Below are 103,605 nucleotides of genomic sequence, written 5' to 3' on the forward strand. Positions count from 1 at the left end.
TGGTCTGGTTACGCATATAAGAGACACGCCCTAGCCCATGACAATTAATTGCAGGGTCTAACCACCCTGCTACCCCTATCCGAACACTTCCTTGCTACACATTTGCGGAACACTTTTCATAGATAGGGATATGCCGGTAGCCTGTTTTCCATGAAATTTGGAGCACAAGCTACCGGCATTGCCACTTTTAACAACGATACTGTTCTCGACGTCTGGTTCCCCGCCCCCAAGCTCATCGAGGAGGGCACAGCAACCTCCACCACGACCGGAACCATCGACGCCGACGCACTGCCCGAAGATTTCACCTACCTCGCAGATCTGGCCGTAGCCGATGCGGACCGCGGCACCACCCGCCGTCTGGTCACAGCTACCATCGCTTCACTCGATGACGCACCAGTCGACACCATTGATGCCTACCTGCGCCTCCATCTGCTGTCCCACCGCCTGGCCACCCCCAACAGCATCAACCTGGACGGCATCTTCGGCAAGCTCAACAATGTGGTGTGGACGAATTTTGGCCCCTGTGCTGTCGAAGGCTTCGAGGTAACCCGAGCCAAGCTGTCACGCCGCGGGCCTGTCACCGTCTACTCCATCGATAAATTCCCCCGCATGGTCGACTACGTCACTCCCACCGGAGTCCGCATCGGTGACGCTGACCGCGTGCGCCTAGGCGCCCATCTCGCAGAGGGCACCACAGTCATGCACGAGGGCTTCGTCAACTTCAACGCAGGCACGCTTGGACACTCCATGGTGGAAGGCCGTATCTCTCAGGGGGTCGTCGTCGACGACGGCTCCGATATCGGCGGTGGTGCGTCCATCATGGGCACACTATCCGGTGGGGGGAAGGAAGTTGTGTCCGTCGGTAAGCGATGCCTACTCGGTGCGAACGCTGGACTCGGAATCTCGCTCGGCGATGACTGCGTACTCGAAGCCGGGCTCTACATCACTGCCGGCACCAAGTGCCTCGTTGCCCTGGACGGCGTGAAGAAGACGCTCAAGGCCCGCGAGCTCTCGGGCGGATCGAATATGCTCTTCCGCCGCAACTCGCTCTCTGGTGCAGTCGAGGTTGTGCCGTGGGCTGCCGAAAAGGTGAAGCTCAGCGCGGAGCTGCACGCTAACTAAGGGGTGGTCGGCACGTCTGCCGGGGCCGCGATATTCCGCGCGCTCCGGTAGGCACGTCGCTCACCAGTGACGGGGTCGACAAAGGCCAGCGCGGTCGCCGTCAATCGCAACTGCGGCGTGTACTTTGGCACGCCACTCGCGCTTGCCGACGGTCCCTGCGCCCCCGCTTCCCGGCCATAGGTATCCTCACCGAGAATTGGATAGCCTAGCCAGTCCAACGTCGCCCGCAGCTGATGCGTGCGGCCCGTATGGGGCTGTAGCCGCCAGCGCCCCACCTGCATGCGGCTGCCGCAATGCCCACAACCACAGCCGACTGCGTGCAGCGGAATGCTGGCGCTGGTCACACCACCGCCATGGCTGTTCGCCAGCACATCGCCGATGTCCGCTGCTACCGGGCCGAGGAAGGTCACGGTTGTGCGTGCGAGCTTGAACTTGGGATTCTTCGCGGCAGCGCGAGCAGTATCGTCGGTCTCCACAACTTTTACTCCGCGTCCCGCAGGGTTGGGATCGAGCAGAAGCGTGACCTCCCGGGTTTCCCCCACATGCCAATCATCGGGCATCACGGTGAGGCATTCGTATTCTTTGGTGATTTCCTGGTTTTGGAAAAGCTGCTGGTAACGCGCACGGGTAGCCGGATTCCGGGAAAGCAACAGTAGCCCACTGGTCAGCAGATCCAGACGGTGGACGGCCACTATCTCCGGTTCCCCGAGACTACGTCGCAGTCGCTCCTGCACGGTATTGGCCACGATGCGGCCATTGGGAGTCGCCGGCAGAAAAGGCGGCTTGTCTACGACCAGAAACTCATCGGTGTCGGCCACAATTGCCGGCTCAAAGGGGATGTACTCCTCGCGCTCGTGAGCGGCAGCATCGACTTGCGCTGTCTGACGGTTCTTCTCAAGGCCCCACCAAGCATCTCGGTTACCTGCGGCACGTCCCACGGCACACTCCCTTTTTCATGATTTGGTCTATGCCGATGTCGGCACCGTTTGCAGCATTCGGCCTACTCGGGCCAGCACATCTGGCCGGGCTAGCCGCGAATACGCGCTGCGGCCGCTTCGATGTCGTTGAGCGTTGCTGTGAGCCCCACCCGCACGTGCTGCGCACCCTTGGGGCCGTAGAAGCTACCCGGTGCGACCAGGATGCCACGTTCGGCCAGCCAATCAACCGTCTGCCAGCAGTCTTCCCCGCGCGTAGCCCACAGATAGAGCCCGCCCTCGGAGTCGTCGATACGAAAACCTGCGGCTACCAGTGCATCGCGCAGAATCTCACGGCGGTCACAGTAGCGCTGCTTTTGTTCAGCCTCGTGGGAGTCGTCGTTAAGCGCGGCGATCGTGGCGTGCTGGATGGGCCCCGGCATCATCAGCCCCATGTGACGGCGCACGGAAACCAGCTCGGCAATAAGGTCCGCATCGCCGGCGAACCAGCCGGTGCGGTACGACGCCATGTTCGACGTCTTGGACAGCGAGTGGATAGCCAGCAGGTTGGTGAAATCACCGTCGCACACTCGCGGGTCGAGAATACTGACTGGCTGTTCAGTCCAGCCGAGCCCCAGGTAGCACTCGTCAGAGGCAACAATGACGTCCCGAGCACGCGCCCACTCAACCACCTTGCGCAGGTGTTCAACACCGAGGACCTTGCCGTTGGGGTTGCCCGGGGAATTGATGAACATCAGCGTCGGCGAGGCGGGGCCGATTTGCGTCAGCGAGTCCGCACGCAGCAGCTCAGCGCCTGCGATGCGAACGCCGACCTCGTAGGTGGGATATGCCAGCTCGGGGATGACGACGGTGTGCCCCGCGCCTACGCCGAGGAGGAAGGGAAGCCAGCCAATCGCTTCCTTGGTGCCGATGACCGGAAGCACATTGCCGCCATTAACCGCTGACTCCAGTCCCGTCACGCCGTAGCGCCGCGCCATCGCTGCAACAATCGCAGCACGTAGCTCAGGCGTGCCGACGGTCTGTGGGTAACCCGGTGCGGCAGCACCTTCGGTAAGGCCCTTCCGGATTATCGGAGCGACTTCATCGACTGGTGTGCCGACCGAGAGATTCACCATGCCCTCTTCATGCGCAGCCGCAGTGGCTTTCGCCTGCGTGAGAGAATCCCACGGAAACTGAGGCAAAAGAGAACCGGGAGTTACGCGCTTGCGGGCAGCTGACATGGGCGGTGATGAAGTCCTTCCCGGGAAAGAAATAGCTTTAGTCCTCTGTGGTTTTAGTCTTCTGCCTGCGGCGGCAGAGCTGCCACGAATGGCACATCGAAGTCCTGGGGGCCGAGCTTGGCGGCACCGCCCGGGGAACCCAGCTCATCGAACCAGTCGACATTGGCATCGATGAATTCAACCCACTCATCCGGAACATCGTCCTCGTAGAAGATGGCCTCGACGGGGCAGACCGGTTCACAAGCGCCGCAGTCCACGCACTCATCAGGATGAATGTAGAGCATGCGCTTGCCCTCGTAAATACAGTCAACCGGGCACTCTTCAACACAGGCACGGTCGAGGACGTCAACACATGGCTGGGCAATGATGTAAGTCATGGTTTTAGGTTTAAGAACCTTTCTCACAAGATATGGGATGAGGCTTTCGCTATCTGTCGATTATGCCGTTCCGACGAGAAACAGAGCAAAATAGACAGAGCGGTATATTCAGATTGGAGTCTACACCCAACGTGGGTGTTGTTATCAACTGGCTCCAGAAAGGGTCACATTGATGCGGGCCTGCCCTGCATCAATTCCTCACCGTCTCCTGCAGTATCCGCTGCAGTTTTCCGCTAGAGTGCCCGCAGATGGCGCAGTGGCCAGGCACCGCCCAGCACACCGCAAACAAGCAGCAGCACTGTTCGCAACCACTGCCCCATTGCCAAATCACCACCGAAGGGCAGCACTGCCCACAGCAGAATGCCTGCAAAACCCAGCACCCAGATGACAGTCGGAATTGCAGCTTTGGAGCGATCACGAGTCCACAGCAACGCTGTGTTGGTAATGATCAGATTGGCAATATAGGCCAGCGGAATGGTCCACGGCAACGGAATAGCAACCGAGCCGATGGTAATCCACGCTCCGAGGAAAACGACTTCAATCACCAACGCTGCCAACGCAGCCAGCGACAGCCAGACTAGCGCTACTGTGACCTCCCCCTGATGGAAGTTCTCGCGTGGCTGCGAACGTTCCGGGTCACCCCAATAGCGCTCATCCCCGAATGTGCGCTTTTCAATACTCAAGCGCTCGTTCTTCAACTTTCCGCCAGCAGCGTTAATCAAGTCTTCGCTTTCGTGAGGCTGAGGGTTACTCATCGTCCGCACTCCCCTCCGCTTCCAGATCCACACTCGGTACAGAATCGACGCTCGCTACCGGCTCTGGCAGTAATTGGATATTCACCAGCTCCCCCAGCTCTTCCAGGGACGCAGCGGTCGCCGTACCAAAACGGTATGCCTCAATCGGTGTCACCGGCTGACACAGCAAATTGGAAAACGCCCAGACGGCTCGCGCACGACCAGAGCCGTCGGTCTGCCCATAGACAGCATCAGGATTGACCTCGCTGACGGAACCATCGGCGAACCACACTTGTGTCGCATGCGCGCGCATGGCCTCAACCTTGGCCGCCACAGCGGCATCATCCAGCTGAACCTCGAAATGGCCGGTCACGGTAGCGAAGTCGTCGACATCGCATGCCTGCCAGATTTCCGGCACCACGGTAATGGCATCCAGTCCCGCCGCCATTGCCTCACGATCGGTGACCGCCCACAGCGTCGGAAAGCGATTTCCGCACGCCGCGACAGTGATATCGTGTGCGCGAATGTGGTCCGGGTGCCCATAGCCACCATCGGCATCGTAGGTAATGACCAGATCTGGCTGCAGCTCATCGAGGATGGTGCGTAGCTGGGCGACCGCCTCATCACCCGAGTTCACGAACGCACGGGGATGCTCATTGCCCTTGTCCCCTGCCATACCGGAATCACGCCAACGCCCGGCACCACCGAGGAAACGTGGCGCATTGTCTGGGCCATTGGCCCCCAGCGCACGCAGCGCCGAGCGCAACTCGGCGACGCGGAAACCGCCCAACTGGTCAGCTTCATCAGCAACTAGCCCCTGGTACGGCGCGCCGATGACCTCTCCCAGCTCGCCCATCGTGCAGGTCACTACGCTTACCGACGCTCCGGAGCGCGCGGCAGCCGCAATCAAACCACCTGTCCAAATGGACTCGTCATCTGGATGTGCGTGAACAAAAAGTAACTTCACGGGCTTTCTTACTTCCCCTTGTTCTCCTGGTCGGCGTTATCGCGGACTTCTTGGTTCTGACCCGAACCGTCCTGCTCAGTATCTTCGCGCGGATTATCTCCCGGTTGAGAATTCTCCGACGATTCTCGAGTCCCGCTTTGCGTCGCGACTCGGCGAATCTCACCCAGAACACCGAGGCGGCCCAACACTGGGTCATCGGTCCACTGCGAAGAGTCCTTCCGCCCGGTAATTGTAATTTCCGGGCTGACCACCGTCAGCAAGCCGTCTTTCACCAAGGTCAGCTCGATACTGTGACCAGCAATGATATCGGCAAGTTCAGCGGGCAACGCAGAACTGTCGGGAGCGAGCAGCTCATCAACCTGCGGGTCACAAAGGCCGGAAAGATTCTCGCTCCGAGCAGACGATTTCGGAGCAACAGGTACTTCGCTGAGATCAGCCGGTTCCGCTGAGGTAGAAGATGCGGACTGCTCAGACGATGTTGTCCCGTCCAGCGAGCTCTGTTCTTCAGCACTCTTTTCCCAATCTCCGCTTGGCGCAGGCTTTGTCGAACTGTCAACGCCCTCAGACTCAGACTCGGATTCTGACTCAGACTCAGACTCAGCAGCCGACTCTGCGCCTGCTTCATCCAAGTCCTTCGGCGGTAGCGAACTGATCGAGCCTTCCGTACACGCATAGCGTTCCCGGGCCGCCTGGACGGAATTGGGCTGCTCTGCCCATGCCACCACGGCATCGACGGTTCCGTAGGGCAACGAAGACCGCAGCATGTCCGCCGGAGAATACGAAACAACGGTGGCGGGGATACCAGCTGCAGTCAACTGGTCAGCGACCGCAAAAGCCGCAGCGCGTGCCGCTATACCGTCGCTAATGATGCCGATTCGTAGCGGATTGTCCTCGGTAAATCCGGCCTGAGGTGCCTCGGATTTCTCCTGTTCACCACCGTCACCAGAACCACCCGCGATTCGGCGTCCGGTGGCCACCTCTGAGACCTGTGCAACGTTGATGGTGCGCAGAATGGCCCGGCGGACGGACTCGTCGGCAAGCCTGCTCGACGCGAGGTTGGTACTGAAAACCAGTTCCCGGTTGGGCTCATGGAAGAACTCAGCAACACCGGGGACCAGACCGTACGTCAGCTCAGAGGTCTCCGTCGGACGGACCTGCACGGCCTGGATCTGCTTCGAACGCAGTTGCTCCGCACCATCGATGGCACTACGCATGGCACGCAGCGTAATAACCTCCGAGGCTGCTGGCTGCTCACCCCAGTAGCGGTCATTTCGAACCAGTCGAATGATGTTGCGGCCGACATCCATCGACTCGACGGTGTACTGCCCACCGGAGGCCGGGAAACGGCTAGCCAGCCCTTCGGAAAAACCATCAGTGTTCGACCGCATCAAATGCGCTGGCAAGAGATGTGCAAACAGGCGCTGCCAATGCGTAATCGGCTGAGTGAACGTCACATCAATCTGACGACCTCCGTCGGAGACATCAATGGATTTAATCAGCTCATAAGTCGCCGTATCCAGCGATCCTGGCGTGGACGTGACTTGGGAAAATAGGTAGCGGAAGTCCTCGCCACTGATTGGCGTGCCATCGCTCCACTGCGCCCCTTTTCGAATGCGGTAGCGGACATGCTCTGCCGCTACCGTCGGATCCGTGATGTCAACATCGGCCGCTTTTCCGTTTCCAGCTCCGTTTCTGGCGTCACCGTCTTTGCTGTCATCACTCTCGATGACCTGCACGGAATCCAGCAAGTCGGAGTTGAGCAGCCATTGGGGAGCTCCTGCCGAGCGAGCATTGGCAGCGTTATCCACCACTCCGGGAGCTTGCGCGGAGGCACTGGCGTCACCAGCCTCGCCCTCAACCGGCGCAGGGGTAAAAACACTAGGCAGTGTCAGTCGCGCTACCAGGCTGGTCACCGGGGAGACGTCGGCAAGCAAATGCGGATTGAAACCTTCGACAAACTCGTCGACACCGACCGTGACTTCACGCATCTTTTTGGCTTGGTCAGCGGTGTCTTCCTGTTGCACCGGCGCTTCCTGCTGCCCGGGCACAGTCGGAGCGTCCGACGGGCGAGCCATGCACGAAGACGCCAAAGCCGCCGTCACGCAGAGTGTCGATGCTACGAAAAATCGACGAGAAGCTGCGTGACGACGGCTGCGAATAAACATATTCACGAGATTACTCGACACCTGGCCGAGTCAGTTACCCCGAGACTGGTTTTCAGGTGGCTCAGTCCCCTAGCAACCCGAATTACTTCTTATTCATGGCCTTCGCGCGGGAACGAGCGCGAGCGCGATCGGTGGCGCTGAGGATCTGCTTGCGTACGCGAATGCCCTCCGGGGTGACCTCAACACACTCGTCAGCGCCACAGAACTCCATAGCCTCATCGAGGGAAAGCTTGTGCGCCTTCTCCAGAGTCACGGTCGCATCAGCCGAGGCTGCGCGCATATTGGTCAGCTTCTTTTCCTTGGTGATGTTGATGTCCATGTCCTCATCACGCGGATTCTGACCAACGACCATGCCCTCGTAAGCCTGGTCACCCGGCTCGACGAAGAAGGTACCGCGGTCAGAAAGCTGAATCAGCGCGTAAGCGGTGATCTGGCCGGTACGGTCAGCCACCAGAGATCCCGTCGGACGGTCCTTAATCTCGCCTGCCCACTCGCCGTAGCCGGCCGAGTAGTGATTGGCGATACCGGTGCCCTTGGTCTCCGTCATGAAAGTAGTGCGGAAGCCAATCAGACCGCGGGACGGAATGAGGAACTCCATGCGCACCCAACCGGTGCCCTGGTTACCCATCTGCTCCATGCGCCCCTTACGAGCCGCCATCAGCTGAGTGACAGCACCCAGGTGCTCTTCTGGAACATCGATGGTCAGGTGCTCGTACGGCTCCTGAACCTTGCCGTCGACGGTCTTAGTAACAACCTGCGGCTTACCGACGGTCAGCTCAAAGCCCTCACGACGCATAGTTTCAACCAGAACGGACAGCGCCATTTCACCACGACCCTGCACCTCCCAGGCATCCGGGCGCTCGGTCGGCAGCACGCGCAGCGAGACGTTACCAATCAGCTCCTGGTCCAGGCGGGCCTTGACCATACGAGCGGTCAGCTTATCGCCGCCACCCTGGCCTGCCAGTGGCGAGGTGTTCACGCCGATCGTCATGGAAATAGCCGGCTCATCGACCAGGATGCGCGGCAACGGGTCCGGGTGCTCGACATCACAGAGAGAGTCACCGATCATGACCTCGTCGATACCGGAGATAGCGGCGATGTCACCTGCAATGGCCTCTTCAGCAGGAACGCGGGTCACGCCGACGGTACGCAGCAGCTCCGCGACCTTCGCGTTCTTGACATGCTCATTGCCCTCGGAGTCGTAGTGAATCCACGAGATCTGCTGTCCCTTGCGGATACGGCCCTTGTGAATACGAATCAGACCAATTCGACCGAGGAAGGAGCTGGAGTCCAGGTTGGTAACCTGCGCCTGCAGCGGGGCATCAATCTCAGCGGACGGCTCCGGGAGCACCTCGGTGATGACGTCGAACAGCGGCTGCAGGTTCTCGGACTCCGGCAGGTTGCCGTTACCCGGGTTCTCGGTCGAAGCCTTACCGGCACGACCAGAGGCATAGAGTACCGGCAGCTCAAGGTTACGCTCAGCGACCTCAGCAGCTTCCGGGTCTTCCAGGGTGGAGGCTAGCTCGAGCAGCAGATCCTGTGCTTCCTCGACAACCTCGTCGATACGTGCATCTGGGCGGTCAGTCTTGTTGACGACAATGATCACCGGCATGCAGGCAGCAAGCGCCTTGCCCAGGACGAAGCGGGTCTGTGGCAGCGGACCTTCAGAGGAGTCAATCAGCAGCACGACACCGTCAACCATGGACAGTGCGCGCTCCACCTCGCCACCAAAATCGGCGTGACCAGGGGTGTCAATGACGTTGATGATGAGATCTTCGCCGTTCTTGCCCTCACCTTTTCGGCGAATAGCGGTGTTCTTCGCCAAGATGGTGATGCCCTTTTCCTTTTCAAGGTCACCAGAGTCCATCACTCGGTCTGCAACTTCTTCGTGGTCGCTGAAAACGCCGGACTGCTCCAGCATGGCGTTCACGAGAGTGGTCTTGCCATGGTCGACGTGTGCGACAATGGCGACATTACGGAACTCGGTATCGCTCACAGGCGGATAGCTCCTAACAAGCTAAGAGGACTAAAAGAAAAAAGATACGGCCTTGCCCTAAAGGACTGTCTTTACGACTGCCTTTAACGCCCCGCATCAACGCGTAATAAAGCGTTCTACAGTGTACTCCTTCTTAATGCCCCTGCACATCTGGCAGAGATTCTCGCAACCCCGAGCACCTATCCGTCATGCAAAGTGGCACTGCCGCGCCACCCTTAGGGATAAATTACCCCCTTACTGCACCCCCGCTTTACCGACAGCCATAACGGCATATCCGCCAGCGCCACAACGCTTCACGACGGCAATCTCTCAGCCCACCATGTGATAGATGTGACCAAATGCCATAGTTGTAACCCCACGGGATGAGACTTGACTTCACCCGCTTACACACTGCGAAACACCATTAACCCCATACATACGCATTTCGCCTCAATTTTCACAATCATCTCGTTCTACATCAAAAATCACTCTAATTAACTTGCGACACGCGGGAATCCGTGCGTTAATCTCCTGAGAAGATTCTGAACATTTCTTTTTCAAATCTTTCCATTTCACGTTGGAGTCGTTCTAAGATGAGCAACGATTCCGAAATTTTGATTCCGACTCCAATAGCCCACGAATGAGAGGTTCTTCACCGTGGTTTCGACTGGACGCTCCTTCCTGCGCCGTGCCGCAGCGACCTTGGGTGCAGCTGCAATTCTCACTGCGGGCATGACTCCCGCCGCTTCTGCTTCCCCGTCGCTGGACTCCCTGAACATCGCTTCGCCGAATCTCTACGGCAACGCGCGCGACATCATTAACTCCCCAGGCGTTCCTGAGGAAATTTCCAGCGCACTGAACAAGGGAATTGACTTCCTGACTGGTGAGGGCGAGGGCGAGCCGGGCTTCAAGGTTCCGGAAGGTGCCCCGAAGACCAACCAGTTCCTGCTGCCTACTGTTGCCGACAAGTGCATCGGCGGCGAAGGTCGTTCCTTCGGCCTGGCCACTACCGTTCCGGGCCCGGCAGACCTGCCTCTGCCAGGTGTTCCAGAAAACCAGCTTGGCTTCATTTTCACTGGCCTGGGCACCAAGCAGCTGGCTAAGCAGCAGGACACTGAGATGAATGTCTACTGGGTCAACGTTGCTAACGGCAAGTACGGCAAGACCACCCTGGAGAACAACGGCATCAACGCCGAGGAGGGCCCGGGCGCTGTCAACGGCACCGCTGACACGGGCAAGGGCGTGGTCATCGCTGTCATGCAGGGCGGTATCACCACTCAGGAAGAGTCTGGCGCGACCAACTGCAACTACACCCCGACCGCCGGTGTCTTCCCGGTCGGCCTGAACTAAGTTTTTCTAGTTCTCCCCTAGCCCTTTTTGCATCGCGTATGCAGAAAGGGCTTTTCTATGCCCAAAAAAGCAGCCCCCACACGTTAAGGTATTCGCATGTCCACTTCACCGGCTACTTCGGCTTCGACCGCGGCAGCTCCTGCGCTCTCCCCAATTCGCTCGAGTCAGGACACACATCCTCCGAAAGTCGAGACCTTTGACCTACGTGAAATGGTCAACACCGACCCCAAGGGCTTTCGGCGCAATGTCGACGAGTTCCGACCTCTCACACCCAGCCGCCTCTATATGCGCCGTGGGATGGATCATTCAAAGTTTGGATATCTTGAGTCATTCCTGCTTGCCGACGAAGGGTTGCGCATCAGCATTTATCACTTCCGTCCGGGCGTGAAGGTGGAACACCAACGCTACGTCGATATTGTCAGCATCGACCGAACTGATCCGCAGTGCTGGCGTATGACCGATTTGTACCTCGACATCCTGCAGGCACCGACCGATCCTGAGGCCATAGCTCCCCTACCTGTCGATGCGGCCACGCAGATTCGAGTTGAAGATGTCGACGAGCTCGTCGCGGCCCACACTCAAGGGCTGATTAGCGATGAACTCACCGAATTCGCTATCGAGACCACGCTGACTGCACGCGCCGCAATCGCTGCACACGGTGACAACATTGATGCGTGGATGCAGACTTTGAACCTCGATGCGACGTGGGCTGATGCTGTTGAGCTTTCGCCCGCAGCTTAAAATGACCACCTCAACAAGGAGTACCGCCCGTGTTCGATAACTTAACCGGCCCCATTCCTCCCGCCGGCCCTGATAGCAATGCGATCATCAAAGCCGTCCGAGCAGCATTTACCTCCTACTTTGAAGAGTCCAACCCCGGCGAAGCCCAGCTGACCTTCCTTGGCTCTGCGCCACTGAAGATGCTGCGCTTCGGACCTGACACAGACCGGATTGTCACCTATGCAACACTGGGTTGCAGTGCCGAGGCGATGCAAGATCCGTCCGCAATGGTGGTGGACACCAACTCTGGCCCGCGTGCCGAACTCATCTTGCCTATTCGTGGTGGACTGGACGAAGTCATCCGCCCGCTGGGTATTCTTGCCGCTTCCCCAAGCATCGAAGGCCTCGTCCTGACCGAGGGGGCACTTATTGACTTCGGCCAGCCACTGTGGGATCAGTCGCGCTTCACCGGTTTTGTGCTGCTCAAGGCAGAAATCCCGCCGGTCGCGGTGGAGGAAACCGAAGTCACAATCTTCCAGCCGGTCCCGGCCACGACCAACGAATTTGCCCTTGCTCGGGCTAAGGGCGTTGACGAACTGCGTCGCGTGTGGGAAACCCAAGGTGTCGACTTCACCGACCCGCACCGCACCAGCGCTGTATAAAAGTTAGCTTTTGTGATGGTTGCCGGTTATCTGCTCGTCGGCAAGCGATAAGTGCAACCTAGCAGTGACGTTTCGCGCCGCGACAGCGTGGTTTAGAGTATGGAATTATGGTAGTCAATTCGGCTAAAGACGTTCCTTTCCATGCGGCGCAGTCCTTTCGGTGGTGGCGGCTGGCGGTATATGTTTACGTCCCAGCACTAATCCTGACCGTGGTCAGTTCCCTATTGAAATGGGATGCGACTGTTACGGAAGCGGCAAAGGCCAACAACATCGAGGTTTCTGCTGCTCAGACCAGCTTGGCCGTGAGCTTCGCGTTTGCGATTCTCGCGCAGACGGCAACGGCGATTGCGTGCTGGTGGCTTGCTGGCAAACTCCTTGAAGGATCGACTGCAGCGCGCACGGTGCTGTCCGTGGCGGCGGCAGTTTTTGTCATTAATGCATCAATGACGCTGGTCGGAACGATTTCCCAGGTACGCTCCGGAGCCTCGTCGGTGCTCGGTTTGATTACAGCTGGCCTGCTGATTGTTGCCTCTATCATCGCCGCAACTGCAACCGCCCAGTCCTACCGCGGCGAGCGAAACCAGAAGTTCTTTGTGACGACGTAGGCAGCTCTTAGAGGTTTGGGACGGGGCGGGGATGCCTTCCAGGGCCTCCACCGTCCGCTTTAGGTCGGCGTACATTTTAGGTATGCCCACTGATACTGAGAGCGCCAGAAACATTTTGAATGGTCTCGCGTCCACCCAGTCCCAGCGCGAGGAACTATACAAGTATTTCCACCAGCACCCTGAGCTTTCCATGCAGGAGCACAGCACTGCAGACCGGATTATTCAGGAGCTCGAAGCTTCAGGTATTTCCACACATCGCATCGGAGACACCGGCATCGTTGCCATTATTGAGAACGGTGCCGGGCCGATTGTAGCTATGCGCGCAGACATTGATGCGCTACCGGTGAAGGAGACTTCCGGCAAAGACTACGCCTCCACAGCAACGCAGATTGATGAAAAGACCGGCACAGAGGTCCCCGTCGCCCACGCTTGTGGGCACGACTTCCACCTGATGTCTTTGCTCACAGCGCTGCAGGCTTTCAACGAAAACCTTGATCAGTGGTCTGGCACATTCATCGGTATTTTCCAACCCGCTGAAGAAACCGCCGAAGGTGCACGCGCAATGCTGGCGGCAGATCTGGAGAGGGCTATTCCGCGTCCCGATGTTTATCTCGGTCAACACGTACTAGCTAGCTTGCCCGGCGGTTATGTGGGAACTCGCCGCGGGCCTGTTCTCTCCTCTGCATTCTCGGTCAAGGTCACTGTGCACGGTAATGGCTCCCATGGATCCATGCCGGAGCTCAGTGTCGATCCCGTTGTCTTGGCATCCACCATTGTGATGCGTCTTCAGACCATTGTCTCGCGTGAGGTAGCGGCCACCGAGACCGCAGTGGTGACCGTTGGTGCGATTCAGGCGGGAACTAAGTCCAACGTCATCCCTGACTCCGCAGAGCTGCTCATCAACACTCGTGCCTACAACAGCGCCGTGACCGAACACCTCAAAGAGGCAATCGAGCGCATTGTACGAGCAGAATGTGTTGCTGCCCGCAGCCCTCAAGACCCGGAGTTCACTTACTACGACCGCTATCCCCTCACGAATAATGACGGGGATGCCACGAATACTGTGCGTGAGGCATTCGACGCGTACTTCGGTGAAGAAGTCTCCGACTTGGACGCCGTGCCCGCCTCTGAAGATTTCTCAATCATCCCCGATGCGCTTGGCGTGCCATATACGTACTGGGGGCTCGGCGGTTTCGCGGATGAGAGCAGCGCTGTTGGCAACCACAACCCGGCTTTTGCCCCTGATCTCCAACCCACTCTTGACCGGGGAGCAGAGGCAATCGTTGTAGCGGCCTGCGCTTGGTTGGCGAAATGAGGGTGTAATTAGCGAGGCTGATGCGTGCGGCTGCTGGCGAGCTGGTGGATGGTGTAGTGCCGGACTCGTGCGGGGCTCGTGCGGGACTCGTGCGGGACGGCCGAAAAAACCGGGGGTTAAGCGAACAAGTAGGCCCCGGCGCACGCCGACCGGACATGCTTCTTGCTACTTAACCCAAAAACTTACGGGCTGCAAATGTGAAACTGTATGAGTTTATGACACTTTGAAGCCGTTTTTCGGGCCATTTCTGTCATAAACGCAGTCAGTAACTCGCATCGCCCCACCGCCGCCGACCATAAACGCAGTCACTAGCGCGCGTTGGGGTTAAGAGACGAATTCTGAGTGACGCGGCGGCATGAAAAAGCCCCCGCCTTGGTAGCGAGGGCTTAGCGTTTGCGCTGCTGATTAGCGCTTCTGTGCGTCTGCGAGGATCTGTCGACCTGCGACCATGCGACAAATCTGGTTAGTGCCCTCGTAGATCTGGGTGATCTTGGCGTCACGCATCATGCGCTCAACCGGGAAGTCACGGGTGAAGCCGTAACCACCGAGCAGCTGCACGGCATCAGTGGTGACCTGCATAGCAACGTCAGAGGCGAAGGTCTTGGCGTTTGCGGCCATCAGACCCAGGCGAGCGCCGCCCTCAGCAGTGCCGCGCTCAGCGTTAGCGGCTGCGGTGTAGACCATGAGGCGAGCAGCGTCAATCTTCATACGCATGTCAGCCAGCATGAACTGGGTGTTCTGGAAAGCAGCGATCGGCTTGCCGAACTGCTGACGCTCCTGCACGTAACCAACGGCGTAGTCGTAAGCACCCTGCGCGATGCCCAGTGCCTGTGCACCAATAGTCGGGCGGGTGTGGTCCAGGGTCTCCAGGGCAGTCTTGAAACCGGTGCCCTCTTCGCCGATGATGCGGTCAGCCGGGATGCGGCAGTTTTCGAAGTACAGCTCCGCGGTCGGGGAACCCTTGATACCCAGCTTGTGCTCCAGGCCACCGACGCGGAAACCCTCGTCGTCCTTGTGGACCATGAATGCAGAGATGCCGTTGGCACCCTTCTCCGGGTCGGTGACAGCCATGACGGTGTACCAGGTGGAGCGGCCACCGTTAGTGATGAAGCACTTGGAGCCGTTGAGGACCCACTCATCGCCCTCACGGACCGCGCGGGTCTTCATGGAACCGGCATCCGAACCGGCCTCACGCTCAGTCAGTGCGTAGGAAGCCATTTCACCGTTGGCGATGTCCGGCAGGACCTTGCTCTTCAGCTCGTCGGAGCCCTTGAGGATCAAGCCCATGGTGCCCAGCTTGTTCACAGCCGGGATGAGAGAAGCCGAGCCACAGACACGAGCAACTTCCTCAATGACAATGCAGGCCGCAACCGAGTCCGCACCCTGGCCACCGAACTGCTCCGGCACGTGGACGGCGTTGAAGCCAGCCTCGTTGAGAGCCTTCAGGGCCTCCTCCGGGAAACGCTCATTCTCATCGACGTCCGCTGCGTACGGAGCAATCTGCTTCTCCGCCAGATCACGGATAACGGCGCGGAGCTCCTGGTGCTCCTCTGGCAGCTGGAACAGGTCGAATCCTGGGGTCAAAGCCATGTGGGTGTTCCTCCCGATTTAATGATTCCGATGTCGTGTTCGATATCGCGCTCTACGCATTTCTACGTAGCACTATCACCGCACGACGTATTTATCTTCGTTCGATACTAGTGGCTAACGCTTCGCTCTACCCGCGAAATTCGTAAAATTCTCGCGTTGCCGCTCGGCGCCCACAGAATAAACTGCGCGAGGAATTCCCGCAGCAGCGATGTCGCCCAGTACCTCAACGGCGTATAGGCCCCGACGACACACCAGGATTCCAGCCCCCGTTCGCGCATGAGCTTCGCTACCCGTGGCGCATGAAAATCACTGGTCACAACTACCGTTCCAGCGCTCAACGCACCGTCCATGCCGCGCATCAACTCGCACGCATAGTCAATGTTTTCCGACGTATTCGTCGATTGGTCCTCGGGGATCAACTCGATGTCGCCGCGCTTTACGACGTCCCCAGCGTTCGCCTCCAACCACTCCGCCATGGCATCCGCTTCGGAACTGATGGCATCTGTCACCGCTTCACTGCCGCGCCCACCGGAGCAGATGATTCGCTCGGTGCGCTCATCACACGCTGCTACTGCCCGCTGCAATCTTTTGGCCAGCAGGGCCGAGGGCCGATTGTTCTTCAATGCGCATCCCAGCACAATCACGGTGTGTGGCGGTACAGTTGGCTTTTTGGCAGCACATCGAAGGCGAACGGCCTCGAAAACTATCGCTGCGGCTCCTGGTACTGCGAGGCCGGCGAGCAGGGGCGTCGTCAAGCGATGCGATGCGCGGGCGTAATAGGCGCGGTAGCTGGCCAGCGTCCACGCGGCACCGACTGCGGGAAGAACCCACCGTGGAGGTCTGCGATTGGGCAGGCGTGGTGGGCGTAGCTCCGAACTAGCGGCGACACGTAGTCCGCCGACGAGGAGCATGGAACCGAAGCCTGCACCGAGGCACGCGAGCGTTTTTCTCATCAGAACTTCCACGTTAACTGTTCTGGGACGTTGATAGTCCAGTCGACGAGCTGTTGCGGATTGTGCTTGGCCATGTGCTGAGATTCCTGCTCGGCCCACATGTCCCAGTGTTCCTCGAAGTGGTCGTCGCGAGCCATGGCGCGGGCAAAGCGAGTCTGCGTGTCCAGCTCTACCCAGACTCCCCACGCGTTGCCGTCGCCGATGGCACGGGCAGCGGCAAGATTAGCTTCAGTGACAGCGCCGCAGCCTTCGACGATGAGAGAGCAGTCCGGTGGCGTCGGCACCCACTCAGCGAATTCGCCGGCGTACCAGTCCCAACGGCGATAACCACGCTCATCGGCCGGTAGCGCGGGGTTCAAAATGGTCTCCGCGACTGCGGCCGATGCTTTGTGCAGGCCGGACCAGCCCGGATAGACATCCTCCAAGTGGATAACTGGCCAGCCGAGGATACTGTGCAACTTTGCCGAAAAGGTGGTTTTGCCACTGCCGGAACGGCCGTCGATAAGCAGAATCATCGTGATCGAAACGCCTTTACTACGCCACGCCCAGGAAGCGGAACTCCCCGGCCCACACGGAAATACCGATTGCTGCGACGGCGATGGCGAGGCAGGCAGCCATGGTGACATAGTCACGCGCGGCCAATGTCGAGGTGTGCCACCACGTACGCTTAATCGGCGCGCCAAAACCGCGGGCTTCCATGGCGGTGGCCAGCTTGGTGCCGCGGCGCAGCGCAAACACCAGCAGAGCGAACACCTGGGAAATAGTGCGGCGGATTGCGCCGTGGTCACCCAAACCGCGTGCGCGACGGGCTCGGGTCAGCGCCTGCCAATCACTGATGAACAGACCGACGAGCCGCAGACTCGCCACCGTTGCCAGCACAAACCGGCTGGGCAGCTTGAGAACCTGCGCCAGCCCATTGCCTAGATCGGTGGGATCGATATTAGCTGTCAGCACGATAACTGGAGTACCGATAGCCAGCACACGCAACATGATCGCGAGGGCCAGGGAAATGGAATTATCCGTCACATGCGCAAGCAGAAAGGAGAAATACTCTTTGCCCTCCGGGTTGCCGTAGAGCGCCATCGAGATGCCCGAGATGGGCGCGGCGATGAGAAGCGGCAGGCTGCGTCCTAGAAAACGACGAAAACCCAAACCCGACAGTGGCACCAAGAAAAGCGTGCAGACAAGTGCCACCACTGCGGAGACCCAGTCGATGGAAATCAGCAGCGGTGTGGTGAGCAAGAATAGGCCCAGAACTCTCGCCACCGGGTTGACCGTCGCGAGGAAAGGCTGCTTGCTCTGCTCGGCGCTCTGCGTACCTTCAGCCGTACCGGCGGAACCGACTTCAGTCACGATTTCCCTCCTCCTTCGCCCTGGCCGCGCGAACCGCTATTGCTGCTCGGACCGGCCTGCTCCCCCGAACCACGCTGTCCCGGCGCCGCACGGCCTGACCGCTCCGGATGAAACGCATCCATGTCGACGACGTAGTCCCCCATTGCTTGGACCACCAACGGATCGTGGGTAATCGAAATAACAGTTCGACCGTCGTCTGCAAGTTGGCGAAGCAAAGTGAGCAGCTCGGTGAATGTCCGGCGGTCTTGGCCGAAGGTCGGTTCGTCGAGAAGCACAATATCCGGCGCTGTCGCCAGCATGGTCGCCACCGACAGACGTCGCTTCTCACCGCCGGAAAGCGAGAATGGATTCGCCTTGGTCAGGGCGGTTAGTCGCAGCCGCTCAAGTAATTCCTCGATGCGCTGATCAGTGTTGACACCGACAAGCTTGGGGCCAAGCTGCAACTCTTCCAGCACTGTGCCGGTGACGAATTGATGCTCGGGGTCCTGGAATACCGTGCCAATCCGAGTAGCCAACCTCTTCGATGGCCATTTCCACGGCGCGCTACCGCTGCCTGCCACTTGGACCGTGCCCGCCATCGGCTCAAGCAGACCGCCGAGCGTCAGCGCTAACGTGGACTTGCCGCTGCCATTGTGACCAACAATGCAGGTGGAAGCTTGAGATGGGATTGAAATTGATACACCGCGAGCAATCGGTTCAACAGTTTCGCCACCGCTGAACCAGGACTTCTTCGCGCCATAGCCGATGGCCAACTCGCGGGTTTCAATCGCGATGTCACCGCTAGGGTGCCCGTCCTGGTCGCAGGCAACGGAACGCGCGCCCGGCAGCGCGGGCGGAGCACCCGGAATCCACACCCCAGCATCCGTCAGAGCCTGCCCGTAGTCTTCCAAGACCCGATGCGGTGCACCATCGGCAATCACACCTCCGCGGCCCAGCACGATGATGCGGTCGACCACATCGACCCACGCATCCACTCGATGCTCGACCACAATCAGTGCCGCACCGGTCCTCTCCGCCGCAGTAATCGCAGCATCGCGTAGTACCGGCACACCGGCCGGGTCGATGTTGGCCGTCGGCTCGTCCAAACAAATGACCCGTGCGCCCATTGCCAGCACACCTGCCAATGCGAGGCGCTGCTTCTGCCCACCCGAAAGTCTGTGCGTGGGATGATCCAGCGGCAAATCCAGCCCCACCAAATCCAGGCTGGCGCGCACTCGGTTGCCAATCTCAGCTGGGGCAACGCCCAGGTTTTCCGCACCAAAGGCAACATCGTCGCCAACGCGAGCACTAATCGTCTGCGAGTCAGGGTCTTGCAGCACCAAGCCCACCGCGCCCCGTGCGGAAGCAGGAGTACGACCTTCAATCAGGAGCTTTCCGGTGGCTTCGCCATCGGAGTCGTCGCCAAGCACGCCAGCAATAGCGGCGAGCAGCGTCGACTTCCCCATCCCCGACGCGCCGAGCAACAGCACCTTTTCACCGCGCTCGATGTCCAGCGTGATGTCGTTCAGTACCGCAGCTTTGCGCCCCGCGTGCCGATATCCGAACCCCCGCGCGCTCACCGCAGGGACATTTCCGCTTGACGACGGCCCCCGCGTCAACGCCTCATCTGTCATCGATTTTCCTAGACGTCGTCGTGCCGCTCTCGCCCGATGGCAAAACGATCCAGCGCTCCAGTTGCCGCCAGTGCCTTAGCCAGGAAGTAAGCCAGCAGACCGGCGAGGACGGCACCCGACAGCGCCGTGGAGATCAGGTAGATGACGTTGAATTCGAAAGTCTTGGCCAGGTTGCCGGTGAAAAGCTCAAAAGTCCACGCGCCGACACCTGCCATGAGACCCGAGATAACCACGGTGACCAGGTTGTAGCTCTTATACGCCAAAATGAGGAACACCAGCTCCGCGCCGAGCCCCTGCGCCAAACCTGAGTACAGGGTGGAGATACCCCACTGGTTACCGATCAGTGCTGAAACCGTCGCTGCGATTACCTCGACGAAGATAGCGGCACCCGGCTTGCGAATGATGTACGCGCCGAGCGGACCGCCGAGGAACCACATACCAGCGACCAAACCGCCAAGACCAGGAGTAAGCGCGTTGACTGCTTCATAGCCCGCACCGCCGATGATGTTCCAGATAACAAAAATCAGGCCAACGGCCACGCCGATAACAGCTGCAATGATGATGTCAATATTTCGCCACGAGAAGTTAGTGCGCGCTGCACTCGCCGATTGCGTCATCCCACTTGCTCCTATTTTTCTTTAACTCGAGCGGCATTGCTCAAACATTATTGATGTATTCATTAGCGGCGTATGAAGCCTGTGTCGACACGCCCTAAGCACTAACTTTTGCCTACCCTACCGCGCCCAGCAGATGGCCTAGATAACATAAGGAACCATGACTAAAGCCGAGCGGTCATCTACAGGAGATACCCCAACTGCCCAAACCCCTCATACGCCGACAGTGGGCGATCAGGGGACAGTCGCGGATTCCGCAGTGAAAACTGCCGAGGCCCCTGGTGCTGACAACACCGCTGAGCAGGAAAGTTCTCGCCCATACTACATGCCCACATTGACGTGGGGCGAGAGACTTGACCTGTCTGCGAAGCAATGGTGGCCACTCATCGGAGTTGTTATTGCGATACAGCTTGTCGCTCGCATTCTGGTGCTGACTAGCCATGGTTTTTACTGGGATGACTTCATCATTGTTGGCCACCTTTACGACACCCCACTGCTGAGCAAGGACTACCTGCTTCAGGATCACGACGGGCACCTTGCACCACTGGCCTTCTTGGTGCAAGGCCTCTATCACCTCATCGCGCCGTGGAACTGGTGGCTACCGGCTATCACCATGGCCGTGATGTCGGTAGTGCTGACATACGCCACAGCTAAACTCTTTGAGCTTCTCACCGGCCGCACGCTGGTGTCTCTCTTCCTCATCACGGTCGTCGCCTGGACACCGCTGATGCTTCCGGGCGACACCTGGTGGTCGGCCGCGGCCAATTCCCAGCCGTTCCACCTAGCATTCGTGGTTTTCATGATTGTCGCCATTCGCACCACTATGCGTCGTTCCTTCGGCCCTCGCCCGTGGGAGGCCGTAGGCCTGTTCGTGCTGCTGGCCGTGGCGCTGGGATTCTTTGAGAAGTCCCTGGCTATCGCACCGATCTCCATGCTGGTTGTCGTCACTTTGGCTTACATGGAGCGCAGAAATATCCTGCAGGTTCTCCGCCGTGGCCTCGTCATCTGGATCCCATCGATGCTGCTGACCGGCGCCTGGGCACTGTGGTACTACTTCGGCCCCGCCGAAACCACCGGCTTCATTTCCGACAAGCTGCAGCCCGAACTGTTCTTCAACGGCCTCGGCCAGATTTTTGCCGGCATCATCGGCGGACCAACAAGCTGGGAACGCTGGGCTCCGGGACAGCCGTTTGCCTCCGCTTCGTCTCAGCTGATTACTCTCGGCGGCATTATCCTGTTGATTCTGTCTGCCACCCTCATCGGCCGCGATTACCGTGGCTGGGCTCCGTGGACGCTATCGGTGGCGTACATGTTCACCACCTTGTTCGCCATCACCCTGTTCCGCTCGGGAGAGAACACCTCTGGCGTGCTGGCGCACACTTTGCACTACTACTCTGATGTCGCGCTCGTGATCGTAATCTGCGTCGCGATCTCCCTGGCTGGACTCCCACCGAAGGACGAGGCGCCAGCGCTGCTACCGGCTCGTACGCACATTCTGATTTGGTCGCTGGGCATCGCGCTGGCTGTCACCTCCACGATTTCCGTGGTCACTTACCGCAATGCCTGGTCTGATGACATCGCAATGGAGTGGATCGGCAACACCAAGGTGTCGCTGTCTGCGCTGCGCGAGGAAGCCGATGCCGCTGGCCCCGACAAGGCGATCGACTACAATCTCATCGACCAGCCCGTCCCCTTCGAAGTTCTCGTGCCCGTCGCCGCTCCGATGAACATGTACTCGCGGGTGTTTGATGCGGTCTCCGATCGCCCGCCGTTTGAGCGCGTCACCGGTCACCCGCGCATGTTCAATACAGACGGTTCGCTTATCGACGCCAAGGTCTCCGAGGTCACCCGTGTCACTGATGGCCCTGTCGAGCAGTGCGGCCATCGCATCACAGTTGGCGAGGACGGCACTGCGTCGGAGGACATCAAGTTGGAGAACATCATCAAGCTCGGTGACTGGGTGCTTGAGTTCCCGGCCACCGCCTCCGAGGACATGGATGTGCGCCTATCACTCCCCAATCCTTTCGAGACCGAAGAGCAAACCCGCGGTGGTTCCACGGTCGTGAAGATGAACAATGACCTGCGGCCGCGCTATGTGTACCTCAACGGTGGCGGAAATACTCTCCATGTCGATGTGGAAAAGGCCACTCCGGGGGCAACGCTATGCATCGGCGCGGGGGCGATTGGCCCCTTGGTTCCCGCAAGCCGTTAAGAATCCTCTAAGATATTGCTTTAAGATAATGTGAGAAAAGTTTATTAGCCCCTTGTAGCTATTGTTTTTCCGACAGAGGAGCCACATCCATGCGTAACCGCATCGCCGGCGCTATCGCCGCATCCGCCATTGCCGCAGCAGCCCTGGTCGCTTGCTCTCCCCCGAATCAGGTTGACTCGGACGTGAAGGTCGGTGACCAGGCCAACCCGTCGGAGACCTTCGAGCAGAAGGCCACCACTCCGGCATCCTCCGACGAGATGACTCCTGTTGAGACCGCAGAGATGTAGTCACTGCATCTGCGAAAACCGGGTTAGCTAGCAAACATAAACGCAGCCGCTACCCCTTGTGCCCACTCATCGATGGGGCGCGAAAGAATTACCGCCCGGACATTGTGTCCGGGCGGTTTTGTTCTCCAGGGCAGCCTAGAGCCGCCAAGAGAGCTTAGGAAAACTCAAATTCCACGTGGTCACCATCACGGATCACCGCGCTGGTTGCGCCGTTTTCCAGGTTCAGCTCGACAACGAGCGAGGGCATCTCGCCGGAAGCTCCAGCCTCACCCGAGCCTCCGGCAGCATCGTCCACAAGCGCCGCGTCGGTCGCGGTCACGCGGTAGCGAAGAAAACCATTGCGCAATTCATCAGTCTCCACGCGAGCGGAGTGCAACCATGGGAACCGGCGTCGCACCGCAACGAGCTGCTGGTAAGCGCGGTAGAGGTCCTCACCAAGCGTAGAGAGTTCCTCCGGGCTATCCGGGAACACTGGACGGATCTGGTCGTCACCGCCGATGCGTTCCTCTTTGAGGCCGGTGTAGCCCTGTTCGTCGCCGTAGTAGACCAGCGGCACACCGGCCACGGTAAACAGCACCGTCGCCGCCAGCACGGCCTTGTCGGCCCCTACCTGCGTCGCAATGCGTGAAACATCGTGGTTGCCCACAAACGTCACCGGCACAAAAGACTCCGCGAAGGTGTTATGGCGCTTCAGAGTCCAGTCCAGCTCGAAGAAGTTTTCCTCCTTCAGCGCAGACCAGGTCGCTTTCCACAGCTCGTACTCCGTCACCGAGTCCATGCCGGACACCGACACAATCTCCGCATAGTCACCGTGGATGACCTCGCCGTAGATAAAGGCGTGCGGGTGCTCAGCACGCACTCGCGGCAAAACCTTGTGCCAGAACTGTGGGTCCACTGCGTAGGCCGCATCCAGTCGCCAGCCATCGATCCCCCGCGCCAGCCAGTAATTCATCACGTTGACGACAAAATCAACAGTCGCGTCACTGGTGTGATCGAATTCGACCAAGCTCTCATGGCCCTCAAACACCGGCGCGGTCATGTTGCCATCTGAGTGCGTAAACGCAAAGAGCTGCGCTTCTTCAGAGTCAGGGTTTTCCTTCGCGGTCTTCAGCGCGGGCGCCTCTGACCCGATGTGGTTGAAGACGCCGTCGAAAAGCACTTTGATGCCGCGCTCATGGGCAGCTTCGATGACAGCCTTCATGTCCTCTTCGGTACCCAGGCGCGAGTCAATGCGGTAGTAGTCCTCGGTATCGTAGCCATGGCTAGTCGACTCGAATACTGGAGCCAGCTGCAGGACGTTGAGCCCAAGCTCCTGGACGTACGGAAGCCAGTCAATCAGTTTGCGAATTCGATTGCCCGGCGCGGCGCCTCGATCCTTCTCACGGATGGGCGCTCCCACAAACCCCAGTGGATAGACGTGCCATCCAATCGCCCACTTCGACCACTCAGGTGCGGCAGCGAGCGTCTTATTAGGGGCGTTGGGGGTCGTGGACATTGTCCTATGCATCCTCTCTAGGTGCCTGAGGCTGATTGGAATTATCTGATGCCGCCGCCTCAGGACTCGGTGAGGTCTCCCCCGCCGATTCGCTTGACGACGCCCGCGCCTGGCCCGCATGCGACTGTGGCGTGCCAAGGCCTGCCTTCCGCGGCCGTGGAGGCACGGAACCTGCTGCGGGCATGGTCGGAGATGTGGCAGGGCGCTCCGGCGGATGATTCTTCGACGGGTTCAGTGCGTCGAGCGCGATTTGGATTTCCGTGCGCATGCCATTGACCATGGCTCTCTCCACAATTTTAAACTTGGAATTGTGGAGAAAGAAGGGATTACCCGCTTCCGGGCCACCGGTGCCGAGGAACATGTAACAGCCCGGCGCTTCACGAGAAAAATAGGAGAAGTCATCCGAAGGAGCCCACGGATCGGCGGCGAACATCTTGGAGTTGCCAACTGCCTTCGTCGCCGCATGCCAGGCACGATTGACTGCAATGTCGGCGTTGACCACCATCGGGTACGGAATCTGCCAGTCGAAAGTCGCCTGTGCGCCGTGAGCTTGGCAGACGCCGTTGACGACGGCCTCGATACGCTGGCAGACAATCTCCCAGTCGGCCTCATCCACCGAGCGGATGGACACTTCCAGGTTGGCCGTATCCGGGATCACATTGCCGGCCTCACCTGAATGCAGTGAGCCGACGTTGACGATATTCATGTGCTTCGGATCCACATCGCGGGAGACAATCGTGTTCAGCATGAGAGTCACCTCGCTGGCGATGAGCACCGGGTCAATCGACAGCTGCGGGTTCGAGGAGTGTCCGCCACGGCCACGAATTGCGATGGAGACGATGCCCGACATGGTTGTCACTCGCCCAGCGCAGATCCCCACATGCCCCACCGGATGCGGCGCGACGTGGAAGGCGTAGACCTCATCCAAGTCATCGGCGGCACCCTTGTCGACCAGCTCACGAGCACCGCCCGGCAGCATTTCTTCGGCGTGCTGGAAGATGCACAGCACCTTGCCGTGCAGTTGATCGCGCATTCCAGAGAGCACCTTCGCCGTGCCCAGCAGCATCGCCGTGTGAACATCATGCCCACAGGCGTGCATCACACCTGGCGTGCGCGAGGCGTACGGCAGTCCCGTTTCCTCCTGAATCGGCAGGGCGTCAATATCCGCGCGGTAGCCAATCACACGGCCAGTGCTGGGGTCGCCCGCTGTTCCCTCGATGACGCCAATTACGGACGTCGGGGTCAACCGGTACGTCGGGATGTCCCACTGATTGAGCAAATCCTCAATCATGTCCGAGGTCCTGTACTCCCGGAAGCTCAGCTCCGGATTCTGGTGCAGTTGGCGACGCCATGCCACCGCCTCTTCGATAGGTACTTCAAGGCGGTGCGACGGCAGGGTGTCGTTAGCATCAGTCATGGTTCATAGCATGACAGAAAATAGGCTCCACGACGAGCAGCTACGGAAATTCCCTCACCCATTTTCGCTTCACGACGGCCACAGCGCCCCAACATCTCCACTGCTAGAGACGACTTCAGCGCTGCCAGCGAGCTGCTAGTGTCCGGCACCCCAGAAATCCACGGTGAGTTCGGCCAACCACCATGGATCAATCGTGCCGCACATCTCACGCGCCGAGTGCATGGAGACCATCGCAGCTCCGATATCGATGGTGTCGATACCCAGTCGCGTTGCAGTGATCGGGCCGATAGTGGAGCCGCATGGCTTGTGGTTCGCAGATACAAAATACTGCACCGGCACTTCCTGGCCAATGCGCTTGGAGGTTTCCGCTGCGATTCGGACAACCTCGGCCTGACCAACCGCCGTGGTGGCGTAGCGCTGGTTGGCATTGATCTTTACCACTGGGCCAGCATTGAGTTCCGGCTGGTGCCCCGGCTCGTGTTCGCCTGCATAGTTCGGGTGCACACCGTGTGCGCCGTCGGCCGAGAGACAGATGGAACCGCGGTAGAGCTGCTGGGTGCGTTCCAGGTCAGCGCCTGTAGCCGCTGCGATGCGGGACAGAACGTCGGCAAGCAGTGGCCCTGCAGCGCCCGTAGTGGAGGCGGACCCAACTTCCTCGTGATCGAAAGCGACCATGACGGGGATGGTGGTTGACGTGCTCCAGTTTTGACGGAGCAAGGCCTCGAAGGCGACCAGGGAGGAGTGGACGCTGAGCAGGTTGTCGAGTCGACCTGAAGCCAGGAACTCATCGTGAGCACCGAAGGTGCGCGGCTGCTGGGTGTCGAAAGAAATGAGGTCCCAGGCGACGATGTCGTCGATAGACAGTCCCGCAGCATCGGCGATGACCTGGTGCACATCGGTGCCGAAGGTATCCAGTCCGATGATTGGTGCAGTGTGATTCTGCTTGTGGAGCTTCAACCCCTCTTCGTTAACCGCACGATTGAGGTGGATAGCCAACTGCGGGATGCGCGCGACCGGGCCAGTGCGAGCAAGGTGCTCATTGCCGCTTTTATCAATTACCCGACCGGCGAACTCAATTTCGCGATCGGTCCAGCTTCCCAACAACGCACCGCCATAGACCTCTACAGCGACCTGCGCATAGCCTGCGGCGGAGGTGCGCGCGTTGGGCTTCACACGAAAACCGGGCGAATCCGTGTGGGAACCCACAATACGGAAACCGGTGAAATCGGCAGCCGGCGTCTCCGGGACGATCCAAGCAACGGCAGCGCCATCGCGACGCAGGACGTAGGCACCGGGCTCGCTTGGCCACTGCTCGTGCTCGTCGACGACCGTGGCACCGGCTGCACTCAGACGGTCAACGACCTGTTGTGCCGCATGAAATGAGCTTGGCGACGCAGCCACAAAATCAATTAAATCCTCAACGTGACTGAGCGCTGCCGCCGGAACGCTGCGCGATGCCACGTCCGAGGTATCCGCCGAATCCGGGGACTCAGGGGTGGGTGCCGAAGAAATAGCCATAACCAAACTCCTACTTCACATTTGATTCCGGATTTCATTGTATTGGAGTCCACAACTGACCGTGACCGAGCATTAAGCCGGGCCATAGTGTGATGCAGCTTTCATGTTGGGAACGGTATCCACTTAGTCACTTTTGCCCGTTTTAACTCGATATCGGGCATATTCAGACATATAGTGGCAACCGCATCAAAGAAAACCATTTGAATACAGAACCTCTCAAACCGGAGTCCCGACCGGATTCCGACCACAGAAAGGGTTTATACCGTGAGCCTTGAAAACCTGTTCCCCCGTTCTTTCACTACCAAGCGCGCCTTTTTCTCTCAGCCGCTGCGCGAAGCTCTTACCCGCGACACCAGCAGCGACGCTAACGCCGTCCACTTCGGCCACCAGGTTAAGCGCGCCCGGAACGAGATTTACAGCGACATGTCTGCCCGTGACATCGTCTCTATGCTGAGCCGCTAAATCTAGCGCTTCCTCAAGTCGAATAAGACCATTGGCTCTGGCTGGGGAAATTTCAATGTCTCCGCGGCAGCTAATTCACTGCCCAAACCAGCTCCACCCTCGCCTGCATCACCATCGCCGTACCGATGTACCGCAAACGCGTGGCAGCCACCAATAACTAGCATCAAGGCCAGCGTCAAGAGCATCGCAGTAATCCCCGAGTACACAAATCCGCCAGTATACGGCGTAGCAGCAATCGGGTTTGTCACAGGGAACGTCAGCAGGACCACTAGCAACGCAATACCGATATACGGCCACTGTCTGGTCAATCGGGTTCGCGCCATGGCGGCAAAACCGAACATAAACGTGACCAGCATCAACATGTAGTGGGTCCAAAGAATCGATGAGAATGTGGCTGCAATAAGCCACGCGCCCGTGATCAGAAATTCAAACCGGTAGACCGGGTTCAACCACGCAACTGCCGTGACCATCAACACCACGCCAAGCGCAATACACAGTGGAATCGTTTTCACGTGACTCGGATAATCACGAACCACTGTTACTAATAACTCAGGATTGCCCAGGTCTGTGGCTAAAGTCGACGCCAACGACTGATTCGCACCACCGACCAAGACCGACGCACCAATGTCGTCGATTCGGTCAATCCAGTCCGAAATAACCGGCATGTCAATGCGGATAAACATCCAGATTGCCAGTACCGCCGTGGTGGCCAGCGACCAAAAGGCTGCGCGCCGTCGATAAGCGAAAAAGAGCATCACGGCGATGAGCGCATACGGAGTCAATTTAATGGATGCGACGATGCCGAGGACGATGCCCGCGAGCCAAGGACGAGTGCGCGAGGCGGCAAGCCCATAGGCGACGCCCGCGACAATCAGCGGTGTCGTCTGACCAATCCAGAACGAATTAAGAGTGGTCGGCAGGGCGAATACGCATGCGGTAACCAGCGCTGCGATACCCCAGGGCATGGTCGACCGAAACCACAGGTGGTAGGAAGCTGCGACCAGGACCACGACGGCCATTCCGGAAAGAAACAGCAACCAAGCAACCGAGGTTTCAAAGCTCATGACGTGGGATATCGCTCCCAGAGCCTTTGCAAACAAAGGGTTTTGCACAAAGGGATGCGTAAATGGCGCAGACACTTCCTGCGCCAGACGTGGCCAGACCTCTCCACTCATGGCGGTGAAATCGATTGGATCGGCATCATAGAGATGGGACTCAAGTCCCCTGTCCATAAGTAGCCCGCCCACCCAGAGCGACGCCCAATCGTCCGGCTGGGTGCGGCCATTCCAGGCCAGCAGCGAGGCAAGACCACCGAGCAGCGAGACCAGCATAAGAGGCCAGCTCATCACAGGCGATTGCGTCAGCGCAGGGGCCTGATTGGGTTTGCGAACCCATATTTTTCGCGAGGCCCGCGACGGAGACTCCGCAACAGCACGTTGCGACTCCGCAACCTGTGACGATGCCCCATCCTGTGACACCGGTCCTTCTGCCCGACTATGCCGTCCCACGTTCCTCCTCATCGCTGGTAAGCGCCTCTATCTAATGTAGTGATTCCAATACGGCAGTGGTTACAACCCCACAAGAACCCGCAAGGTATGACGGCTTACTTTGAACGAAGTGCCAGGTGGACAACAATTGGCGGCCATGATGACCGGAGGGACTACCGGAACTGCGAGATAGTGCCGATGGTCGTGATCAGCTGATCGCCATCACTGTTGACAACAGCGGCTATGGGCATACGCTCCATCTCATCCGGACCGACATCGTAGCCCTGCGAGACCTCTGCCGTAATAATCTTTCCAGTCGGGCCGTCCTCAATGCGCGGATTACGAACGACCACATGAACCAGACTGAACTTCGCGGTGAAGTGAACTTCTCCGCGGTAGCTCTCCCCTTCGGCATCGCTGTTGTCATTGTCGCGGGTGAATGAGACAACACCGTCCTCAGGCTCTAGAGCACCGTTCTTAGCAGTGACTCCGCCACCCAGTGCGCCGAATACCTTCTCCAGCGCAGATACAGAAATTACTAAATCCTCGCTGGAGGGAGCCGGGGCATTCTTGCCCGGAGCATCCGAATAATTCAACGGAATATAGATTTCCTCGGCCTCATTAATAGAGCCGGCTGCCGGATAGACGTAAATACCCCAGTTATCACCAGCTGGGGTCTCTGGCGGGTCAACAACAATGCGGGCTTCAAAACTGCCGTCATCTGTCATCGGGGTAGCCTGACGAGCGATAGAACGCCGCATATCGACGCCCTGGTTCGGTATCGCCTCGAGAGTTCCAGCCGGCGTGACCCAGGCAATGTTGTCGTGCGGATGTTTCCGCGACGAGGACGGAGCACCTTCACTCGGCTTCCACGAGTCCGGGAACGCACTGTAGAGAACGTAAACACCATTGGGCACACCCGGAGGAATTGGCAGCGGGTAACCACCACGGTTGGCCGACGGATTGAAACCACTGCCGCGAACAATAAGAACATCGCCGCGATGAACCGTGGCACCTTCAGCTGGTGTGCCGTCCTCAAAAGTAACGGTAACTTCCGGAGATTCGGCATACTGCGAATCCTGCGGCTGGAAGTTCTCCGCTGGATTAATCACATTGGGAAAATTGTCCGGCACGATTGGCTTCGCAGTGTCAGCCATTGCCGGAGACACAAACGCCGAAAGGACCATGGCGCCGGACAGCGAAACCGCAGTAGCAGCTCTGCGCGCACTCCGCCCCACCGGTCGACGCACGTCTTCTCCAACCGTGGATGATTCAGAGCTGAATGAACGGCGAGTGTTGCGAGTGTTGCGAGCACCTGCGAGATGGCGGTGGGAATTATCGAAAGTCAGGAATCTCAGGCTGTGCATATAAGCAATGTACATCCCACTAGTTAGGGTTCCCTAATCCCTTAATTAAGGCGTGCCTTACCCACCCCCATTTGAGGCTCAACACTGAGGCCGGCAGAAATAGGTGAGATCAAAAGAAAACCGCGGCCAAGCCCAATAGAGCTAGACCGCGGCTTACTTCAGCATCTTCTAAGACAACCAACTACTCCGCGGTAATCGGCAGGTAGACGCGGCTGCCCTGATCAGCGAACTCCTGGGACTTCTCAGCCATGCCGGCCTCGATCGCTTCAACGGAGTCCAGGCCGTGTTCCTTCGCGTAGTCCTGTACGTCCTTGGAAATACGCATGGAGCAGAACTTCGGACCACACATGGAACAGAAATGCGCGGTCTTTGCCGGCTCTGCAGGCAGGGTCTCATCGTGGTAATCCAGCGCAGTGTCCGGATCCAGAGCCAGTGCAAACTGGTCATGCCAACGGAATTCGAAGCGGGCCTTCGACAACGCGTCGTCACGCTCCTGAGCGCGTGGCAGGCCCTTTGCCAGGTCAGCGGCGTGCGCAGAAATCTTGTAAGTAATCACGCCGACCTTGACGTCGTCGCGGTTCGGCAGACCCAGGTGCTCCTTCGGCGTGACGTAGCAAAGCATGGCGGTGCCAGCCTGCGCAATGATGGCCGCACCGATAGCCGAGGTGATGTGGTCATAGCCCGGCGCGATATCGGTTGCCAGCGGGCCGAGGGTGTAGAACGGAGCTTCCTCACACCACTCCTCTTCCCACTTCACGTTGTCGGCGATCTTGTGCATCGGAACGTGGCCTGGACCTTCGATCATGACCTGGCAGCCGCGGGACTTGGCAATCTTGGTCAGCTCACCGAGGGTGCGCAGCTCAGCCAGCTGAGCCTCATCGTTAGCGTCGGCAATGGAGCCCGGACGCAGGCCGTCACCGAGGGAGAACGTGACATCGTACTGCGCCAGAATGTCGCACAGCTCAGCGAAGCGCGTGTAGAGGAAGCTCTCCTGGTGATGCGCGAGGCACCATGCGGCCATGATTGAGCCACCGCGGGAAACAATGCCCGTCACGCGATTGGCGGCCAGCGGCACGTAGCGCAGCAGCACACCCGCGTGAACGGTCATGTAATCCACGCCCTGTTCACACTGCTCAATGATGGTTTCGCGGTAGATTTCCCAGGTCAGCTTGGCCGGGTCACCCTTGACCTTCTCCAGCGCCTGGTAAATCGGCACCGTACCAACCGGCACCGGGGAGTTACGCAGAATCCACTCACGGGTTTCGTGAATGTCCTTACCAGTGGACAGGTCCATGATCGTGTCCGCGCCCCAACGGGTTGCCCACACCATCTTCTCCACCTCTTCAGAGATGGACGAAGTCACGGCCGAGTTGCCGATATTTGCGTTGATCTTGGTGGCAAAACGCTTGCCGATAATCATCGGCTCAGTCTCCGGGTGCTTGTGGTTCGCCGGAATCACGGCACGACCCGCAGCGACCTCTTCGCGCACAACTTCCGGATCCACATCTTCACGAGCAGCAATGAAAGCCATCTCCGGAGTGACAATTCCCGCGCGCGCCCAAGCCAGCTGGGTCTTGACCTTCGGAGCCTCCTCAGAACCCGCAACCGCTGGCACCGCCGGAGCCTTCGGCCACGAGTCACGAGTCTTAGCCAAACCCTCCTTCAGGTTCAGCTCCGGGTTTTCCTCGGTGTAGATACCCGAGGTGTCGTACGCATCGAAGTGAGTACCGTCCGTCAGATTGATCCGACGAACTGGAATCCGCAGGTTCGCCTCACCGAAATCGTTGCTGAACGCAACCTCGTCGTAATGCTTGTTGCTGCGGTAAATCGGGCCAGTTGTAACCTCGCCCTCTTTCGGCGGAGCGGATACAGATACACGTGCGGCCATGAAGCAACACATCCCTTTCCTACGCTGGTATTACCCAGATTCAGGTTCGTCCGGTCGACGCTCGATCCCTAGCGTCCTCTCAGTGCCGGAATTTCGGTTGGCACTCCCGTGGTTTTGTAATGCGCCTCATAGTCTAACCAATCGTTCGGATTACTTCGGTCATTACACCCACGTTTGCCGCCAACGCTTAACGACGGCACGGAGAACACACTCTAAAGGTGCAGGTTGCGGCTGTGCAGAGGCGTGGTTCTGCGCATCGACCGCGTTGTCCACACCCCTAGAAAGTTATCCACAGTCGCTCTATTTTTCGGCTTCTCAGCAAGCGCGAGTGTGATCGCAGTGTTATATCTTTCTCACACAAATTCTTTGGGGAGGGAAAATTGAAAAAGGCGACTACTGCCGCCCTAGTGTCAGCACTTCTATGGGGAGTAACGGGGACTAGTTGCGCATCGACCGAGGCATCCGGCGAGGACGTTCAACCTGTCGGCGACAATGCGACAACCATCACTACTGACTCGGGCGTGACGTTACCTGCGGGTGTGCTTCCACCCAACAATCCGCCGAAGCCCGGTGATGCTCCACTTGGTCCCGATGGGCACTACAACTACGACGCACCCGAATTCGTCCTGACCAATCCGTGTGACGACCCTGAGATTATGGGGCGCTTAGACAGGCTGGGGTTCCGGGAGCAGACGTACATGGAGGGCCGAATCGAAGGTAATAAACAGATCGGCTGCGTTATCGAATCCGACGCTTCCGGCCTGCTGAGCATCTGGCATGCTGCGGTCGCTCATTCACAACTCGAACGCTACAGTGCCGAGCCTTTGGCTCATCACAAAGGGATTTTCAATTGGGTGACATTCACTCAAACAGAACCGCTAGGAAGTTCCGCCTGTATTGCTTCTGTCGAAACAGAGCAAGGGGCCCTCGGATTCGTTATCGACACAACCGGACAAGATAGCCCTGACCCACAGCACCAACTGTGTGCTCCCGTAAATGAGCTGTTAATTGATTACTTGGGGGAAGAATCATGATGCATGCCGTAATTCCAACAATCGACTCTGCAATCCAGAAGTTCAGTATTACGAATGTTCTAGCAAGCGGTTCCAGATTTATGCAGCCCAACTTGGCCGGCTACTCACAGGTTCCGTCACTCCAGCTGGTGGCGACAGAACACAGTCTCGCAATTTCCGGCAGTACGGGAAGCTCTGCCGCCGTCGGATTGTCTCTGGGCAAACAGCTCACGTGGGCGCAAACAAATCTCGCTGACTTCCGTCGCGTGATTACTGAGCACGAATCCACCATGAATCGGATCCTTCGAAGCATTAACCCGTTCAATGGTGACGGTGCTTCCATTGCCGAAGTAGCGCGAACAAGCGGTGTATTTCAGCGTCGGCCAATGTTTGAAGCTGGAAGTCTCACTTTCGCGCCAGTCACACTTTCTGCGGAACTCGGTCTTGATGCGAAGTCCCTACTATCCATGTTTTCCTCGACAAACGACGGTGCCGTAGCCGAGGCAATCGCCTACTGGAACAACTTCGCCGAAACTATGACCACGTTGGCCAGCAATCTAACCTCCATCTCATCCGGCTTGGTGTCGAGCAACAGCGGTGCTGTCTTCTCTGCTGCTGACTCAACAATGAAAGGTCTGGCCGCACGCGCAACCAGCATCGCCACCGCATCTGAGGTCATGGCCGGACACCTTGCCGTTTTGCCGTCCGTTAAGGCAATGGCCGTCAATGCACTATCTGCGATTGAGGCCGAGTCCAAGGCACTCCCAAACCCTGGCGCGCAAAAGGCTTTTGAACAGGCCGAGGTAGCAGCCTTTCTCTCTGGCCCGTATACCGCACAGCTACAGACCGCTATTCCTCGAATTCCTAACCTGGTTTCTGCCGATGCCGGAAGTGGTGTGACTGCCGAGGTTTCCGTTGGGGCCACAGTCGCCGGGCGTTCTGGAACTAGTCAGTTCGGTCTTTCGCCTGCGGGGATGACTGGAAGCATGCAGGCCGCCAGCGCACCAGTTGGCGCCACCTCAACTGTTCCGGATTCTCCAACACCACAATCCACAGCCGCGAGTGCTCCCGCTCCTTCGCAGGCTCAACCGAGCACTTCGACTTTGTCGAACCCTACTAATCCGTCTGCTACCCCTGTGCACCCCGCATCACCTAGCAGCCCAACGAGCTCCACAATCTCGCCAACTTCCCCGACCGGTACATCAGGCATGGCTCAATCGAACGCGGCGAATCCAGCCATGGTCGCTCCTTCGGGCGCGAGCGCCCCACTTCAACGCACATCACCGCAAGCATCTTCACCTTACGGAGTTCACGGCAACCGACCGGCTGGCTCCCTCGGTGCAGGACGCACTCCGGGGCTCACACCAGCGGGCAATATCCCGCCCCTGCCGTCTTCTGGAAACGCAAGCTCCCGCCCACCAGCCTCGGGAGTTCTGACTTCGAGCCCCAGTCGTATGCCAGCACCAACAGCGGGTCGCGGGATGGGAACCGGCTTGGGTGTCGGGGTAACTGGTTCTGCCTTGCCAAACACCTCGAATAGCACTGCACAGCGCGGAAGTGGATTGATGAATTCCCTAATCAGTGCGCGCAACAGTGCTACTACCGGAGCTACGGGTGCTGCTGGCGGAATCGCGGGTACCGCTGCTGGAAACCGTGGTGCAGGGACTTTCGCGGCCACCACTGCGGGCAACCGTGGCGGACTGCTCCAAAAGGACTCCGCACCGTCGGCACGCAAACTGACAAATGTGGCCACCATCAGGGATAACGATGCCGGCGCTTTCGAGCAGAACGAATACCAGAAGGAGCTTTTCGGGGATGCGCCAATCACTATCCCGGCGGTGATAGGCCACAACGTCCGAGCGTAAAGCTCCGAGCGTAAAGTCAGCGCGTCCAAGCTGATCTTTACCCGCTCGGGCGCCACGGGGGATCGAACGGCGTCCGTGAATTCGTACCTCAACAACGCCTTCAACTTAGACACTTTTTCACCGGCCCTTTGGTCGGGATTGGCGTACTTTTGTTGAAGTTCTAGGCCTAAATCGTCGCTCTCCAAAAGTTGTAACTAAACCGAACGTTCGTTACAGTTACTGGAATGACAAGTACCGACCACACCGCTTACACGGGGGCTAATCCGCCCACTCCAGTCACCCACAGGTGGGCCTTCCTCGCTATCATCAGCGCCGGCCTACTACTCATCGGCATAGATAACTCGGTGCTCTACACTGCCCTGCCAGTTCTGCGCGAGCAGCTCCACACAACCGAGCTGGAGGGCCTGTGGATCATCAACGCCTACCCACTGGTGATCTCCGCACTCCTCCTCGGCACTGGCACTCTGGGCGACCGCATCGGTCACCGCAAGATGTTTCTTGTGGGCCTGACGATTTTTGGCTTATCTTCCCTGGCCGCGGCCTTTGCGCCGCACGCCTGGGCCCTGGTCATCGCTCGAGGCTGCCTGGGACTGGGCGCCGCGACCATGATGCCGGCCACTCTCGCACTGCTACGTGAGACCTTCCACCACCCTCGTGAACTTGCCACGGCTATTGGCATTTGGTCAGCCACGGCAACACTGGGTGCCGCTGCTGGCCCCGTCGTCGGCGGTTTCCTGTTGGAGCACTTTTGGTGGGGCTCAATCTTCCTTATCAACATCCCTGTCGTAGTTTTCGCAATCATTGGCACGCTGATTTTCGCTCCACCAAATCAGCCCAACCCAGCCAAGCGCTGGGACTTTCTCACCAGCCTCTACGCGATGCTGGCCATGCTGGGCCTGGTTTCGCTTATCAAGGAACTCGCCGGCCATCGCTCCTCCACCGTCATCGTCGCAGCTATCGCCTGTGGGCTAGTGGGCGCGGCACTGTTTCAGCGTCGTCAGGCACGTCTTACCGAACCCCTCATCGACTTTTCGGTCTTCCGTTCGCCGATGTTTTCCGGTGGCGTGCTGGCAGCAGCGCTTGCCATGTTTGTCCTGGCAGGCGCCGAATTGATGACGACGCAGCGCTTCCAGATTTCCGTCGGATACACACCACTCGACGCGGGCTTGCTAGTTGCCACCGCGGCACTGGCGTCCTTGCCAGTTGGTGTCATCGGCGGCATGGTGCTCCATCGAGTGGGTTTCCGCACACTCATCACCGGCGGCTTCCTCCTCAACGCCGTCGGACTGGCAGGCATGTACTACGGCGTTTCCTCGGGCAATTTCTCGCTCATGATCGCGGGATTGATACTGCTCGGCGCGGGCGCAGGTTCTGTGATGTCGGTGTCGTCGACTGCGATAATCGGCTCAGCGCCGAGGTCAAAGGCAGGTATGGCGGCGGCGATGGAATCCGTGTCCTACGAATTCGGCACACTGATTACCGTCGCAATCACAGGCAGTCTCCTGCCTATGTTCTACACCCTGTTTACGCCTGTCGACGCCAGCATCTCACTCACCGATGCACTTCACACGCCAGCGCTTAACGACGGCGCCCGCGCCGGCCTCGACAGTTCCTACCTGGCCATTTTGATTATCCTGGCTGTCGTTGCTGTCATTGCAGCGATTGCGACTGCGGTGGCATTCCGCGGCAACCCGAAGGAGACTGAATATGCGCACGAGTAAGCGCACTGCCATCCTCGACACAATCGTTGAGATTATCGAGACAAGCGGTTTTTCCGAGGTCACCTACGAAAATGTTGCAACTCAATGCGGAATGAGTAAATCAGGATTGATTTACCACTTCCCCTCCCGCGAAGACATGATCCGCAGCGTCCATGAGCACATGGCGCAGTTATGGGAGGAGGAGCTTATCGAAGCCGCAGGTGGGCCCGCAGAGGAGGTATCCCCCGCCAACCGCCTACGCGCAAACCTCCAGGTCTCGCTGGATACGGCAACGAGGGCCGAGCTACTCATGTCCATCGACTCTGCCGCCGACCCGGAGCTACGCGAGATTTGGACGCGCCTTTTGCGCCGGTGGAATCCGCCGGTAGAACGGATTGCCACCGACCAGGATGCCTGCATGGCCTACGTTGTCCAAATGATTTCCGATGGACTCTGGGCTAACGACTACCTCAATGGCAATCAGCTCACGAAAGCGCAGCGCAAGGCAATCGCCGAGGCTGCGGCAAAGCTGATTCCAGAGTCGATGGAGTAGCCAGCTCTAGACGCCCTTGCGCTGAACGTCCTTGAGCTCGGAGTCAGTGGCCAGGCCATAGTTGGCACCCTCATAGACAGCCTTTGCTCGACTCGTTCCGTCGAGCACATACTCGCTAAAGGACAGCACCATCGAGCCGAGCACATTCTTGGACGGATCATCCAGGTAGGTGCCGTGGTAGGAACCGGTGACTACCGCTTCCCAGGCGGGCCCTGCAGCATCGCGGTAACCACGTCGATCGGCATCAAAAGGAACGATGTCCTCGTGCTCAGCAATGGCCACCAGGCTCGGAATCTCCGGAGGGGTGGAGATCAGTCCAGCGTCGGAAGGCCCTGGGTTGATAGCAACCAGACCACGGGTGACCATATCGATGCCCGCAGCCTGGAAGGCCTTATCCATCCTATTGTTCAGGAAGATTGCGGAGCCGCCACCTGCAGAGTGCCCGACCAGCATCGTCCGGGAGAAATCGATCTTGCCTGCAAGTGGCGTGGACTCGTCCTCATTGGCCGCTGCGGCAACTGAAGCTGCCAGCACCATCTGCGGCGCGAACCAGTTGGTGAAGTTGTAGCCAAGAGCCACGACATAACCGTGGCTTGCATAGAGTCGCGCTTGCGCGTCGTACATACCTGGCTCAGTACCAATGCCAGGGCTCAGAACCATCAGCGGCGCGGACTCCAAGGAGTCGATATCCGCCGGGTAAATGAGCTGCGCGCCAACTGGGGAGGCGTTGGCCGATTCCGGCAACACGTCATAGCAGCCGGTGGTGCCGTGGAGACCGTGGAGGTCCCGCAGTACGCGGTTGTAGATGGTGTAGACGACACCGTCACATGGCATTGCTTCACGGGTTGCGGCAACTGGGTGGGAGCCCATCGCTCCGAACTCCTTGCGCAGGTGCCCCGCCTCTGGGGCGAACGGCTCGGTGATACGGCCACTTTCACCACCGGAGATGACACGGTTCACGCCACCCATGACATCCACCAGACCACCGCCAATTTTGTCCACGGTTTCCGAGTTCTGGTAGTCAACAGTGCTTTCACGTGCAGTGATGTCCGGCAGCTGACCAATGCGCGGTGCCGCCTGCGCTGGCACCTGCCCGCCGAGAACTACACCAGCTGCGAGCGAAAGAGCAACCACCTTCGAGAACTTACGCCCCCGCCCTTGACGGGATGCCGACACGGTCTTTCCGGCCGCCCTTAGTGAACCAATCATCGTTTTCCTTAACTCTTGCCAAGAACCTAGGAATACGAATTTACCTAATACGTAAATACATACGTAAAGAAAGAAATAGCCTCCCCCATCTTTCACCCCTCAAACAATCATTCAGAGCGCTGAAAATGTTCACTCTCGCCCAAAATTAACACGACCACCCCCATTTCCTACCCCCTTTCCACGAGTGCACAAATTCAGAAAACCCACCTCACCACCGTTACCCACATATTTTTATTACCTTTTTCCACAAACGCCTCCGCTGCCTCCCTACCAGCGCATACCTTATTGACACCAAGGACAAAGTGGCCACGCCCACACTCACTGTTAACCGACAACCGAGTGCGCATGGCCCTTAATAAAACCCCGAACAGAAAAGAACTCCCACAATGAGAATCGGCATCCCTTTAGAACCCGATCCCCAGCAAACAATTGTGGCTGCGACCCCGGAGACCGTCGGCAAACTCGTCAAGCTTGGCTACGAGGTCGCCGTGCAGGCTGACGCCGGCCTGGCTGCTAAGTTCACCGACGCGGACTACGAATCCGCCGGTGCCACCATTGTCGACGAGTCTGTCTGGCACAGCGATATCGTCGTAACGCTCGACACTCCGCCGGAGCAGTTCCGTGCACTGCTTAACGACGGTGTCATGCTGATCAGCCGACTTGCGCCAGGCCGAAACGAAGAACTGGTCGAAGAACTCGCGCAACGCAACATCACTGCCCTTGCTATGGACGCAGTTCCCCGCATTTCCAGGGCACAGTCGATGGACGTGCTGTCGTCGATGGCCAACATCGGCGGCTACCGTGCAGTAGTCGAAGCGGCTTCTGCATATGGTCGCCTCTTCACTGGTCAGGTGACTGCCGCAGGAAAGATGCCACCAGCTACCGTTTACGTCATCGGCGCTGGTGTCGGCGGACTTGCGGCGATCGGTACGGCCAACTCTATGGGCGCGGTTGTTAAGGCAACAGACCTGCGCCCTGAAGCCGGTGAACAGGTCGAATCGATGGGTGCAGAGTTCATCCCGATTCCGGCCGCCACCGAGAAGTCCGAAGATGGCTACGCCAAGGAAATGACCAATGATCAGGCTGCCGCTGCCGCGAAGCTCTACTCCGAACAGTCCGCGCAGGCTGACATTGTCATTACCACCGCGAATATCCCTGGCCGTCGCTCTCCGCGGTTGCTGACTGCTGCCGATGTTGCAGCTATGAAACCAGGCAGCGTCATCGTCGACATGGCTGCCGCCGGTGGCGGCAACTGCGAGATGACCGTTCCAGGCAAGACCATTGTCACTGACAACGGTGTGACCATCATCGGTTACACCGACCTTGCAGGACGTCTGCCCGCGCAGGCATCGTCGCTGTACGGACAGAACATTTTCAACCTGTTCAAGCTGATTACGCCGGAAAAGGATGGCTCTCCGGTTCTCAATCTCGAGGATGAGATTATCCGTGGCATCACGGTAACAAAGGCTCGCCCACAGAATGGCGCCGGCGCTACCGGAGCTGAGATTCTCTGGCCACCACCGCCAATCAAGGTCGCTGTCACCCCTGCTGCCCCACTGCAGGAGCAGCAGGCCCACCAGGCCGCATTAGAAGAGAATGCGCCGGAGAAGGTTTCCTTCATGGGATCGGGCCTGGGCTCGAAGATTGCTCTGGGCCTGACGGCACTGCTGGCAATTGTGGTTATGCTCAGCGCACCGCACAGCGTGAGCGCCAACTTCATGGTTCTCACCTTGGCTATCGTGCTTGGCTTCTACGTAATCTCCGCGGTCACGCCGCGCCTACACACACCGCTGATGTCTGAGACCAACGCGATTTCCGGCATTGTTCTGGTGGGTGCGATTCTCCAGGTGGGAAGCTCCAACCTGCTGGTTTCCGGCCTCGCGTTCGCGGCCATCGTGGTCAGCTCCATCAATATCTTCGGCGGTTTCGCCGTCACCGACCGCATGCTTGGCATGTTTGTGAAAGAGGAGGCATAAAGTCTAATGGCTAGCATTGATACTGCTTCGCTTCTGGACTGGACCTACCGCCTGTCCAACGTCGGCTACATTGTCGCCGCCGTCCTGTTCCTCGCTGCCCTCTCGGGCCTGTCCAAGCCGGAGACCGCTCGCCGCGGTAACTCCTTCGGTATCGCCGGTATGGCTGTAGCCGTCGTCATTGCCATCTTCCAGGCACTCGTGACCGCAGACACCAAGCCGGATACTCACTTCTCGCCGCTGATTACCCTGATTCTCATCGCTGTCGCTATCGGCATCGGTGGTGTCATCGGTATCAGTCGCGCACGCCGCGTTGCCATGACTGGCATGCCGCAGCTGATTGCACTGTTCAATGGTCTGGTCGGACTCGGCGCTATCTTCATCGGCTTCAACTCCTACATTTTCGCCGAAGATGTAGCCCCCGATGCCCTGAAGTTCCACTTCGGCGAGGTCTACATTGGCGTCTTCATCGGCGCTGTGACCTTCACTGGCTCCATCGTCGCAGGCCTGAAGCTGTCTGAGAAGATCAAGGGCTCGCCACTACTGCTGCCGGGCCGCAACGCTCTGAACATTGCCATTCTGGTAGTCACTCTGGTTCTCCTGGCTGTCTTCATCGCAACCGGCACCGAGGGCGGCACCATCGCATGGGCATGCATGATTGCAGTCACTGCTTTGGGCCTGTTCTTGGGCTGGCACCTGGTCATCGCCATCGGTGGCGGCGACATGCCGGTTGTCGTGTCCATCATGAACTCGTACTCCGGTTGGGCCGCCGCTTTCACCGGTCTCATGCTTGGCAACCCGCTGCTCATCATCACTGGTGCGCTAGTTGGTTCCTCCGGAGCCTACCTGTCGTACATCATGTGTGAGGCCATGAACCGCTCCTTTGCCAACGTTATTCTGGGCGGCTTTGGCTCCGAGGCTTCGTCGGGAAGCGCTGTGGAAGGCTCCCACACCGAGGTCAGCCACGAGGACACCTCCGAGATTCTGCGTGATGCAGACAAGATCCTCATCGCTCCGGGTTACGGTATGGCTGTGGCACAGGCTCAGTACGCTGTTGCTGACCTAGTCCGTAACCTGCGTGAGGCCGGCAAGGAAGTGGTCTTCGGTATCCACCCAGTCGCTGGCCGCCTGCCGGGTCACATGAACGTGCTGCTGGCTGAGGCCAAGGTTCCCTACGACATCGTGCTGGAGCTGGACGAGGTCAACGATGACTTCGCTGATGTGGATGTCACCCTGGTCATCGGTGCAAATGACACCGTCAACCCGATGGCAGAGCAGCCGGGCTCCCCGATTGCGGGTATGCCGGTGCTGAAGGTGTGGGAATCTGAGCGCGTGATTGTTCTCAAGCGTTCGATGGGTTCGGGTTACTCGGGCGTGCAGAACCCGTTGTTCTTCAACGAAAACACCGACATGCTTATCGGCGATGCGAAGGCCAGCGTCGACTCTCTGAACCGCATCCTGGCGAGTTCGAAGGTCAACGCTTAAAACTTCAGGCAAGCAACGCCGTACAAATCGGAGCCTAGGCGATTAATTCCTAGGCTTCGCCACAGGCTGCATCACGAACCATCGTGATGTGCTCAATGCCGGCTTCCATGAAGGTCTCCCCGATCTCATGGAAGCCGGCTTTTGCGTACACGGCCTTCGCCTGCGTCTGGGCATGCAGAATCAGCCCCGTATCCGGGTGGTCAGCGATGACCTGCTGCAGCAGTTTCGAGGACAACCCCCTACCCCGGCTCGCGGCATCGACGACAACGCGTCCGATGGTGCGCGGGTAGTTCGTCGAGAACTCATCGAGCGTGTCAATCACACGCAAGTACGCAATAATCTTGCGGGCGTCATTGTCGTCGCGGATGAAATAGTGCTCTGCGGTATCTTCCAGGTCGCGCCAGTCCATTTCCGGCTCTGTACAGGACTGCTCAAGATAAAACACGTCGGTACGCAACGCCGAGATGGCATAAACATCCGTCGCGCTGAGTTGAGAAAAGGAGGCGTGTTCAATCATGGTGGCTGATTTTACTGCGAAGAACGGTGTGACGCTCATAGCTGGCAAACGTAGTGGCGCACCATCGCGCAGAATGAAGCCGCAGACCTATACCGCCCGCACCCGGCGGAATTGTACCTTCGCGCCGGGCACCAATTGCCCGGCCCTCGACAATGACGGCTCCGTCAACACACCAATGACCGGATATCCACCCGTCGCCGGATGATCAGGACCGAAAATAATCGGCTGCCCCGATGCGGGCACTTGTATCGCACCGGGGACCATTCCCTCGCTTGCCAACTCATGGGTGACCTGGCGCTCAAGAGTAGTCCCATTCAGCCGAAGTCCGACGCGGTTGGCCTCTTGCGTCACGGTCCATGTCTCGTGAAAGAAATCACTGACGCTTTCCCGCGTAAACCAGTCCGCCCGAGGGCCAGGAACAACATCTAAGCGCGCAGCCTCGCTCGACCAATGAGGCGCGGGATAAATTGCGATTGACGACCCCGTCGAATACTCCGGGTCGCCGACCTGCAAGACCTGACCGGCCTGCAAAGGCGCTGGGCCGAGCTTGCCGAGCGTATCGTATGACCGCGAGCCCAGCACTTCCGCGACATCGATGCCCCCTCGAATCGCGACGTACCCGCGAAGACCTGCATCGAAGGTACCAAGCCGCACAATTGCCTTCGCCCCGACCACAATTCGACTATTCATCGAGGTCTTGATGACCTTGCCATCCTGCTCGACAGTCACCTCACCGTGGGCTCCTGCGAAGGATATGATTGCTCCCTCCGCTACTTGGAACTCCAACCCGCCGACGACGCACTCAAGCACCGCCAGGCTTTCTTCGTTGACAACCATCCGGTTAGCAGCTGCCGCAGACTCGTGGTCGAACGCACCGGAAGTACTCACGCCCAGGCTGCCTTGCCCTGCACGGCCCAAATCCTGAATCGTCGTCAATATGCCGGGTCGAATAATCTCGATAGAATTCTTCATCTCTTCCGCCCCCTTTTTCTACGCCGCACTCACCGTAGAAGTCGCTTCAAATTGCACCTCAACCCCGGGCTCAAGCAGCGCCGGATTAGGCCGATTCAAGTCCCACATCTCCACATCTGTATGTCCCAAGAGCTGCCAGCCACCGGGCGAATCGATGGGATATACACCTGCGAATTGGCCCGCAAGTCCGACGGAGCCCTTGGGAACTCGAGTGCGCGGCGTCGTAAGGCGGGGAATATCAAGCGGCTCTGGCCACCCCTGACCGCTCCCGCGCACCATGTAATAAAAGCCCGGCGCGAATCCACCGAACGCGGCCGTCCAAGGGCGTTCGCAGTGCCAATCGATTAACGCTTGAGGGCTCATCCCAAGGCTTTGTGCCAAGGACTCAAGGTCCGCGCCGTCATAGTGAACGGGAATCGTCATTGTTTTTCGCTTGTCGACGGTCTGCCTCTGCGCATTGTTGCCCCGCAGCGCGGTTTCTACTGCGCCGAGGTAACGACGAGCCGGTCCGCGAAAGCGAAGAAGGAGCGTTTGGGCTGCAGGTACCCTGTCAACGAGTCCCTCAATCTCAGCCGCAGCAGAGTGTGCACGAAGTACCTTCGCCAACGGATTGGCCGATGATGAATAGTCGATAAGCAGCGCATTTGTTCCCATAGGGCGAATCTCGGCCATGGCGGTGCTGATCCTTTCTTTCTTGCGGGGTTGAAAAACTGCGGTTGATAAGACCGGTGTGCGAGTCCGCGCTATACGTGGGCAGCGACGGTGACTCCGGCGTCGACGAGCCCTTGGCGAATCATACGGGAGAGTTCGACCGCACCAGGGGTGTCTCCGTGCAAACAAATAGAGTCAGCCTGCACGGTCAACGGTGAACCGTCGTAGGCGACGATTGGTTCCCCGCTAGCCATTGCAATGACGCGTTTGACGACGGCATCGGGTTCTACAATGACCGACCCCTCGAGTACTCGGGACACCAGAGTTCCATCGGAGTTGTAAGCGCGATCTGCAAAAGCTTCCCTAATCACAGGGAGGTCCGCGTCGAGGCTGAGCCGTTCGATGACCGACCCCGGCTGCGCCATAATGGCAAGCTCATCTCCGCAGGTGGAGCGAGCGAGCAGGAGCGCCTCCACCACTGCAGCGGCCTGATTTTCATCCACTGCGATGCGGTTGTAGAGGGCACCATGGGGCTTGACGTAGGAAACTTCGGTACCCACCGCCCGTGCACATGCCGAAAGTGCACCAATCTGGTAGACGGTTTCGGCTCGCAATTCTCGATGTGCGTAATCCATGCGACGTCGTCCAAACCCGGGGAGATCGCGGTAGGCGACGTGCGCGCCGATGCGAATTCCGCGCGCAGCAGCTGCCTCACAGGTCTCCATCATGACGCTAGCGTCACCCGCGTGATACCCGCAGGCAATATTGGCACTGGTCACAATGTTCAGCAGAGCGATATCATCACCCATCTTCCACGAGCCGAACGCTTCCCCAAGGTCAGAGTTGAGATCGATAGTGGCGCCCATAAACGTCACCGCTCCTTCCAAGTAATAATGCTGGTCTTTGTACCGTTGTTATGTTGGTTCTCATCTGAGCTGTGCGAGAAACCGGGGGGGATTAGCCGAGCATTTCAAACACACCGCCGAATGAGCGCCACGCCAAGAACCAGGCGACTGCGACACCCAAGATTCCGATAGCCGCCAACCACTTCGGGTACTTGTAACCATTCATGAGATCCGCACGGAACAGCGCGATGTAAATCAGCACAGTAACGCCAATTGGAAGAACCAAACCATTGAAGGCTCCGGCGAAAACCAACAGCGTCGCTGGAGCCGTACCGATGAGACCGAAGAGCAGCGTGGAGATTGCAATTAGGACAATGGTGATCGTGTTTTGAGTCTTGGCTCCAGCACCCGAGGAACGAGTCAGAAATGTTGCTGAGGTGTAGCTGGCACCCACAATCGACGAGATTCCCGCAGCCCACAGGACAACGCCAAAGAAGCGCATACCCCAATCTCCTGCCGCAGCTTGGAATGCCTCTGCAGCGGGGTTTCCATCCGTATTGAGGACCACGCCACCCGCAACCACTCCCAAGACAGCTAGGAAAAGGAGGAAACGCATGATGGCTGTGACGATGATGCTCGTAACAGATGAGCGAGTGGTCTGTGCGAGGTTCTCTACACCGCCGGCGCCAGCATCAAGCATGCGGTGAGCGCCAGCGTAAGTAATGTACCCGCCAACAGTGCCACCGACGAGCGTGATGATTGCCAACAAGTCAATCGTGTCGGGCATGACCGTGTTCTTCAGTGCTTCCCCTACTGGCGGGTTAGAACTGAACGCCACAATTCCAGTGACCAGAATCATCACGACACCGAGCACAACGAGTGCCTTGTCCAGCGCCATACCCGCCCGCCGGGAGAGGAAGAAGCCAATGGCGAGGATTGCAGTAACAATGCCGCCAATCTTTGCGTCCACGCCCAACATCGCGTTCGCACCAAGTCCAGCACCGCCGACGTTGCCAATATTGAAGACCACACCACCGATGACAATGAGAATTGACATTAACCAGCCCAGCCCCGGAAGCACGGCGTTGCCGAGCTCCTGCGCGCGGCGTCCAGAGACAGCAATCACTCGCCACACGTTGAGCTGAATCGCGATATCAAGAAGCACCGAGATCACAATGGCAAAGGCGAAAGCCGCGCCAAGCTTGGCCGTAAAGGTTGCGGTCTGGGTGAGGAAGCCCGGCCCGATAGCACTGGTCGCCATCAGGAATACGGCGCCGAGGAGTGCCGTTCGCCGCGCCTTATGGGCAGATGTTGAAGCGTCCATAGCGTAAGGCCTTTCCCTACAAGTCTGACGATTCCCACGTTGAAGGATCCCTACGTTGAAGATCGCCTGCACAGAGATTGTTGAACAATGTCTCGTATGTTAATTGGTGATGGCCGCCACACAAAAGTGCTTTAGTAGTCTGTATTACATGACTACCCCCGGAAGCATCCTCGACGATCAGACCCACACGTCCTCTGGGGAAAAACAACAAGACGTTTCAGTAGCGGATGTCACCGCAACTGTCCTGCGCCGAGAGATTCTCGCCGGAAAGCACTACAGTGGCGAGCAGCTCCGTGAAACCCAACTTGCTGCGCGACTGCAGGTCAGTCGCAACACCATCCGACAGGTCTACCGCAAGCTGGAATCTGAGGGGCTACTTACTCACATCCCTCATCACGGCGTGTTTATCGCTTCCTTCGACAAACAACGCATCCGCGAACTGTATGCCTTTCGCCATGTCGTCGAATGCGGAACACTGCGATCGCTAAGCAAGAGCCAGGCAAAGCTCCTCGGCGAAGAGATTCTTTCTATTTGTGGTTCACAGTCATCATTGAACCTTCCCGAACGGAATAATGCCTTTCACCTCGCCATCGTCAGAGCTTCCGGGTCCCCCGACCTGTTAGCCACCGCCGAATCAATTCAGGCCCAACTCCGTCTTTGCTTCCTCTCCTACCCCCAAAGCATCGAACTCCATGCCCGATACGCCGATCGCCACATCAGTATCGCCAAAGTTCTCATCGAGGACACCCCAAACCACGCCGCCGACCTCCTCAGCGCCTACCTCAATGAGTCGTTCAGTGCCGTCACCGCTGCCCTCCCGCTTGCCGACCGTTGATAATTAGCTGCTAGGACTACAGTGATGGACATGGCAGCAAATTCAGGCAACGCATACGCAATGATCATCAATCGCTTTGGCGACCCCGATGAGTTCACGCAGGTTTCCCGCACCCCTGCGGAGCCCGGTCCCGGCGAAATCCTGGTCAAAACCACAGCCATCGGCGCGAATCCGCTGGACTACAAGATGCGCGATGGCTCTTCCGGTCTGTGCGCAAAGTTCGCCCCTCCCGCAGTGCTCGGACGCGAAGCTGCTGGCGAAGTCGTTGCCGTCGGCGAAGGTGTGGACAGCTTCGCCCCCGGCGACCGTGTCTTCGGTATGCGCAGCTTCGACGACTTCCGCGGCACCTACGCAACGCACAACGTCTTCCCCGCCGACGGTGTGGTCCGAACGCCCGATTCGCTTGACGACGTTACCGCTGCGGGCCTTGCCCTAGTGGGAATCACGGCGACCGTGGCTGTCGAGCAGCTTGCAAAGGTAAAAAGCGGGGACACCGTACTCATCCATGGTGCCGGTGGCGGTGTTGGCCAGCTGATGACGCAGCTGGCGGTCGCCCGTGGCGCAACTGTGTTGGCCAGTGCGTCGTCACGCCATCATGAAAAACTAGTGGGCTTTGGTGCACAGCACATTGATTACACAGCGGAAGATGTATTCGAGGCTGTGCGCCGGCGGTTCCCCGAGGGCGTAGATGTTGTGCTCGATGGCGTGTACTTCGACACATTCCTCCCCTCGCTGGATGTGTTGGCATCGGATGGTCGGATTGTGGCGCTGCCTTCACTGGCCGACCTGACACCGGCGAGGGAACGTGGCATTGAAGCACACATTCCGGCTATTACGAATGACACGACTATTTATGCTGACCTGGCCGACCGCGTGGTTGCCGGTGAGATTTCACTTCCTATCGGCCTGACTAAAAACCTCACCGAGGTCGCGGAGGTCCACCGAGTATTGGAAGACGGACACGCTGACGGCAAGATTGTGATGACCGTCGACTAATTCAAGTGCGTTACTACAGCTCGCGACGAGCGTTCTGATATGTCTTCGTCAGCGAGCACCAGAGCTCGTCGGCATCAGAGATGGCTTCCACTAGTTCCCGGTTGGTCATAGTTTCGCGCTGCTCGCGCAGTCGGTTGTTTAGCTTTCGAGCACGAGATAGCTCACCGCGTAGTTCGATGAGCTCCGGCGTAGCCTCTCCGGAGGCAAATACATCTTTGTAGATGGTGCCGACCCCCATTGTGGTGTTCACGTTGTCCCAGGCAGAGAGGATTGCGGTGAGCTGGTACTCGGTGTCCATGGCAATCTGTTGCAGCTCAGCGTGATTACGCTCGGCGAGCTCGTGCGCCTCAGCGCTGCGGCGCACACCGACCCACGCCTGGTATGCGATGAGAATCGCAAGCACCAAGCCCGCAACTGGCAATGCATATTGCAGAATCCACAGCGTGACACCGAAGAGCTGAACAATCAGGCCGAAGAAGAAAAATACGACAATGACCGTCGCGCACCCGTTGTCGGAGCCTGAGCGTTTACTCATCGCGGCGTCACCTCCGCCGCAGCATTCAAAATCGCATCGGCCCCCAGGTGGCTGGCGTAGCCAAGTCCGATGGCTGCTGCCAAAAGGAGTATTGCCAGCAACGTATAGACGATTGCCTCTTTGACGGTGCTAGTGACCTCAATGCGCTGCTCTTCGTAGTCCAGCAGTGCCCGCATGTCTTTGGTCGAGGCATTCAAGCGGCGTTCGAGATTAGCCATGTGTTCCTGCTGCTCAGCAGGCGAGATAGCGATGGCATTGAGTGGCACATCAACGCTCTCGACACTGGCATATGCCTGCCGACGAGCACTCTTCACGCTGTCGAACGAAACTGACGGTGCGGGTGGCACTTTAGTTGGCCCAGTGAGATTCCGCGACACCTTATAGTAAGAGCGCGCTGCGGCCCTCGTCAGTTCGTTGTTGGAGTCGCCTTGATTGCCCATAGTGCCGAGTCTGCCACATGAATTTTCTTTGGCTCGGTATCGTCCACCTCATCGAGGATGGCAAAGACATGCATGCCTGCATATGGTGCGGCTTCGGCTCGGAGCACGGTTCCCGGGCCTACCCCTGATGTCGCCAAATAGCGCAGTAGTTCAGGGTCGGAGTCGTTAATGCGATCGACTACCACCATCGCGCCGGCTTCGATATCCGTCAGGTCGGTGCGCACTGCGCTGGCGATGGTACCGCTTGCGCTGGGAATTGGATCACCATGCGGATCGCGCTCAGGGAATCCCAGCATTGCATCAATGCGACTAATGAAATCATCCGAGACCGCATGTTCAAGCTTTTCGGCTTCCTCGTGAACCTCATCCCAGGTGTATCCCAGAGTCGAGACCAAGAAGCTTTCAATCAGCCGGTGGCGCCGCACCATGATTAGCGCAATATCCCGCCCACGGTCCGACAGGCTAATGCCCCGATACGGCTCGTGGTTGACAAGGCCACGTGCAGCTAGCTTCTTCACGGCCTCGCTGGCGGTGGGCTTCTTTTCACCCATCCGCTCAGCGACATCGCCAAGTGCCACTTTTTCACCGGTGCGCTCGTGCAAATCCCAAATGACCTTGAGGTAGTCCTGGGTCTTTGCTGGTAAATCCTCCACGTGCATTCTTTAGACTTTAGCGTTATTGCGTGTTGCCGCAATCTTGAGGGGGACATAGAAACAGCCGGCGCACACGCCAATGCAGCCGCCAACTGACAGATTCGCCGCCACCGCAATGAATAGCCCCACCAGGCCAATCGCGATACCCATCAATGGCGCCAACACGAATAGCAAACGGGTATCGTTCACTACCCCAACGAGCGCAGCTGCCGGGGCAGCTAGCAGCGCGATGGATAGAATCGTGCCGACAGCCGGAATCAGCGCCACCAGAGTCAGAACGATTAGCCCGCTGATGACCAGCTGTGCTTTTCTCCTCGAATGCGCGACTCCGAAAGACTCCGGGTCGAAGGTGAAGTAAATCAGCTGACGCCACCGAGCAAGCAGCACCAACGCCACCAGCAGCAAGAGGCCACCGGACAGCGCAATATCAATCTTGTTCACGTTAAGTACGCTGCCGACCAGGAAACTCTCTACCTTCACCGGCAACGGGGCGAACCACTTGTTCAGGAAGTAGCCCAGTGCGAACCCAAATGTCAGCACAATTCCCGCCGCCGAGGACGTTGTTCCCACCTTTGACAGACCGAACAGTGCCCCAATCGGAATACACATCAGAAATGCTCCGATAAAGAGGAACACCGAAATCCAGGAGTGGCTCAGGCCGAGCGCTGCCGCAATAACAACGCCCACAACCGCGCCGGGAAAAGTCGCATGTGTAATCGCTTCTGCGAAGAACACTTGTTTTCCCAGCACCGCGAGCACCCCAACTACTCCAGCCAGGGCTCCTACCAGTATCAGTTCGATAATTGGCAAAATCAGGATGCTAGACACGGTCTCCTCCCAGCACGACGCGCAGCCCCAGTGCCATGAAATACAGTCCCACCGAGGTCAGCGCGACGACTGCCTGAGGCGACACCGGCCCCAAAGGCACCAGTGCCAAACCAACGATTCCGCTGAGGCAGCCCACTGCAATCGCAATCGGCACCATCACATGAACTCGGCGAGTCAGCAGTCTCGCCGCCGCTCCCGGCACGACCAGATATCCGACTACCAGCAGCACGCCCACAGCGCTTGCCGACGACACCACGACCGCAGCAATCGCCGCGTTAATGGTGAGGTCGATGCCCCACACATTGACGCCTGCGGCTTTGGCACCGAAGCGATCAAAGGCAACAAACACCTGTCGGCGCCAGGTCACTGCGATAAGAACCAAGGCGATGGCACAGACAATCAGGGCGCTGGTGAGACGGGAGTCAGTGACTTCCAGCAGTCGCCCGAACATGAGCGCTTCCAGCTGTCCTGACTGGTCACCTTTCTTCAGCGAGAGAATCACACCGATGGAAAAGAAGCTGGTCAGTACAACTGCAACTCCAGCTTCCGACATGTGCGAGCGCGATACTAAGGTCAGTGCTACTGCCACTACCACCGCACATGCTGCAGCCACCGGGATAATCATGTCGATGCCACCGAATACGGCACCGGCCACAATTCCGGGAAAAATCGAATGCACCATGGCCTCGGCATTGAACTCGAGGCCACGCAGGTTCACGATGACACCGACCAGGCCAGAGACCGCCCCGAGGGCAATCAGCAGCACTAGTGGCCTGAACATGAAAGGCGCTACCCCAAGCTCATTCGCAAGCTCAGTCCACATAGGCTGGCACCAACTTCGAGGTCGCACCAAAAGCTGGCTGCTCTGCCACGATTAATGTGTTTTCGCAGGTGTCCTCAGCAAGCACGAGATCATGGGTGGCCGCGATAATTGCCGTGCCATTTTCCTTCAGTTCGTTGAGGAGATTCAGCAGCATCGCCCGATTTTCAGTGTCGAGGCCGTTGAACGGCTCGTCGAGAAGCACGAGTTGCGGACGTGCGACGATGGCGCGCGCCAACAGGACGCGTTGCTGCTGGCCACCGGAGAGGTTGCCGAAACGTTCACTGGTGCGGTCGGCAAGCCCGACTTTGGCTAGCGCTGCGTGGATGCGTTCTTTGCGGTGTCCAAACGGTTGGAAGGGGCGCAGTTCGTGCAGCACCCCCATGGCGACGACATCGAACGCCGTGACAGGAAAAGTGCGATCGAGGTCTGCCGACTGCGGGACGTAGGACACAATCTTCGCGTTGTTGTGCATCTCACCAGAGAGAAGACGAGTCCCACCCAGGATTCCGCGCAGCACGGTCGTTTTTCCAGAGCCATTGGCGCCGATGAGTGCAAGCCCGGTACCCGGCGCGACATTGGCGGTGATGTGATTGACGATGGGTACCGCCGTGTAGCCGAATGAGGCATCGCGGAGCGTGACTATGGGCTCGGCAGACATGGGGTTGGCTAAGTGGTTACCGCTCATTTGATGCCCTCTGGCAGCGGCGCGACAGTTCCGGCCCATGCCGTCACAACCTGAGTGACGTTGTGGATGATGGAACCGATGTAGGTCTCGCCATCACTGCCAGCCGGACCAAGGGAGTCGCCGTAGAGTGCGTCCTCACCAACGATGGCCTTGACACCTGCGGCCTTGGCGATCGCCTCAATTGATTTCGAGTTGTTCGAGTTCTCCGCAAACAGCGCGGTTGCACCCGAGTCCTTCACGGTCTTTGCCGCCTCGGCGATATGCGCGGCCGTGGCATCCTGCTGCTCGTTGAAATCAGACAGCGCTGCGCCGATGAAGTTGATATTGAACTCGTGGGAGAAGTATCCAAAGGCATCGTGGCTGGTAAACAGCACAGGGTCCGACACGGTGGCGATGGACTTATTTGCCCACTCATCCAGCTGATTCAGCTTCTCCTGGTAGGCCGCAACGTGGTCGGCGATGGTGGACTTCAGCTCATTGTCGCCACGTTCCTCAGCGACCTGTTCCAGGGCGTAGCCGATGTTGGCAACCTGAATCTTGGCGTTCTTCGGCGAGGTCCATACATGCGGATCGAAGCGGAATTCCGCCTCCTCACCGGGTTCTTCCGGCGGGAATGGCCATGGGGAAACATCAATCTTTTCCACGCCTCGGTCAATGGTGTAGTTACCATTCTTCGCCTTCTCTGGCGGCAGCGGCTTGGTTTTGTCCATATCCTTGGCCGTCTTCATGGCATCTACGTCACCTGCAGTTAGAACGCCGCTGGTTACTGCCATCGTTCCGGAAAAGCCCGAGGACTCAATCGCCTGGTCCAAGAAGTGCTCCAGGTCGACTCCGTTGACGAACAAGAGATCCGCGTTACCAGTCTTGCTCAGCTGCTCATGGGTCATTTCCAACTCATGAGCCGTTGCATTCGGCGCCAACAGGCAGGTCAGATCCACTTCATCGATGTCCAGCTGCTTCACGTAATCACAAATCTGCGTCGTGGAAGCCACGACGTTGATTGGGTTCTCGCCGCTGGCTCCCTCACTGCTATCGCCACACGCTGCAAGGCCAGCGCCCGCTAGCAAAATCGAAAGACCCGCACACATGGACTTGGCTGATCGCGAAAGTTTTCCGGAAATTGTCATGTTGGTGTCCGCTCTTAATCGTTTTGTTCCTGCTTTACGACGGCTACGCTGACCGGCCGCTTCAGTAAATCGGGTCACCTTAGGGGCGGTTGGGGCGCACTTCGCCGTTCATCTATCACGTGTGAGAGTAAACCTAACGACAGCGATTTTCAACCTATTGAACTTAAGTGTTTTTGGTATGGCATTTTTCTAAGGATAAACATTGAACAAACCCTATCCACAGGCCGTCACGCCACAGCGCCAACCTTCACGCCACAACATCAGCCATGATGGAGACATGGAAGCGAAGATTTATCACAACCCCCGCTGCTCAAAGTCCCGCCAGGCTCTCGCCGTATTACGCGAAGCCGGAATCGAGCCGGAAATCATCAAGTACCTAGACACTCCTCCAACCAAGGCCGAGCTGCGCTCGCTAATCGAGGCGGCAGGCCTGAACGTCATCGATGCCGTGCGCACCAAGGAAGCAGAGTTCAAGGAACTGGAACTCTCCAAGGACTCCAGCGACGAGGAACTTCTGGACGCAATGGTTGCGCACCCACGCCTGATTGAGCGCCCGTTTGTCGTCACCAATAAGGGGGTAAGGATGGCGCGCCCCACCGAGGCTATTAACGACATTCTCTAACCAATGACATGCGTTAATCGCCTTTACGCCAACCCCCTCCACAGGCCCCCAAGACCGAGAGGTTAACAACCCATTAACAGGGGCTGAAGTCGCTGTAAACTCACCGCTGAAACGATAAAGCTCTCCGCCTGCTGCCCTAGCCACCCGCACAGGTTGCGCTAGAGGCAACGGCGGCCTTCAGCGAAAGGACTCTCATCATGAGCAGTCAGAGGCTCGGCTGGCTCAGCGCCCCCGGCCCAGCAGCTCCCCTTCCCGAGGAAAAGATTGCCCCGACCTACCGGACCTGGCGGTTCAACGTCTTCATGGGCATCTTCATCGGCTACGCGGGCTTCTACCTCATCAGAAATAACATCCCCCTGGTGTCCGCTGTGCTGGAAAAGCACGACCTACTGGGTGCAGCCGGAATTGGCATCGTAGCCAATGCGGTTCTCTTCTCCTACGGCCTATCCAAGTTCTTCATGGCCATGCTCTCCGACAGGGCCAATGCCAGGTACTTCCTCCCGCTTGGCCTAGCGCTGTCCGCGGTCGTAAACCTCTTTGTTGCGTTCGTCCCAGCGATCAGTGCCTCTGTTGCGATTTTCGCGACAGTCATGTTCATCAATGGCTGGTTCCAAGGCATGGGCTGGCCTCCTTCTGGACGCGTTGTCGTCCACTGGTTCTCGACATCCGAGCGTGGCACTTTGATGTCGATCTGGAACACTGCCCACAATGTCGGTGCCGCCGTCGGTGGTGCTCTGGCAGCCTGGGGCTTGCATTCGTTCGCCACTTCCGATGCCGACTGGACTCCCGCATTCTGGCTACCGGCGATTGTCGCGCTCGTGATTGCCGCCATCGCATTCCTGCTGATTCGAGACAACCCGCAATCCATGGGACTGCCTCCGGTAGAGGAATACCGTAACGACCCAGACAAGGTCGAAGGAACTAATGACGAGGCACAAGAACCCTGGTTCACAATCGTCAAGAACCATGTTCTTACCAATCCGGTTATCGTCATGTTGGCGCTGGCCAATGTGTTCGTCTACGCACTTCGTTACGGCGTTCTCAACTGGATTCCGATTTACCTGACAAACGAATTGCACAAGACCAACGTCACGGGCGGAATCATCGGATTCATGCTCTACGAGGGCGCAGCAATTGTGGGCACCCTGCTGTGCGGATGGGTCTCCGACAAGGTCTTCAAGGGTTGGCGCTCAGGCGCCGGCATGCTCTTCCTGATCGGCACCGGCATCACCATTTTCGCATACTGGCAGCTACCCGCTACGGCACCATTGTGGATGTTCTATGTGCTCATCTCCCTGATCGGCGCACTCATTTACGGCCCAATCATGCTCATCGGACTGCAGGCCATCGACCTCTCGCCTAAGTATGTTGCGGGAACCGCAGCTGGTTTCACTGGATTGTTCGGATACCTTCTCGGCGCAACACTCGCCTCCACTGGTGTCGGTCTCTTGATCGACTTCGCAGGCTGGAATGTCACATTCGCAACCCTCATTGGAGTTGTCGCTATTGCGTTTGTCCTCATGATCTTCGTCGGCAAGTACGAGCGCGAAGTCATGCACAAGGCAGATGAAGCCCGCACCAAGACAGCTCAATAGCCACTCAATAGCCGTCAGTCACGGTATTGCCAGTCGAATCCCGGATTCGCTCCGTGAGTCCAAAACGGTCGCAACGTCGCCAATTCATCGGTACACTCTATGCCGCAAACGAAAAAACGCGAATAGACATTAAAAATGGAAGGAGTCTTCACCATGGGACTTATGGACAAGGCCAAGGAAGCACTGAGCAACGAAGAGAACACCGACAAGGTTCTGGACAAGGCTGAGCAGCTGGGCAAGGACAAGCTCGGCGAGGACAAGGCCGACCAGATCAAGAAGGTTCGCGACATGGCAGACGAGCGCCTGGGCGACAAGAAGTAAGCTACAGAGCTTCTTCACCCCGCATTAGCACCCTGTTTTCACAAGGGAGCTGGTGCGGGGTTTTGCTGCTCTTAGGGGACCCCACAGCCCCACCGACACGCCTTTATTGACAATTATTTTCACATTGTCCATCATTAGCCACGTGAAAACTATTGTCGATAGAGCTTCTCTTCCGCGCACTCGAAAACAAAAACTTCGAGCCCGGCTCTTCGGCTTTCTACTTTTCCTGGCCGTCCCCGCCACAATCCTCTTGGCGATCTCCATAGGCCCCGCGGGAACAGGTTTCAGCAACGGCATCGTCGCGCTGCTCACCCCGCTCATCAAGACGCTTTCCGACGACCTCCCGGCTCTCAACCACCTTCTGCCAGAGATATCCCCTGCCACGCAATCACTTGTCTGGAGCATCCGGCTGCCCCGTGTCCTCCTTGCTGGACTGGTCGGTGCCTCGCTCGCTGTCGCAGGTGCAACCATGCAGGCAGTTTTTCGCAATCCGCTGGCCGAACCCGGTGTTACCGGTGTCTCCTCCGGTGCAGCAGTGGTAGCCGTCATTCTCATCGTCACTGGCGTGGCCGCGAAAGCACCGTGGGTTCTTTCGGCTGGCGCATTCATAGGCGCGTTGCTGGCTGTCATATTTGTCCAAATCGTCGCCGGTCTCAATGGCGGCAGTGGAGCCACCCTGTTGCTCGTCGGTATTGCACTCAACGCGTTCCTCGGCGCAGTCATCTCCGCCACCATCGCGAACGCGCCACACAGCGATGACGCTCAACAGGCCATGTTCTGGCTCAACGGCGATTTAACTGCTTCGAATTGGCAGGACATTGCACTGGCAGTCGGCCCCATTACCGTCGGCACGGTTATCTTGATGATGCTCATTCCCGAACTCAACCTGTTCCTCCTCGGCGAAGAACAGGCCGCTGCCACTGGTATGCGCACAGTGTGGATCCGGCAACTGCTGCTCGCCCTGGCTGCGTTAGTCACGGCAGCGGGCGTCGCTGTCACTGGCGTTATTTCCTTTGTCGGATTGGTCGTCCCGCACCTGATTCGCCTTGCCATCGGCCCCGATCACCGCAGCCTGCTGCCCATTTCTATGTGCCTCGGCGCAGTGTTTCTCATTCTCGCCGACCTCGTCGCTCGCAGTCTCTTTTCCCCAGTTGCTCTGCAAACTGGCACAGTCACCGCGTTCCTTGGCGCACCTGCGCTACTCGCGTTGATTCTTCGGCAAGGTGGCCGCCAGTCATGAGTCAGCAGACACAAAATCTCAGCGACCGCGTCACTAAGCCACACGCCGATAGCACCGCGCTGCTGCGGGCTACCGACCTCAGTGTCGGTTACCGCAATCGGACCGTCGTAAGTGGCGTGAACCTCGCTATTCGTCCTGGCGAAGTCCACGGCATCATCGGCTCCAACGGCACCGGAAAATCCTCCTTGCTCCGTGCTATGGCGGGCATCGTGACACCGAGTTCGGGGCAGGTTGAGCTCCTCGGTGCACCTTTGACGAAGCTTCGAGCCCACGAACGCGCCACCCGGTTGGCGTACCTGCCGCAGCACACACCGGCCGATGCCGCTATAGACGTTCGAACTGTCGTGGTACTCGGCAGGTACGCGCACCACCGTCGGCGTGACCGTTTCCGCAGCTCACTAAACTCCACGGATCACGATATCGTCGCTTACGCCCTCGACCGCGTTGGTGTCACCGCACTCGCCGACCGCCCTATCACGGCTCTGTCCGGCGGGCAGCGGCAATTGGTGTTCATCGCAAAACTATTGGCACAACAGGCCAAGGTCATGCTTTTCGACGAACCCACTGCGGCCTTGGACATCGGGTTTCAGCTGGAAATCCTCGAGCTCCTCGGCGAGCTTGCCGACGAGGGCCACGGTATCGGAGTCGTCCTTCATGACCTCAACCTCGCGGCCCGCAGCTGCCACCGGCTCAGTGTGATTCACAACGGCGGATTGGAAGTCACTGGTTCCGCCGAAGAAGTGCTGACACCGCCCCGAATAGATGCGATTTATCGCATCTCCAGCGCTGTTGATACCGATCCACATACCGGTTCGGTGCGAGTGACGGCGTTGGCTCGGGCTCGCCCGGCTGACTGATTGCGGCTGGCTGTTTCAGACTATCTGATTCAGACTGTCTGATTCCAGCTAGCACCAACGCAACCGAAAATTCCCCAACAATCAAAACTCAACACTCAAGGAAGTACTTTCGTGTTTTCACCAACTTCTCCTATCTCTGCCTTGAAGCGAAACTCTAAAAAGACCTTCGCTCTGCCGTTGATTGCAGCACTGCCGCTCGCAGCGGTGGTCGCTTGTTCCACTTCGGAGGAGACGGCGCAGCAGCCGTCGTCAAGCGAAACTTCGACAAACCAGCAGGCGCAGTGGCCGCGTACTGTGACCGTCGGCGACCACGACGTTACGGTGCAGAGTCAGCCGAAGCGCATCGTTGCACTGTCGACCGAGGTTGCGGATCTGGCGTTGGAGCTGGTTGGGCCGGAGCGTGTCGTAGCCGTGACGAAGAATGCTCTCGATGAGAGCTCGGGTAATCAGGTTGAGCTGGCGCGTCAGGTGCCTAACGCGATTGCCAACTCGACGAAGCCGGATCCGGAGCAGATTCTGTCCTATGAGCCGGACATGGTGTTGATGACCAGCCGCCATGATCAGGAGCAGTCGGCAAGTGAGCTGCTGGGTGCCAGCGATGTTCCGACCGCGGCGTTTGCCAGCAGTGATTTCGCCTCGCCGAAGGCGCTGGCAGAGTCGGTGACCAAACTCGGCAAGTTGCTCGGAGCCGAAGATAAGGCGGCTGAAATGGTTGCCAAGATTGAATCGGAAACCGAAGAGATTCTCTCGGAAATTGATTCCACAACTAAGCCAAAGACGCTGGTCCTGTTTGCCCGCGGTGGTCAGAAGATGATTATGGGCATGCAGTCGGCGACGACGAATCTCGTTGAGCTGGCCGGTGGCGAGCCGATCTCGCCAAAGGGCAAGCGTCCGGGTGCCGTTCCCGCTGATCCGGAGACAATTGTGCAGCTGAATCCGGATGTCGTTTTGATCCAGGATTTCCACGGCCAGGGCAAGGCTCCATTCCAGGAATTGCTGGATAATCCGGCGCTTGCCGACGTCGCTGCGGTCAAGAATGATCGAGTGCAACTAATTGATGCGAAGACGACCTCTGGCACCGCCGGAATGCACATGCCCGATGGACTGCGTGAGATCGCTGACGCACTGGCTAAATAGAAGATAGGTTTTCACGTCGCTATGTGGATTCATGAAGCACTGACTTCCCCACCCCGCGGAATGCACTGGGTTTTGTTATCCAGCTGGGGGCGCAGCTTTTTCTTCGCTCTCAGTGCCGTGTCTCTTGGACACGCGCTCGATGCTCTCAGCAGTTTGTACGGCGGTGTCGCAGACACCAGTGGCGGCAACTGGTTTGGGCAGTGGGGACTTCATGAATCCCTGTCCGCTGCAATTGTGGCGGTCATTCTGGGAAGCCTCTGTGCTTATGTCACCGAGGCATTGCCACCACGGCTTGCTGGCGAGCAGGAAAAGCTGTGGCGCTCACATGTGGTTGGCAGTGTGCTGAAGCCGGAGTTTTCCGCTCCTGAACAAGCCCCGAAGCACGCGCATGGAAGAGGGCACGGTGGCGGGAAATCCGGTCACTCACACCGAAGCGCGTCCAACACTGGCGAAGGCCTACTCTTCGATGCCGCGACCACAAGCGTCGAACAGACCGCGAACTACCGAGCGACATTTCTCGCTCCCACGTTGGCCTCGTTTAGTGCTCCACTGATCATTTTGGCAATCTGGGCTTTGTGGGTGGATACGAAAACCGCCTTGTGGCTGGCACTATTTTTCATTTTCACGCCGTTGATCATTATTGGCGCTGGAAAGATTCTGCGGAAATCCAATGCGACGTATCGCCGAAAGCAAGCGAAGGCCACGCATGCCTACTTGGAGATGCTCGAAGGGCTGGGAACATTCAAAGTTCTTGGAGCAATTGATCGAGTCATGGCACGTTTTGCCAGCCAAACTCGCACTGCGATGTCTGAGCTCACCGCCCTGCTCGCCCGCAATCAGCTGATGATCATTGTCAACGACGCGGTTTTTGGCATTGCAATGTCGACTGCAGCAATCGGCCTTGTCCTGCTGCGTTTGCAGGCAGATGCGATCAGCGTTGGCACAGCTCTCGCAGGCGTTTTCCTATCCGTTCTGCTCTATGAGCCCGTGAATCGCGTCGGCCGCACTTTCTATATCGGACTCGGCGGTCGCACGCATCGAAATGGAATTGTGGAGGTATTCGGCGAGCCTGCCGCTGAAGCGTTCACAGCCGGAACAGCGCATTCCACCAAAGCCACCGCACCGCACGCACCGGAGATTTCCCTCCGCGATCTGAGCGTTGACATCGGCGAAAAGCGCATTCTCTCCGATATCAACCTGACAATTCCAGCCGGCAGCAGAGTCGGCATCGTTGGCCCCAGCGGTTCTGGAAAGAGCACACTCCTGCGTGTACTCGCAGGCCTCCAGCCGCATTCCGGGGAAGTCTGCCTTGACGGCGACGCGCTTTCGACCCCGGAGTTGCTCGCCAACTCGCTGCTCATCTCCCAGCAGCCAGCCATCTTCGGCACCACCGTCGCGGACAATCTTCGCATCGCATGCCCGGACGCAACGGCCGTCGATATGCGAAAAGCACTTCGCGACGTGCACTTACTCACTGAAATCGAGCAGCGCCCTGGTGGTCTCGATTCGGAGGTCGGCGATCAGGGCAATTGGCTCTCAGGCGGGCAACGACGCCGCCTGGCCATTGCGCGTGGTCTGCTCGGCGCCGCTCCGATTGTGCTTCTCGACGAGCCGACAGCGGACATCGATCGTCGGACGGAAGGTCTCATCAAGGAGTCCTTGACCCGCCTTGCTGAAGGACGAACGAGCATCATGGTCGCTCACCGCATGGAAGCGCTATCGGACGTTGATCTGGTCATTGTCGTCGCCGAAGGCCGGATCGTGGCTGCGGGCAAACCCGACCAACTGAGCACAAGCAATGAGTATTACGCACGAGCGCTGACCGAGGAGAGCTGACATGAACAACATCATCTGGTTGCTGCGCTTTTCCGCACAGGCTCGCGGAGCGCTCAGTGCATCTATCCTCGCACGCGTGGCTGGGCACATTCTGGGTGCATTGATGCTGGCTGTGCCCGCCTGGGCAATTGCCACAATTGCGCTGTCGAAGTGGGACGCAACCGACTCGTCGCAAAGCTTGAGCATGCAGTGGACGTGGGCGGTCATTGGCGTGATTGCAGGCCTGGCGCTGTTGAAAGCGATTCTGCGGTATGTCGAGCAGTACCTCGGGCATCTGGCGGCGTTTCGGCTGCTCGGCGAGCTGCGGTTGTGGATCGTCGAGCGTCTTATCCCGCAGGCACCCGCGGTAACCGATGGGCTGGGTACCGCCGGAATCCACACGATTGCGATTCGTGATGTTGACCGTGTGGAAGTCTTCTTCGCGCACACAATTGCGCCCGCGGTGACGGCCGTACTGATTCCGCTGATGGCGGTCGTGACAGCGGCATTGACTGCCGGAGCCCTGCCTGCGATTGCTCTGACACTGACCTTCGCGGTTGGCTTTGTGATTGCACTCGCGGGCTCTAAGAAGGCGACGACGGAGGCTTCCGCAACGAACTCCACACGCACGGACATTGCGCAGTACATTGCCGATACGCTACGACTTCGGGAGGAAATCCTCATCTACGGCGCAGCCGAGCAGCGGCTGCGGGGATTGCGTGAGCTCGATGAACAGCTTGCTCAGAAAATGCGTACAGGCGGCAAGCGGGCGGGCCTCCGTTCTGGTGCAACGGGACTTCGGATTTGGGGTGGCAGCATTGCCGTCTTTTGTGCTGGTATCCCGGCGCTTTCAGCCGACTACCGTATGCTCCCTGCTGTTTTGGTGACGACGTCCCTGGTGGCGGGAACTGCTTCATCAATGGATTCGATCGAGCGCCTAGCATCTTCTCTGCCAGCAGGACTCAATGCAGTCACTCGGATCAGGGAGCTGGCCGCGCAGCCGCCGACTGTGGAAGAACCGAAGACACCAGATGCGGAGACGTCCCTGTCCGAATCCACCAGCTCAGTCCCTGCCCTCGAACTGCGCGATGTCAGCTACCGCTACCCTGGCGCTGATCACCCCGCGCTGAGCGATATCAGTCTGCGCATTGCCACAGGGCAGTTCATCGGTGTGGTCGGACCAACCGGCTCGGGAAAGTCCACACTCTCCCGGTTAATCCAACGGCATGTCGATCCGGATGCGGGAGAGGTCATCATCAATGGCCACAATGCCCGTGACCTCGGCTCAACCAATGTCTGCCGAGCTGTTGTTGTCGCAGATCAGAATCCCTTTCTCATGGAGGCCACCGTCGCTGAGAATTTGTGTCTCGGCGCGCCTGATGGCTGCGAGGTTCCCGAATCACTGATGCACTGGGCGCTCGAACTCGCCGCCATCAACCCTGCTGAGATGCCGCTGGACAGGCCCATTGGCCGCCGCGCGCAGCGGCTCAGCGGTGGTCAGCGTCAACGTCTGGCGCTGGCCCGCACCTACTTACGCGCGGTACTAGCCGACGGCACTAAGCCCAATGACCTCGCTGCACACCTCGCCGGAAAAATTGTTATTTTCGACGAAGCCACCAGCCACCAGGATCCACTGACGCAGGCTCGTATCGTGGACAATGCCCGCGCATGTGGAGCGACCTGCATCTTTATTGCGCACCGACTTCAGACACTGGCCGAGGCCGATGACATCCTGGTCATCGAAAACGGCCAGCTCATCGAACGCGGCACGTATGACAACCTCCTGAACGCAGACGGCGCATTTGCTCGACTTGCGCGCGCCGAGGTCTAGGCTCCTTCTAACTCTCCGCGCAGGTCTTCCGCAGCACCACCACGGTGTCGACAACGTTCTTGCCATCGATTTGCTTGACGACGTCACGCTGCGCCACCACCGCTTCGAGACTCTGCGGCTCGTGCGCAAAGAAATCAGTGACCTCATCCGCGCTGTAGAGCAGCTCGGGGTCTTCCGGGCCGTGGACTTCGTTGTCCGGATGGTGTGAGACTGAGACAAAGTAGCCACCCGGAGTGAGAGCCTCAGCGACGGCTCGCCAGAGGTTCTCCCTGTCCCTGCGCGGCAGGTGAATAAATGCGGCGACTACCAGCTCAAAGCTTCCTGCTTCCGGCTGCCAGTCTGTTAAGTCTTGCTGGACCAGGTTCGCAGAGAGCCCTTCAGCTGCCAACGCGGCTCCAGTGTGTTCGAGCCCGACGCTGGAGAAATCCATGCCGGTGACATCCCAGCCCTGGCTGGCTAACCACACCGTGTGACGGCCACGGCCACAGCCTAGGTCGAGCGCACGTGAGGGGTCGGAGAAACCTTTCCGGATTACCTCAACATGCTGCGCGATTGTCGGATTCGGTTCGCCGCCAAAGAAAGAGGGCGAACCGTCATTTGCGGCCTCGCGATCTGCGGTGAATTTCCCATCCCAGAACTCTGCTGTCGACATGCTCACCAGGATAGACGGCACCGAGAGGCAATGCTGGACTACATGAGGTTCTGCGGAGGTTTGAAGTTCTACGGGGAGAGAATCTCCACCGGCAAACTGGCATCCTAGTGATCCTCGACGAGCTCGCGGAGCCGCGCGAAGATGGCCGCGCCGTCGTGGCGAATACCGTCATGATGGAACGCATTGGTCACATGTGGTCGCAGGTCGCGGTAGCAGTTGGCTGTCTCCATGGAGTACTCGAACGGCACGAAAATATCGTCGAGGTAAACCGCGGCTGCCGAGGTTGGGGCGTCGGCAAGCAAGCGTGCGGAATCATACGGCGAGCTTTCCCAGGTGTGCTGCGCAAATGCTTCCGCCTTTTCCTTGAAAGGAACGAGCGCGGGGTCCTCGTCGAATTGCCAGGGGAAAACGTGCTCACCGGTGAGATAAAACGGCTCGTCTCCTGCAGGATTGGCTTTTTCTTCAAAACCTGGGATTTCCTCGCGAATACGGTGAGCTGCCCAATTAGTTGTGGGCTGGTACCCGACGCCACCATAAATGGATTCATGAATCGCGGCGTATAGCGGACCGTCGGCGAAACTCACGCGGGTCCCTACATCGGCCAGAAAATCGGTGCGCAATTGCTTTTCGCCATTGCGAATGTGGAATGGCTCTTCCAACAAATACGCCAGATTGTGGAATCCATCTCCGCGGCCTAATTCAATTCCGATGGTGCGGAATCGGCGAGAACTCAGTCGCTCACCGGTGGGGAGAGTTTCTGCAGATTGCTCGAGGTGCGCGCAGATTTCTCGAATTCGGTTTTCGGCCCACGGATACTCGCGATAAAAACGCTCGTGACGGGTGCGCAGCTTCGCATACGTCGTGCGATAAAGGTCGTCAGCACCACGGTCCAGAACAGGTAAACCGCCTGTGAGATAAGCGTGCTCCACGAATTCCGGATAGCGGCTGAGATACGAAGTAATACAAAACCCGCCAAAGGACTGGCCATACAGTGACCATTTGGCAATGCCCAAATGCTTTCGCAATGCTTCCGCGTCTTCGACGATGTATTCCTGACGCAATTGTGCAAGCCGCTCGGCTGGAATATCCGCAATATTGGCCGCATCAATTCGATGCGAGCGCCCAGTGCCGCGCTGATCCAGCAGGATGACGCGGAATTCCTTCAGCGCCTCACCGATTACTCCGCTGGCACCTACCGGACGCGGTGCCGGAAATCCCGGGCCGCCCTGCAAATAGACAATTGCCGGCGCATCCTCATTTCCTGGCGCATAGATTTCCCTGGCGAAAAGCTCAAATGTCGCGGCATTCGCAGCTTCGGTAAAAGGATCCCAGGGCACCTCAACGGTGTGTTCCTTAATAATGTGCCCAAAATGCCTGCTTGCAGTACTCGTCGATGCCATGTCTCTACCGCTCCTCTAATCCCGCTGCTCGTATTTCTTCATCAGCTTTGCGACGAGTAAATCGGTCGCCTCATCGTCAGCAAGAATTTGATCCAACATCTCCCGGTATTCCCGCTGCCGCAGTGCCGTATCTTCTCCATAGCCATCATAGGAATCACCGGATAGGTCCACACCGAAATCGGATTCGTCGCTGTCATCCTGCACTGTCTCCTGCTGTGCCGTCGGCATGTGCAGATCCGCTGGAAAGTCCGCATTGAACTCCTCCAGGAATTCCTCCGCGCTGGCCTCAGCGTCGGAACGAGACACTCCCCTATCAACCTCAGCCTGAATGCGACGCTGCAGCGCCTTTTCCATCTGACGGTGACGCCAGCTGCGGAGGCGTGCGGGCTCGAAACGTCGACCAACCTCGCGACTCTTGCCCTCTGCTCGACGTGCGAGGACCGCAATCTGCGCCGCGGTGTCGTTCAGTGGCGCCCACTCCGAGTGTGCCGACACTCGCCAATTACCCCAGTACCCCAGCAGCGAAAGCAGGATGCTGACGATAGGACCAATGACCATGGACACGGCCATAAACCCCAAATGGTGGCCTCCGATGACAATGACCGCGCAAGCCACGGCCGGGATGACCGTGGGCTGGTTGCCGCCGAAAACAGCGGGTACCCGCCCGGTCACAATGTCGCGGATCATGGAACCACCAGTGGCGGTGAAAACGCCCATCATGATGCACGGCAGAATGGGTAAGCCATACGTGACACCTTTGACCGTTCCCGTAGCGGCCCAGAGCCCCGAAACCACGGCGTCACCGTGGACCTGGACATATTCCCAGGTCTTTCCTTTGAAATAGAAAAATCGCGCGATAAGCGCACCAGTAAACGCCAGGATTAGGTACTCCGGCTGGCTCATTGCGGCGACGGTGCCCTGGTTAATCAGAACGTCGCGAATCATGCCGCCGCCCAATGCGGAGAACAGCGCAATAAAGAAGAACCCGATAATGTCGTAGCCTCGTTGCCGGGCGATGGTGCCGCCAATGATGCCCATGAGCAGGACACCACTGACATCGGACCACCGGTACATCGACTCGATGAGCGGATCTACTTCTGCGACGTTCATGATGTTCAAGCTTAGACGCTGCTATTTTTCAAGCATCAACGAAAGGTCGGGATACCCATGGAAAACGCTGACACCTTTGCTTCGGCACGTCCCAGCGACAGGCTCATGCGCGGCATCGCTACCGCTTCCCGCGCGCACGATGGGCACTACCGAAAGGGCTCTGGCGTTCCCTATATCAGCCATCCGATGTCGGTGATGTTGATTGCGGCAAGCATGACTAACGACGAAGACGTACTGTTGGCAGCCCTTTTCCATGACATCTTGGAAGATGTACCGAAAAACTACTCCCGCGAGCAGATGGAAAATGAGTTTGGTCCTCACGTGGTTGAAATCGTCGAGGGCGTCACCAAGGACTCTTCCCTGCCTTCCTGGCAAGAGCGTGCCGATGCTTACCTGGAGCAGTTGTCCCGTGGCAGCGAAGAATCCGTCATCGTGGCCGCCGCGGACAAGTTCCACAATCTCAGCCAGACTCTGGAGGATTTAGACCGCGATGGCCACGCTCTGTGGGAACGCTTTCGTTCAACTCCGAGCCAGCAACTGTGGTGGTACACAAGCGTCCGCAACGTGATTGCCGAACGACTGCCCGACATGCCTTTGCTAGCGGACCTGAGCGTTCTTATTGAGCGCCTCGATTCCTGGGTACAAGAGGCGTAACCTGCGAGTCAACAATTAAACCGACAATTAATCCAGGAATACACGACAGGAGAATAATAGTGACTTCCGTTAATGCTTCGTCCACAGCCGAACTGCCCACCACCACTCAGCAATGGGTTTTAGCGTCTCGTCCGTCTGGCCTGCCAACTGACGAGAATTTCCGCCTCGAGACCGTCGATTTGCCAGAGCTTAACGACGGCGACATTTTGGTAGCCAACTCGGTCGCTACCGTCGATCCCTACATGCGCGGCCGTATGAATGATGTCAAGTCGTACGTCCCGCCTTTCCAGCTCGACCAGCCAATGACTGGCGGCGCTGTGGGCACTGTCCTCGCGTCCAAGTCGGATAAGTTCAAGGTTGGCGACGCTGTCCGCCACTCTTACGGCTGGCAGACCAATGCTGTTATTGCCGATTCCGAGGCAACACCGGTTGACCTCAACGTTGCTCCAGCTGCAGCCTATCTGGGAATTCTTGGACTTACTGGCCTTACTGCTTACGTTGGGCTGAGTGCCGTCGGAGAGATGAAGGAAGGCGACATCGTCTTTATCTCTGGCGCTGCTGGCGCAGTTGGCTCGGCTGCTGGTCAGTTCGCCAAGCAGATGGGCGCATCCCGTGTCATTGGCTCCGCCGGCTCGGACGAGAAGGTTAAGCGCCTGCTCGAACTCGGCTTCGATGCCGCTTTTAACTACAACGACGGCCCGGTTGCAGAGCAGCTAGCAAAGGCGGCACCAGAGGGCATTGACTTCTACTTCGACAACGTTGGTGGAGACCACCTGGAGGCAGCCATCGGCGCGATGCGCACCTTTGGCCGTGTCGCTATGTGTGGCGCAATCTCCCAGTACAACAACACCGGAGCTCCGACCGGACCACGCAACCTAGCTCTGGCCATTGGCAAGTGCATTACGTTGCGCGGCTTCGTATTGGGCAAGTACCTGCACCTGGCAGGTGAATTCCAGGAGCGAATGGCTCCGCTGGTCGTCAGCGGTAAGGTCGCTTACGATGTCACCACTCGCCACGGTATCGAGAACATGCCAGCTGCATTCCTCGAGCTGTTTAGCGGAGGCAATACCGGCAAGATGGTCGTAGAGTTCTAAAGACCTGCCTTGCGCGGAACCGAGACTTCCTTCAGCCTGCTGGACATCGCGACACCAACCAATCCCATCAGCGCCAGGAAGATCAAAGCTGCCGCGGGACCGAAGCTAGCGATAACACCTGACAACGCACCGACGATGAGCAGGACAACGCCCATGATGGTGTTGGCCGCTCCGACGTACTCGGTGCGCTTGTCTCCTTCTGCCATGTCAACGACATAGGTCGACCGAGCCACGCGAACACCGGCGTGGACGACCGACATTGCGAAGAAGCCGAGTGGGAATATCCAGGCATTGGTGCTGGTGGAAAGCCAGTGTGAACTGGCGACCAGCAGGAAAAGCACAATCGAACCGACCAGCGAAGAGTAGGTCAGGACCTTCTTTGAGGATTTATCCGACCAGATTCCGGCGACTTTTCCACCAATCAGAGAAGCGAAACCCGCAGCGAGCATGAAGATGCCGACGTTTGCGTTCACTCCCCCGCCGCTACCGTCTGAAGCTTCCAGATCAGCACCCACCTGCGCACTCAAGGTCACGATGAACGACGTAGATAGCGCTGTGACCAGCAACAAGCTTCGAACGATTACAAAGTCGCGGAAGTTTTTATCCTCTGCAAAGAGCCGCCAGGTGTCCTGCCACCAGGTTTTATTCGGCTCTTCCTTGTCACCTTCATTGGTGGGCTCGACAATTCCGCGGAAAATCAAAACCGCTGCCACCCACGACAGTGCCGCAACAAAGATGAGCCCTGCCACGATTGGTTTGGTGACGTTGTCGCGGATGATCCACAACACCGCACCAACGATAATTGCGGCGACACCACCCAACATCGCAGCTCGGCCGCTGATCTGCCCGCGCTGCCCCTTCGGAATCGTACGGCCCTGGACATCCTTCGAGGCCATTGAGCACAGTGCTCGGGCCGTCGCAAAGCCTGCAAGCGCGAGGATGACTGCGACACCAAGCGCCACACCTTCGAGGAACAACGTCGCCAGACCAATCAGCGCTGCCGCGACCGCTTGCCCCAACGCCCCGGCAATCCAGACGGTGGTGCGGCGAGACCGAGATTTCACCCACGGTGTCAGCGCTGCCTGCGGAAGCATCGAACCAGACTCACGCACCGGCACAAGCATGGCGATGAAGAAGCCCGGCGCTCCAGCCGAATGAAGTAACCATGGCAACAGCGTCTTTGCCGCAACGATTTGATCGCCGATATTCTGCAAACCGTGCGCCCAAACGTAGCGCTTGGCGTTGGCGCTGGCGTGTTTTTGCACCGACTCTGGGTTCTCCCCTGCGGGTTTGTCAGCTTCCGAGCTATCCGTCATACCTTTTACGCTACCTGTCCGCAGCAACGGCGCTACCGCACGTGGCTGTCTGCCCAGGCCAGTCAAAGACCGAATCGCGCTTGTCCCCTCAGCCACTACACTCGCGGGAAGAACATCTAACATCTTCAACGAAAGTAGAAATATGCCCGCTGACCTTTATCGGCGTCTCTCCAACCTCGATGGCAAGAGCTACGGTGCATACAAATCTTTGCGTGGCTCCCACGACCTCCCGGATCTGGACGCGACGCTGTTTATCGACAAGGTCCAATCCGACCCCTATGCCCCGGCATCACGGGCACGCGTCCATATTCCGCTGTCCGTACTGGACTATCGCGGCGCCTCCCGGTCACAACCCGGCAGGTTCAGCACGGCGGAGCTCGATTTGCTGAACCGCCGCCTCGTGCGCGCTTTGAAGAAGTATGGTCGCGGGCTGTTCATTGATTCCCCAGGTCAGCAGGTCTTGCGCCGAGCAGCTGTCGCTGAGCTCCGTGCGGATGCGCACGACGTCGATAAGCATGACGATGCCCTCCAGATCAGCCTAGAAATCCAACTGCCCGCCCGCGGCCGACGCATTCTCGGGCGTGAGGCGGCGCGCTTGATCTGTGAGGATTTGTTGGACGCGCTTGACGACGCCATCGTGAACGCACCCATCGATGTGCTCGAGGCAGCCGCGGAATTGGAGTATGACCAGCTCTTTTTGCGCCGTGCAGTGGCGGACGCGGACCTGATTGGGTTTGTGGCAGACAGTGCGGTGTTGCCTCGTCAGGCGGGCAATAGCCAGCTTCCGAAGCCCGGCGCGACTGCGTTTACCTCGCCGGAATCGCTGCAGCACAGTTTTCAGCTGCCGTCGGGCAAAACCGTGCACGGCATGGGTATTCCGCGGGGCGTGACGTTGATTGTTGGTGGCGGTTATCACGGCAAGTCCACGTTGTTGTCTTCCCTGGTCACGGGTGTTTATAACCATGTCGCTGGCGATGGCCGCGAGTTTGTAGTCGCCGACGAGACTGCGGTTGCGCTGCGTGCCGAGGACGGCCGAGCCATCACTGGTGTGGATATCTCGCCGTTTATCAACGGCCTTCCCTCCGGTGATGACACGACTCGATTTTCCACCGCGAATGCATCGGGGTCGACGTCCCAAGCTGCGGGCCTGATGGAGGCGCTAGGTTCCGGTGCGCGCGTGCTGCTCATCGACGAGGACACTTCCGCAACCAACTTCATGATTCGCGATGAGCGCATGCGCCGCCTCATCCCCGATGACCGCGAGCCGATTACTCGACTGGTCGCACGGGTCCGCGAGCTCTGGGAAAACCACGGAATCTCCACGGTCATCGTCGCTGGCGGCTCTGGGGCTTTCATCGATGTCGCGGACACCGTGATTGCTATGGATGCGTACACGCCTTACGACGTCACCGAGCGCGCCCGTGAACTGCGCGAATCGGCTACTCCGGCTGAGCCTTCGCCTGCTTTTGCGCAGATCGGTGAGCGTTTTCTGCAGGCTGACTTCCCCGCCGGCGAGAGCCGCGGACGTGGCGGTCACGGTGGCCGTGATGGACACGGTGGTCGCGGTGGTCGCGGTGGTCGTGGCCGAGGCTCGAAACCACCTAAGCCACCGCGTGCGCGTGGTCTCGAGCTGATTCAGGTGGGCAAGGACGATCTTGACTTGCGCGCTGTCGGCCAATTGATGGATTCCTCCCAAACAGAAGCCATTGCCCGGATTCTGGGGGCCGTCGTCAAGCAGCTCGATGGGCGTACTGACCTCACCGAGCTGATCCAGCGCGAATACGACAACTTTTGTCATTCGCTCTTCGATGCGACAGCTGCGTCCACCAACTCTGGTCATCTCGCGGAACCGCGTTTCCAGGAGGTTGCGGCGGCAATCAACAGGCTTCGGCTCTTGCGGTAGCGGATTCCAGAACAGCACCCCCTACGGCTGCCGAAGCAAACTTCCTCAACTGATTTCGGCGTCAGGTCTTGACCTTGACGCGGCGTCAAACAGAAAGATGATTCCCGTGAGCAACAACGACAACGAGTACACCATCGGTGAAACGGCCGAACTCCTGGGCGTTACCACGCGCACGCTGCGACATTGGGACGCCATCGGACTACTCAGCCCGCAGTATCGCACGTGGTCCGATTACCGCCTCTACACCGACGAGGACATCGACACCGCGCTGGAGATTCTGGTCTACCGCGCCGCTGGTGTGCCGTTGAAGACTATCGAGGAGTTCATCCACGGCGATTCCTCCCCGAGAAGTCGAAAAGATCGTTTGCTCGCACAGCGAACTGTTCTCACCGAAAAGATCGCTGACCTGCACCACATGGTGCAGTCTTTGGACAAACTGATTGAGGAAGGACACACGATGGAAGCAAAGACGAAGGCAGAGCTTTTGGGCCGTGACTGGCAGAAACTCGAAGCCGAAGCTGAGGAGCGCTGGGGCGACACTACTGAGTGGGAGCAGTCTCAGCAGGCTCAGGAAAAGATGAAGGACAGCGACTGGGCCGAGCTTGAAGCAGAGGCTAAGGATTTTGCCGATGCGCTTGCCGACGCCGCCGAGCGCCACGTCGAGCCAGGCTCCACCGAGGCGGCCGAGCTAGTTGACCGTCACTTAGCCACTATTACCCGCTTCTACGAGGCTGGCCGAGAAAAGCAGATTCTGCTGGCTCGCATGTACGTCGCTGATTCCCGGTTTGATCGGTACTACCGCGGCAATGCTGGCTACCTGCTGGAGCTGATTGAAGCTCAGGCTCGTAAGGAAGGCATTGACCCGGCTACTGCCGAGTGGCGGTAAATACAGGGAAGCAGCCGTTCAGCCCGGCCTTCCCATCCGGGACTGAATCGGCATAGAATTGCTTCATGAAATTCATCGAAGCCGCAGACTTCACCGCTGATCGCCCGTGGGGCGCACTGGATGTGGTCACTATGACTGGAGCCACAAGCGTCCGGCTCCACTGGAGCGATCAGCCATACAAGTGGCACATCAATGATGGCGAAGAGGTCTTTGTGGTTGTCGACGGAGCCGTCGATATGCACTACCGCGATGCGGGACAGGAATGCGTACGCACATTAACGCCTGGCACTATCTGTTTCGCAGAAGCCGGCGACGAACATGTCGCGCACCCGCAAGGCGAGGCGCGCATGCTTGTCATTGAAAAAGAAGGCTCAGTCTAGCCCACAGCAACAGCAGCCGACAGTGCACACTTCGGCATCCCCATAACTCCGTCATACCCCCGACTCGGGAAGGAATTAACCATGAAATTCTCTCGCTCTATCGCCGCTGTCGCCATCGGTGCCGCTACTGTGCTGGGCGCTGTTGCTGCCTCTCCAGCTGTCGCACAGGCTATTGGTTGCCCCTTTGCACCAGTGCACAAGTATGAAGAACACCGTTTCTCCGGTTCTTCGACTTCAGCAGATGCTTTCAAGGTTTGGTTTAACGGTGGCGTCTACATTGAACCAATCGTCGAAACGCTGGATTTGGTTGAGCTTCAGGTTAACGACACCCAGGTCGCTCACGCTGGCGACATTATCTACAAGGATGAAGACGGCAACTTCTGGGTGAAGTAGCCTACGCAGGAAAAACAGGGCTCAATTACAGGTCTCACCCCGTGGCAGATTAACCTCATCTGAATAGGGCTATAGCGCTTAGCGTTGTGGAGTCACTGGTACTCTGTCTCGCACCTTTTGCAATTTCTGCCACGAGCCCTCGTTTTCAGGAGTGTTCCACCATGGAAATCATCATCGTCGATTCTGAGGCCGAAGTCGCGAGCATCGCTTCGGACTACCTCGCTCACTACGCCAACAAAGGTGGAAACCTCGGTGTAGCGACAGGATCGACTCCGCTTGCGACGTATCGGGAACTGATTCGTCACCATCGGGCTGGTGAAGTCACTTTTAAGGACTGCAGCTTCTTCGCACTCGACGAGTATGTGGGCCTGCCCATCGAGCATGAGCAGAGCTACTACCACGTGATTCACAATGAGTTTTCCGATCACGTGGATGTCGACCCGGCGCGTGTCCATATTCCAGATGGCCTCGCGGACGATATCGGCGCGGCCTGCGAGGATTACGAGCGAAAGATCATCGAGGCCGGCGGCATTGACATTCAGTTGCTGGGCATCGGCACCAATGGGCATGTTGGTTTTAACGAGCCCGCCAGCTCTTTTGGCTCTCTGACTCGCATTAAGACGCTGCACCCGCAGACCGTGCTGGATAACGCCCGGTTCTTCGACTCTGCAGAAGACGTGCCATACCACGTGGTCACCCAGGGGCTTGGCACCATTTCACGTGCGGGGCATCTCCTGCTGCTGGCCACAGGTTTTGCAAAGGCGCACGCTATTGCCGCTTCCATCGAGGGCCCACTGAGCGCGTCAATGCCCGCGTCCGTATTGCAGCTGCACCCACGGGCCACGGTTGTGATTGACCAGGCTGCAGCCAGTGAGCTGAAGAACAAGGAATACTACGAGTTCACCTACGCTCATAAGCCGCAGTGGCAAAAGGATATGTGGAAGTAAGGCCCCGGTCCTTCCCTGCTTTTCCGCGACCTCACTACTCCCCCAGCCGCACACGGCTAGCCAGCGCTAGTCGTCGTCATCATCCATCTCCAGCTCGGGGTCTTCGGCACGCGCCTGCTCGTAGACTTCCTTCGCGGCCGTCAGGTTGATGACGCCGATGACAAGTCCCACGACGATGTCCGGCCATGCGCTGAACCAGAAGACGGTGACTACTCCGGCGGCGAGAATGAGCAGGTTCGCCAGGACGTCGTTACGCGCCGCCAACCACGCACCCCGCATGAGCGCGCTGTCGGCCTTGCGCAGGTTCATCAGCAGAATCGCGCAGACCAGGTTGATGACCATCGCAATGATTGCCGTTGCCGACAGCGTTAGCGGCTCTGGTGGCTCACCGCTGATCATCTTCCAGATGGCAGTGCCGAACGCCGCGATCGCCGGAATCAGAATCAGCCCGGCAAGGCCGAAGCTCGCTTTACGACGGCTCGCCAGCGACCAACCCAATGCGGTGAGAACCAGCAGGTTGATGAGGAAGTCTTCAAGAAAGTCCGCAGCGTCAGCAAACAGGGCTGCGGAGCCAATAATTGAGGCAACAATTAATTCAATGAAGAATCCGAGGAGATTCAAGCCCGCTACCCACGCGACAATCGTGCGGGCGCGGTGATCCAACGTCGATGAGGTAAACACGGGGAATATCGTAACGCCGGACGAGAGTAGCATCGAAACCTATGACCCCCGCACAGAAGTTCCACTCAGAAATGAAGGTTCCCGGCGGCAAGTTGGTTGTCGCCGATTGCGAAACCACAGGTGACACGGTTTCGTCGATAAGCATTTCGGGCGATTTTTTCCTCGAACCCGATGAGGCCTACGACATTATTAATGAGGCTCTCCTCGGTGCACCTGCCGAGGACAATACAGAGCGCTTGCAGGCTCGCCTCGATGCGGCACTAAAGGATTTTGAGGATCTATCCGGCCGCGAGGTGCGACTGCATGGTTTTGATACCCACGTTATTGCGCAGGTCGTTCGCCGCGCACTGACGCAGGCTGTCGACTTCACCGATTTGGAGTGGGAGATCCTGCAGCCGGGTGTCCTGCCGACGGCGATGAATGTTGCCCTCGACGAAGTCCTTCTTGACCAAGTCAATTCCGGTCAGCGTGGCCCGACTCTGCGGTTCTGGGATTGGGACGACCGTGCCACCGTGATTGGCTCCTACCAGTCCTACGTCAACGAACTCGAACCCGAGGGCGTCGAAAAACACGATGTGCAAGTGGTGCGTCGTCTTTCCGGCGGCGGTGCGATGTTCATGGAGGGCGGCAACTGCGTCACCTACTCGCTCTATGTGCCGGAAAAGCTGGTCGCTGGCCTTAGCTACGTCGAATCCTACGAATTCCTCGACCGCTGGGTCATCGCTGCACTCGCACAGCTCGGCGTCAATGCGTGGTATGTCCCCATCAATGACATCACCTCCGATGGCGGTAAGATTGGCGGAGCCGCGCAGAAGCGCCGTGGTTCGACGGTGCTCCACCACGTCACCATGAGCTACGACATCGACGCTGACAAGATGATGGAAGTCCTGCGCATTGGCAAGGCCAAAATTGCCGACAAGGGCCTGCGCAGCGCGAAGAAGCGCGTCGATCCGCTCCGCCGCCAGACGGGTGCCAGCCGCGCGGAAGTCATCGACACAATGAAGCAGACATTCATCAACCGCTACGGTGCTGCCGAGACATCGCTTTCCGACGAGGACTTCGCTGCGGCGCAACATCTTATTGACACCAAATACGGCACGGAGGGCTGGACTCACCGAGTTCCCTAGCGTCCACGTGATTTATCTACATGGAGAAAATCTTCGGGAAAGAGGGTTAACTGGATAAAAAGTAACCCACGGAGACTCGGCGTGGACGACGCGAAACAACATCGCCCGAAGAAGAAACTAAGCCCTCTTGACGAAACCCTGGATAGAGCCCGTGCACTGCGCACTAAACGCGCAATCGGTCTCTACCCTGCCAATATGCACCCAGGACTGGTGCCTGGATTCAGTGTCGAAGAGCTGAAATACAAGTTCGGACTGGACAAGCTGGTTTTCGGCGTCAACGCGGTGTTGATTATCGCCTTTGTCATTTGGGGTATCACCAGCCCAGAAACAGTCTCCTCGGTTTCTTCGGCCGCGCTGTCCTGGGGTCTGGAGAACTTCGGCTGGCTCTTCAATGTCACCATGGTTATCTGTGTCATTGTGATGTTGGGCATTGCTATGTCCCGCTACGGCAATATCAAATTGGGCAAGGATGACGAGGAACCGGAATACTCCCGTTTTTCCTGGGTAGCCATGATGTTCGCCGCAGGTATCGGTGTCGGTATTTACTTCTTCGGCCCATCTGAACCGTTGGCGTTCTACCACTCACCGCCGCCGCTGACGGTGGAGGCACACACTGAGGAAGCACTGCACCGAGCGGTCGCCCAGGCAAACTTCCACTGGGGTTTCTCACCGTGGGCGCTGTATGCACTGGTCGGTGGCGCACTTGCCTACTCGACGTACCGCCGTGGCCGTGCCAGCTTGATTTCTTCGCTTTTCACGCCGATTTTGAAACGCACTGATGGGCCCATTGGTCGCACCATTGACATTTTGGCGATTGTGGCGACGCTGTTCGGTACTGCTGCCTCGCTGGGTATTGCCACGCTACAGATTGGCGAGGGCATTTCAACGCTCGCCGGTTTTACTCCTTCAATGGCAGTACTTCTTGTCGTCATTGTGGTCTTAAGCGTCGGCTTTATTATTTCGGCGGTCTCTGGCGTGTCGAAGGGCATTCGTATTCTGTCGAATACCAACATCATGCTGACCTTCTTGTCACTCTTCTTTGTCTTTGTCGCAGGACCGACCCTGTTCCTGATCAACCTTCTGCCATCGAGCATTTTGAGCTACCTGGATAACTTCCTGGATATGTCCTCCCGCTCGTTGTCGTGGGGCCAGGAAACTCTGGACTTCCAGGCTGCGTGGACAATGTTCTACTGGGCTTGGTGGATTGCCTGGGCTCCCTTTGTGGGCATGTTTATTGCCCGCATTTCCCGTGGCCGCACGATTCGTGAGTTCATTTTGGTGACCATCATCGTGCCGTCCTTTGTGCTGATGCTCGCATTTTCTATTTTCGGCGGCACCGCTATCGACTTCGCCCGCAACAACGTCCCCGGCTTTGACGGCTCTGCCTCTTCTCAGCAGGTGCTCTACAACCTGATTGGCGAGCTGCCGTTTAGCGGTGTCGTCTCTGCCCTGGTGATTGTGATTCTGGCAATCTTCTTCATTACCTCTGCCGACTCGGCATCGGTGGTGATGGGCACGATGGCCTCCAAGGGCGATCCGGAGCCGAATAAACTGGTCGTGGTTTTCTTCGGCGTTCTCATGATGGGTATTGCCGTGGTCATGCTTCTCACCGGCGGCGAAGATGCCCTGTCTGGCCTACAGTCACTGACAATCTTGACGGCCATGCCATTCGTGGTAATCATCATCGCGCTGCTCATATCCTTCGTCAAAGACCTCAGCACCGACCCGCAGGCAATCCGCACCACCTTCGCCAAGACTGCGGTCCGCAACGCCGTCAAACGCGGCCTGGAAGAATACGGCGATGACTTCGAACTGTCTGTTGAGCGCACTGACAAGGATCAGGGGGTCGGCTCCTCCGCAGGAGTCGAGTCCGGCATGGAACAGCTAACCGAGTGGTATCACCAAACCAACGAGATGGCTGAGACGACTGATACCCACGACGAGGGAGAAAAATCGTCAAACGGTAAGACGTCAAAACACACGTCTACCCATTAGTGAGTGCACTATCTAATTAGTTCCCTACGGCAACCAGCTTCTCCGCCAACTGTGCCACATCATTCGGGTGGTACTCCGCAGGCCGGTTTCGCTTCGGCGAGCAGGAATCAATAACATCCCGCCACCGCTGTGGAATAGCAGAGGCACCAAAGACGCCACCGAGAAAAGCACCAACAATCGCCGCGTTGGTGTCGGTGTCGCCACCACGGCCAATGACTCGGACCAACGATTCCTCAAAGGTTGTGGTTTTGTCTTCTACCCGCCGCAGTTCTTTATGCAGTGCCCACAACGCAAAGCGCAACCAGCCCTGATGCACAGAGAAATCCGGCTCGCCCCTGTCCAACACCGCACCGCTGGCCTGCCAATCGGCCTCCCACTGCGCGCTCTGGGAGGCCAGCCACTCCATCAGTGCCCCCACGCCAATGCCGCGGCGCGGCTGGTGGAGGCCGCCGCTGATGACGTCGGCAAGCGCGGATGCGTAACGTGAATTGGCGTCGACGCACACCGGGTGTGGGTGCGTGATGGCGGCATCCTTGCGTGCGAGTTCGCCAGCGCGTGCGGGGTTGCGCCAGTATGCGATAGCCAGCGGTGAGATGCGCATGAGCGCGCCGTTGGCCTGGGAATTCGGGTTCGGCGCGCGTCGTAACAGCGCCGCCGTCGTAGCCTCCCCGATATCGAAAGCATCGGAATTCGCCCAGCGCACATAGGACTCACGAACGTCGGCGGCATCGTAGCCTTCGCAGCGCACCAGTGAGCGTGCCAGTGCCAGGGCCATTTCGGAGTCATCGGTGGGCTGACCGGCGGCGATATTGTGGGTGCCGCCATCGGCAAGTTCGCGGACACCGTGGGGATAGCGCTTCGCGATGTCCTCGGCACTGCAAAATTCCACCAGCGCTCCGAGATTATCGCCGATGACCTGGCCATAGAGCACGCCGCGGGCACGGTCGAGGACGCGGGCGAAGGCATCGGAATTGTGAATCACGGAGTGTCTCCTACAGAGCTTGAATGGTGTCGGCGGCTTGAATGGCATCGGCGAATTCACCGAGAACCGGCAACAACGCCACTACAGCCCCCGCGAGAGATTCCAACGCAGAACCGCAGGCCGATCATGGTAGCGACCAAGCACGGACAGGGATGCGGTATTCAATGGGAAGGACTGGCCCAGTTCAATGGGCAGTTCCAACCAGGCTGTGGTGAGCGCACGCAGCGAGTGACCGTGGGCGAACAGAATCGCCTTGTCTTCACCCGATTCACGAACCCTTTTGACTACACGTTCAACGCGCTCGCGGACTTCTTCCGCGGTTTCGCCATTGGGCACACCGTGAGTCCAAATCTGCCAGTCGGGAACAGTCTTTTGCACTTCCTTCGAGGTAATGCCCTCGTAGTCGCCATAGAACCATTCCGCAAGATCCTCTTCGACCTTGAAGTCGTGGAATCCTGCCAATCGAGCGGTCTCCTGTGCACGCTGACGGGGTGATGCCAGCACTAACCCAAAGTCCTTCGGATCCAGCCAGCCGTTGAGGGCCTTGGCTTCTTCGCGACCGTTGTCAGTCAGAGGAAGATCGGTTACCGATGTGTGCTGCCCAGTGCGCGACCACTCAGTTTCGCCGTGCCGTACGAGATATAAGTCAGTCATAGTTCCAGCTTAGGCTTATTTGAAAGTGCGGTTAGCCGCGGCAGCCCTGCTAGCCCATCACGGGGTCATGGATGCAACTAGGAACGCTGCTTAAGTGCCTCCACTGCCCGGTCGGCAAGCTCCTCGCCAGCACCGTCGTAGAGGTAGACCGCCATGTCGGCACCAACGTTGAGAAGCTGACTCTTAAACCTCTGCACCTTAGTGGTGGTAGCAACCACGGCTTCGGTGTCCTGCTTACGGATGTTCTGAATCATCGCGTAGGTCTCAGCGTGCTCAGACAGCGCCAACACGTACAGCGCTGGTTTCTTCTCCAACTCGATGTGGTGCCAGAGCTCTGGGTCTGTCACATCGCCCGGGATGACCTGGTAGCCCTGCTCGCGCAGTTCTTCGATGCGATCCTCGTCGAAGTCGACACCGAAGACGTTCATGCCGTACTCGTTGACTAACCTGCCGTAGACACCGACGCCGACCCGCCCCATACCCATGATGAGAGCATCGGCGTTATCAATAATGACCGTTGCCTCTTCTGGGACCAGGCGGTCCTCTGGGGTTTCTGGGACGAACTTCTGCAGGAAGCTGACAATCTTGTCCTCGTGCGGGACCATCAGCGAGCTGGCAATGAAGCTACCCGCCACGGCGACTGCCATAATCGAGGTCCACTCATCGGGCAGAATGTCCTGTTGCGTCGCCGCCGCCATCACAATGAGGCCGAACTCCGAGTAGTTGCTCAGCGTCAGGCCTGCCAACGCGCTAGTGCGCAGCGACAGTCCGGTGCGCTTGAGAATCCAAATGAAGATAGTGGCCTTGAACACCAGGAACAGGACCATAATCGCGGCGATGACGTAGCCGCCAGCACTTGGCAGACCACCGAGACCAATCTGGATGAAGAACGCGACCAGCAGCAGCTCACGGATACTAATCAGAGCTTTCGAGAGACGATCAGAGATTGGGTGCGAAGACAGCAGAATACCGGCGACCAGGGACCCCAGCGAGCCGGACAGCCCTGCCAGCTCGAAGGCCGAGTACGAGGCCACGGCAATACCAATACCGGTGAGAACCAGCAGCTCGGTGCGGAACATGCGGTTGGGAAGACGCGCCGCCAGTGGGCGAATAAAGAACAACAGCGGCAGCGCCAGCGCCCACAGCTCCGGGGTCTTACCCGACGAAACCACCAGCACACCGACCGCAATGATGTCCTGCAGAATCAGCACACCGATCGCGATGCGGCCGATAGCCGAAGCGCCTCGGTTCTGCTCCTCCAGGTGGCTCATCACAAACACTGTCGAGGAAAACGAGGTTGCGATGCCGATGTAAATCAGTGAGGTCACCGACAGCCCCGTGAGCTCACGCAGCGGCAGGAAACTCGCGACACCGAACAGCACGGCAAAAACTACCGTGTTCAAAAACGCGTGCCCCAGCCCCGAAAAGACCACTCGCGGCGCCACGATATCCTTCGGATTCAGCTTCAGACCAATAGTGAACAGCAAGGTGGTAACACCGAGCTCGGCCAGCGAATCAATAAACGGGATTTCCTCAAGCCCCATTGCATGAACGGCAAAACCGGCCCCAAGAAAACCAATCAGCGGCGGCAGCCGAAGCAACGAAGCACCGAGTCCGCCGATAATCGAAAACAGTATTGCTGTTAGGTAGACAGATTCCACTCATTAAAAATACGGCTGGCACCGCGGTTTTACGTAGGGCTTGCCATTAACAGTTTTATAGCTACCCAATTGGGGGTTAGCGCCGATACGGGACCTCGCCCAACGTAATCGGCTGCGGGTGGTCTGCAACCCACGCGACTGCCGCTTCAGTCAACGCATCAATGTCCGCCTCCCCGGCTTTGCGCTGCTTCACGACGGTCATCGCTTCCTCGGCAGCCCCAACCGTCTCCAGCCAGAAGTCGGTCATCTGGACAAAGTCTTCGTCCCAGTTGACGTAGCCCATCTCCAAGGCTTCGTACCCGAGCCGACCGACGATGCGAATAACTTCGCCCTGCACAGTCGCGGCTGCGCCACCACCAGGTACAAGGTAATTCCAGAGGTATTTAAACTGGCCATTGGTCGACTTATCTGCGGAGACAATGATGTCGCTGTGACCGTCGTGAGGCGTAATTACCTCCGGACGGTCCGCACCGATGCGTTCATAAAGGCGATCCATGGCCGGCTGGTATACCTCACGCGCCTTATCTGACATGCGGTTATAGCGGCGACCGAACTTGGTGAACTCTTCGCGGACTTCGTCGTCGATCACCGAACCAGCGTCCAGGAGCACATCGATGCTTTCTAAGACTCGCCGGACTGCATCGGTATCGGCGGTAGCGATTGCCTCTTTGAATGCTGTTCGACCGTGGCCGAGGCGACACTCGCTATGCAGATCAGCGCCATTTTCCAACAGCAACGCAATCGCCTTAGGCTGATGACTCTTCGCTGCCATGAAAAGCGGAGGATACTTACCGGCTTCGATGTCCGCACCGCATTCGAGCAGGACTGTCATCCTGTCGACGTCGCCCCGGTTGGCATGCTCTGCCAGCGCGGTCTTACTGAAGCGGTTCTCGGTGTTGACGTCGATCCCCTGGTCAATCAGCCAACGCATGAGTTCTGGCGGGGTGCCACGGAGCGCTAGTGCAGTGTCCTTGCTGTATCCGAAAACCGCGTCGAGAGCGCAAGTGTCATAGACCGCTTTCAGCGCATCCATGTCACCGGCTTCGAGCAGTTCTTCGAAATCTTCGACCAGTTTCTTCCGCTTCCGTGGCATGCAGTTTCCCCTTTACTTACCGCCCTCGTCAGTGGACAGCGCAGCCACGAATGCCTCCTGCGGCACCGAGACCGAACCGATGTTCTTCATGCGCTTCTTACCGGCCTTCTGCTTCTCCAGCAACTTGCGCTTACGGGAGATGTCACCGCCGTAGCACTTAGCAAGGACGTCCTTGCGCAGTGCACGGATGTTCTCGCGGGCGATAATCTTCGAACCGATTGCAGCCTGAACCGGGACCTCGAACTGCTGGCGAGGGATTAGCTCACGCAGCTTCTTGGTCATCTTGTTGCCGTACCACTGCGCGTTGTCGCGGTGGACGATAGCGGAGAACGCATCGACGGCCTCGCCCTGCAAGAGGATGTCCACCTTGACCAGATCCGCAATCTGCTCACCGGCGTCTTCGTAGTTCAGCGAAGCATATCCCCTGGTGCGGGACTTCAGCATGTCGAAGAAGTCGAAGATGATCTCACCCAGTGGCATCTTGTAGCGCAACTCCACGCGGTCCTCCGACAGGTAGTCCATGCCACCCATCTCGCCGCGCTTCTGCTGGCACAGTTCCATGGTAGGACCAACGAACTCGCTTGGCACGACGATGGTGCACTTAACCATCGGCTCGTAAATCTCGCGGAGCTTCCCCTCCGGCCAGTCACTCGGATTGTGAACAGTGACCTCGGTGCCATCCTCAGTGACCACGCGGTAGACAACGTTCGGGGCCGTCGAAATGAGATCCAGGTCGAACTCGCGCTCCAGTCGGGCGCGGGTGATCTCCATGTGCAGCAGGCCCAGGAAGCCCCCGCGGAAACCGAATCCGAGGGCCACCGAAGTCTCAGGTTCGAATGTCAACGAAGCGTCGTTAAGCTGGAGCTTTTCCAGCGCATCACGCAGGTCAGGATAGTCTTGCTGAGAGATTGGGAACAGCCCGGAGTAGACCATCGGCTTGGGCTCTGCGTAGCCCTCCAGCGGCTCCTCGGCCGGTGTGGCGTTCAGCGTGACGGTGTCACCGACCTTGGATTGGCGGACGTCCTTCACGCCGGTGATGAGGTAACCGACCTCGCCGACGCCGAGGCCCTTACACTTCTTCGGCTGCGGCGAGACGATGCCGATTTCCAACAGCTCGTGCTTAGTTCCGGTGGACATCATCTGAATGACTTCACGCGGCTTGAGCTGCCCATCAACAACACGAATGTAGGTGACCACACCACGGTAGGTGTCGTAGACCGAGTCAAAAATCAGCGCACGAGCAGGTGCTTCCGGATCGCCGACCGGTGCCGGGACGAGCTCACAGACACGGTCGAGCATTTCCGCAACGCCCTCACCGGTCTTGCCCGACACACGCATGACATCCTCCGGCTCACAGCCGATGATGTGCGCGATTTCCTCCGCGTACTTATCCGGATCCGCGGCCGGCAGGTCAATCTTGTTCAGAACCGGAATGATCTCCAGGTCGTTTTCCATGGCCAGGTACAGGTTGGCCAGCGTCTGCGCTTCGATGCCCTGAGCAGCGTCGACAAGCAGGATCGCGCCTTCACACGCCTCTAGCGCACGCGAGACTTCGTAGGTGAAGTCAACGTGACCAGGCGTATCAATCAGATGCAGGACAATCTCTTCGCCCGCGTGCTCGCCGGTGCGCGGAACCCACGGCAGGCGCACGTTCTGAGCCTTAATGGTGATGCCGCGCTCGCGCTCAATATCCATGTTGTCGAGGTACTGATCGCGCATATCGCGTGCTTCAACAACGCCCGAGAGCTGCAGAATTCGGTCCGCCAGGGTGGACTTACCGTGGTCAATGTGCGCAATAATGCAGAAATTTCGAATCCGTGAGGGGTCCGTAAAAGTCTGCTCCGCAAAATTCTTGGTCACGTTGGGTCTACTCCGAAAAATAAAGACGTTATGGGCATTGGGGCGCGGCGTTGGCCGACCCATATGCGCCGGCCTCGAAAACCGACCAGCCGGGCTTAAATACAATCACGCACAATCTTACCTATCGATTCCCTCCGCACTAAACCTCTAGACTTAGATTCCATGAGCTCCACTTCGTCCACCGATCAAAATGAACGCGAAAGCTGGCCACGCCGCCTGCGTAATCGCATCAGCGCGCGTCTTTTCGCCGGTACCGAGTGGTTCCGTGGCCCCGACACACTCGATGAGGCGCTGTTAAAGCTCAACATGCAGCTAGGCCTCGCCCAGGACACCTCGCTTTCCGACGAGTCCAAGGAGGCCCTACTTCGACTGCGAGATTCGGTGACCATCGCGCGCCCAACCGCGGAGCTGGCCCGCACAATCGTCTACAGCCCCGACATGGATGGCCAGGCCGACCCCGGCGAAGTGGTGTGGATTCCGCTGCAGCTCGAAGGTGAAAATGCCGCTTTGCGTGAGCGCGCTGTGGTCGTGGTTGGTCGCCACGACCAGTATCTTCTGGGCATGCTGATTTCCACACGCACCGAGCACAGTGAGCACCCGGAGTGGCTGTTTATCGGTAGTGGGTTCTGGAATGAAGACCCCAAGCCATCGTGGGTTCGCATGGACCGTATCTTGCTCATTCCAGAATCGGGTATTCGCCGCGCAGGTGCGATGATGCCCCGTAGGCGCTTTGAGCTCATCGCCGCCCGACTTCGCGGGGATTACGGCTGGAATTAGGCAGTAGCTGGAGTTAGGCAGCGCTGTTTGCTAGAATTCTGCAAGTTGTTTACCGTTGCGTTCCTTTGCGGCGAGCGCGGGCAGGACCTTGGGTTCGCGTTTTCATCGTCGTATAAGCGCAGTGCGTGGCTTCGATTATGCTGGTTAATTAGTTTGACCAGCAGGGGTTGGAGCCAAAATTTGCACTGTGATCAGGACTTTTCTTGGTGGCGGGCGGTAACAATTCCAACTACTACGGATACAAGAGGTATTCACGATGGCAAACATCAAGTCCCAGATCAAGCGCAACAAGACCAACGAGAAGGCTCGCCTGCGTAACCAGGCTATCCGCTCCGCAGTCCGCACTGAGATCCGCAAGTTCCAGGCTGCTGTTGAGGCTGGCGACAAGGCTGCTGCTGAGGCTCAGCTGCGCGTTGCTTCCCGCAAGCTGGACAAGGCTGTCACCAAGGGCGTCTTCCACCGCAACACTGCGGCTAACAAGAAGTCCGGTATGGCTAAGGCTTTCAACAAGCTGGAGGGCTAATTCCCTTTTGGCGCTGTGCCGTTCTTGTGGCGCTTGTGCCGTGAAATTAACCGCTTCCTGCTATTTTCCGATTTCATTTCGGATGTGGCGGGAGGCGGTTTTTATTATTTAACCCCAACGCGAGTTAGTGGCTGCGTTTATGGCTGGCGGCGGTGGGGCGATGCGAGTTACTGACTACGTTTATGACAAAAATGGCCTGAAAAATGGCTTGAAAGTGTCATAAACTCACACAGTTTCACATTTGCAGCCCGGAAATTTTAACGCCTATGGGACGAATGGGCCAGCTCCGCGATACGAAGCACCGACTGTTCCAGCGATAGTTGCGGCGTCGATGAGGCTCCCTTGGTGTCCGCATCCAGTTGTGCCGCGACAACCACAGCGCGAGCAACCGCCGGGGTTGACCAGGCAGATGCCAACCGCTGAGTTTTTTCCAACTTCCACGGCGGCATGCCATAGCGGTGGGCATCTCTACGCGCATTGACACCACGTGCACCGTGGAGCCGCGCTACATCACCGACCATTCCCGTGATTGCAGCCGACAGCAGTGCCGGTGCCATGCCCAGCTGCAAGGCGCGGCGCATCTTGGCCAACGCTTCCCCACCGCGACCGCGCAGTGCGAGCTCGGCAATCTCAAAGCCCGAGACCTCCGCCGAAGCACCGTAGTAGGTGCGCACTGCTTCCGAGGTGACCTTGCCCGCTGTATCCGCACACAGCTGGGAAATGGCGGTCGCCAGTTCGCGGAGGTCTGAACCGACCGCATCCAGGACGGTATCGATGACGTCGCGACGCACCTTAACCCCGTGTGAGGCGAACTCTTCACCAACGAAACCGGGCAAGTCGTTTCTCTTGAGCGGTTGTGCCTCGAAGAAGCGGACTCCCACTTTGCGCAGGTCAGCGACCATTTTTTTCTGACGTCCCTCACCGCTGTGAAGGAGAATCAACGTGATGCCCGGCGCGGGATCCTTAACCGAATCCATCAACAGCTTGGCAGGCTCTTTGCCGGCGTCTTGGCAGTCGGTGACAACCACGATCCGGTCATCCCCAAACAATGAGGGGCTGAAGAGCTCCACCGCGTCAACAGTGGTCATGTCCCCTGCACGGATAGTGGTCACAGGCACCGAGCGTCCACCCGGATCGGACTCCGTTGCTGCCTGCGCGCGGACGGCAGCGACAATGGCGAGGCGGGCGCGGTCTTTCAGCAGCTCCTCTTTGCCCACAATCAAATTCACGGGTGCGACGGCGCTCAATCCCGACCTCTTTTCCGCGTTGATTCCTGCGACTGTTGTTTCTAGCCTACGGGACAGCCCGGATTTCACCTTCCTCGCCAGACTTCACCATTGGAATACAGGGCTTGTGGGCCATCTCGCTGCGGGCACACCACGGGAATGTGGTCGGGTGTCATTACGATTTCTCGCACGTGCGGACCACACTCGCGGGCGATAAACCACTGGGGTGAGCGGCCTGATTGGGACGGTTGGCCGCTCACGGCTTCCGCGACATACGACGGGGATTCCACCACCACGGTTTCTGTCGTAGGGCTATCTGCGCCAGTATCCAGTACCTGGGCATGCCATGTCATTTGCTCCGTGAGGCCGAGGGCAATTCGGCACTGCCGGCTGAGCGAGGTCGGTGCAGGGTAACCAACCGATGCCACATGGTTGGCGGGTTCTCCGACAGCCTCCGCGTGAATGAGAACAATCTGGGTCTTCTCCGCGCAGGCCGCAACCTTCCACCCCTGTGGGGCACGCGCAATGTCGAGGCCGAACACCCAAATAGCGGCATAACTACCGGCTGCCAAGACAGCAGCGAAGGCCCCAGCGCGGAGCGCAAGACGGGGCCACGCCCAGAGCGTCGTCAAGCATGTGAGTGCGAGCGTGCAGGAGACGACCAACGTGACCGTCCCAGTGGCGGGCGCGACGATTCCCGCAGCGAGGCGTGCGACCTGATGAATCCACCATGCGCACGGCGCGGCGCACCAGAGCAGCGCACTGACCAGCCAATTGAGATGCAGTGCGGCGGCAACGGCAGCGAGCGAACCAGCGATAGTAACCGGTGCGACGGCGGGCGCGGCGAGGAGATTGGCGAGCAGTGAGACGTGACTAATTTCGCCGATGAGAAGCGCCAATACGGGCATGGTGACCACGTGTGCGGCAATCGATACGGCGACGGCGCGGACTACTGGGGCGGGCCAGGTACCCATAACGGTGGTGGCGGACAGGCGTCTGGCAAGGGGCTCGGCAAGAAGGACTAACCCAGCGGTGGCTGTGACCGACAGGGCGAAGCCCACTGATACCGATAGGTCTGGTGCCAGGAGAATCAACCCAATAATGCCAGCCGATAGCGCCGCGATGGCTTGGCCAGCTCGTCCTACGAGAATCGCCAACAGCCCAATGCAACCGGTGACCACTGCGCGTAGCACTGACGGTTCTGTGCCCACAATTGCCACGAAGCCGTACAGGGCAAGTGCGGCGACTGCGACCCGCACCCGCGGCCCAGCCCACGAGAACACGGTTACAACAGCCCCGATAACAAGCGCAACGTTCGCTCCAGAGACTGCTGATAGATGTGAAAGCCCAGAGGCAGTCATCATGTCGCCGTCGTTGAGGCTAAAGCCGCGCTCATCGCCGATGGCCATGGCGGGAATCAGGCGGTCGGGACCAACGGGAAGATTCTGCGCCGAGTCAAAGAGCTGCTGGCGCACCTGAGCTGCCAGCCCCTGCGGTGGCGCGATGACCTCAATATCGCCGCGCAGATTCAGCTGGATACCACTAATGCAGGGTTTGCTGGCCACACGTATACCGGCTGTGGATTCAACTACGGCGTCTCTCGTGACCGCCAACAGTTGCTCGTCTCCGAAAACCGACACCTGCCCCGGAAGGCCCTCGATGCGGGCCTTCGCGCTGGCCCCGAACTCGGTAGCTTTCGGCTCGGTGACGAGGCGCAATTGCACTTTCGACATCCCGCCAATGTCGTCATAGAGCTCGTGGGCTCGGGCTTGCGCTATGCGGATTCGCGTGGCCACCGCAACACTGGCCACCGCCACAGCTGGCACCACGATAGTGACGATTGCTCGCCAGCCGGAGGTCACCGCACCTCTTCCCCATCGCCACGACCAACGCTGCCACGCCCACGGCAACACCACCGCAGTCACGATTGCGCTTGGTGCCACAACTATCGCCCATTCTGGGCGCATGATCACTGCCACCGCAGTCGCCCACGCCAACACCGCTGCTGGCACTAGCCGCACGTCGAGCCCAGCACGAGCGCGCAGGTCAGACGGTGGCGGCATCGCGCAGAGCCTCTACCTTAGCCGGGCCGATTCCCGGTACCTCCTCAAGTGCGTCGATGCTCGCAAAAGGCCCGTTCTTTTCACGAAAGTCAATGATTTTGGTCGCTGTTGCGGGTCCAATTCCGGGCAGTTCCTCCAGCTGCGTAGCAGTGGCGGTGTTGATGTTGATCTTTCCGTCAGAGCCACCCGAGCCAGCCCCGCCTGCAGCACCGCCGCCAAAACCGCCAGAAACATCGGAACCGCCCTCCGCCGTTCCTGCTGGCAGCGCCTCTGTCCCGACCACAATCTGTTGACCATCAACCAACGGTGCCGCCAGGTTCACGCTGGCAGGATTAGCCTCCGGCAGAAGCCCACCCGCACGCTCAATTGCCTCCACCACCCGCGCTCCCGCTGGCACCTCCACCACGCCAGGATTCACGACCAACCCCACCACCGACACAATCAACGGCCCCGCCTGTGCCTGAGCGTTAGCCTCCTGCCCCGGACCGCCCGGCGTCTCCGCTGAGGTCTCGGGCGTCTCCGGTGTCGTCCCCGCGACAGCCGCGTCCTGCACCGCAGGCATCTCCACCTGTGGCGTCGACGGCCACACCACCGCAGCGATTACGCCCAAGGTCAACACTGCAATCACAAGGCACGCAGCCATCGCCACCCGCGGCGTCACCACCGCCCGGCGCGTGGAAAAGTCCACCGCCATGCGCTTGTCTTGATCAATCGGTTCCAGATAGTCCGCTAGCCGATTCCGCAAATTCGTCACGATGCGCACACTAGCGCCCCGCACGACGCCCCACCTTGACGAAAGCACTCATCAAGGCGTCATCTGTGGATAAAAAATGACCTGCGGAGGTTATCCACAGGCCACATCATCTTCGCAGTTCAGCAACTACTTCTTCTTCTCGTCGCCGTCATCATCACGCTTGTCGCTTGACGACGACTCCCGCGATTTCTCCCCTTCAGTGCCAAATACAGCTCCCTCAGGATCGGACTTATCGCGCAACGCCAAATCAGAGATAGCTTTCGCCAGACGCTCAGCCTTGTCCAGGGCTGCTTGGCGATTCTCACTCCACGTTGGCAATTTCGAAACAGCCGTGGTGAAAAGCGGAATTCCCTGTTCATTAGTCACGACTGTGCGATGGATTCGTTTATTGCGGTTGCGACTGGCAGCCGGATTCTCAACTACTTTCACCTCAGCCTGGTCGGTGATTGGCTCACCTGGGTCTGTGGTGCCAGCGTTTTCAGCCGAACCATCCGTGCCAGCAGAGTCACCGGAATTGCCTAAGTCGCCGGAATCGTCTTCCACCGCGTCCGCAGCCTCAGCATCAACAGCAGGCGCGTCACTCTCCTCCACACTATGGAGCAGCGCTGTCACACCCATCTCTGTTTCAAAATCCATGGCATCCGAATCAATCGAGCCACCGGAGACCATGCCAACTGCATAGGCTCCCTGTCCGACATGAGCGGTAAGAGACTCCGGCAAATCGAGGATTCTAAACCGGGTATCGTCGGGTAGCTCTTCGGCAAGCATGGCCTGGAGCTCGTGAACGTCGTCAAGCGCGTCGGAATGATGCAGCAATACCGCAGGCGGACGGTTCGCCGATGACGCGGACCGCACCATCTTCGTGGCGAAATCCACCATGCGCTGCTTGACCTTCGCCTCTGTCCGGCACTTTGCGACGAGTGCCAGTGAGCCATCTTTAATGCCGACGATGGGCTTGATAGCGAGAGCCGTAGAGAGCATTGCTTGGCCTGCGGAGATGCGACCTCCACGACGTAGCGAATCAAGCTTTGGTACGAACAACCAGAGTCGATAGCGCTGCAGCACATCACGAGCTACATCGGCAACCTCATCACGACTGGCCCCGGCACGCGCGGCCTTAGCTGCCGCGATGGCAGCGGCACCGACTCCGGCTCCGACGGTGTCGGTATCGATGACGGTCACACGGTCCAGCGCACCAGCAGCGGTGACAGCGTTAGACCAGGTAGCGGACATTCCCTTGCCAAGATGCAGGGCGACAACGCCAGCGTCAGAACCATCCTTGTTGGAGCGTTCCAGCGCACGCGCATATGCGGCGCACAGCTTCAGTGGACTGACTGCCGACGTGGTGACGGCGTCTTCATTGATGTCATGGCCGATGGGAACCACGGTGATGTCGAGCTTGCGGGCAACCTCGGGCATCAGGCACGCGGTGTCATCGACAACAATGCGAACGCGACCGTCACCGGGCATGGCGGCCTCCTGAAGAATCAGAAACCTGCAACTCCCGCTGACGGACCTTCGCGTTAAAAGCATTCAGGTACCAGGAGGTTTCACCATTGACGCGCGTGCGCTGCTCCATTTCGACCCACGCAGTGTTGCCCAGGCCGTTGAACGTGCTGAAGTAGTCGCGCGGCATCTGCAGCAGGGCTGCGGTAGCGGCAGCAATGGCACCACCGTGGGATACGAGCACAAAGGTATCCGACTCCCAATCGGGGTTGGCCGCTAGCTCAGCAATGACCGCCAGCATTCGGTTGGAAACCTCAAAGCGGGTCTCGCCGCCCTTGGGCGCCCAGTTGAGATTATGGCGCCAGTGGTCACGCATACCGGGAAACGCGGAGTCAATCTCGTCGTAGGTGCGCTCTTGCCATTCACCGAGGTTGGTCTCACGCAGGCGCTTATCAAAACTCAACTCTGCACCGGTGGCCTCAGCTAGCGCACGGGCGGTGTCGGCTGCCCGGGTCAGGTCAGAGGACACGATTTTTGTGATTCGCGGTTCAGCCTCCGCCAGGTACTGCGCCGCAGTACGGGCTTGCTCGCGACCAACGTCGGAAAGCTGCGTGTCCAGCTGTCCCTGAATGCGGCCGGTAGCGTTATACGATGTCTGCCCGTGCCGCAGCATAATCAGGCGACGTCGAGCGGCAACATGTGCCTCGCGTGAGCCCGCCACAATTAAAACTCGTCCGTGTCCGGGTTTTCGGCAGCCAGCGGAATCTCGTCGATAGAACGAGCATTGCGGGCGGAATCTTCGCCGTCCTCGTTGCTCGGCTGCTCGATGCCCTCGACCTCGATGCGCGGGCAATCGCGCCACAGTCGATCCAGGCCGTAGAAGTCGCGTTCTTCACTGCGGAAGACATGCACGACAATGTCGCCGTAATCCAGCAGCGCCCAACGTCCCTCACGGACACCTTCGCGGCGAACCGGCTTTGCGCCGAGGTCACGCAGATCGTCCTCAATTTCGTCGACGATTGCGGCAACCAGACGCTCATTGTCAGCACTGACCAGGACGAATGCGTCCGTAATCACCACCGGGCCAGAGACATCGAGAACAACGACGTCCTCACCCTTTTTGCTATCGGCGGCCTTCGCCGCGGCGGTCGCCAGCTCAATGGCGCGTGGTTGTGCAGTCACGAAAGACTTCAGCTCCTTGTGATTTAAAAGTCGTGAAAAACAGCGTTTGTACTTGTAACTTACCGTCTCAGCGGGATTTTGCTAACTTTCAGTCCGCGGTATCGGACTTCGCATCCTCCGGCGCGGCATCCACCGGCGCCGCATCCTCGGAGGTCGAGTTCACCGATGCGGGGCCCACAGAACCAACCGTGCCCTCAGCAGACTGGTACAGACCCCGCTTAGCGATGTACTGCACCACGCCATCCGGCACCAAGTACCAAACAGGGCGTCCTGCCTCCGCACGCTTTCGACAATCGGTAGAAGAAATAGCCATGGCGGGAATCTCGATGAGGTGCAACCGTGAAGCGTCGATTCCTTCCAGGTCCTCTGCCCGCAGGTGAACCCCTGGACGAGTGACACCGACGAACGTTGCTGCGTCGAACATCTCCTCCCAGTCCCGCCACGTCATAATCTTCTGCAGCGCATCGGCACCGGTAATGAAGAACAGATCCGCGTTGGGATAGATGACCTTCAAATCCCGCAGCGTATCGACGGTATAGGTCGCACCCGGCCGATCAATATCAACCCGCGAGACCGAAAACTGCGGGTTCGACGCAGTGGCAATGACCGTCATCAGGTAGCGGTCTTCGCTGTGAGAGACCTTCCGGCCGCGTTTTTGCCACGGTTCACCCGTGGGCACGAAAAGCACAAAGTCGAGGTCAAAACGGTCTGCCACTTCGCTCGCGGCAACCAGGTGACCATTGTGAATGGGGTCAAAAGTGCCACCCATTACGCCAATGCGCTGCCGGGGCGCTTCCGCCGACTTCGCTGTCAACGCGGCGTGTACTCGCGACCGCACACTTTTCTTGCGCTTAATCATGACTGGCACTTTACCCGGGCACTACGGACGAGTCTGTCCACGACCAGCCAGAACCCACTTGCTGCTGGTCAACTCCGGCAGCCCCATGGGCCCACGGGCGTGCAGCTTCTGGGTGGAAATACCAATCTCTGCGCCGAAACCGTACTGCTCACCATCAGTGAACGCAGTGGAGGCATTGACGCTGACAGCGGCAGCATCAACACGGTCGACGAACTCCTGGCACACGCCCCAGTCACGTGCAGAGATAGCTTCCGTGTGGCCCGAGGAGTACTCAGTGATGTGATCCGTCGCGGCCACCACACCGTCGACAATGCGTGCGGCAATGTCTAGCGAGAGGTACTCATCCGACCAGTCTTCCGCCGTCGCAGGAATGACCTCACCGGTCCATCCAGAGGCCGCCAGATTATCGACATCGCCGTGGACCGCAACGCCCGCGTCGGCAAGCGCGTCCAAAATGCGGACCTGATCCTGCGCGGACAGCGCCGCGTCAATGAGAACCGTTTCAGTGGCGTTACAGACGCTCGGACGGCGGGTCTTGCCGTTAATCATCAGCGCAATCGCCTCGTCGATATCGGCGGAAGCATCGATGTAGATGTGGCAGTTACCGGTACCGGTCTCAATGGTCGGCACCGTTGCCTTCGTCACGACGGCCTCAATCAGACCGGCACCGCCGCGCGGAATCACTACGTCAACCAGGCCGCGGGCAGTGATGAGATCCTGCACGGAATCGTGGGTCTCACACGGCAGCAGCTGAACAAGGTCCTCCGGTGCATCGTGGTTGGCCAGCACCTCACGCAAAACCTCGACCAGCTGCGTGTTGGAGTGGACGGCCGACTTGGAGCCACGCAGCAAGGCCACGTTGCCCGACTTCAGCGCCAGACCAAAGGCATCGACAGTAACGTTCGGGCGAGCCTCGTAGACCATGCCCATCACGCCCAGCGGAACGCTGACCTGGGAAAGCTTAATGCCGTTAGGAAGAGTGCTGCCCCGCAGCACCTCGCCTACCGGATCCGGCAGGGCCGCAACCTGACGAAGCCCACCGGCAATACCCTCAACACGAGCGGCGTCAAGGCGCAGGCGATCCAGCAGGGAGTCACTAAAACCACGGGCCTTACCGGCCTCGATGTCCTTGGCATTGGCCACCAGGATCTCTTCAGTACGGGCGACCAGCGCGTCTGCTGCGGCCAGCAGGAGCTCGTTCTTGCGTGCCGACGTAAAGCGAGCCAGCTCTCCCGCGACAGCCTTGGCACGCTGTGCCTTATCTAAAACCTCGGCGCGCTCAGCAGCACGCTCCGGACTAAGAGCCGAATCCTCGGCAATGCCCTGTTGATTGGTGTTAGCAGTTTCGTTCGTTTGAGCAGTCATGCCTACCAGCATAACTAGAGTGAGACATCATTTGAGGGAATTAGCTCAGCAACCCAAGGAAAGATGTAATTCATCAACAGCAGGAACACGATGACGGCAATCACGATGGTGATGATCGCTTTCACCCACCACGGACCCGGCAGGGATCGCCAAAAAGCTGCGTACATCTAGTTGACCTCCTTGGTCTCAACACCGGCGAGAACCGCGTGAATAATGAGCCGATGAGTGTTGTCCCACTGCGGATGGCAGGTAGTCAGCGTAAGTAGAGTCGCGTCACCGACCGGATTGAGGACATCGGCGCGGTCTGGAGTGACAATGTGCTGGCCGGGAATCTCGGGGACGTTAGTTCCTTCTGGCACGCAGTCGAAGCTTTCCCCTGCGCCAGCCATACCGTCGACCGGCAATACCTTGTAGCGGTAAATAGCATCACGGGTCTCTACAGTGATGTCATCGCACGTCTGCAGGCGGTCAATGTTGTCAAAGGGAGCTCCGTGGCCGTCACGATGGGCGGCATAAGAACTGTTGCCCACCTGCCCCGGAAGGGCTGTGCTCGGATAATGGCCGGGGCCACCGCGCAAAACTTCCTGAGAGACACCTTCGAATACGACCAAATCGCTAAAACCGGCCTTAGGAGCGGAAATCATCGCCACCGCAGAGCCAGGCACCCAGGAGCCCTCAACAGCTGGCTCCGTGCCTTCTGGCGCCTGAGCTGGGGCCGATGCCGGTGCGGACCATGCCTGCTGCAGCTCATCACGAGCCTGTTGCTGAGCTTTCCCGGTTTCAAGACCAGACCAGTACAGCAGATAAAAGGCGAAGAGCGCCACCAGCACTCCAGCGGTCAAGAGCAACTCGCCGATGACGCCAATAATTTTCGATAACACACTTAGGATTATGCCCGAAAGTTCCTCATCCAGGCAGTCCGCGCTCAGGCACTCCTCCCCCAGCCAGTCCGCACTCAGCTAGTCCCCACTCAGCCGGTCTTTGCCGAGGCACCTCTGTCCGGGCGCGCCCAGGTGCGCGTCTTTAAGCGCTGCAGCTCTCAGCGCAACGCTCTCCTAAGCGCGGGAGGCGAAATCCGACAGGTAGTCGGCATGGACGACAGGCTTCTGCATGTCATTCGGCAATTCCTCGGTGTGGTAGCCGATCATGCCCAGCAGCTCCTCAGAGTCATAGTTGACCTCGCCGCGTCCGATGACCTCACCGCTCGGGCCAATCAGGTCGACGATGTCACCAGCGGAGAACTCACCGTCAACCGAGGTGATACCGACCGGGAGCAGCGACTTGCGCATGCGGGTCACAGCGTCGACCGCGCCGGCATCCAGGCGAAGCAGGCCCGAGCTATCCGCTGCGTAGAGCATCCAGAACTTCCAGGCGCTCAAGCGGTTGTCCTTCGCGGCGAAAGCGGTTCCCACGTCTGCCTGGTCAAGTGCTCGCTCAATGTTGGACGCCGAAGTCAGCAGCACCGGCACCCCAGCACGCGAAGCCAGGCGTGCGGCAGACACCTTAGAGGCCATTCCACCGGTGCCCAGTGCCCCACCGTCACCGGCGATAACACCACGCAAGTCGTTACCGCTGCGCACCTCTGGCACAAAGGTTGCACCTGGATCGGCCGGGTTACGGTCGTAGAGGCCGTCGACGTCGGAAAGCAGAATCAGTGCATCGCAGTACGCCAGGTGACTGACCAGGGCGGCCAGGCGGTCGTTGTCGCCGAAGCGGAACTCCGAGGTCGCGACCGTGTCATTTTCGTTGACAATTGGCACTGCACCCAGCTGGCGCAGGCGGTCGATAGTGCGCTGGGCGTTGCGGGCACGCGAACGCACACCTGCATCGTCCGAGGTCAAAAGCACCTGTGCAGAAGTGCGGCCATAGCGCAGGAAGGAGCGTCCCCACTCCTGTGCCAGGCGCACCTGCCCCACAGCTGCAGCCGCCTGCTTGGTCGCCAAATCAGTGGGACGCGAAGTCAGCCCCAGCGGCCCCATTCCGGATGCCACCGCGCCGGAGGACACGACAATGACATCGCTAAAGCCCATACGCTTTTCCAGGGCATCGGCAATGAAGTCGATGCGTTCGGGATCGGTACGACCGTCAGATCCGGTCAACGAGGAAGAACCAATCTTCACCACGACGCGCTTCGCGGTCCGAATTGCCTCACGAGTCTCGGAATCGAAACCGCCTTTGGTTCCCGGAGATAAATTCTCAGTCGCCTTTTCAATCTCAGCGACGGTGGACTCAGGATTGTTGTGAAGCAGCTCGTCGACCTCCTCACGGGAAATCGGCGCGTCCGATTCAGACTTCGGCGCGGTAGCTACCGGGGCATCTAATGCATCTGCTCCAGTGACGTCAACATCGTTGGCAACGGTGTCGGAAGGGATAACTGACTCACTCATTTCACTAATGGAAAACATGACGGTCTAATGTAATTCTGACTATATAATTGTTTAAACAATCAGTGACAAAATGCAAGTTTGAAGTCTTCGCTTGCCGACGACGCTGGCGCCCGCGACTATGAGTACCGGTCGCGAATAGCCTCTTCGCCATCTCCGAAATCGTACTCGTCAATCAGACCACGGCGGGCCTGCGATGCACGCTTACGCTGCTCAGCGCTAGTGCGCTCGTTGACGTAGAGACGATCGTCGGTACCACGGCCACTCGGCACGAAGTCATCGGTGCCCGCGACCTGCTGCGGGTACCACTCGAAGGTGAGATAGGAAATCGTCACCGGGCAGCCAACCGTTGCCCCAGCCTTTGCCAGGGCATCTTCTACACCAAGCTTGGCCAGGCGGTCAGCCAAGTAGCCGACTGCCTCGTCGTTTTCGAAGTCCGTCTGGTTAATCCAGCGTTCCGGCTTACGGCCACGCACAATGAACCCATCTGGGGTATTCGGATCGCGCTCGATGGTGAAGTCCGCGCCTTCGCGCTTCTTGCCACGCACACCTTCCGGACGGATGACCGCACGGGGCTCCTGCTCTGTTGGCAACGGATGCGCCTTGCGGTAGGCGGCAATCTGATCCTTCAGGCCGTAGGTCAGCTCCTTGAGTCCCTCGTGCGTCACCGTAGAGATCTCATAAATCGGCCAGCCGAACTTCTCCAACTCCTCGCGCTGCATGTCAATCATCTCGCGAGCATCGGGCAGGTCAATCTTGTTCAGCACGATGACGCGCGGACGCTCTGCGAGGTCCCCAAGCCCCACGTCGGCCTTCAGCACCGACTGGTAGTTGGCGAGTTCCGCCTCCAACGCCTTGATGTCAGAGACCGGATCGCGGTCGCCCTCCAGCGCAGCAGCGTCAACCACATGAACCAGCACAGCGCAGCGCTCAATGTGACGCAGGAAGTCCAACCCAAGACCACGGCCTTCAGATGCCCCCGGGATAAGACCCGGCACATCTGCGATGGTGAAGGACTCGTAGCCAACGTTGACTACACCCAGGTTCGGCTGCAGCGTGGTAAATGGGTAGTCACCAATCTTCGGCTTAGCAGCGCTCATGGTGCTGACCAGCGAGGACTTTCCGGCTGACGGGAAGCCCACCAGTCCAACGTCTGCCATGGATTTGAGCTCCAAGACAAGGTCCTTGGCCTCACCCGGCTCACCGAGGAGAGCGAAGCCCGGCGCACGGCGGTTCTTGTTCGCCAGCGCTGCGTTGCCCAGGCCACCGTAACCGCCTTCAGCGGCGATGAAGCGGTCCCCCTTACCGGTCATGTCCACCAGCACTTCCCCATCCTCGGTCATGACAACCGTGCCCTCCGGCACTCCGAGAACCAGGTCCTCGCCGCGAGCACCATTGCGGTGATCGCCCGCGCCCGGCTTACCGTTGGCAGCCTTGATATGGGGGTGGAAGTGGAAGTCCATCAGAGTGTGAATCTGCGGGTCGACGACCAGCACAATGTCGCCACCGTGGCCACCGTTGCCGCCATCGGGCCCGCCGAGTGGCTTGAACTTTTCACGCAGCACCGAGTTACAGCCGTGACCACCGTCGCCGGCCTGCAAATGCAGTACGACACGATCTACAAAACGAGACATATAATCACACACACTTCCGAGCGGAGAGCCATCTTCTAGTGCCTGGAGTAATGCCCTAATTTAAGCGAGCCGACGGGCAGAAGTCTAGGCGGTAACAAAACGCTGCCTCGCAACCTAAAAGCGCGAAACAGTAATAAACAACAAAAGAGCCGATTACCTTTCGCAGTGGGAAAGGAATCGGCTCTTCTGCAAGGCAGTTAAACCTGCCTCAAATTCAACGTTGCAGTAATCCTATGTGGACAACCGAGGGTTGTTCTTAGGAGTTATTCTCAACGATGCTGACAATGCGGCGGTTACGGCGGGTACCGAACTCGACTGCGCCTGCCTTCAGAGCGAAGAGAGTGTCGTCGCCGCCACGGCCAACGTTCTCACCCGGGTGGAACGAGGTACCGCGCTGACGAACGAGAATCTCGCCTGCCTTAACCTGCTGGCCGCCGAAGCGCTTCACGCCGAGGCGCTTAGCTTCGGAGTCGCGGCCGTTGCTGGTGCTGGATGCACCCTTCTTAGTAGCCATGATTTTCTCCTAGGGAAAAGCTAATTGGAATTTCGGCGGTTTACTTGGAGACGCCGGTAATCTTCAGAACAGTGAGCGGCTGACGGTGGCCGTAGCGGCGCTTGTAGCCAGTCTTGTTCTTGTAGTGCATGCCGCGGATCTTCGGGCCCTTAGCGGCCTCGACGATCTCTGCGTTAACGGTAACGTTGGCAAGCTTGTCGGCATCCGCAATGACATCTGCGCCATCGACGAGCAGAACCGGGGTGAGAGCCACGGACGAACCCGGCTCACCCTCGATCTTCTCGACCTTGACGAGGTCACCTTCGGCAACCTTGTACTGCTTGCCGCCGGTCTTGACGATCGCGTACATAGGAGGGCTACCCCTTTATCTGAGAAACTCGACTCAAGGAATCTTTGTAATTCCTTGACTGGACAATGGAATTGCGATTAGTTGCGTGTGCAGAACACTTCAGGGACATACCCGAAAGCCAAATCCGAGTAGATTTCCCCGCTCTGGCCGTTTCCTTACCACCAGCGCCTCAAGCACCAGTGGGCATGACCAGATACGCCTACTAATCAGCGACTGGTCAAGAGTAGCGAAAAATCCCCCTAAATTACAAACTGCCCGAGTAAGACCCTGTCCCCCATTGGTTTTCACGGTCTTCCCGGGCAGTTTCCGAAGCCACTTTCCACCCCCTGCTTTAGGGAACGGAAAACAGCCTTCTATCTGGTCTTACTCCAGGTTTCCAATACCTAGTTCTGGCCACTTCGGCGCACCGCACGACGCACGCGGCGACGACGATTGGCCGGTTTCGTCTCCGGCGCCGCAGCACCGCGATTAGCCTGCTTCTGCTCTGGCTTAGTAGCGCGGTTTGAAGCGCCCTGTCGCTGCTTCGGCGCAGTCGCTCCGGCATCGCTTTGCGACGAGACCCTGCGCACCGCCCGACGGCGATTACGGCGAGCTCCCGTGCCCTGGACCGCTACGACCTCAACCCGTGACTTGCCCGAGCGGCGTCCACCGCCACTGCGGTTGGCGCTGCGGTTGGTGCTGCGGTTGCTGTCATCGCGGTTGTCTTTCGCACGATCTCCACCCTTGCTGCCTTCAGCGTCGGCCTTTGGCTTAGTGGACTCGAAGTCCTCGCGACGCGGTGCGCGATCCGAGCGGGAGTTACCGCGCGTCGGACGACGACGGCGTGGAGAACGCTCGAACGCCTCCTTCGCCTCCTCATAGGTCTGGGACTCCTCGGCCACAGCCTTACCGGTCTTGTTAGCGTTGCCGCTCTTGCCATCCTTGGCTGGCTCCCTCACGTCTGTGGTGGAAGCTGCCTGAGACTCAGCCTGAGGCGCAGTGGTTTCATCCACAGCAGTACGACGCACAGCGCGACGACGGCGACGTCGAGCGCTAGCGCTGCTGGAGCGTTCAGCCTCACCACGGCCTCCACCGGAGCCACCGTTATCGGTGCGCTCGGCACGCTCAGCACGGGTCGGGCGCTCCGAACGCTTGCGACGATCACCATATTCTTCGTCGCGGTCATCGGCGTCGCGTGCAGCCGAATCAACGGCAACATGCTCCGCTACCCTGCGACGCGTAGCCCGACGGCGGCGGCGCTGCCCCTCCTGCGGCATGTAACGGTCATCCGACGGCTCCTCTGGGTCCTTCTCACGGGCTTCCGCAACAGCTGCGGCAGCCAGAGCAGCCAGGTCATCGGAGTTCTCCGATTGCTCAGTACGCTCGCGGCGCTCCTGACGGCCACGGTCGTTCTGTCGCTGCTCATCGTTTCGGCCCTGGCTCTTACGAACCCGGCGACGACGCGGCGGCTTCGGCTCATCGTTCTCAGAAGAGACAATGACAGCTTCGACAGCAGCTGCGACACGCTTGTCGGCTGCGTCCTTATCGTGCTGGTTGGTCTCCGTGTCGTCGTCACGCGTTGCCTTGGAAGAGCCTGCCTGGTCGCCCTGATCGCGGTGCATGGCCAGCGCGGCCGGGTGGTTGGCCGGATTGTGCTCCGAGCGCGACTTGTTGCGGCGCTTGGACTTACCCTGCTCGTCGTTGCGACGGCCATTCTTGTGGCCACGGCCCTGATTGTCCTGCTCAACCGGATCGATGTGGATAATCAGACCGCGGCCATTGCAGCAGCTACACGGCGTGGAGAAGGTCTCCAACAGGCCTGTGCCCAGACGCTTGCGCGTCATCTGGACGAGGCCGAGCGAGGTGACCTCGGAGACCTCGTGACGCGAGCGGTCGCGGCCCAGGGCCTCCTTCAGACGGCGCAGCACCAAATCCTGGTTTTCCGGCAGCACCATGTCGATAAAATCGACGACAATCATGCCGCCCAGATCCCGCAGACGCATCTGGCGGACGATTTCCTCAGCGGCCTCCAGGTTGTTGCGAGTGACCGTCTCTTCCAGGTTTCCGCCAGCGCCGGTGAACTTACCGGTGTTGACGTCGATGACCGTCATGGCCTCGGTGCGGTCGATGACCAGCGTGCCGCCCGAAGGCAGCCAGACCTTGCGGTCGAGTGCCTTGGCCAGCTGCTCATCGATGCGGAAGTGCTCGAAGACATCAGCGCCGCCGTGCTCCTTGGCGAAGTAGCGCTGCAGTCGCGGCTCCAGCTCCGGCGCCAGGTCGCCGATGTAGTCCGTCACTGTGTTCCACGGGCGATCGCCCTCCACCACGAGACGCGAGAAGTCCTCGTTGAAGACGTCGCGGACGACCTTGACCAGCATGTCTGGCTCTTCGTACAGCGCAATCGGCTTTGCTCCACGCTTCGCCTTCGCCGCCTCGGAGGCTTCCCAGATCTCCTGCCACTGCGTCTCCAAGCGCTTAATGTCGGCCTCGATGGCCTCCTTGGACACACCCTCGGCGGCGGTACGGATAATCGTGCCCGAGCCCTCCGGCGTAACCTCGCTCAGAATCGACTTCAGGCGCTTGCGCTCCGGCTCCGGCAGCTTGCGGGAAATACCCGCGCTACGGCCGCCCGGCACGTACACCAGGAATCGACCAGCCATCGAAATGTGGGTGGTCAGACGCGCACCCTTGTGACCAATCGGGTCCTTGGACACCTGGACCAGAATCTGGTCGCCGGCCTTCAGCGCATGTTCAATCTTGCGCGAACGCGACTTCGTGCCCAGCAGCTTCCAGTTCAGGTCACCTACGTAAATGACACCGTTGCGGTCGGTTCCGATATCGATGAACGCCGCTTCCATGCTGGGCAGGACGTTCTGCACGCGACCGAGGTAGATATTGCCGATCTGCGTGGTCTGCGTGTCAGAGGTAACGAAGTGCTCGACCAACAGGTCGTCTTCCAGCACACCCACCTCAGTGACAATGCCCGCGTGGTCATGGCGCTTGCGCTCACGCACCACCATCGTGCGCTCCACCGACTCACGACGAGCCAGGAATTCCGCCTCCGAGATTACGTGGCGCTTGCGCGATTCCTCACGACGCTCGATACGGCGACGTCGCTGCGCCTCCAGGCGAGTCGATCCCTTAATCGCCTGCGGCTCCTCGACCTCTTCGCGGGTTTCCTCTTCCTCGCGCTCTGTGTTTTCGGTGGTCTTCTCCGCCTGTTGCGCGTCATCATTACGACGCCCACGTCCACGACGGCGACGACGCGGGCGCGGCTGACGCTCCGTTTCGCTTGACGACGAGCCGTCCTGCCCCTCCCCCGCGTTGTCATCGGTGCCCTGGTTGGAGGCCCCGTTGTCAGCTGAAGCTGCATCCTCGGTGGCCGAATTCTTGGCCGTAGCCGGGACAGCCTGCGGCGCCAGGAAGATAGGCGCAAACGCGGTCTGCTCTTCCGCAACCGGCGGCTCCGGGACTACCGGCGGCTCGATGTCCTGCAGGGCTTCGCTCTGAGTTGCCTGCGTATCCTGCGGCTCTTGCGTTTTCTGCGGCTCTTGCGCTTCCTGAGTTTCCTCTGCCACTGGAGCGCTGGTCGTGCGGACCGCACGGCGAACTCGGCGACCACGACGTGTGGTCACTGCAGCGCTCTTTGCAGCAGGTGCTTCGGCGGAAGCTTCCTCAGCGGAGGTTTTCTCAGCGGTCTCGGCTACGGTGTCGGCAGCCTTCTTATCGGAAGCATTCTTATCTGCAGCCTTCTTCGACGACGACTGAACTACAGCCTCAACAGCTTCCTCGACGACCGAGTTCGAGTCCTTCGGCTCGTCCTTCGCTGCGGTTTCTTCCGGAGCTCCAGCGGTCTTCTTCACAGCCCGCTTACGCGTTGCTCGCTTCTTAGTCGTGCTCTGCTTCTCTTCAGTCTGCTTCTTTTCGCTCTGCTTTGCCGAGGATTTCTTAGCAGAGGCCTTCTTGGTGTCCTTCTTCTCGGTCGCTTCCTCGGCAGGCGCTGCATCCGACTTAGCTTCGCTCTGAGCTGCCTTCTGGTCGGTCTTTTTTTCTGCCTTCGGCGCAGCCTTCTTTGTGGCCTTCTTCGCAGCCGACTTCTTGCTGCTCTTCTTCGCAGCTGGCTTTTTCTCGGACTTAGCTGCGGTTTGCTCGTCCGACTTCTCATCCGCCGCGTTCGACTTACCTGCCGACTGCTTTTCCTTCGCGGCCGGCTCTTCGCCGGTTGGCTTGGTCGCAGCAGATCCGTCGTTAAGCGAGGCATCCTCTGGATGATCGCCGATGAAATTCAGCACCGCGTCGAGCTGATTTTGATTAATGGTGGACGAAGCGGACTTTACGACAATCCCCGCGTGCCCCAGTGCTTCGATGGTTTCCTTCGAGGTCAACCCCAAGCTCTTGGCCAGGTGGTGGACTCGGGTTTTCAGAGCCGCTGACTCACGATCAAATTCGCGTGCCTTAGCGACAACATCCTGGCTGAAATTTGCCACTGTATTTGTTTCTCCTTGACACCCCACCACGCAAAACCCGACAACAGGAGGCGCACTCTTTGTCATTCCATGTGCGCCTACATCCGTTGTGGCCTTGGAAACCAGGCGGAGCAACGATGTTGCGACAGCCACTTCATTTGCACCATATGCGCAGATAGAGGGCCGAAAACGATGAACAATTATGAAAGTCTTATTGGCAGGCCTTCCGGCTGACTCAGGGATTCAGCGATCACATGCGGAATGTTTCATCCACCGGAGCGAACTCCCGGGCACTACTGCTGCTGTCCATTGTCGCACATATCGAGCAGGTGGCGCGCACCGACATTGGCGGCGGCGGGGCAATCCGAGTTACTGACTGCGTTTATGACAGAAATGGCCTGAAAAATTGCCGGAAAGTGTCATAAACTCCTACAGTTTCACATTTG

The 103,605-nt window shown here is 58.7% G+C and carries 93 protein-coding genes and 1 riboswitch; of the genes, 36 read left to right on the forward strand and 57 right to left on the reverse strand.

Translation table 11 applies throughout. The annotated features are described in order from the left end of the window. Positions 1-150: 150 nt before the first annotated feature. Positions 151-1,122, forward strand: coding sequence for a 2,3,4,5-tetrahydropyridine-2,6-dicarboxylate N-succinyltransferase (dapD, locus tag HMPREF2820_RS05610; protein WP_070437950.1), 972 nt, complete (start codon positions 151-153; stop codon positions 1,120-1,122). Here dapD and HMPREF2820_RS05615 read toward each other — a convergent pair. From HMPREF2820_RS05615 to typA, 7 genes are all read right to left on the reverse strand, one after another. Next, positions 1,119-2,060, reverse strand: a complete 942-nt coding sequence (locus HMPREF2820_RS05615; RefSeq protein WP_070603243.1) for a pseudouridine synthase — start codon at positions 2,058-2,060, stop codon at positions 1,119-1,121. The two genes, dapD and HMPREF2820_RS05615, sit on opposite strands and share 4 nt — an antisense overlap. 89 nt (positions 2,061-2,149) lie before the next feature. Beyond that, positions 2,150-3,277 carry a succinyldiaminopimelate transaminase gene (gene dapC / locus HMPREF2820_RS05620; RefSeq protein ID WP_070603246.1) on the reverse strand — a complete coding sequence of 376 codons (1,128 nt, stop codon included), beginning with the start codon at positions 3,275-3,277 and terminating at the stop codon, positions 2,150-2,152. Positions 3,278-3,330: 53 nt separating this feature from the next. Further along, a complete protein-coding gene (gene fdxA, locus HMPREF2820_RS05625) occupies positions 3,331-3,654 on the reverse strand; it encodes a ferredoxin (protein ID WP_005509435.1) in 324 nt (107 codons plus the stop codon). A 233-nt stretch (positions 3,655-3,887) separates the two neighbouring features. Next, the gene (locus tag HMPREF2820_RS05630) at positions 3,888-4,409 is read right to left on the reverse strand and encodes a hypothetical protein (RefSeq protein WP_016422392.1); all 522 of its coding nucleotides are present in this window, start codon (positions 4,407-4,409) and stop codon (positions 3,888-3,890) included. After that, entirely contained in the window at positions 4,402-5,355 is a 954-nt protein-coding gene (gene mshB / locus HMPREF2820_RS05635) for an N-acetyl-1-D-myo-inositol-2-amino-2-deoxy-alpha-D-glucopyranoside deacetylase (RefSeq protein ID WP_070603247.1), read from the reverse strand. The genes HMPREF2820_RS05630 and mshB overlap by 8 nt, the downstream gene beginning before the upstream one ends. A gap of 8 nt (positions 5,356-5,363) precedes the next feature. Then, positions 5,364-7,520: an ABC transporter family substrate-binding protein gene (locus tag HMPREF2820_RS05640; protein WP_070603250.1), complete on the reverse strand. Its 2,157-nt coding sequence runs from the start codon at positions 7,518-7,520 to the stop codon at positions 5,364-5,366. 82 nt (positions 7,521-7,602) lie between these two features. Next, positions 7,603-9,516: a translational GTPase TypA gene (gene typA / locus HMPREF2820_RS05645; RefSeq protein ID WP_070429521.1), complete on the reverse strand. Its 1,914-nt coding sequence runs from the start codon at positions 9,514-9,516 to the stop codon at positions 7,603-7,605. Between the two features lie 636 nt (positions 9,517-10,152). Between typA and HMPREF2820_RS05650 the strand changes: the two genes are divergently transcribed. The 5 genes from HMPREF2820_RS05650 (at position 10,153) to HMPREF2820_RS05670 (ending at position 14,147) form a co-directional block, all read left to right on the forward strand. Next, a complete protein-coding gene (locus HMPREF2820_RS05650; RefSeq protein ID WP_070603252.1) occupies positions 10,153-10,845 on the forward strand; it encodes an Rv1157c family protein in 693 nt (230 codons plus the stop codon). A gap of 96 nt (positions 10,846-10,941) precedes the next feature. Further along, the gene (locus tag HMPREF2820_RS05655) at positions 10,942-11,586 is read left to right on the forward strand and encodes a DUF402 domain-containing protein (RefSeq protein ID WP_070603254.1); all 645 of its coding nucleotides are present in this window, start codon (positions 10,942-10,944) and stop codon (positions 11,584-11,586) included. Between the two features lie 29 nt (positions 11,587-11,615). After that, a complete protein-coding gene (locus tag HMPREF2820_RS05660) occupies positions 11,616-12,227 on the forward strand; it encodes a suppressor of fused domain protein (RefSeq protein ID WP_070603257.1) in 612 nt (203 codons plus the stop codon). A 107-nt stretch (positions 12,228-12,334) separates the two neighbouring features. Next, a complete protein-coding gene (locus tag HMPREF2820_RS05665; RefSeq protein ID WP_070603259.1) occupies positions 12,335-12,832 on the forward strand; it encodes a hypothetical protein in 498 nt (165 codons plus the stop codon). A gap of 82 nt (positions 12,833-12,914) precedes the next feature. Beyond that, positions 12,915-14,147 carry an amidohydrolase gene (locus HMPREF2820_RS05670; RefSeq protein ID WP_070603261.1) on the forward strand — a complete coding sequence of 411 codons (1,233 nt, stop codon included), beginning with the start codon at positions 12,915-12,917 and terminating at the stop codon, positions 14,145-14,147. A 405-nt stretch (positions 14,148-14,552) separates the two neighbouring features. Here the strand turns inward: HMPREF2820_RS05670 and HMPREF2820_RS05675 are convergent, their stop codons facing one another. The 6 genes from HMPREF2820_RS05675 to HMPREF2820_RS05700 form a co-directional block, all read right to left on the reverse strand. Then, positions 14,553-15,737 carry an acyl-CoA dehydrogenase family protein gene (locus HMPREF2820_RS05675; RefSeq protein ID WP_016422383.1) on the reverse strand — a complete coding sequence of 395 codons (1,185 nt, stop codon included), beginning with the start codon at positions 15,735-15,737 and terminating at the stop codon, positions 14,553-14,555. 107 nt (positions 15,738-15,844) lie between these two features. After that, positions 15,845-16,690, reverse strand: a complete 846-nt coding sequence (locus HMPREF2820_RS05680) for a YdcF family protein (protein WP_070603264.1) — start codon at positions 16,688-16,690, stop codon at positions 15,845-15,847. Beyond that, complete coding sequence (locus HMPREF2820_RS05685; protein WP_070603266.1) at positions 16,690-17,205, reverse strand: nucleoside/nucleotide kinase family protein; 516 nt, start codon at positions 17,203-17,205, stop codon at positions 16,690-16,692. The genes HMPREF2820_RS05680 and HMPREF2820_RS05685 overlap by 1 nt, the downstream gene beginning before the upstream one ends. A gap of 19 nt (positions 17,206-17,224) precedes the next feature. Beyond that, positions 17,225-18,043 carry an energy-coupling factor transporter transmembrane component T family protein gene (locus HMPREF2820_RS05690; RefSeq protein WP_070603268.1) on the reverse strand — a complete coding sequence of 273 codons (819 nt, stop codon included), beginning with the start codon at positions 18,041-18,043 and terminating at the stop codon, positions 17,225-17,227. Then, on the reverse strand, positions 18,040-19,656 hold the full coding sequence (locus tag HMPREF2820_RS05695; protein ID WP_070603270.1) for an ABC transporter ATP-binding protein: 1,617 nt from the start codon (positions 19,654-19,656) through the stop codon (positions 18,040-18,042). Before HMPREF2820_RS05695 ends, HMPREF2820_RS05690 begins: the two co-directional genes overlap by 4 nt. Before the next feature lie 8 nt (positions 19,657-19,664). Next, on the reverse strand, positions 19,665-20,273 hold the full coding sequence (locus HMPREF2820_RS05700) for an ECF transporter S component (RefSeq protein WP_049193647.1): 609 nt from the start codon (positions 20,271-20,273) through the stop codon (positions 19,665-19,667). A 157-nt stretch (positions 20,274-20,430) separates the two neighbouring features. Between HMPREF2820_RS05700 and HMPREF2820_RS05705 the strand changes: the two genes are divergently transcribed. Both HMPREF2820_RS05705 and HMPREF2820_RS05710 read left to right on the forward strand, forming a co-directional pair. Continuing rightward, the gene (locus HMPREF2820_RS05705) at positions 20,431-22,482 is read left to right on the forward strand and encodes a DUF2339 domain-containing protein (RefSeq protein ID WP_070603271.1); all 2,052 of its coding nucleotides are present in this window, start codon (positions 20,431-20,433) and stop codon (positions 22,480-22,482) included. A gap of 89 nt (positions 22,483-22,571) precedes the next feature. Next, on the forward strand, positions 22,572-22,769 hold the full coding sequence (locus HMPREF2820_RS05710; protein WP_048732925.1) for a hypothetical protein: 198 nt from the start codon (positions 22,572-22,574) through the stop codon (positions 22,767-22,769). Between the two features lie 154 nt (positions 22,770-22,923). Here the strand turns inward: HMPREF2820_RS05710 and HMPREF2820_RS05715 are convergent, their stop codons facing one another. The 3 genes from HMPREF2820_RS05715 to HMPREF2820_RS05725 all read right to left on the reverse strand — a co-directional run bounded on the left by HMPREF2820_RS05715 (position 22,924) and on the right by HMPREF2820_RS05725 (position 27,199). Next, a complete protein-coding gene (locus HMPREF2820_RS05715) occupies positions 22,924-24,264 on the reverse strand; it encodes an alpha-amylase family protein (RefSeq protein WP_070603272.1) in 1,341 nt (446 codons plus the stop codon). Between the two features lie 4 nt (positions 24,265-24,268). Further along, the gene (locus HMPREF2820_RS05720; protein WP_070603274.1) at positions 24,269-25,681 is read right to left on the reverse strand and encodes a M20 metallopeptidase family protein; all 1,413 of its coding nucleotides are present in this window, start codon (positions 25,679-25,681) and stop codon (positions 24,269-24,271) included. A 135-nt stretch (positions 25,682-25,816) separates the two neighbouring features. Beyond that, positions 25,817-27,199 carry a M18 family aminopeptidase gene (locus tag HMPREF2820_RS05725; protein ID WP_070603277.1) on the reverse strand — a complete coding sequence of 461 codons (1,383 nt, stop codon included), beginning with the start codon at positions 27,197-27,199 and terminating at the stop codon, positions 25,817-25,819. A 264-nt stretch (positions 27,200-27,463) separates the two neighbouring features. On the opposite strand from HMPREF2820_RS05725, the gene HMPREF2820_RS05730 reads away from it, so the two are divergent. Further along, complete coding sequence (locus tag HMPREF2820_RS05730) at positions 27,464-27,661, forward strand: hypothetical protein (protein WP_005509390.1); 198 nt, start codon at positions 27,464-27,466, stop codon at positions 27,659-27,661. A 2-nt stretch (positions 27,662-27,663) separates the two neighbouring features. Here the strand turns inward: HMPREF2820_RS05730 and HMPREF2820_RS05735 are convergent, their stop codons facing one another. From HMPREF2820_RS05735 to thiC, 3 genes are all read right to left on the reverse strand, one after another. Then, positions 27,664-29,007, reverse strand: a complete 1,344-nt coding sequence (locus HMPREF2820_RS05735; RefSeq protein WP_246822224.1) for a glycosyltransferase family 87 protein — start codon at positions 29,005-29,007, stop codon at positions 27,664-27,666. 314 nt (positions 29,008-29,321) lie between these two features. Further along, a complete protein-coding gene (locus HMPREF2820_RS05740; protein ID WP_246822225.1) occupies positions 29,322-30,515 on the reverse strand; it encodes an HtaA domain-containing protein in 1,194 nt (397 codons plus the stop codon). Positions 30,516-30,696: 181 nt separating this feature from the next. Next, complete coding sequence (gene thiC, locus HMPREF2820_RS05745; protein ID WP_069359584.1) at positions 30,697-32,403, reverse strand: phosphomethylpyrimidine synthase ThiC; 1,707 nt, start codon at positions 32,401-32,403, stop codon at positions 30,697-30,699. After that, positions 32,402-32,523: riboswitch (TPP riboswitch) on the reverse strand. It overlaps the preceding gene by 2 nt. Before the next feature lie 287 nt (positions 32,524-32,810). Between thiC and HMPREF2820_RS05750 the strand changes: the two genes are divergently transcribed. From HMPREF2820_RS05750 to HMPREF2820_RS05765, 4 genes are all read left to right on the forward strand, one after another. Then, positions 32,811-33,437, forward strand: coding sequence for a hypothetical protein (locus tag HMPREF2820_RS05750; RefSeq protein WP_246822226.1), 627 nt, complete (start codon positions 32,811-32,813; stop codon positions 33,435-33,437). Beyond that, positions 33,434-35,281: a hypothetical protein gene (locus HMPREF2820_RS05755; RefSeq protein WP_069359586.1), complete on the forward strand. Its 1,848-nt coding sequence runs from the start codon at positions 33,434-33,436 to the stop codon at positions 35,279-35,281. The genes HMPREF2820_RS05750 and HMPREF2820_RS05755 overlap by 4 nt, the downstream gene beginning before the upstream one ends. 224 nt (positions 35,282-35,505) lie before the next feature. Beyond that, positions 35,506-37,002 carry an MFS transporter gene (locus tag HMPREF2820_RS05760; protein ID WP_070603281.1) on the forward strand — a complete coding sequence of 499 codons (1,497 nt, stop codon included), beginning with the start codon at positions 35,506-35,508 and terminating at the stop codon, positions 37,000-37,002. After that, positions 36,989-37,534, forward strand: a complete 546-nt coding sequence (locus HMPREF2820_RS05765; protein ID WP_049189337.1) for a TetR/AcrR family transcriptional regulator — start codon at positions 36,989-36,991, stop codon at positions 37,532-37,534. Before HMPREF2820_RS05760 ends, HMPREF2820_RS05765 begins: the two co-directional genes overlap by 14 nt. A 6-nt stretch (positions 37,535-37,540) precedes the next feature. Here HMPREF2820_RS05765 and HMPREF2820_RS05770 read toward each other — a convergent pair whose 3' ends face one another. After that, on the reverse strand, positions 37,541-38,743 hold the full coding sequence (locus tag HMPREF2820_RS05770; protein ID WP_070603284.1) for an alpha/beta hydrolase: 1,203 nt from the start codon (positions 38,741-38,743) through the stop codon (positions 37,541-37,543). A gap of 386 nt (positions 38,744-39,129) precedes the next feature. Between HMPREF2820_RS05770 and HMPREF2820_RS05775 the strand changes: the two genes are divergently transcribed. Together HMPREF2820_RS05775 and HMPREF2820_RS05780 are read left to right on the forward strand one after the other, a co-directional pair. Further along, positions 39,130-40,719: a Re/Si-specific NAD(P)(+) transhydrogenase subunit alpha gene (locus tag HMPREF2820_RS05775; RefSeq protein WP_070603286.1), complete on the forward strand. Its 1,590-nt coding sequence runs from the start codon at positions 39,130-39,132 to the stop codon at positions 40,717-40,719. 6 nt (positions 40,720-40,725) lie between these two features. After that, positions 40,726-42,201, forward strand: a complete 1,476-nt coding sequence (locus HMPREF2820_RS05780; protein ID WP_070603289.1) for an NAD(P)(+) transhydrogenase (Re/Si-specific) subunit beta — start codon at positions 40,726-40,728, stop codon at positions 42,199-42,201. Between the two features lie 49 nt (positions 42,202-42,250). Here the strand turns inward: HMPREF2820_RS05780 and HMPREF2820_RS05785 are convergent, their stop codons facing one another. From HMPREF2820_RS05785 to HMPREF2820_RS05805, 5 genes are all read right to left on the reverse strand, one after another. Beyond that, on the reverse strand, positions 42,251-42,718 hold the full coding sequence (locus tag HMPREF2820_RS05785; protein ID WP_070603291.1) for a GNAT family N-acetyltransferase: 468 nt from the start codon (positions 42,716-42,718) through the stop codon (positions 42,251-42,253). Between the two features lie 87 nt (positions 42,719-42,805). Next, on the reverse strand, positions 42,806-43,690 hold the full coding sequence (locus HMPREF2820_RS05790) for a 5-oxoprolinase subunit C family protein (RefSeq protein WP_049172680.1): 885 nt from the start codon (positions 43,688-43,690) through the stop codon (positions 42,806-42,808). Positions 43,691-43,708: 18 nt separating this feature from the next. Next, complete coding sequence (locus tag HMPREF2820_RS05795) at positions 43,709-44,362, reverse strand: 5-oxoprolinase subunit B family protein (RefSeq protein ID WP_049172678.1); 654 nt, start codon at positions 44,360-44,362, stop codon at positions 43,709-43,711. 71 nt (positions 44,363-44,433) lie between these two features. Continuing rightward, the gene (locus tag HMPREF2820_RS05800; protein WP_049172677.1) at positions 44,434-45,207 is read right to left on the reverse strand and encodes a LamB/YcsF family protein; all 774 of its coding nucleotides are present in this window, start codon (positions 45,205-45,207) and stop codon (positions 44,434-44,436) included. Positions 45,208-45,298: 91 nt separating this feature from the next. Continuing rightward, positions 45,299-46,510 (reverse strand): NRAMP family divalent metal transporter, encoded by a 1,212-nt coding sequence (locus tag HMPREF2820_RS05805; protein ID WP_049172676.1) that lies wholly within the window; start codon positions 46,508-46,510, stop codon positions 45,299-45,301. A gap of 148 nt (positions 46,511-46,658) precedes the next feature. Here HMPREF2820_RS05805 and HMPREF2820_RS05810 point away from each other — a divergent pair, with 148 nt between their 5' ends. Together HMPREF2820_RS05810 and HMPREF2820_RS05815 are read left to right on the forward strand one after the other, a co-directional pair. Next, on the forward strand, positions 46,659-47,345 hold the full coding sequence (locus tag HMPREF2820_RS05810) for a GntR family transcriptional regulator (protein WP_049172746.1): 687 nt from the start codon (positions 46,659-46,661) through the stop codon (positions 47,343-47,345). A gap of 30 nt (positions 47,346-47,375) precedes the next feature. Then, positions 47,376-48,341 carry a quinone oxidoreductase family protein gene (locus HMPREF2820_RS05815; protein ID WP_246822227.1) on the forward strand — a complete coding sequence of 322 codons (966 nt, stop codon included), beginning with the start codon at positions 47,376-47,378 and terminating at the stop codon, positions 48,339-48,341. Positions 48,342-48,354: 13 nt separating this feature from the next. Here HMPREF2820_RS05815 and HMPREF2820_RS05820 read toward each other — a convergent pair whose 3' ends face one another. The 7 genes from HMPREF2820_RS05820 to HMPREF2820_RS05850 all read right to left on the reverse strand — a co-directional run bounded on the left by HMPREF2820_RS05820 (position 48,355) and on the right by HMPREF2820_RS05850 (position 53,432). Then, positions 48,355-48,876 (reverse strand): hypothetical protein, encoded by a 522-nt coding sequence (locus HMPREF2820_RS05820; RefSeq protein WP_038628219.1) that lies wholly within the window; start codon positions 48,874-48,876, stop codon positions 48,355-48,357. Then, the gene (locus tag HMPREF2820_RS05825; protein WP_070566433.1) at positions 48,873-49,190 is read right to left on the reverse strand and encodes a hypothetical protein; all 318 of its coding nucleotides are present in this window, start codon (positions 49,188-49,190) and stop codon (positions 48,873-48,875) included. The genes HMPREF2820_RS05820 and HMPREF2820_RS05825 overlap by 4 nt, the downstream gene beginning before the upstream one ends. A 92-nt stretch (positions 49,191-49,282) precedes the next feature. Continuing rightward, the gene (locus HMPREF2820_RS05830) at positions 49,283-49,975 is read right to left on the reverse strand and encodes a metal-dependent transcriptional regulator (protein ID WP_038628213.1); all 693 of its coding nucleotides are present in this window, start codon (positions 49,973-49,975) and stop codon (positions 49,283-49,285) included. 3 nt (positions 49,976-49,978) lie between these two features. Then, entirely contained in the window at positions 49,979-50,797 is an 819-nt protein-coding gene (locus HMPREF2820_RS05835; RefSeq protein WP_049189328.1) for a metal ABC transporter permease, read from the reverse strand. Next, positions 50,790-51,620 (reverse strand): metal ABC transporter permease, encoded by an 831-nt coding sequence (locus HMPREF2820_RS05840; protein WP_049189327.1) that lies wholly within the window; start codon positions 51,618-51,620, stop codon positions 50,790-50,792. Before HMPREF2820_RS05840 ends, HMPREF2820_RS05835 begins: the two co-directional genes overlap by 8 nt. Next, a complete protein-coding gene (locus HMPREF2820_RS05845; RefSeq protein ID WP_070603297.1) occupies positions 51,610-52,305 on the reverse strand; it encodes a metal ABC transporter ATP-binding protein in 696 nt (231 codons plus the stop codon). Before HMPREF2820_RS05845 ends, HMPREF2820_RS05840 begins: the two co-directional genes overlap by 11 nt. Then, a complete protein-coding gene (locus HMPREF2820_RS05850; RefSeq protein WP_070603299.1) occupies positions 52,302-53,432 on the reverse strand; it encodes a metal ABC transporter substrate-binding protein in 1,131 nt (376 codons plus the stop codon). The genes HMPREF2820_RS05845 and HMPREF2820_RS05850 overlap by 4 nt, the downstream gene beginning before the upstream one ends. A gap of 277 nt (positions 53,433-53,709) precedes the next feature. Between HMPREF2820_RS05850 and arsC the strand changes: the two genes are divergently transcribed. The 8 genes from arsC (at position 53,710) to HMPREF2820_RS05890 (ending at position 62,850) form a co-directional block, all read left to right on the forward strand. Beyond that, positions 53,710-54,054, forward strand: coding sequence for an arsenate reductase (glutaredoxin) (gene arsC, locus HMPREF2820_RS05855; RefSeq protein WP_069359604.1), 345 nt, complete (start codon positions 53,710-53,712; stop codon positions 54,052-54,054). Positions 54,055-54,251: 197 nt separating this feature from the next. Further along, a complete protein-coding gene (locus HMPREF2820_RS05860) occupies positions 54,252-55,649 on the forward strand; it encodes an MFS transporter (protein ID WP_070603302.1) in 1,398 nt (465 codons plus the stop codon). A gap of 153 nt (positions 55,650-55,802) precedes the next feature. Further along, complete coding sequence (locus HMPREF2820_RS05865) at positions 55,803-55,970, forward strand: antitoxin (protein ID WP_016422348.1); 168 nt, start codon at positions 55,803-55,805, stop codon at positions 55,968-55,970. Positions 55,971-56,220: 250 nt separating this feature from the next. Then, a complete protein-coding gene (locus HMPREF2820_RS05870) occupies positions 56,221-57,210 on the forward strand; it encodes a FecCD family ABC transporter permease (RefSeq protein ID WP_231367182.1) in 990 nt (329 codons plus the stop codon). Next, positions 57,207-58,067: an ABC transporter ATP-binding protein gene (locus HMPREF2820_RS05875; protein ID WP_070603306.1), complete on the forward strand. Its 861-nt coding sequence runs from the start codon at positions 57,207-57,209 to the stop codon at positions 58,065-58,067. Before HMPREF2820_RS05870 ends, HMPREF2820_RS05875 begins: the two co-directional genes overlap by 4 nt. A gap of 111 nt (positions 58,068-58,178) precedes the next feature. Beyond that, positions 58,179-59,204, forward strand: a complete 1,026-nt coding sequence (locus HMPREF2820_RS05880; RefSeq protein ID WP_070603308.1) for an ABC transporter substrate-binding protein — start codon at positions 58,179-58,181, stop codon at positions 59,202-59,204. A 117-nt stretch (positions 59,205-59,321) separates the two neighbouring features. Then, positions 59,322-61,040: an ATP-binding cassette domain-containing protein gene (locus HMPREF2820_RS05885; RefSeq protein ID WP_246822228.1), complete on the forward strand. Its 1,719-nt coding sequence runs from the start codon at positions 59,322-59,324 to the stop codon at positions 61,038-61,040. Between the two features lies 1 nt (position 61,041). Next, positions 61,042-62,850 carry an amino acid ABC transporter ATP-binding/permease protein gene (locus HMPREF2820_RS05890; RefSeq protein ID WP_070603313.1) on the forward strand — a complete coding sequence of 603 codons (1,809 nt, stop codon included), beginning with the start codon at positions 61,042-61,044 and terminating at the stop codon, positions 62,848-62,850. Between the two features lie 7 nt (positions 62,851-62,857). On the opposite strand, the gene HMPREF2820_RS05895 is transcribed toward HMPREF2820_RS05890, so the two are convergent. The 3 genes from HMPREF2820_RS05895 to HMPREF2820_RS05905 form a co-directional block, all read right to left on the reverse strand. Continuing rightward, on the reverse strand, positions 62,858-63,502 hold the full coding sequence (locus HMPREF2820_RS05895) for a class I SAM-dependent methyltransferase (RefSeq protein WP_083308439.1): 645 nt from the start codon (positions 63,500-63,502) through the stop codon (positions 62,858-62,860). Positions 63,503-63,606: 104 nt separating this feature from the next. Then, entirely contained in the window at positions 63,607-64,902 is a 1,296-nt protein-coding gene (locus HMPREF2820_RS05900) for an alpha/beta fold hydrolase (RefSeq protein WP_070603315.1), read from the reverse strand. 15 nt (positions 64,903-64,917) lie between these two features. Next, positions 64,918-66,012: a trimeric intracellular cation channel family protein gene (locus HMPREF2820_RS05905; protein WP_070603318.1), complete on the reverse strand. Its 1,095-nt coding sequence runs from the start codon at positions 66,010-66,012 to the stop codon at positions 64,918-64,920. Between the two features lie 57 nt (positions 66,013-66,069). Here HMPREF2820_RS05905 and HMPREF2820_RS05910 point away from each other — a divergent pair, with 57 nt between their 5' ends. Both HMPREF2820_RS05910 and HMPREF2820_RS05915 read left to right on the forward strand, forming a co-directional pair. Next, complete coding sequence (locus HMPREF2820_RS05910) at positions 66,070-66,666, forward strand: HD domain-containing protein (protein ID WP_070603320.1); 597 nt, start codon at positions 66,070-66,072, stop codon at positions 66,664-66,666. A gap of 59 nt (positions 66,667-66,725) precedes the next feature. Continuing rightward, a complete protein-coding gene (locus tag HMPREF2820_RS05915) occupies positions 66,726-67,760 on the forward strand; it encodes an NADP-dependent oxidoreductase (RefSeq protein WP_187400410.1) in 1,035 nt (344 codons plus the stop codon). On the opposite strand, the gene HMPREF2820_RS05920 is transcribed toward HMPREF2820_RS05915, so the two are convergent. Beyond that, entirely contained in the window at positions 67,757-69,076 is a 1,320-nt protein-coding gene (locus HMPREF2820_RS05920; protein WP_224433641.1) for an MFS transporter, read from the reverse strand. The two genes, HMPREF2820_RS05915 and HMPREF2820_RS05920, sit on opposite strands and share 4 nt — an antisense overlap. A 142-nt stretch (positions 69,077-69,218) precedes the next feature. Between HMPREF2820_RS05920 and HMPREF2820_RS05925 the strand changes: the two genes are divergently transcribed. The 5 genes from HMPREF2820_RS05925 (at position 69,219) to nagB (ending at position 73,585) form a co-directional block, all read left to right on the forward strand. Beyond that, positions 69,219-70,979 carry an ABC-ATPase domain-containing protein gene (locus HMPREF2820_RS05925; protein WP_070603323.1) on the forward strand — a complete coding sequence of 587 codons (1,761 nt, stop codon included), beginning with the start codon at positions 69,219-69,221 and terminating at the stop codon, positions 70,977-70,979. 97 nt (positions 70,980-71,076) lie between these two features. After that, positions 71,077-71,865, forward strand: coding sequence for a MerR family transcriptional regulator (locus HMPREF2820_RS05930; protein ID WP_070603325.1), 789 nt, complete (start codon positions 71,077-71,079; stop codon positions 71,863-71,865). 65 nt (positions 71,866-71,930) lie between these two features. Further along, positions 71,931-72,245, forward strand: a complete 315-nt coding sequence (locus tag HMPREF2820_RS05935; RefSeq protein ID WP_005509399.1) for a cupin domain-containing protein — start codon at positions 71,931-71,933, stop codon at positions 72,243-72,245. Between the two features lie 81 nt (positions 72,246-72,326). Further along, positions 72,327-72,638, forward strand: a complete 312-nt coding sequence (locus HMPREF2820_RS05940) for a hypothetical protein (protein WP_049172637.1) — start codon at positions 72,327-72,329, stop codon at positions 72,636-72,638. A 161-nt stretch (positions 72,639-72,799) separates the two neighbouring features. Continuing rightward, the gene (nagB, locus tag HMPREF2820_RS05945; protein ID WP_070603328.1) at positions 72,800-73,585 is read left to right on the forward strand and encodes a glucosamine-6-phosphate deaminase; all 786 of its coding nucleotides are present in this window, start codon (positions 72,800-72,802) and stop codon (positions 73,583-73,585) included. 66 nt (positions 73,586-73,651) lie between these two features. Here the strand turns inward: nagB and HMPREF2820_RS05950 are convergent, their stop codons facing one another. Beyond that, positions 73,652-74,299, reverse strand: a complete 648-nt coding sequence (locus HMPREF2820_RS05950; RefSeq protein ID WP_070603331.1) for a cation efflux transmembrane domain-containing protein — start codon at positions 74,297-74,299, stop codon at positions 73,652-73,654. An 8-nt stretch (positions 74,300-74,307) separates the two neighbouring features. On the opposite strand from HMPREF2820_RS05950, the gene HMPREF2820_RS05955 reads away from it, so the two are divergent. Together HMPREF2820_RS05955 and HMPREF2820_RS05960 are read left to right on the forward strand one after the other, a co-directional pair. Then, on the forward strand, positions 74,308-75,393 hold the full coding sequence (locus HMPREF2820_RS05955; protein ID WP_070603334.1) for a lipoate--protein ligase family protein: 1,086 nt from the start codon (positions 74,308-74,310) through the stop codon (positions 75,391-75,393). Between the two features lie 195 nt (positions 75,394-75,588). Beyond that, on the forward strand, positions 75,589-77,388 hold the full coding sequence (locus HMPREF2820_RS05960; RefSeq protein WP_246822247.1) for a BCCT family transporter: 1,800 nt from the start codon (positions 75,589-75,591) through the stop codon (positions 77,386-77,388). 16 nt (positions 77,389-77,404) lie between these two features. Here the strand turns inward: HMPREF2820_RS05960 and HMPREF2820_RS05965 are convergent, their stop codons facing one another. The 5 genes from HMPREF2820_RS05965 to lepA form a co-directional block, all read right to left on the reverse strand. Beyond that, positions 77,405-78,370: an ADP-ribosylglycohydrolase family protein gene (locus HMPREF2820_RS05965; protein ID WP_083308440.1), complete on the reverse strand. Its 966-nt coding sequence runs from the start codon at positions 78,368-78,370 to the stop codon at positions 77,405-77,407. Between the two features lie 81 nt (positions 78,371-78,451). Beyond that, entirely contained in the window at positions 78,452-79,024 is a 573-nt protein-coding gene (locus tag HMPREF2820_RS05970; RefSeq protein ID WP_070603342.1) for a histidine phosphatase family protein, read from the reverse strand. A gap of 77 nt (positions 79,025-79,101) precedes the next feature. Next, entirely contained in the window at positions 79,102-80,685 is a 1,584-nt protein-coding gene (locus HMPREF2820_RS05975) for a cation:proton antiporter family protein (RefSeq protein WP_070603346.1), read from the reverse strand. Between the two features lie 76 nt (positions 80,686-80,761). Then, entirely contained in the window at positions 80,762-81,778 is a 1,017-nt protein-coding gene (locus tag HMPREF2820_RS05980; RefSeq protein WP_070603349.1) for an ankyrin repeat domain-containing protein, read from the reverse strand. A 12-nt stretch (positions 81,779-81,790) separates the two neighbouring features. Further along, entirely contained in the window at positions 81,791-83,638 is a 1,848-nt protein-coding gene (lepA, locus tag HMPREF2820_RS05985; RefSeq protein WP_070429490.1) for a translation elongation factor 4, read from the reverse strand. A 162-nt stretch (positions 83,639-83,800) separates the two neighbouring features. Between lepA and HMPREF2820_RS05990 the strand changes: the two genes are divergently transcribed. Together HMPREF2820_RS05990 and rpsT are read left to right on the forward strand one after the other, a co-directional pair. Further along, on the forward strand, positions 83,801-84,415 hold the full coding sequence (locus HMPREF2820_RS05990; protein WP_070603350.1) for a type II toxin-antitoxin system PemK/MazF family toxin: 615 nt from the start codon (positions 83,801-83,803) through the stop codon (positions 84,413-84,415). 256 nt (positions 84,416-84,671) lie between these two features. Beyond that, complete coding sequence (gene rpsT / locus HMPREF2820_RS05995; RefSeq protein ID WP_016422323.1) at positions 84,672-84,938, forward strand: 30S ribosomal protein S20; 267 nt, start codon at positions 84,672-84,674, stop codon at positions 84,936-84,938. A gap of 257 nt (positions 84,939-85,195) precedes the next feature. On the opposite strand, the gene holA is transcribed toward rpsT, so the two are convergent. The 15 genes from holA to HMPREF2820_RS06065 all read right to left on the reverse strand — a co-directional run bounded on the left by holA (position 85,196) and on the right by HMPREF2820_RS06065 (position 103,180). Next, on the reverse strand, positions 85,196-86,185 hold the full coding sequence (gene holA / locus HMPREF2820_RS06000; RefSeq protein ID WP_246822229.1) for a DNA polymerase III subunit delta: 990 nt from the start codon (positions 86,183-86,185) through the stop codon (positions 85,196-85,198). A gap of 65 nt (positions 86,186-86,250) precedes the next feature. Continuing rightward, complete coding sequence (locus HMPREF2820_RS06005; RefSeq protein ID WP_070603352.1) at positions 86,251-88,227, reverse strand: ComEC/Rec2 family competence protein; 1,977 nt, start codon at positions 88,225-88,227, stop codon at positions 86,251-86,253. Then, positions 88,211-88,981 carry a ComEA family DNA-binding protein gene (locus tag HMPREF2820_RS06010; RefSeq protein ID WP_224433847.1) on the reverse strand — a complete coding sequence of 257 codons (771 nt, stop codon included), beginning with the start codon at positions 88,979-88,981 and terminating at the stop codon, positions 88,211-88,213. The genes HMPREF2820_RS06005 and HMPREF2820_RS06010 overlap by 17 nt, the downstream gene beginning before the upstream one ends. A 126-nt stretch (positions 88,982-89,107) precedes the next feature. After that, a complete protein-coding gene (locus tag HMPREF2820_RS06015; protein WP_070603357.1) occupies positions 89,108-90,451 on the reverse strand; it encodes a DegV family protein in 1,344 nt (447 codons plus the stop codon). Next, the gene (locus HMPREF2820_RS06020; RefSeq protein WP_070603359.1) at positions 90,441-91,148 is read right to left on the reverse strand and encodes a histidine phosphatase family protein; all 708 of its coding nucleotides are present in this window, start codon (positions 91,146-91,148) and stop codon (positions 90,441-90,443) included. Before HMPREF2820_RS06020 ends, HMPREF2820_RS06015 begins: the two co-directional genes overlap by 11 nt. Positions 91,149-91,150: 2 nt before the next feature. Continuing rightward, entirely contained in the window at positions 91,151-91,609 is a 459-nt protein-coding gene (gene rsfS, locus HMPREF2820_RS06025; RefSeq protein ID WP_005511538.1) for a ribosome silencing factor, read from the reverse strand. 88 nt (positions 91,610-91,697) lie between these two features. After that, positions 91,698-92,468, reverse strand: coding sequence for a nicotinate-nucleotide adenylyltransferase (gene nadD / locus HMPREF2820_RS06030; RefSeq protein WP_070603361.1), 771 nt, complete (start codon positions 92,466-92,468; stop codon positions 91,698-91,700). 21 nt (positions 92,469-92,489) lie between these two features. Next, positions 92,490-93,833: a glutamate-5-semialdehyde dehydrogenase gene (locus tag HMPREF2820_RS06035; protein ID WP_246822230.1), complete on the reverse strand. Its 1,344-nt coding sequence runs from the start codon at positions 93,831-93,833 to the stop codon at positions 92,490-92,492. Between the two features lie 14 nt (positions 93,834-93,847). Continuing rightward, positions 93,848-94,000: a hypothetical protein gene (locus tag HMPREF2820_RS10910; protein WP_016422316.1), complete on the reverse strand. Its 153-nt coding sequence runs from the start codon at positions 93,998-94,000 to the stop codon at positions 93,848-93,850. Further along, positions 94,001-94,714: a class E sortase gene (locus HMPREF2820_RS06040; RefSeq protein ID WP_070603365.1), complete on the reverse strand. Its 714-nt coding sequence runs from the start codon at positions 94,712-94,714 to the stop codon at positions 94,001-94,003. A gap of 174 nt (positions 94,715-94,888) precedes the next feature. Next, complete coding sequence (gene proB / locus HMPREF2820_RS06045) at positions 94,889-96,238, reverse strand: glutamate 5-kinase (RefSeq protein WP_016422314.1); 1,350 nt, start codon at positions 96,236-96,238, stop codon at positions 94,889-94,891. A gap of 98 nt (positions 96,239-96,336) precedes the next feature. Continuing rightward, complete coding sequence (obgE, locus tag HMPREF2820_RS06050; RefSeq protein ID WP_070603367.1) at positions 96,337-97,851, reverse strand: GTPase ObgE; 1,515 nt, start codon at positions 97,849-97,851, stop codon at positions 96,337-96,339. A gap of 256 nt (positions 97,852-98,107) precedes the next feature. Beyond that, entirely contained in the window at positions 98,108-98,365 is a 258-nt protein-coding gene (rpmA, locus tag HMPREF2820_RS06055; protein WP_016422312.1) for a 50S ribosomal protein L27, read from the reverse strand. 40 nt (positions 98,366-98,405) lie between these two features. Then, positions 98,406-98,714 carry a 50S ribosomal protein L21 gene (gene rplU / locus HMPREF2820_RS06060; RefSeq protein WP_005511541.1) on the reverse strand — a complete coding sequence of 103 codons (309 nt, stop codon included), beginning with the start codon at positions 98,712-98,714 and terminating at the stop codon, positions 98,406-98,408. Positions 98,715-99,097: 383 nt separating this feature from the next. Then, positions 99,098-103,180 (reverse strand): translation initiation factor IF-2 N-terminal domain-containing protein, encoded by a 4,083-nt coding sequence (locus tag HMPREF2820_RS06065; RefSeq protein WP_070603369.1) that lies wholly within the window; start codon positions 103,178-103,180, stop codon positions 99,098-99,100. Positions 103,181-103,605: the final 425 nt, after the last annotated feature.

The organism is Corynebacterium sp. HMSC064E08 (assembly GCF_001811805.1).
GTDB lineage: Bacteria > Actinomycetota > Actinomycetes > Mycobacteriales > Mycobacteriaceae > Corynebacterium > Corynebacterium jeikeium_D.

Excerpts from the sequence above, each read along its gene's own strand:
- dapD (WP_070437950.1), top strand. The coding sequence starts at position 151 with ATGAAATTTGGAGCACAAGCTACCGGCATTGCCACTTTTAACAACGAT.
- dapC (WP_070603246.1), bottom strand. The coding sequence starts at position 3,277 with ATGTCAGCTGCCCGCAAGCGCGTAACTCCCGGTTCTCTTTTGCCTCAG.
- fdxA (WP_005509435.1), bottom strand. The coding sequence starts at position 3,654 with ATGACTTACATCATTGCCCAGCCATGTGTTGACGTCCTCGACCGTGCC.
- HMPREF2820_RS05630 (WP_016422392.1), bottom strand. The coding sequence starts at position 4,409 with ATGAGTAACCCTCAGCCTCACGAAAGCGAAGACTTGATTAACGCTGCT.
- HMPREF2820_RS05640 (WP_070603250.1), bottom strand. The coding sequence starts at position 7,520 with ATGTTTATTCGCAGCCGTCGTCACGCAGCTTCTCGTCGATTTTTCGTA.
- HMPREF2820_RS05655 (WP_070603254.1), top strand. The coding sequence starts at position 10,942 with ATGTCCACTTCACCGGCTACTTCGGCTTCGACCGCGGCAGCTCCTGCG.
- HMPREF2820_RS05665 (WP_070603259.1), top strand. The coding sequence starts at position 12,335 with ATGGTAGTCAATTCGGCTAAAGACGTTCCTTTCCATGCGGCGCAGTCC.
- HMPREF2820_RS05670 (WP_070603261.1), top strand. The coding sequence starts at position 12,915 with ATGCCCACTGATACTGAGAGCGCCAGAAACATTTTGAATGGTCTCGCG.
- HMPREF2820_RS05675 (WP_016422383.1), bottom strand. The coding sequence starts at position 15,737 with ATGGCTTTGACCCCAGGATTCGACCTGTTCCAGCTGCCAGAGGAGCAC.
- HMPREF2820_RS05680 (WP_070603264.1), bottom strand. The coding sequence starts at position 16,690 with ATGAGAAAAACGCTCGCGTGCCTCGGTGCAGGCTTCGGTTCCATGCTC.
- HMPREF2820_RS05685 (WP_070603266.1), bottom strand. The coding sequence starts at position 17,205 with ATGATTCTGCTTATCGACGGCCGTTCCGGCAGTGGCAAAACCACCTTT.
- HMPREF2820_RS05695 (WP_070603270.1), bottom strand. The coding sequence starts at position 19,656 with ATGACAGATGAGGCGTTGACGCGGGGGCCGTCGTCAAGCGGAAATGTC.
- HMPREF2820_RS05700 (WP_049193647.1), bottom strand. The coding sequence starts at position 20,273 with ATGACGCAATCGGCGAGTGCAGCGCGCACTAACTTCTCGTGGCGAAAT.
- HMPREF2820_RS05705 (WP_070603271.1), top strand. The coding sequence starts at position 20,431 with ATGACTAAAGCCGAGCGGTCATCTACAGGAGATACCCCAACTGCCCAA.
- HMPREF2820_RS05710 (WP_048732925.1), top strand. The coding sequence starts at position 22,572 with ATGCGTAACCGCATCGCCGGCGCTATCGCCGCATCCGCCATTGCCGCA.
- HMPREF2820_RS05715 (WP_070603272.1), bottom strand. The coding sequence starts at position 24,264 with ATGTCCACGACCCCCAACGCCCCTAATAAGACGCTCGCTGCCGCACCT.
- HMPREF2820_RS05720 (WP_070603274.1), bottom strand. The coding sequence starts at position 25,681 with ATGACTGATGCTAACGACACCCTGCCGTCGCACCGCCTTGAAGTACCT.
- HMPREF2820_RS05725 (WP_070603277.1), bottom strand. The coding sequence starts at position 27,199 with ATGGCTATTTCTTCGGCACCCACCCCTGAGTCCCCGGATTCGGCGGAT.
- HMPREF2820_RS05735 (WP_246822224.1), bottom strand. The coding sequence starts at position 29,007 with ATGAGCTGGCCTCTTATGCTGGTCTCGCTGCTCGGTGGTCTTGCCTCG.
- HMPREF2820_RS05740 (WP_246822225.1), bottom strand. The coding sequence starts at position 30,515 with ATGCACAGCCTGAGATTCCTGACTTTCGATAATTCCCACCGCCATCTC.
- thiC (WP_069359584.1), bottom strand. The coding sequence starts at position 32,403 with ATGGCCGCACGTGTATCTGTATCCGCTCCGCCGAAAGAGGGCGAGGTT.
- HMPREF2820_RS05755 (WP_069359586.1), top strand. The coding sequence starts at position 33,434 with ATGATGCATGCCGTAATTCCAACAATCGACTCTGCAATCCAGAAGTTC.
- HMPREF2820_RS05760 (WP_070603281.1), top strand. The coding sequence starts at position 35,506 with ATGACAAGTACCGACCACACCGCTTACACGGGGGCTAATCCGCCCACT.
- HMPREF2820_RS05765 (WP_049189337.1), top strand. The coding sequence starts at position 36,989 with ATGCGCACGAGTAAGCGCACTGCCATCCTCGACACAATCGTTGAGATT.
- HMPREF2820_RS05770 (WP_070603284.1), bottom strand. The coding sequence starts at position 38,743 with ATGATTGGTTCACTAAGGGCGGCCGGAAAGACCGTGTCGGCATCCCGT.
- HMPREF2820_RS05775 (WP_070603286.1), top strand. The coding sequence starts at position 39,130 with ATGAGAATCGGCATCCCTTTAGAACCCGATCCCCAGCAAACAATTGTG.
- HMPREF2820_RS05780 (WP_070603289.1), top strand. The coding sequence starts at position 40,726 with ATGGCTAGCATTGATACTGCTTCGCTTCTGGACTGGACCTACCGCCTG.
- HMPREF2820_RS05785 (WP_070603291.1), bottom strand. The coding sequence starts at position 42,718 with ATGATTGAACACGCCTCCTTTTCTCAACTCAGCGCGACGGATGTTTAT.
- HMPREF2820_RS05790 (WP_049172680.1), bottom strand. The coding sequence starts at position 43,690 with ATGAAGAATTCTATCGAGATTATTCGACCCGGCATATTGACGACGATT.
- HMPREF2820_RS05795 (WP_049172678.1), bottom strand. The coding sequence starts at position 44,362 with ATGGCCGAGATTCGCCCTATGGGAACAAATGCGCTGCTTATCGACTAT.
- HMPREF2820_RS05800 (WP_049172677.1), bottom strand. The coding sequence starts at position 45,207 with ATGGGCGCCACTATCGATCTCAACTCTGACCTTGGGGAAGCGTTCGGC.
- HMPREF2820_RS05805 (WP_049172676.1), bottom strand. The coding sequence starts at position 46,510 with ATGGACGCTTCAACATCTGCCCATAAGGCGCGGCGAACGGCACTCCTC.
- HMPREF2820_RS05810 (WP_049172746.1), top strand. The coding sequence starts at position 46,659 with ATGACTACCCCCGGAAGCATCCTCGACGATCAGACCCACACGTCCTCT.
- HMPREF2820_RS05815 (WP_246822227.1), top strand. The coding sequence starts at position 47,376 with ATGGCAGCAAATTCAGGCAACGCATACGCAATGATCATCAATCGCTTT.
- HMPREF2820_RS05820 (WP_038628219.1), bottom strand. The coding sequence starts at position 48,876 with ATGAGTAAACGCTCAGGCTCCGACAACGGGTGCGCGACGGTCATTGTC.
- HMPREF2820_RS05830 (WP_038628213.1), bottom strand. The coding sequence starts at position 49,975 with ATGCACGTGGAGGATTTACCAGCAAAGACCCAGGACTACCTCAAGGTC.
- HMPREF2820_RS05840 (WP_049189327.1), bottom strand. The coding sequence starts at position 51,620 with ATGTGGACTGAGCTTGCGAATGAGCTTGGGGTAGCGCCTTTCATGTTC.
- HMPREF2820_RS05845 (WP_070603297.1), bottom strand. The coding sequence starts at position 52,305 with ATGAGCGGTAACCACTTAGCCAACCCCATGTCTGCCGAGCCCATAGTC.
- HMPREF2820_RS05850 (WP_070603299.1), bottom strand. The coding sequence starts at position 53,432 with ATGACAATTTCCGGAAAACTTTCGCGATCAGCCAAGTCCATGTGTGCG.
- arsC (WP_069359604.1), top strand. The coding sequence starts at position 53,710 with ATGGAAGCGAAGATTTATCACAACCCCCGCTGCTCAAAGTCCCGCCAG.
- HMPREF2820_RS05860 (WP_070603302.1), top strand. The coding sequence starts at position 54,252 with ATGAGCAGTCAGAGGCTCGGCTGGCTCAGCGCCCCCGGCCCAGCAGCT.
- HMPREF2820_RS05865 (WP_016422348.1), top strand. The coding sequence starts at position 55,803 with ATGGGACTTATGGACAAGGCCAAGGAAGCACTGAGCAACGAAGAGAAC.
- HMPREF2820_RS05875 (WP_070603306.1), top strand. The coding sequence starts at position 57,207 with ATGAGTCAGCAGACACAAAATCTCAGCGACCGCGTCACTAAGCCACAC.
- HMPREF2820_RS05890 (WP_070603313.1), top strand. The coding sequence starts at position 61,042 with ATGAACAACATCATCTGGTTGCTGCGCTTTTCCGCACAGGCTCGCGGA.
- HMPREF2820_RS05895 (WP_083308439.1), bottom strand. The coding sequence starts at position 63,502 with ATGTCGACAGCAGAGTTCTGGGATGGGAAATTCACCGCAGATCGCGAG.
- HMPREF2820_RS05900 (WP_070603315.1), bottom strand. The coding sequence starts at position 64,902 with ATGGCATCGACGAGTACTGCAAGCAGGCATTTTGGGCACATTATTAAG.
- HMPREF2820_RS05905 (WP_070603318.1), bottom strand. The coding sequence starts at position 66,012 with ATGAACGTCGCAGAAGTAGATCCGCTCATCGAGTCGATGTACCGGTGG.
- HMPREF2820_RS05910 (WP_070603320.1), top strand. The coding sequence starts at position 66,070 with ATGGAAAACGCTGACACCTTTGCTTCGGCACGTCCCAGCGACAGGCTC.
- HMPREF2820_RS05920 (WP_224433641.1), bottom strand. The coding sequence starts at position 69,076 with ATGACGGATAGCTCGGAAGCTGACAAACCCGCAGGGGAGAACCCAGAG.
- HMPREF2820_RS05925 (WP_070603323.1), top strand. The coding sequence starts at position 69,219 with ATGCCCGCTGACCTTTATCGGCGTCTCTCCAACCTCGATGGCAAGAGC.
- HMPREF2820_RS05930 (WP_070603325.1), top strand. The coding sequence starts at position 71,077 with ATGATTCCCGTGAGCAACAACGACAACGAGTACACCATCGGTGAAACG.
- HMPREF2820_RS05935 (WP_005509399.1), top strand. The coding sequence starts at position 71,931 with ATGAAATTCATCGAAGCCGCAGACTTCACCGCTGATCGCCCGTGGGGC.
- HMPREF2820_RS05940 (WP_049172637.1), top strand. The coding sequence starts at position 72,327 with ATGAAATTCTCTCGCTCTATCGCCGCTGTCGCCATCGGTGCCGCTACT.
- nagB (WP_070603328.1), top strand. The coding sequence starts at position 72,800 with ATGGAAATCATCATCGTCGATTCTGAGGCCGAAGTCGCGAGCATCGCT.
- HMPREF2820_RS05950 (WP_070603331.1), bottom strand. The coding sequence starts at position 74,299 with ATGCTACTCTCGTCCGGCGTTACGATATTCCCCGTGTTTACCTCATCG.
- HMPREF2820_RS05955 (WP_070603334.1), top strand. The coding sequence starts at position 74,308 with ATGACCCCCGCACAGAAGTTCCACTCAGAAATGAAGGTTCCCGGCGGC.
- HMPREF2820_RS05960 (WP_246822247.1), top strand. The coding sequence starts at position 75,589 with ATGCACCCAGGACTGGTGCCTGGATTCAGTGTCGAAGAGCTGAAATAC.
- HMPREF2820_RS05970 (WP_070603342.1), bottom strand. The coding sequence starts at position 79,024 with ATGACTGACTTATATCTCGTACGGCACGGCGAAACTGAGTGGTCGCGC.
- HMPREF2820_RS05980 (WP_070603349.1), bottom strand. The coding sequence starts at position 81,778 with ATGCCACGGAAGCGGAAGAAACTGGTCGAAGATTTCGAAGAACTGCTC.
- HMPREF2820_RS05990 (WP_070603350.1), top strand. The coding sequence starts at position 83,801 with ATGAGCTCCACTTCGTCCACCGATCAAAATGAACGCGAAAGCTGGCCA.
- rpsT (WP_016422323.1), top strand. The coding sequence starts at position 84,672 with ATGGCAAACATCAAGTCCCAGATCAAGCGCAACAAGACCAACGAGAAG.
- HMPREF2820_RS06005 (WP_070603352.1), bottom strand. The coding sequence starts at position 88,227 with ATGCCGCCACCGTCTGACCTGCGCGCTCGTGCTGGGCTCGACGTGCGG.
- HMPREF2820_RS06015 (WP_070603357.1), bottom strand. The coding sequence starts at position 90,451 with ATGCCCGGTGACGGTCGCGTTCGCATTGTTGTCGATGACACCGCGTGC.
- nadD (WP_070603361.1), bottom strand. The coding sequence starts at position 92,468 with ATGATTAAGCGCAAGAAAAGTGTGCGGTCGCGAGTACACGCCGCGTTG.
- HMPREF2820_RS06035 (WP_246822230.1), bottom strand. The coding sequence starts at position 93,833 with ATGACTGCTCAAACGAACGAAACTGCTAACACCAATCAACAGGGCATT.
- HMPREF2820_RS10910 (WP_016422316.1), bottom strand. The coding sequence starts at position 94,000 with ATGTACGCAGCTTTTTGGCGATCCCTGCCGGGTCCGTGGTGGGTGAAA.
- proB (WP_016422314.1), bottom strand. The coding sequence starts at position 96,238 with ATGTTTTCCATTAGTGAAATGAGTGAGTCAGTTATCCCTTCCGACACC.
- obgE (WP_070603367.1), bottom strand. The coding sequence starts at position 97,851 with ATGTCTCGTTTTGTAGATCGTGTCGTACTGCATTTGCAGGCCGGCGAC.
- rpmA (WP_016422312.1), bottom strand. The coding sequence starts at position 98,365 with ATGGCTACTAAGAAGGGTGCATCCAGCACCAGCAACGGCCGCGACTCC.
- rplU (WP_005511541.1), bottom strand. The coding sequence starts at position 98,714 with ATGTACGCGATCGTCAAGACCGGCGGCAAGCAGTACAAGGTTGCCGAA.